Raw genomic sequence first — 114,863 nt, forward strand, 5'->3', positions numbered from 1 at the left:
AACCCGGAAGCTAAGCCCTTCAGCGCCGATGGTACTGCACTCGACAGGGTGTGGGAGAGTAGGACACCGCCGAACACAAATTAAGAGAAGCCCCCCAACCAGTGATGGTTGGGGGGCTTTCTCGTACCCAAAACACCCCGAAACATCCCGTCGCCGGCTCACCACCCCGTCCGGGATCGAGCGAACGACACGTTCGTCGCCTCAGATCGACCCAACGTACCGTTCGCACGATCAGGGCACGATCAGGGCACGATCAGGGCAGGAATTGGGTGAGGAAGATGCCAGCGCCGACGCACGTAGCGACTGGTTAGCCAAGGTACAGATTGTGAACCCTCTCATAGGTGCGAAGTACTCTCCGATTTTGTGCCTTTGTCCCTAGTACTTTGGCCTAGGCTGAGTGTCATGGTGGGGTTGAGCAGCTCGCGGGTGTCGCATTTGCGACTCGTTCCGACGGAACCTGAAGAACTGCAAAGGTTTGTACAAGAAGCTGGCGGAGTGCGTGGGGGCATTCAGATTGCGCGATCGTTACGTTCGAAGAGGCGCGCGGTTCCGGCGCAATACGCGATACGTATCAGCGTCGACAATGTATCCACTCAGATCTGGCGACGAATTCTCGTCGCGTCGGATTTGAATCTGGGTGACCTGCATTCGGTGGTTCAACGGGCAATGGGGTGGAGTGACCGTCATTCGCACGCGTGGTCCAAGTCAGGAACCAGATTTCCCGGCGAGGTCGAAGAGTATGTAGCTTCCGGAAGCAACGCCGAGCAGCGCCTCGCCGGACGAGTGGCGATCGTAGAGTCTGCGGTACGTCTGGACGAGGTCATGGTCTCGCCCGGCGATGAACTTAGATATCGCTACGGACGCTTCGGAAACTGGAGTCACACGCTGACACTTGAATCTTCGGAAGTACTGCCCGACGGATTCCAAATTGTGTGTGCCGCGGGTCGCGGTGCGTGTCCGCCGGAGGAATGCGTCGGGCCTGACGAGTACGAGCAGCTCCTCGGTGTCCTCGCTTCGGAGAAGTTGCGCTCCCACGAATGGACCCTCGAATGGCCGCAAACCGACTTCGAGCCGACACGATTCGAGATCGCTGAGGTCAACAATCGGCTTCATATACCTCGACCGGACGAGATCGTTGCGCCGTACGACACCGCAATGCTCGTCGAATGCCTGCAACCCTCGCGAGTCCCGGAACTGCGCGCGGTCCTCGCCCGAGCCGGCATTGACGATGAGTCGGCAATCGGAGAGTTGGTCCACGTCGAGGCGGGCCAACGCCTTCAAGCGGTCTTGACGCTGATCGGTGTCGAAGGGGTCGACGCTGATGACTTCTTCACGACGGTCGACGCGATGCTCGACGAACCCGAACTAGGACCTGTCAACCTTCCCAAGGGGCGATCACTCTTCGCAGTACTCAAGAGGTTTGGCCTGGTGCGAAAGCACAAAGGGCAGATTGTGCTGACGAAGCGGGGACAGTCAGCGCAGCGGGACGCATCAATCATGTGGTCGGTGATCGTCGACAGCGTTCCGGTTGCGCCGGGCGGCTCGCAGAGAGCAGTGGAACTTCTTGTCCTCCTCGCCGTAGCCGCTGGTTTGTCGCCGGCAGATCGTCATCGCTTCGTCGCGGGAGCACTGGAGTCGATTCGGTCGTCAAGCATCCTCATGTCCGGCGCTCAGACTTCCAAACGTGACACGTCCGGGAGCACCGTAGAGGTGCTCGGTTTGATCGGCGCTACGGGGTACGAGCTGGGGAAGTTCGGCACCAAAGAGGACTCTCCCTGGGCTGTTCACCTCGCGAGGGCGATCCTGCAGCGTTAACTCGCGCGTACGATGCAGACAACCGAAACGGGGTTCGATCCGGCAATGCCGAATCGAACCCCGTTTCGTGTCCTGGTAGAGATCAGATGTTGACGCCGTAGTCGCGGGCGATGCCGGCGAGTCCGGATGCGTAGCCCTGTCCGACTGCGCGGAACTTCCACTCGCCGTTGTGGCGGTAGAGCTCACCGAAAAGCATGGCGGTCTCGGTGGAAGCGTCTTCCGAGAGGTCGTATCGTGCCAGCTCGGATCCATTCGACAGATCTACGACGCGGATGTAGGCGTTGGTGACCTGCCCGAAGGACTGGAGTCGGGCATCGGCGTCGTGGATCGAGACGGGGAAGAAGATGTTGGTGACGTTGGGCGGTACAGCCGGGAGGTCGACGTTGATGACTTCGTCGTCGCCGTCACCTTCACCGGTGAGGTTGTCGCCGGTATGCTCGATGGATCCGTCGGGCGAGCGAAGGTTGTTGTAGAAGACGAAGTGCAGGTCGGAAAGGACCTTGCGTTCCGGGCCTGTGACCAACGCACTGGCGTCGAGGTCGAAGTCGGCACCACTGGTACTGCGTGCATCCCAGCCGAGACCGACTGCGACCTTGGTGAGGTTGGGTGCGGCCTTCGACAGAGATACGTTGCCGCCCTTGGCAAGTGTGACGCCCATTCAGGTTCCTCTCGTTCGAACGAAGTGGATTTCTTCGTTCGGGAGTTCTGTGTTGTCCGTTCTCGACTCACATTACCGTGAGCGGGTAGGTGCGGTTCGACCGAATAGCTACCTCACTCGAACAGCGCGCGAAGATCCTCGGCGTCGAGTCCGGTGCCGAGTGTCCCTTCGGCGTCCATGACATTCGAGAACAATGCCGACTTCTTGGCTTTGAGCGCCATGACCTTCTCTTCGATCGTGTCTTTGGCAATGAGACGGTAGACCATGACGTTTCGTGTCTGCCCGATGCGGTGAGTACGATCGACCGCTTGTGCCTCGGCGGCCGGGTTCCACCAAGGGTCGAGAATGAAGCAGTAGTCGGCCTCGGTGAGATTGAGGCCGAAGCCACCAGCCTTGAGGCTGATCAGGAATACGGGGGCTACGCCAGACTTGAACTCCTCCAACACTTCACCGCGATTGCGCGTCGAACCGTCGAGATAGCTGTACGGAATTTTTTCCGCTTCGAGTCGTTTGCGGACAGAACCGAGGAACCCGGTGAATTGGCTGAAGATCAACGCACGGTGTCCGCCGGCAATGACGTCGTCCAATTGCTCGACGAGAGCGTCGACCTTGGCTGAGGGGACAGGTCCGCTTTCCTCGTCGACCAGCGAGACGTCGAGACTGAGTTGGCGTAGCACCGTCAGCGATTGCAGGATCGTGAATCGGTTCTTGTCGACGTCGTCGAGCAGTCCGAGAATCTTCTGCCGTTCGCGTTGCAGGTGGGTGTCGTAGATCGCGCGATGGCTCGGATGCAACTCGATCTCGAGTATCTGCTCCTGCTTCGGCGGCAAGTCTGCAGCCACCTGTTCCTTGGTGCGCCGAACCATCAGCGGTTTGACGCGCCGCCGAAGTTGCGCCAATCGCTCTGTGTCGCCTTCCTTTTCGATGGGGTTGCGGTAGACGTCGGTGAAGGTAGTGGGACTGGGGAACAGTCCTGGTGCAGTGATCGCGAGGAGCGACCACAACTCCATGAGATTGTTTTCCATGGGAGTGCCGGTGATCGCGAGTTTGAAGGGTGCGTTCACTGCCGTCGCACACTTGTGGACCTTGGACTTGTGGTTCTTGGCGAATTGGGCTTCGTCGAGTACCAGTCCGGACCAGACGCCCGCCGAATACGCATCGGTGTCGAGGCGAAAGAGAGCGTACGACGTCACGACGATGTCCGCCCCGTCGACGAGTGTTGCCAGGTCGGTTCTTCTGCGCCGCAGAGTATCCGTGATGACAGCGGTGTGGAGGGTTGGTGCAAACTTGGCCACCTCGGATTTCCAATTGGAGACCACGCTGGTGGGAGCAACGATCAGAAAGGGCGGCGCCGCTGGATTCGATTGCCGTGCAGTGCAGATCATTGCGAGAGTTTGCAGGGTCTTGCCCAGGCCCATGTCGTCGGCGAGTATGCCGCCCAGGCTGTGCTGCCGGAGGAAGTTGAGCCAGCGGAATCCGTCGACCTGATAGGGGCGCAGTGTTGCCGTCAACGTGGCGGGGACGTCGACGGGATCGATCCCGGAACCGCCGAGCAATCCTGCGATCTGCTTCTTCCAAGCTGCTGCCTGATGTTCGACTCTTCCCAGTGTCGTCAATTCTTCCCACAGCCCGGCTTGAAACTTGCTGATCGCGAGTTTGCCGGTTGGTCGATCGAGCAGCGACCGCGCTTCGGTGATGAGTCGGTGTAGACCGAGAAGGTCAGGTGCGTCGAGTCGGAAGAAGGCGCCGTCCGGCAGCAGTATGTGAGTCTCACCCTTGCTCAGGGCGGAGAACAGTGTGGTGAACGGAACGCCTTGTCCCGCAACGTCGACGGTGACGTCGAGGTCGAACCAGTCGGATCCGCTGCTCCCGTCGGGGGCTGACGTGCTGAGGCCGATCACGACAGCGTCGTCTGCGGGCCGATAGTCGGCGGGAGTGCCCACGACGGTGAGGTCGACGTCGTCGTTCGCGTCGAGTTGGGGGAGGAGGTCGAGTGTGAACTGCATGGAATCGAGGCCGGCCAACATTCCCGCGAGAGTGGCCTTCGCCGCGGCCGCACCGAGGCTCTTGGCAATGGCATCTTCGGCAACGTGGTTGCGGATCTCGGACTCGTCGGTGGTTGTGTCTGCGGTAGAAATGATCAGTTCGTCGGCATCGACTGTGTACTTCCATGCCGATTCGATGTCGATGCGGTGGTTGTCCGCGTACGTGGCGACCAGTTGTAGCCGAGGACCGGACACAGTCGGTGGGTTGTAGGCGCCGTCGGAAGATATGACGGGAGCGAGGTTTCCGAGTTTGAACACGAACCGCGAAGTGAATGCATCCCGATGCTCGGCGGGTATGTCGACCGATTTTCCGGAGTCGATCAACTGCCTCAATTGGTGGGTTATCGGCGTGTGCAGTGGTGCGAGAGTGATCGCGTTGGCGGCGTCGAGCGCGAAGACGCCATGTGCCGGCGTGCCGACGAGTCCCCAGTCGGTATGGGTGACGATGTGCCCACCGGCCTGAATTCGGGGCGTCAGGCGGAGGTTGTTGTCTTCTGCACCGTGGACGTCGAGGCAGATGCTGGCATCGTCGAGTAGGGAGATGTTGCCGAGGCCGGCCTTCGAGTGAACGAGTGAAACGCCCACGGTGATCGCCTCACGAAGAAGAGACCAGAGTTGCGGGCTCGCGAACCCGGCAAGATCGATTTCCGCGGCATTTTGATTTCTGTAGTAATTGCCGGCGCTGTGGAGGAGATGTATGTCGCGTAGAACCCGGAGGTGATCCGAGGGAAACTGAAAAGTGCTTCCGAGCTTGTTCCAGGCGAGCCCGCCGGAGATCCACCCTCTCGCTCCTGGTTGTACGGGTTTGACGATGAGCCTTGTCGATGCGCCCTTGGTTCGGGTGGTGAATTGAATGCCAAGTCCACGTGTAGTGCGGCCGGCCGGGTCTGGTCGGAGCAACTCCTCGAGCGCGCTGTCCCATCCGAGGTGTTGTGGAGTCTTGTTCGCCTCGGCAACCGCTGCGAGCACCAACGCGACTACGTGCTTGCAGTTCATCCGCACGGGACACGTGCAGAGGCCACGCGTGAACATTGCTGTACCGGCCGCGCTGCGACTTACCGAAATCGTGCAGGTGTACGGCTCTCGCGCAGTTCCCGATACAGCGCCGGTCAAGGTGTCAGTGGTGTCGTTCCATCCGATGGATTCGACTGCATTCTGGCGCAGGTAGACAAGTCCGCGTTCGTAGGTGGTTGTGCCCACGACAGCGCGAATTCGGTCGAGGTCGAGGGCCCTGACTGAATCCGGTTGCACGGGGGCCAGCCTAGTAGCGGCGACCGACAGATCTTGTCGTGGTCGTTTGTCCAAGAAAGTCCGAACTGCACGGTATGTTCACGGAAACATCTTTGACTGGTTTGGGAGTTTCATGAGGACTGAGCGGCGTGCGTGGATCCGATCTGCGCGCACAGGTGCGGTGTGTTTGGCCGTTTGTGCACTTTCTTTGCAGTTGGGCGGACTGTCGACGGCAGCGCCGAGTTCCGGGAGCTCGGGAAGCTCGGGAAGTCTGGGCAGCGTCGAGGGCAGCGTGAGTTCGGGGTCGACGATCCCAGGACCGCTTCAGGAGGATCCGGGCCCCAAGCCGGAGCTGCGCGACGACATCGTCGTCCCGGCCATCGTCGGCGAGAAGGTGACCGCACCGCAGGCAGTCAGGCTGACGGTGGCGTCGCCTGCACTTCGACGCGAGGTCGGCGTCGAGATCTTGCTACCCGCGGACAATTCGGTTCCGCGCCCGGCGCTGTACATGCTCGAGGGCGTCGACGCCGGAGAGAAGAGCAGCGGATGGATGACGATCGGCGGCGCCCCGGCGTTCTTCGCCGACAAGAACGTCAACGTCGTGATGCTCAACGGTGGGATCGCGAGCCTGTACTCGGACTGGGAGAATCCGGATCCGCGGCTGGGACTGCACAAGTGGGAAACCTTCATCACCGAAGAGTTGCCACCGCTGATCGACGCACGGTTGAAGACCAACGGCATCAACGCGATTGCCGGCAATTCCATGGGCGCGATGGGCGCAATGATGCTCGCCCAACGCTTTCCGGACATGTATCGTGGCGTCGCGGTTTTCAGTGGCTGCTACTCCACGATGGATCCGCTCGGCCGAACTGCCGTCCAGGCCACGATTTCTTCGCGAAGCGGAGATCCGGCCAACATCTGGGGTGTGCCAGGAGGCCCCGAGTGGGAGGCACACGATTCGTTGATCAACGCAGAGAAGCTGCGTGGCAAGGAAATCTACGTGTCGACGGCAAATGGTCGTCCCGGATCCGACGAGACGCTGCAGACTCCGGAACTACTCGAGCGTCTGGTGATCGGCGGCGGCATCGAGGTTGCTGCGCATGCCTGCACCAAGATGTTCGACGCGCGGTTGCAGGAGCTGAAGATTCCGGCGCAGGTAGATTACGAGCCGAACGGCACACACGCGTGGGCATATTGGCGTGAACGACTACCCAAGGCGTGGCCGACTTTGTCCCGGGCGTTGGGCGTCTGACGGTTCGACAACAGTGCTCGGGTTGTGGGTGCACCACAACCCGAGCGTTGGATCACTCGCAGGCGATGCCGTCGTTGTCCCGGTCGAGATGCGGGGCATATCCGTTCTGGCCCCGGTACAACGGAGCTGCGCCGGCGTTACGCACGGCAGTGCAGTTCTGGTAATACCGCGCCGGTGCGGGAGTGTTCTGCGGCGCCGGCTGGTTCTGGGGCGCTTGCGGAGCGGGCGGTGCAGGCGGTGCGAAGACCGGGGGAAGGAACGGCTGGACTGCGTCGGCAGAGCCAGTCGGAATCATGCGTGCGATCTCGATCGGTAGGAAATCGAAAACCGTGGATGCCTGAGCGGCGGGTGCGGCAACCAGAGTGATTGCGGCGCAACCTGCGATGCTGAATGCCAGACGGCGGAGCTTCATGTGACCTCGTGTTCAACTGGGCAGCCCTTCCACTTCGGAGGGCTGTGCCGGCTGAGCATACTGGCCATAACGACCAAATGGTCTATTTCGGTAAGGGTGAAACCTGGGGTGAAAAGCAGCGTCCCCGCACCGTATTGCTCGGGTGCGGGGACGCTGCTGCTGTCAGCGAGGGTTACGCGTCGACAAGTTCCTCGGCGAAGGGATCACCGTTGCGGGGAGCGTCGAAGCGTTCCTTGTCGAGAATGCCCTCACGCTTTGCGACGATGACCGGAACCAGAGCCTGGCCGGTGACGTTGACTGCGGTACGGCCCATGTCGACGATCGGTTCGACTGCGAGGAGCAGTCCGACGCCGGCCAGGGGAAGACCCAGGGTGGAGAGTGTGAGTGTGAGCATGACTGTCGCACCCGTAGTTCCGGCCGTTGCTGCCGAGCCGATGACCGAAACGACGACGATCAGCAGGTAATCGGTGAAGGTCAGCGGAACGTCGTAGAAGCCGGCGACGAAGATTGCCGCGATCGCGGGATAGATTGCGGCGCAACCGTCCATCTTCGTGGTGGCACCGAGCGGAACTGCGAACGAGGCGTACTCACGAGGAACGCCGAGGTTGCGTTCGGTGACGCGTTCGGTCAGCGGCAGGGTGCCGATCGACGAGCGCGAGACGAATCCGAGCTGAGTCGCGGGCCAGACACCGGAGAAGAAGCTTCGAACCGAGAGACCGTGTGCGGCAATCAGGATCGGGTAGACCACGAAGAAGACAATGGCCAGACCGATGTAGATGGCGGCGGTGAAGACGCCCAGCGAGCCGATCGCATCCCAGCCGTAGGTGGCGACAGCGTTGGCGATCAGCGCGGCGGTGCCGATCGGGGCGAGGCGGATGATCCACCACAGGACCTTCTGGACGATCGCGAGCAGCGAAGCGTTGAACTCGAGGAACGGCGCAGCCTTGGGACCGATCTTGAGTGCAGCAATGCCGATTGCGCCGGCGATGACGAGCAGCTGCAGGACGTTGAAGCTCAGCGATGTAGTCGCCACGCCTTCGGCGACGGAAGTCTTTGCACCCAACCCCAGGAAGTTGTTCGGAACCAGTCCGGTGATGAACGCCCACCACGAGCCGGAGCTCTTGGGTTCCTTCGCTGCTTCGGCGGCGACGTCGGTCCGTGAACCGGGATCAGTGATCAGGCCGACGACGATGCCGATGATCACAGCAATGAAAGCGGTGATCGCGAACCAGAGCAAGGTCTGCACGGCCAGGCGAGCTGCATTGGCGACCTGGCGCAGGTTGGCGATGGAGCTGACAATGGCGGTGAACACCAGCGGGATCACCGCAACGGTGAGCAGCTTGACGTAACTCGAACCGATGGTCTGCACGGTGCCGACCAACCAGTTGACGTTGCCGTCGGCTGCATCAGGCATTGCCCGGGCGACGAGACCGATGATGACGCCGAGTACGAGACCGGCGACGATCTGCGGTCCGAATGCCGTCGCCCAGGACGGAAAACGGGACGTGGACTTTTCCGGCACGCCGGTGGAGGTGGAGCTGGGCATGACTATGCCTTTCGAAAATCAAGGGAGCGAAACGCAGCGCGGCACCAGAGGCCGGGCAGATTCGAAGAAATGTTTCCTGGTACGCGTCAGGTCAGAGCGAGCGCGTACACATTGCGCTCGCCTGCAGGCGAAGGTCGACGTAACGCCGACTGGTCAGGAACAACACTGTCCACACACTACTCGCAGCTTCAACTACTCGATCCCGAGGGTCGCCGCGGGAGTTCGCTTCGTGTTCGTCGGGCGTGCCCCGATCAGTCACTGTTGGTCGGTTGACTAGTCTCGACGATCAGTAGGTGCCGCACCGGCGCCTAAGCGTCGGCAAGCGGAAGCGAGAGACCGATGAGCGTTCGGAATGCCGAGTACCCGCGTCCGAAGCATTTCCTGGTGCACCTCAGTGACACGCATCTGGTGGCTCAGGGGGAGTTGTACGACGCCGTGGATGCGTCGACGAGATTGCGGGAAGTGCTCAGCGGGATCGTGGCCTCGGGCGCACGCCCGGATGCACTGATATTCACCGGCGACCTGACCGACCAGGGACACCCCGACGCATACGCGGAATTGAAAGCCATCGTGGAACCCGTGGCGGCCGAGATCGATGCGCAGGTCATCTGGGCGATGGGCAACCACGACGACCGCTCTACTTTCAGGTCTCTGCTGTTGGGCGAGGACGCCACCGATCATCCCGTCGACAACGTCTACGACCTTGACGGACTGCGGGTGATCACCCTGGATTCGTCGGTTCCCGGTCATCACTACGGTGAGATCTCGGATCGTCAATTGGATTGGCTACGCACAGAATTGGCGGTGCCCGCGCCCGACGGAACAATTCTGGCGCTGCATCATCCGCCGGTTCCGTGCATTCAGGATCTCGCGGTTCTGGTGGAGTTGCGCGATCAGTCCCGGTTGGCAGACGTCTTGCGTGGCAGCGACGTCCGGGCGATTCTTGCTGGGCATCTGCACTATTCGACGACGGCGACGTTCGCCGGCATTCCGGTGTCCGTGGCGTCGTCGACGTGTTACACCCAGGACTTGAACGTGGAAGTCGGTGGTCAGCGTGGTCGTGACGGGGCTCAGGGGTGCAACCTGGTGCACGTCTACGACGAGACAATTGTTCATTCGGTCGTTCCACTCGGCGCGCACGTGACGGTCGGTGAGCCTGTCGACGCGGCCGAGGGAGCCCGGAGGCTCAGCGCTGCCGGTATTCGAATCCTCGAGAGCGAAAAGGCGGCACGCTCGATCATCTGAGGTGGCAGGCGGTTTCCGGCACCCCGGCGCAGTTCGGGGTGATTGCCGGGCTGTCGCGTACTCACTACCGTCGAGGTAGGTGCAGAGCTCCAGCAACAAGGACCGGCTAGCTGGACGGCAACCCTTCATGCCGATGGGGTGCCCCGGAATCACACCTGGCGATACGCGCGGTGCGTGTCGCAAGCGGCAGTCGCCACGAGAACCGTCAGTCGGGTGCTGACGGTTTCTGCGGTCGGCACTGTGCGCTCCCGAGTAGTTCTCGAACAGGAGTATGCGCCGATGACCTCCACCCCCTCTTCTCATCTTGCTCCGTTGCATCTCGCCGTAGCGCTGGACGGTGCCGGTTGGCACCCTGCAGCCTGGCGAGAGCCACACTCGCGCCCGAGTGAGCTGTTCAGCGCGTCGTATTGGACTGACGTGGTGACGACCGCCGAGCGTGGTCTGCTCGATTTCGTCACCATCGAGGACAGTCTCTCGGTGCCGGCCAACCCACTCGAGCCCGTCGACGACGCGGTTGATCGGGTGCGCGCTCGGCTCGACGCACATCTCGTGGCCGCCCGACTGGCACCGATCACGAGCAACATCGGCTTGATCCCGACCATCACCACCATTCACACCGAGCCGTTTCACGTGTCCAAAGCCGTTGCCACGCTGGATTACACCTCGCGCGGTCGCGCCGGATGGCAGGTGAAGGTTTCGGCGTCGGAATCCGAGGCAGCACAGTTCGGGCGTCGCGACATCCCAGCGCTCACCGATGCCGACCGTCAGTCGATCGTTTCAGGCGTCCTCCCGGACTTCGTGCGCGACCTGTTCGACGAAGCTGCGGAGGCGGCTGACGTAATCCGGCGACTCTGGGACAGCTGGGAGGACGGCGCCGAGATCCGCGATGTGGAGCAGCGCCGGTTCATCGACCGAGACAAGTTGCACTACATCGACTTCGAGGGAAAGTACCTCTCGGTCCGTGGACCGTCGGTGACTCCGCGCCCGCCGCAGGGGCATCCCGTCGTTACCGCGTTGGCACATCAGCGGGTCGCGTACGAGCTGGCGGCGCGGACGGCCGATCTGGTGTTCGTGACGCCGTTCGACGACGAGCAGGTCACGGCAATCCTGGGTGAAGTGCGAGCCGCCGAAGAACACGTGCAGCGCACCGGCGAACCTCTTCGGGTCTTCACCGACATCGTCGTCTTCTTCGATGCGCCGGAAGAAACCGGAAAGGAACGGCTCGCTCGCCTCGACGCGCAGGCCGGCGCCGAATACCGTTCGGACGCGCTGACCTTCACCGGCTCTGCTGCGGAGTTGGCGGATCTCCTGCTCCGGTGGCAGCAGTTGGGAATCGAAGGCTTCCGGTTGCGGCCGGGCGTCCTCGTGGACGACCTCGACGCCATCGCAGGTGAGCTGGTGCCTGAACTGCAGCGACGCAGCGTATTCCGCACCGAATATCCGCAGACGAATCTTCGCGGACTCCTTGGTCTACCCATCGACGTTCCCAACCGCTACGCCGCCGGCACTCCGGCCGCCTGACAGACGAGGAATAGATTTTCATGAGTTCTCAGAAGCGTAAGCAGGTCATCCTGGGTGCCTACCTCGGCGGCGTCAACCATCACACTGCATGGTGGGATCCGCAGGCGGGCAGCCAGATAGAGTTCGATTCTTTCGAGCACACCGCTCGAACCGCCGAGCGTGGGAAGTTCGACTTCTTCTTCCTCGCCGAAGGCCTCGCCCTTCGTGAGCGTGCGGGACAGATTTTCGACCAAGACATCATCGGTAGGCCGGACACCTTCACGGTCCTTGCATCGTTGGCGGCGGTAACCGAACACCTCGGATTGGCCGGCACTATCAATGCCACGTTCAACGAGCCGTACGAACTGGCCCGCCAATTCGCGACGCTGGATCAGTTGTCCGGAGGGCGTGCCGCCTGGAACGTCGTCACCTCGTTCGACGCATTCACCGGCCAGAACTTTCGCCGCGGCGGATACCTCGACCGCGCGCAACGATACGAGCGTGCGGAGGAGACCGTAGCGCTGGTGCGTGAACTGTGGGATTCGTGGCGAAGCGACGACATCGTGGCCGACAAGGCATCAGGGCGCTTTCTCGCGCGACCGGATGCCGGTGAATTCGCTTTTCATGGATCGCATTTCGACGTGAACGGCCGATTCACAGTGCCGCGTAGCCCGCAAGGGCGCCCGGTTATTCTGCAGGCCGGGGTGTCGCCGCAGGGGCGCGATTTTGCTGCCGGCAATGCCGACGCGATCTTCTCACCGTACGGTCAGTTGCCCGAGGCGGCCGATTTCTATCGCGATATCAAAGCACGTGCCGTCGCGGCCGGACGTGACCCGGGTGACATCAAGATCCTGCCGTCGGCGAGTTTTGTTCTCGGCACCTCGGAGGCAGATGCGATCGAGAAGTACCGAGAGATTCGCGACCAGCAGGTCACCGGCCAGACCGCTTTGGTTCTGCTCGAACAGATCTGGAATCTCGATCTGTCGAAGTACGACCCCGAAGGACCACTACCCGATATCGCTCCGGATCCCGAGGCTCCGCCGATCATCCAGGGCCGCGCCTTCATTCACCAAGATCGTTTCGCGACCGTCGCAAAACTGCGCGCGGTAGCCGAGAGCAAGAAGTTGAATCTGCGCGAAGTGGTGATCGATCAGTTCGAGCGTGGACCGATCGTCGGTACACCGCAGCAGGTTGCCGAGAAAATAGATTCGTTTGTCAGCAACGACGGTTCGGACGGATTCATCCTCGGGTCGCACCTCGTGCCGACCGGCCTCGACGAGTTCGTCGACGACGTGGTGCCGCTGCTGCAGGATCGAGGTGTTCTCCGCAGTGACTACGAAGGAACGACGTTGCGTGACAATCTCGGACTGCCCATCCCGGTGCAGCGGGAGCGTGCGACAGCACGCTGATCGACCGAAGTAGCAAGGGCCCAGCCGAAATCGGCTGGGCCCTTGTTTTGTCTAGGCTTCCCAGGGCGCCGGGATGGGGTAATAGCTCTCCAGAAACTCCGTGATCTTGCGTGTGCGAAGTTCCAGATCGATCTCCGGAGCGCTGCCGTCGTTGAGGCAGAAGAAGTCCATGGAGCGCTTGGCGAGCAGTGAGTCCATGTCGCGCAAACCGGCTTTGACCGTCGTATCGACGTACTTGACGGCTGCGGACTTCTGTACCACCGACCGTCCACTCATCAGTGTGTAGTAGTGATACAGCGAATTGGTCACCGAGATATTGGAACTCGCGCGGAAGGTGCTTGCTGCAGTTGCGGCGAAGTCTTCGGCGAACTCGCGTTCCATCTCGGCCATCACGCTTTTGCGTAGTGGCGTCGCTGCGTGCTCCAGATGCCTGGTGGTCATCAGACCGAAGCGGTCCTGGAGTAGCCGGCGGTTGACGCGAGCCGCATTCTCGAACCCGCTGCGGTCGTTGTCGTTGTGTCCCAATCCGATTCTGGTGTCGGCCTCGATGAACATGCTGATCCCACCGGGGGAGAAGAACATGTCCGGGCCAACGGGGCGACCGAAGAACATGTCGTCATTGGAGTAGAGGAAATGCTCTGCCAGACCCGGAATATGGTGCAGCTGGCACTCGACAGCTTGAGAATTATGGGTAGGCAACACACTTGGATCGGCGAAGAATTTTTCGCTGGGCATGAACGTGACTCGCGGATCGTCGGCAAGCCAGTCCGGACGATCGGAATCGGTTGCGACGAAGATCCGCCGGATCCACGGCGCGTACATGTGGATGGATCGAAGCGCGTATTTGAGCTCGTCGATCTGACGGAAGCGCGCTTCTGATTCGTCGCCCTCTCCGACGATGTAGTTCTGCATGCGCTTGGCGCGCTGAGCCTGAAACTCCTTGGAAGAGCCGTCGACCCAGGAAAAGACCAGATCGATATCGAAGCTGATATCGGAGGCATGATCGGCGAACATGTTCTCGATAGTCGGCCAGATCCGGCCGAATCGCTCGACGGTTCCTCGGACAGCTTCTTCGGGGAGGACGGTTCGTCGTGTCAGTGAGTTCTCGACGGGTAGGACGATTTCTTCGTCGGAAATCGACCACAATTCGATTTGAACTCCGATGTTGGCGCCGTAGTTCATGCCGCTTGCGACGTGAACCCGCGGACGGAACAAGCGGAAGATCCGTGACTTGTTGGTTTTCGACAGGGCACCGTCCGCGACAAGGAGCGCGGGGCTCTTCTTCGCGTCGACGGTTTTGGAATAGAAGGGTGCGTTGGCGCATCCCTCGACAAGTGCCTGCCGCAGGTTTTTGCGCTCGGTCCAGCTCACCGCGATCACGGGGCGCTCGTCGTTTCCGCGGACGAGTAGATACTCGATTCCTGCGGCGTCGAGGATGTCGCGGATGAAGAGGAGATCTTCGACCATCGCTTCGAGCGGCGTGGTGGTCGTGATCGCGAGGGCAAAACGATTCTTGAATCGGACGGTCTCGGGTAGCTCGCCCATCCGTGCGCGTGACGCGGCCGACGCCGGTTCCACGGGATTGGGGCTGTCCTGCTCCGGGGGTACGAAGTAGATGTCGTGCGGAGCGGGAGATTCTGTAATGGGATGCCTTCCGATTCTGATCCAGCTGTGTATCTGTCGCCCCCGACGCTGCGAGAGCGTGGTGGCGACGAGCTCAGTCTATGCCGTCGGCGCCGAAAGTCGGACATGAGTGACGGCGATGGGTAGGGCGGGGCGAGTCGGGTACCCCGAGGACCGAAGCGAGAGTGAAGGAGGAGAACCGATGCGTGTGAAAGCGATGGTCGGAACAGGCGCGATGGCTGTTGCGCTGGCCGCCGGCCCAGTTGCCACAGCTTCTGCTGAAGGCGCCGAGACGGCGGGGTCGGAGGGTTCACCGGAGATGCTGACCTGCGAGGTGGTCTTCGATGCACTGGAAGACATGAGCCCGGAATGGACGGAAGAGGGGATCGATCAGGTCGAAGACTGGTGTGAGTTGATCACCGGCGAAGAAGACTGAACGTCAGCCGCGCGAGATCACTCGTCGCGACAGTTGCCACCGCCCGTCTTCGAGTTCGAACTCGTCGGCGTAGCTCCCGACGCCACTGAGCTTGGGAGTTGTGGTCGTGTCGACGTAGAACGCCCACACCGCATTCGCGCGGGCTGTAGTTTCCGAGGTCACGTCCACGGCGATCGCCGTGGTGACGTGGCGTGTGAATGTGCCCGGACCTTGAATGCCGGCCGCGCGACGCTCGCGAACTCCAGCAGCAATTTCTTCACGGCCACGTCGTACCTGTGCGGGGATACCGCGATCGGGATTGGCCGGCATGTTCCATTCGGCCTTGCGGGTGAACTGCTCCACGTAATCCTCGACCGAGCCGGTATCGGCAAGGTGCGCGATGCGAGCGAGCGTTGAACGAATCTGTTCGGCAGGGCCCTCGGGTTGCATGCTGTCCTCCGTAGACGTGGGTGCGGCAGATCGCACGCTACAGCTCATGACGACAACGACGACGGCCTCGTCCCAGTGAGCGGCAATATTCTCCGGCGAGGGAGCGGCGAACTTTGAGATCACCTCGAGTTCAACCGTATTCGAGCCCGCAGCGTAAATGATTGAGTGTTCACAGTAGGCAGCGCCATGACGACTGCCGCGCCCGTAGGCTTGACCGACTCACAGGAGATCGCCATGTCCGTCACCGAACTCGAACGTGTCACCCAGACCCCGGAGCAGATCTACGCTGCCGGCGGAATCACCGTCCACAAAGTAGGCGAACTGATCGGCGCCCGCATCGACGGCGTCCATCTCTCCGGGGACTTGTCCGAAGAGACCGCCTACGCGATCAACTATGCGCTGGCAGCGCACAAGGTTGTGTTCTTCCGTGGGCAGCATCATCTCGACGACACGTCGCAGTACGAATTCGCCGGAACCCTCGGCACCCAGACCACCCCGCATCCGACGGTGAAGTCCAGGGGCGACAAGCTGTTGGTGCTCGACCGAGCCGCCAACAGTTGGCACACGGACGTGACGTTTGTCGACCGCATTCCGAAAGCCTCGATTCTGCGAGCGACGACCATTCCCGAGTACGGCGGAGCGACGACGTGGGCGTCGACGACCGCTGCGTACGACCAACTGCCGCCTTCGCTCAAGGTCTTGGTCGAGAATTTGCGGGCCGTTCACACCAATGCCTACGACTATGCCGAGGTTGTCGATCAGGCGAACCCGGTAGACGCGCAGCGCCAGGCCTACTACGCCGAATTCACTCGCGAAATCTACGAGACGGAGCATCCGGTGGTTCGGGTCCATCCTGCGACAGGGGAGAAGACTCTGCTTCTCGGTCACTTCGTCAAGGAGTTCGTCGGACTGAAGCCGTCGGAGTCGGTTGCTCTCTACCAGCTTCTGCAGGCACGAATCATCAAGTTGGAAAACACCGTTCGGTGGTCATGGGCTCCCGGTGATCTGGCGATCTGGGACAACCAGGCAACCCAGCATTACGGGATTTCCGATTACGGGACACAGGCGCGCAGCGTGCATCGCGTGACGTTGGCCGGTGACGTTCCCGTCGACGTCCACGGTGAGCAGAGCCGCATCATCAAGGGCGATGCATCCGAGTTCTCGATCGTTGCAGACATCGACCGGCTTCCCGGCTTTGCCGCGAACTGATCAGTCCTGCTGCGGGTGATCCGGCGGGAACATCTGTCCCCATGAGTGATTGCATGCTCGGCACGTCCATTCCGGGGTGTCCGGTCCCACGACGCAGCCTGTTCCGGCGAGCCACGGTAGGTGATCGAATGGATGGACCGGCATCCCCCGGGGAACACCGAGCGGTTCTGTGTGCACAGCAGTGCGGACACGGTGGATTTTTCGCCAGCATGTAGTCGATGAAGTTGGTGTGCCCGGACGTGGCCATCCTTCCGGTGCATTTGCGGCACAGGACGGCTGGGTAGTCGTCACCAGGTTCAGCCTGCCTGAAGATCCGTGATGCGGAATGAAAGTGAAGGCGATCGCCGCTGTTGAACTTTCGCAACGGCATCGGTGAGCTGCAACCTGTGCAGTTGCCCCGCTCGTTCATCAACGTTCGGGCGTGGGCAGCCGTGGACGTCGGATCCAGCGTGTCGATGTCGCCGAAGTAGTGCGCATAGTGTGACTGGCCGGCCGTGAGAATCCGGTCGGCCAGTGCGTCGTCGACCGGCCCAGGATCCGTGGGAAACGTGATGGACCATCGTTGTTCGAGTTCTGGAACGGTGGGCAAACCGTGGAGTTCGTACGGGCGTTCATCGACTTCCATCCGCGACGTGCCGTCGAAGGGCGCAGCCACGGTCTCGATGCAGAGCAGCGTGCGAGGAGTGGTGTCGAGAACAGTGATCAGCAGGTCGGCGATGGCCATCTTTCCGCGCATGATCCAGGGATCGACACGGGCACGGGGTTCGAGAAACGCGACCATGGCATCGAGCCACGGCGTGCCGAGTGCGATGAATACGTGCTGACCGGAGCTCCGCGTGATCATCGAACGATTCTCGCAAGGGCTGCCGACAACGTCAGGCTTTGACCACCTTGCGCCCGAGCAGCGATGCAACCAGTCCGTCGACGAAGGTCGCCTGACGGCCGAGAGGATCGGAATCCGCTCCCGCAACGCTGCCGATCGAAATCGATCTCGTCAGGCCGGTCTCGCTGATGAATTCGGCGGCGAGGTGCGCTTCTCGGAATGTGAGGCCGCCCAGATGCGTCGTGTCGTCGACGCCGAGAACACGCCCGTCGATGATGTCCAGGTCGAAGTGGACGTGGACGCCGTTCACACCCTGACCCGCCGCGGCGAGGACGCGAGGCATCAAGGCCGCCATGCCACGGCGATCGATCTCGTCGATCGTCACCAGCAATACCCCGTACTCGTCGAGTGCACGCTTGTGATCGACCGTGGCGTTCTTGACGCCCACCAAGACGGTGTTCTCCAAGCTGGGGCCGTGCAGATCCACCGCCGACGACAGCAATTGTTCGATATCGCCGTGGGAGGCGAAAATAATTGCACCCAAATCGGTTCCGGGTTCGGTGGCGATCGGAATTTTGGTGTTCTGCCAGGCCTCGGCAGTGAGCCACAGCGGCAACGTCGTGAGATCCGCGGCGGCGTTCTCTCCTTGAATGCAGCTGAAACCGATTCCGGACATGTCCTCGCGCAGACCGTGATCGAGGAGATGGCTTGCCAGCCCGCTAGTTTCGAGGTCGATCAATTCGACGCTCGCATTGGCATCGATCGGTTCGGTGCCCAGGACGTAGCGCTTTTCGACGTAGGGCGATGTCATCGCCATCAAGAGCGCGCCGTAATCGATCGTGAAGTCGACGGTGCCACCCAGTCGGTATTCGTCGCCTGTTTCTCCGGCGTCGACGAGGAGGTGATCGCTACTGGCGCTGATCACCTTCAGGCGCGGATCGATCGGGGTCAAGCCTTCCGGCGAGATGTCTTCGCGGCCGATGGACAAGATCAGGCGTCGGCTCGGCTTGTCCTCGTTGTCGAAGACGGGGCGTCGGCCGAATGCGTCTTCCCCTGAGACTCCATACGGCCGCGACGGCTTGACCTTGGCCTCGATGATGTCCGCGGTGAGAGTGAAGGCATCGTTGTTCAGCAGTTCGTACAGTCCGGGGGGAGTAGGTGATTCGGCCAAAACGATGCTGGCGCCCAAACGCAGATGGTTGATCCCCTCGGGCATCGTGCCCGTCTCGAGTAGTGGCAGCGAGAACGTATTGCCGCCGGAAACGATCGGCAGTTCGATCGAGAACCGCTTCGTGATTTCGTCGGCTAGGTAGACCAGATTCGACAGGTTGTCGACGGTCGGTTGGATGCCACCGACGCACGCGAGATTCGCGCCGATTCCGATCAGTCTGATGCCCTCGATGGGAAGGATTTCAGCGACTACGTCCAACGCCTCCGCCGGCAGGATTCCTTCGCGGAGATCTCCGAGGTCGATCATCAGCACGATGTCGTGGACTACGCCTCGCGTTTGTGCTGCTCTGCCCAGCGCAGCAATCGTCGTCAACTCGGAGTTGAGGCTGATGTCCGCGTAGCGGATCGTGTCGTCGATCTCGTTGAGCGACGGTGCGCGGATCAGCATCAGGGGAACGGTGATGCCGTCGCGGCGAATGCGGGCCAGGTTGTCCAGGCGGGAGTCGGCGATCTGCGTGACGCCGCCGCGGACCATTGCTCGTGCCACTTTGGGGGATCCGCACGTAGATTTGCTGACACCGGCCACCGATATACCGTGAGCGCTGGACGCCTCGACGAGGACACGCGCATTCTGTTCGATACGACGCAGGTCGACGGTGATGGTCGGTCCGGTCATGATCTCCCCGTTTTCTCCGAAGGCGGTTCACGATCCGGGCTTTCCAGACCGGACGGTTGGCGTGAGCTGTACAACTTTGCTCCAACTGTTGTGTCGCAGGACACTTGCGTGCAGTATGAGGATACAACAGTTTCCTACCAGGCACTCTAGAGGAGCGTCGATGGCTACTCTCGTCAAACACGTACTTCGGCGCAAGCCGGCTTTGCAGATAGACCAGGAGACCGGCGCAGATACCAACGGCGGTGAGCTGACCCGCAGTATCGGTTTGGCGCAGTTGTCCATGTTCGGCATCGGCGCCACGATCGGCACCGGTATTTTCTTCGTCCTCTCGCAGGCGGTCCCGGTCGCCGGTCCGGCAGTGATCATCTCCTTCGTTGTTGCCGGTATCGTCGCGGGACTCACGGCGATCTGTTACGCGGAGTTGGCCGGAGCTGTCCCGGCGTCGGGCTCGTCGTATTCCTACGCTTACGCGACGCTCGGAGAGCTTCCGGCCATGGCCGTCGGCGCGTGTCTGCTTCTCGAGTACGGAGTCTCGGCCGCGGCGGTGTCCGTCGGATGGTCGCAATACTTGAACCAGCTACTTGGCAACCTCTTCGGGTTCCAGATCCCCGACGCGCTGTCACAAGCGCCGGAGCAGGGCGGCATCATCAATCTGCCCGCAGTGATCCTGGTGTGCCTGTGCGGTGTTCTGCTCATCCGCGGCGCCAGTGAATCGGCCAAGGCCAACGCCATCATGGTCTCGATCAAACTCGCAATTCTGCTGCTCTTCATCGTGGTCGGCATCGCCGGATGGAACAGCAATCACTTCGCCGACTTCGCACCGTTCGGATTCAGTGGCGTCATGTCCGCCGCCGGAATCATCTTCTTCTCGTACATCGGCCTCGACGCTGTGTCCACCGCCGGCGAAGAAGTGAAGAACCCTCGTCGCAATCTCCCTCTCGCGATCCTTATTGCGCTCGTGTCTGTCACCGCGATCTACATCGCCGTTGTCGCCGTGGCGATCGGTGCACAGGATTCCGCATCGTTCGAAGGTCAGGAAGCCGGACTGTCCGCCATCCTCGAACAGGTGACCGGATCTACCTGGCCGGGAACACTTTTGGCCGCCGGTGCGGTGATCTCGATCTGCAGCGTCACGCTCGTGGTCATATACGGTCAGACCCGCATTCTGTTCGCGATGTCACGAGACGGCATGATTCCGTCGATCTTCCACAAGGTGAACCCGCGGACTCTGACGCCGGTGCCCAACACCATCATCGTCTGCGTCGTCATCAGCATTCTGGCCGGTTTCATTCCCATCAACTTCCTCGCCGAAATGACCAGTATCGGAACCCTGGTGGCCTTCCTTGTGGTCTCGATCGGGGTCATCATCCTGCGGCGCAGTGACCCGGACCTGCCGCGCAGCTTCAAAGTTCCCGGCTATCCGGTGACGCCGATCCTCTCGATCCTGGGCTGCCTGTGGATCATCAAGGACCTCCGAACCGTCACGATCTACGTGTTCCTCATCTGGGTGACCGTCGCGATCATCTGGTACTTCGCCTACGGTATGAAGCACTCGCGCCTCGGTGCGAAGAACCGCGCCGAATTGGGATCGGAGTCCGAGTCATGACGCTGCTCGCGGGATACGCACCCGACGGTGACAGTTCCGGAACCGTCCATCTGGCAACGCTGTTGGCGCGCTCGTCCGGTGAACCGCTGGTGATCTGCGCGGTGATTCCCTCGCCGCCACCGCCCGGAATGGCGCGTGTCGACGCCGAATACCACCAGCAGTTGCGAGCCGAAGCCGAAGCGGCGCTGGCGAAAGCGCGGGCAGACATGCCCTCCGACGTCGACGTGACCTATGTCGTACATGAGGCTCAGTCGACGTCGAGTGGCCTGCTCGATCTCGTTCACGAGCACGAAGCCAAGATGATCGTCCTGGATTCGTCCACAGCCGGGGTGTTCGGTCACGTCGCTCTCGGCAGTGTCACCTCACGCTTGCTGCACAGCTCCGACGTTCCGGTCGCGCTGGCGCCGAGGGGATTTCGAACCAAGCCCGGTGAGGTGGTCCGCCGCGTCACTGCCGCGTACTCGGGCACACCCGATCAAGACGATCTGGTGCTCGCCGCCGCGACCGTGGCTGCGCGTGTCGATGCCGGACTCAGATTGGCGGCGTTTGCAGTTCGTGCGAACACGCAGTACACGACAACGCTCGGGACCGAGGGGGATTCACCGGTCATCTCCGAGTGGGCCGAGGTGGTCGAGCGCGAGACCAACGCTGCCTTCGAGCGGGTGCGTGCACTGCCCGAAATACCCGACGTCATGGAATCGGTTATCAGCCATGGTCGTAACTGGGCCGAGGCGCTCGAGGGCGTCGAGTGGGATCGAGGTGACGTTCTGACAGTCGGCTCGAGCAAGGCAGGTCCACTGGCCCGGGTCTTCCTCGGCAGTCGGGCAGCGAAGATCGTGCGGTACTCACCGGTTCCGGTGGTGGTGGTCCCGCGATCGGCGTCGACCCGAATAGTCGATCAGGCCGAAGCGGAATAGAGATCAGGGCCGACGAGCGGAGTGCTTGTCGGCCCTGATCTTTCAGACGGAGCGAGCGAAGAGCGCGGGCTCGGAGCCGGGAACCTGAGAGACCTGCTCTCGGGCAACCAGATGGCGAAGGTGAGCTGCACCTTCGGACAACGCCATCGTCTTTCCCATCGGGGAGATCTCGGCCCACGGCTTGTACCACTTCATCTTTGCCGCGACGTCCCACACCGTGAGCTTGTCGTCGGCGAACTCCTGGAGCAGGTGATCGAGTCGCTCCTGGTGATGCTCGATCAGCTCGCCGGCGCGACCTCCGACGTCGTCGATCGGAATGCCGTGAGCGCCGAGACCGCGGGTGATGTTCATGTTCTGCACCCGTGCGAGTGAGTCGAGGAAATCGGCGAGGGCGTCCCGCTCGTCGAGTGGGTACACGAAGTTTCCGACGTGTGGTGTCGTCTTCTGCAGGACGTGATCGCCGGTGAACATGATGTCGGCGTCGTCGAGGTAGAAGCAGACATGCCCAGGCGTGTGGCCGGGGGTGTAGACAACGCGGAGGCCGCGGCCGGTGAGTGCGATGATCTCGTCGTCCGCGAGAAGGCGGTCGGGGGCCGACTCGGGGCCCACGGGAGACTCGCCCGCGGCCGTCAATTTGAATGCATCACGGTCGGCTTTCGGCGCTCCAGCGCGTTCCATGTTCTCGAGCTGATATGCCATCCACTCGTCGTTACGCGCAGTCGACATCTGATCGAACAGGTAGTGGTCGTCCTCATGCATGGCGATCCAGGCGCCGGACGCCTCGCGGACCCGTCCGCACAGTCCGGTGTGGTCCGGATGGAAGTGCGTGACCACGACGCCCTCGATGTCGGTCACCGAATGCCCGATCTCGGCGAGCCCCGCGTTGAGGCCCTGCCAGCCGTTGTCGTCACCCCAGCCAGCGTCGACCAAGATCAGTCCGCCGGGGGATTCCATGGCGTAGACGAGCGTGTGCCCGAGCGGGTTGTCCGTGATCGGGACAGGAATCTGAAATATGCCATCACCGATGGCTGCCGCACCGTTCATAACTAGTACCTCTTAACGATAAGGGAACGCACTCTTAGTACTTCATGTTTACCGTGCGCTCGATTGGTCGGTGACACAGGTCCTGCCTGGCGGGAGTTCGGCATGTTTTCGGTCGACTTCGGATCGGTGAGAGTTTTATCGACTGAATGGTCTCATTGAGGCGAAAAATGCTGCTGAATAGAGTGTTTCGCGAATTCGTTGCGTTGGGCGCGTCCTCGGATGGCAGATCCGTCGAGCCGCCGCGCACTAGCCTCCGAGGGACAGGCGCGCTGTGCGGTTATCGAGAAAGACGGGTCATGCGTTTTCAGGTTCTGGACATCATTTTCAACCCACCCCATCCAGCGACCGGCGAGGAAGTTGCCCCGTCAGATCGGCTCAACCGCGTCGTCGAACTGGCGGTTCTCGCCGAAGAACTAGGTATCGATTCGTTCTCGGTGGGTGAGCGCCACGCCGGGCCGGTTCTTTCGTCGGCGCCAACCGTCGTTTTGGGGGCAATTGCGCAGGCCACAGACAGAATCCTGCTCTCGACGGGTGTCACCGTTCTGTCGCTACTCGACCCGATTCGAGTCGCCGAAGATTTCGGAACCATCGATCAGCTGAGCCGGGGACGCCTCGAGATCGTGATCGGCAAGGGCAACGAGGTCCTTCAGTACCCGCTCCTCGGGTTGGATATCGCCAAGCAGTACGAATACCTCACCGAGAACTACGAACTCCTCAAACTGCTGATCAGCGAGGAAAACGTCAAGTGGGTGGGAACTCACCGACCATCGCTCGAGGACGCGACGACGCTACCGCGTCCCTACGACGGCCCGTTCCGTATGTGGCATGGATCGGCTACCTCGTTCGAGGCCGTCGAACTGGCGGCGAAGTGGGGCGACCCCATCGTCACCGCCAACGCCTTCCAGCCTCGTGAGAACTACAAAGTGCTGATCGACCACTACCGCGAGCAGTACCTGGCGTACGGGCACGACCCGTCCAAGGCGTACGTCGGCTCGGGTTCGGGTGGATTGTTCCTCGCCGATACCACCGAGCAGGCCATCGAAGAGTTCCGTCCGATCTACGAAGGCGCCGTTGCGCAGGCCGACAAACGCAAGCACGATCCCAAAGCTGTCGGAAAGTCGACGAGTTTCCGGACCATCGAGGAAGCCGTCGACCGTGGGCCGGCATTGGTCGGGTCTTCGGAGCGAGTCGCCGAGAAGATCCTCGATTACCACCAGAGCTACGGCCACGATTTCCAATCGGTGTCGGTCAATCACGTGCTCGACTTCGAGCAGCAGAAGGACACTCTGCGCCGATTTGCGGGGGAGGTTATCCCGCTGGTGAAGGCCGAACTGTCGACGACGCTGTGGACCTCGGCCGACAAAGATCGGGCGAAGGGTTTCACCGCCGTCGATTGAAGACCTCGTTGAGTTGAGTACTTGGGTTGGATGTGGACGCACCCGCACAATTAACGACACAGAAAGGCGTCGGTTGCGTAGTTCGTAGCCCGAGCCTGTCGTGGTGTCGTGCTAATGATTATCTGGACAGGTGCATTGCATGCCTCGAAGTGTGCACATTCATCAGTGAGTTGGCGAATTTGTTAGCGGAGGAATAAGTGCGGCGGTACGACGGGCTCAACGGGCAGATCGTTATCGATGGTCCGTACTTGTGGCTCACACGGGAACATGCGCCGGCAGCGTTGGATGTCAGACTACCGTTGGAGCCCAGACGGGTACTCCTCGAGAAGGTCGTGGGGTGCCTATTCGAGGCTGGAGAGCCGGCTGGAGTCGGCTCGGTCAGTGTGTTGGTCGAAGACGCAGCGACCATCGACGCGTACAGCGCCGACGAACATCCGGACGCTATTGTTTTTGCTCCGGATTCGCGCGAGGAATTCAGAAAGCTGGCGGCCCTGCTATCGGGCGCAGGTAATGAATCGACCAGTGACGAATCACGAGAAGTCACATCTGCCAAGAAGTTCCTTGCAGCACTGGATTCGCTTGACGGACTGGCTGCTGCGGAAGAAATTGTGTCTGTTGTTGCAGGCGTGGACGAGGACGAAGGCGACTACGACGTTTACAACCAACTGGCGGACGAACTCGATATTCTCGACAACGATCCGAGGGTGACGTGGGCTTGGATCGGGGAGTGCTGGTTTGCGGTCGGAGGATTGGCTCCTGGCTCCGAGGACGATCGCACGAAGACGCTTCGAGCGTTTGCATCACTAGCGCAATCTCTCCCCGCTCATGCGGGAACCAAACAGCTTTCGAATGCCGTGAAGGGAACACCTCTCTCTCATTTGTCAACGATGAGGCTGGCACAGCTGTGGGAGTTGGTAGCTCACCTGGTCGACGACTCAGACGACTCACAAGTACCTGGCGATGTCTGTCCTGCCGACGCTTCGACTCTGCCGGTGAGCGTGCGGCCTGTCGCGGCTCCATCTGATGTGCGGCCGGTTGCGAGAACAGTGCTGACTCGTCCTGCAGTGATGGTTCCTACTGAAAAGTCGAAGGAACAGGTTCCTCGACCTAGTCCGCCATCGACACGGTTGCCGACAGGTTCTGCCGCAGTCGGCCGAAAGTGGCGAGTGTGGCTTGACTGCGAAGGGTTTCGCACACTGGCAGTCTGCGATCCGGTTTCTGGTGAAACCCACATCACCAAGGGCGATCTGGAAGGCCGACGATTCACGGACCCCTCCGCTGCTGCCAGCGCAGTGATCGACCGATATGACCCGGGCAGTTCACAGGGCGTCGACGGATGGACACTGTGGACATTGCATGACGGGTCAGGGCGATCGATTGGTTCCATGAGAGGTGCATCATCGGCCGGCAGAGTTGGGGCGGTCTCGACGCCGAAACCCGGTACCCGGACCGTTTCATCGGCCGAACAACTGAGTACGTCAGATCGTGGGGTCCTGTGGTTCCTGCAGATGGTGCGTACCCGCGGTGCAGAGTGTGGGCGCCTGGATTCTTCGCGACGAACAGCTGTGTGGATGTCCACGAAAAGCGGACGACGGTTCATCGTTCGGGTCAAGACGCGCACAGCCGGCACGTGGCAAGCCCAGAAGAGCGATGAGGATCTGACGCTGGACGACACCGGATCGAGGTTTTGGGCCTTCGTCGATCTCGCCGGCGCGGAACCTGCCGTCTTCATTCTGCATTCCACCGAAGTAGCAGCCGGCATCCGAAAGGTGACCGACGATTGGGTTGCGCATGACCGGCGACGTGACCGAACGGGGCATCACGCGATCGAGCTGAGTCGGGTTGCTCATGGACAAAGCAGATGGGATCTGCTCGGCCTTCGGAAATAGGCACGCCGGAATTGCGGGGTCGCGAGAATTTGTCCGACTCCTTCTTTACTCTTATGTGTGATGTGGCGCTGCAGTGCCCTTGTGAACAATGAGAGGGGCGAGCAGTTGCCGAATCCGGAGGACGATCCGCAGCTCAAAGACCGCGTTCAACGATTGATGAAGTTCCTACGTGAACTGGTCAAGGCTCGAACCAAGCCTGTGCGCAATCTTCGCCAGCATGACAACATCATCTGGCTCAGTGGCAATTTTCTATCGATGTCCATCGAGCACAGTGCATCGGGTGGGGAAGTTCTGCTCCGCGCGCGCCGGATCTCGCTGGACGACGCACCTGCAGTGCCCGTTGGCCTGCGCGGCTGGGTGCTAGGAAATATTGCGGATTCGGCATCGATGCCGACACTCTCGGAAGAGTCGTCAGGTGTCGACGTGACATTTGAGCGATGGCTTGCAGAGTGGCGGATGTGGGCGAAACTAGATCAGGAGCGTCGACCATTCTGGCTCTTGTATCAGGATCTGCAAAAGGTTCTTCAAGAACTCACTTCTCGGCCGGAGTCTGTCGAGCTGGTACTTGCATCAGGTCTGCTCGAGCTGTCGGCCAATGCGGCGGGCGAAGATATCAGGACACACATCATCAGCCAGTCGGCCACCGTCGAACGAGATGAATCGTCGGGTGACCTGTTGGTGCGGCTTTCGCCAGATAGTGCACCGAGGCTCGAGGACACGCAGCTACTGACCGGGCTCCATATTTTCGACGGAACCGGGTCGCGGTCTCTCCAGGAGAGTTTGATCGACTACACGTCGCCAGTAGCCGACAATATTGTTGTCTTCTTGAAAGAATGGGCTGCGCGAGCGCTGACAACAACTGTTGAAGTCGGCGATACGGCATCGGCGTCCCGAACCGGCCGAGCGCTAACTCCCGCACCGGCGCTCGTCCTTCGCAAGCGCGGCGCCTTCGCTCTGGTCGAGTACTACGAGGCGATGATTGCCGAAGCCGAACATGATGGAACTGCAATACCGTTGGGTCTCGCGCAACTAGTCACGCCGATCGAACCGGAAGATCGTATCGCATGGCTGGAACGGACGGGTTCGGCCGCCACCGTTGCCTACGCGGAAGATCCGCTGTTCCCATTGCCTGCCAATCGGGAACAGGGCGACATCATCGAGAGACTCATCGGTGACAGCGGAGTGGTGGTCGAAGGTCCACCAGGTACTGGCAAGACGCATACCATCGCAAACTTGGTGTCGGCACTGTTGGCCAAGGGGCAACGCGTGCTGGTTACCAGTGAAAAGTCGCAGGCACTGCGAGTATTGAGGGATAAGCTTCCCGACGAAATGAAGGAGCTGTGCGTTTCCATCACGGACATCGGACGTGGCGGATCGACCGAACTGAACAAAAGCGTCGCTGAAATTGCAACGCGCAAAGCATCATTCAATCACAGGGCGTCGGCAGAGGTCGTCGACGGTCTGAACGACAAGAGGAATCAGGCGCTCAGCCGTAAGGCGGTTATTACGGAAGAGATCAGAGCCCTACGCGAGCGGGAGACTTTCAAGCATCCCTTTGTTGCTCAGGGATATTTGGGGACCGCAGCCGAGATAGTGCGTGATGTCGTCGCTTGCGGCCAGCGGTATGAATGGCTTCCGGCGCCATTGCAGTCGGCTGCGCCAAGCTTGGATCTTCCTCAGTTTCGACAACTCCTGGCGTTGGCGTCGCAATCGAACCCAGTTCGCGCACAGCGGGCACATCAAATGTTTCCAGTGATCGAGGGCAGGCTTCCACAGTGGCCTGACCTGCAGCGTGCCTGTGAGGCGGCCGCGACCATTCCAGCTCCTTTGAATCCCGCTGCGGCGGAGCTTTTGCAAGTCCTCGACGGTGCTAGTCCGGCGACGTTGGCGGAGATCGGTGATAGATGCAAACGGCTTCAGTTCGCAGTAGCCGCAGTACGCGAGTTGGATCCGGCCTACCAGGGTGTTGCAGACGGAATACTGTCCGGAAGCGCGGCCCACTTGTGGTCGAAGACTGCCAAAATCCCAGAACTCCTCCACGTCGCGGCGCAGGCTGACCAGCATGTCGGCGTACGTGTGGTGGAAACCGAGGTCGATGGACGGCGCGCTGCGGTCGTATTCAACGAACTTGCTGTTGCGATGGAAAACGGCCAGGAATGGCGTGGACGATTCCGCAAGAGTGACCAACAAAAGGCCGTCGAAGAGCTGGGCCCTGTCCCCACCGTGGACGGCCAACCTGCAACGTCAACCGAGAATGTCCGATACGTTGCGGAACACCTGCGGGCCTTGGATTGTGTGCGGTCAGCGGCAGCGATCCTTGCCGATCTCGGAGTTAGTGTAACTACCAAGGGTTCTCGCGCCTTGCAAGTGAACAACTTGCATCGCACTGTGAGTGAAGTGCAAACCGTCAATGCCTGCGTGGCCGAAGTGCGGACGCTCGTAGAGAGGCTTGTTGCCGTAGGCCAAGGCGCGCCGCCTATCCGAGGGCTTGCGCAGGCGCAGGCAGTAGCAGCTGCGGCCGGTGCGGTCGCTGACACTGACCGAGCTGAGCAAGCTCAGACTTACATGCGGCAGCTCAGCGTGGACATTGCCGGAGCATTTGCAGGCGCGGTTTCACCTGAAAGTCAGGCATTGATCGAAGCGATCGACGCGGCCGACATCGACGGTATCTCGCATGCGTTGACCGGGTTGGAGATCGCTCGTCGAGAGCGCGACGAAGAGATTCAGCTCAACACGCTGAGTGCGCAATTGGAATCAGAAGCACCGAATCTGGCCCAGTTGATTCGGGGAACGTCCGACGACTCGAGTTGGAACGTCAGACTCGATGAACTCGACGATGCATGGGCGTGGAGGCGTGCCCAAGTCTGGGTGCAGAAACAGCATGAGCCTGGGCGTGACAAAGAACTCGAGCATGTACTCGACGTCACCGAGGCAGATATTTCCCAGCTGACGGCTAAACTCGCGGCAGAGCGAGCGTGGATCGGTTGCCTCGAACGGATGACCGCGGAACAAGTCGGAGCCCTGCAGTCGTACCGCGATCACGTTGCCAATATCGGCAAGGGCACCGGAAAGTACGCCGAGACCTTCCGTGTCGCAGCGCGCGATGCGATGCAGAAGGCACAGGGCGCGGTACCTGCCTGGGTTATGCCACTTCAACAGGTGCTTGCATCGATTCCGCCAGAGCCCAATAGCTTCGACGTCGTTATCGTCGACGAAGCCAGCCAGGCAGATCTCAGTAGCCTCTTCCTCCTGTGGCTGGCACCCCGGGTCATTGTGGTCGGAGACGACAAACAATGCGCGCCAAGTGAAGTAGCGTCCGGCGCGCTCGACGACGTTTTCGGTCGGTTGGAAACGTATCTACCGGACATGCCCGTATATCTGCGGAGCAGCCTCACCCCGAGATCGAGTATGTTCTCGATGCTTCGGACCAGATTCGGCCAGGTGGTCCGTCTGCGCGAACACTTCCGGTGCATGCCCGAGATCATCAACTGGTCGAGCAATCAATTCTACCGCGACGCGCCGTTGATCCCGGTTCGACAGTACGGCGCTGACCGCCTTCCGCCGCTTCGTACCACTTACGTTCCGGGCGGGGCTGTCACCGGCAAGAACGCAGCGTTGGTCAACCGAACAGAGGCCCTCGCTATCGCCGACGCCATCGTGGCGTGCCTGTCCGATACGGCGTACGCGGGTAAGACCTTCGGCGTCGTCGTACTGCAAGGGCAGCGTCAGGTCGACCTCATTCAAAACGAATTGCTCAAACGGCTCGATGTCGACCAGTGGGAGGACCGCAGACTTCGGATCGGAACACCCCCGGATTTCCAGGGCGACGAGCGACACGTAATCCTCCTGTCTATGGTGATCGGGCCTGAAAAACGCGTGATGGCCATGACAAAGAACGAGTACCAGCGTCGGTACAACGTCGCGGCATCACGAGCCCAAGATCAGCTCTGGCTGTTCCATTCCGTGACGTCGGACAATCTGCAATCCACTGACCTTCGTCACTCATTGATGACGTACATGCAGAGCACATCGTCGGCGCCGGCCGATCCTATGCCCGAGCACGTCACTCGAGACAGTAAGCACAGCGAATTCGACAGTCTTTTCGAGCAACGAATCTTCCTCGACATCGTTGCGCGCGGGTACCACGTCAACTGCCAGGTAGAAGTAAACGGCAGACGAATCGATCTGGTAGTTACCGGTTCTGCCGGTCGGCTCGCAGTCGAATGTGATGGTGACCATTGGCATTCGACACCTGACCAAGTTCGCTCGGACATGGAACGCGAGCGTGAACTCAAGCGGTGCGGCTGGGAGTTCTGGCGAATTCGGGAGTCCGAGTATTACATGGACCCCGTTGCCTCACTGTCCGGCCTGTGGGCCGAGCTCGATCGCCGCGGAATTTCTCCGGGATCAGTGTCGTCCTTGCCGCTGGCGAAAGCCGCTACAGCCGTGTGGTTTCCGCCTGAGATGCCTAATGACGAATCACTAGCCGAGGACGTTGCGGAGGCCGAGCTGGCCAATGTGATTCCTGCTGATGTCCCGGTTCCGGCAGTCGCTGCACCGGTCGCGGTGACGGTTGTTGATATCCCCGACGTTTCGGGCGCGATTGCCGACGACGTTGTGGATACGTTGCCCTTTGTGGAGCCGGTTGTGGAAGCGCTGCCTGTTGTGGAACCTGTTGTGGTGGTTGAAGAAATTCCGCAAGAGGAGACTCATCTAGCCGACCCTTCATCGTCTCAAGCCTCAAAGTTGGAGGTATCAACGGCGTGGGAAGTGATGCCGGACAGCGCTATCCCTCGCCCGGACGACTATCTGTTCGACCGAATCTTGGCCATTGTCGAAAGTGAACCTGTGTCCTCACGTGGACTCGCAGCATCGTGGAACCTTAATCATCCGCAAGTGTGGTCTGCATTGCGCAAACTCACACATGACGGCAGATTGATTCGATCAGGCACGCGACCCAATCTGACGTACGAGCTAGCTGCGAGATCCGGCGGCTCAGATCCAGTCGATGACTCTGCGAAAGAATCTGTCGTCGAATATATTTCAATTGCTCCGCGCTTGATGCAGACGTTGATTGTCTCCGAGCTTAAATCGGGTCCCATCGATCTATCTACGCTGGCATCGAGGCTGCGTGCAGATCCCGATGCCATTTCCGAAGCTCTGGAGATCCTCGTCTCGATGGGCTTGGTCGAGTTCGTGAACGACCGTTATGCACTTCCAGGAGAGAGCGAATCAGCTGAAACAGCTCTGCCGCCGGCGGATCGAAACTCGGCGAAAGCGGTCCTGACCGCCGCTGCTTGGATGGGTCCGATAACGATTCCTAGGGGCCGTCGGATCACACGCCTGCCTGCGGATCAATTGACTGCAATTCTTGCTGAACTTGTCAGCGAGGGATTGCTGCGCAAGCAAAGCAGCAGCGATGGCGATGAATGGGCCCGGCCATGACAGCGGCACCCGAGGTCGAATCGGATCAACTCAACCTCCGGGACTGGCAGCGAGAAGCGTTGGACAAGTGGTGGTCAGCTGATCGTCGCGGCGTTGTCGAAGCAGTGACGGGAACAGGTAAGACCACCCTGGGGATTGCGGCTTCGGCGTGGGCTGTTCGGCAAGGTTTGTCGGTTCTGGTTGTCGTGCCGGGAATCGACTTGTTAGATCAGTGGTTTCGAGCTTTTCAGAAGAATTTGCCGAAGACGCGGGTCGGTCGTCGAGGTGGCGGATATTCGGAAACCTTCGAGACGTGCGACGTCCTGATCACAACAGTTCAGTCGGCAATCCAGAAGAAAGCACCTATTCCACCAGGTCGGGCTTTGATGGTTGCTGACGAAGTGCATCGCTATGGCGCGCTGACATTTTCGCAACTCTTGCAGCCCATCTACTCTGAACGTCTGGGATTGACAGCGACATTCGAGCGTACTGATGATGGCGTCGAACAGCACCTGTTGCCATACTTCGGCTCGGTGATTCAAGGCTGCGACTACGAGCGCGGACACCAGGACGGCATTTTGGCGCCCGTGCGAGTGATGTTGGTGGCGGTTCCGCTATCTGAGGTTGAGCAATCGAAGTATTCCGAACTCGACGAAACCGCTCAACGCGAGCAACGTGCATTGATCGGAAAATATGGTTGCACGCCAGAGCCGTTCGGTGAATTCATGCGCGAAGTGCAGCAGTTGAGCGAGGGCGAGGCAGGGCGTGCGACGTGGGCAGCCCGCAATTATCTCCGCGCCTTTTCGCAGCGCCGAGCGCTTCTTGCCGAAGCCGAAAGCAAGCTGGACACTGTGCGAAACTTGGGTGCGGTTCTGTCCCGCTCCGGACGCAGTATTCTCTTCTCCGAGACCAAGGAATCGTCTCGTGCTGCTGCAGAAGTGCTTCTCGAAGAAGGAGTGCTTGCGGCTCCTTATACTAGTGACTTGTCCCGTACTGATCGTTCTATTCTGCTAGCTGCCTTCAGGAACGGCGCGATGAAGGCGCTCGTTGCCCCGAAGGTGCTTGACGAAGGCGTTGATGTTCCCGAGGCTGACGTCGGAATCATTCTGGCGGGCAGCAAAAGTCGTCGTCAGATGATCCAGCGGATGGGGCGGATCATCCGCCCCAAGACAGACGGCAGACATGCCTCCTTCCTGGTTCTGTTTGCGAAGGGTACGTCTGAGGATCCGGAGAACGGAGCACACGGGACGTTCCTCGAGCAATTGACCGGAATCGCGTCAACCATCATTACCGTTGATTCGGCTGTCGCTCCCGGGATTTTGCAGGGGTGGCTGGGTGGATCAAGGGCAGAGGAGAATTCTGTCGACGCGCAGTGCAGCGCGCAGTATCGGGAGACGGCGAATCGACTGAGTTCGAAGTCGGATTGTTCGGAGCTCGACTATGATCTTGGTGAATCTCACTCGTACGAGTTGCGAGCGGTATTGCACGACGTTGCCCGCACTCCATCCGCAGAGAAGTTGGATGCTGTGCTGACTAGTCTTTCGGTCCTGACTCCAGATGCCGTTAGCGTCATGATTCTCCGGTACGGATTAGGAGGGCACCGGCCGATGAGCCGCGTCGAGGTAGCCGCCGCATTAGGGATTGCCACGGAGGCCGCAGCCGCAGTCGAAGCAGAAGCGATGGTACGTCTGGGAGAAAAGGACGCAGCGGAAACGTTGGCTGCGTTGCTTTAAGTCGAAAAATTTCGATCGTGTCGGATGTTCACGCTAGATTGTTGGTAAGCGGAATCGCATATGCGATGGCTGTACGAGTTATCGGTCTGCACTGGGTTTAGAGGGAGAGGCATAAGTGACGCACGTCGTCGCGACTATCAATCTCAAGGGTGGGGTCGGAAAGACGACAACAACTGCGGCGCTCGCGGAGATGCTGTCCGGCGAATTTGGCCAACGTGTGTTGCTGATTGATCTCGATCCGCAGACCAACCTCACGATCATGATGGTAGGCGAGCGTCGTTGGGGTGAAGTCGATTCGCTGAACCTCACCATTGCTTCACTTTTTGACGCAGCAGTCGCGTCAAATGGCGCCGACTACGACATTTCGAGGTTGATCCTCCGCGGTGTTTCACCCTTGACGAAGGTGATGTCTGTAGATCTCATACCTTCGTCGCTGGCGTTGATCGGTATGCAGGAGAAGGTGGCTGCCGCGGCGCTCGGGATCGGAAATGAATCTACCGACATCCTGCTCCGTGCGCTCACACCGGTCGTAGACAACTACGACTACGTACTGATCGATTGCCCGCCGAACCTTGAGACGATCACGCTCAATGGTTTACGCGCTGCAGATGCCTATATCATTCCGACAATTCCAGACGTCATGTCCACCTACGGTATCGGTCCTATCCAGGAACGGGTCAAAAGCCATGGCGAACGTTGGGGCAAATCGATTGTCGAGCTGGGGATCGTGGTCACAAAATATCGGAGGGCGTCATCCGTGCATCGAAATACTGTCGATGACCTGAACCGTCGCAAAGACATCGGCATGGTGTTCCCGTCTCTTATTCCCGAGGCCAACCAAATAGCAGCGGCCGCCGAATATGCAGATTTCGGAACGTTGCGGCAAAAGTACGGTACAGATGGTCAGTTCACCGCATTACGGGAACTGACGCAGGATTTCATGGCAACGACGAAGGTGAGGCTCGGGTGGGCGCGGTAGAGGTTGAATCACAGGTCGTATCGCAGAGTGAGTTAATTCTTCGCCGTGCTACGTCGGACGCTGAGTCCGCGTTGGTGGCGTTAGGGGCATCGGACCCGACTGTCGGTGCCGCGTTGTCCCGCCTCGTCCAGGTTGTGGCGGCAGAGGCGACTCGCACGCCGCGATTCGCCAAGGCGTTGGCAGAGGTCTTTACCTCCGATCAAGGTGCTTCGTCGGCCTTACCCACTCCGCGATCAGTCACATCAAAGAAGCCGAAACGCTCTCGGGCACTGCTTGATCCGTTCCAGGTTTTCGAGGTCTCGGGCGAGGTGGGACTGCGTGCGCGACTGAAGACACTCAGCGTTGATCAGCTCAAAGACGTTGTCGCTCAACATGCAATGAACTACGACAAAGCAGCGATGCGGTGGAAGTCCGACACACGCCTGACCGATCGTATCGTCGAACGCGTTCAGGCTCGCGTGTCCAAGGGTGATGTGCTGCGCTGAGGATGACGACACTCAAGCGTTATGAGGGCTTCGACGGCCAGATTTTGTTGCATGACGGATATCTGTGGATCACACGAGAACGTCTGGCACGACAGATTAATATCCCGTTTGCGATGGATCCTCGTCGGATCTTGTTGTCGGCAATCAGATCTGTACGACTGATTGCTGGTGACGTGGCCCTTCTGGGATCCGTTGTGGTCGGTGTCGATGATGACGATCTGACGCAGATCGACTCACTGCACGCACATGTCGATGCGGTGAGATTCGACGAATCTGCGAACGCGGACTTCGCGGAACTTTCGAAGCTGTTGGTAAGTCTCGGTGTTTCGGTTTTCGCGGACAGTCTCTTCAAAGTTTCTGATCCTGCTAGTCCCGCAAGCGTTCCATTCCGAGAGCCCCCGGAGCCGATACACACTCGGTCTCGACTATCGAAACCTCGCGTTGTTGAGCACTTGCGGATTCCAACTTCCAGTGATTCAGAGCTACCGGTCGTCGAAGATCTGGATGTCGACGCGGATGTCGAACCCGCGGATTCACTTGCTGTGTACTTGGCGCAGGCGGCCAAGTTTTCACTGCTCGATGCGGAAGAGGAAGTTGATCTGGCGAAGCGCATCGAGACGGGACTTTACGTCGACTCGATCTTGGACGAGCTGTCTGCAAAGGGCGAGAAACTACCGGCCTTGGTGCGTCGAGATATGATGTGGCTGAAGCGAGATGGTGATCGATCGAAGATGCTATTCATCAATTCCAACCTCAGGCTCGTAGTGTCGATCGCGCGCCGCTACATCGGACGCGGACTCGACTTCCTCGATCTCGTGCAAGAGGGAAATCTGGGATTGATCAGAGCCGTTGAGAAATTTGACTTCACGACGGGAAATAAGTTCTCCACCTATGCCACGTGGTGGATCAGGCAAGCGATCACCCGGGCGCTTGCAGATCAGGCCCGAACAATCCGCGTACCAGTTCACATGGTGGAGAAGATCGATCGGATCCGGAGCGAAACTCGGCGTCTGGAGATTGAGCGCGGTGTCGGCCCGACGATTGACGAACTCGCTGCATTGCTGGACGAGTCGCCGACCAGTATTCGTGCAATGCAGGACTACGACCGTAGGACCCTCAGTTTGGATGTCCTGACGGATTCTCTTGACGGAGATCAGACGGACATCGCGGATGAATTCGCGGTATCCGTAGACGAAGTGATAAACCACAAGGTGTTCCACCAACAGGTGGAGGATTTGCTGGCTGAGTTCCCCGATAGGCAGGCAGAAATCGTACGGTTGCGGTTTGGGCTCAGCGGACAAGAACCACTGACGCTGGACGAGATCGGAAAGATCTACGGCGTCACCAGAGAGCGAATCCGGCAGCTCGAGGTGAAAACGATGAAGGTTCTCAGGGAAGACAAGAACATGAAGATCTTAGAACCGTATCTCGGCGTGTTTTAGTGGGGTAACGGACTTCGGCGGTGAGCATTTTGTCGGAGTATGGTGCGTACACTTCCAGCGAAGGTCGACCGAGATCTCGGACGTATGGGGAGGAACTGCATGAGTGTTCGATTTGTAGTCGCGGTTGCATGCGCGGGGGTATTGGCAGCAGGCTGCTCGGCCAGCGAAGATGTCAGTTCGGTAGATCCGGACAGCTCGACAAGTACTGCAGCCGTGGATGTGGGCTCAACCTCAGTGACGGCCCAATCGCCCGTCAATCAGGATAAGTACTACCTCGGCTACGGCAAGCATGCTTTTCGGTTGGACTCGGGTAAGGCGGGGTGTTGGTTTAATCCGAATACCCAATCGACTGAGCATCTGTCATGCACAATCCCTCTTCCAGCCACTGACGCACCGATAACTGATCCGACGACAGGAATCGTGGCAGCAGCCAACTCGGTCACGATCGATTCAGAGCACGCGCGTAAGGCCATCAACGTGGCCGGCGGGATGTTGGAGGGTCCAGTTCTGCCTACCGGGGCCACTCTTGCCGTTGGTGAATTGGAATGCACTGCGCTTTCCGCTACTTCGATGTCCTGCAAGGGCCGAGGTGGATCCTTTACCTTCGACGGTGATCAGCGGACTGTGAATGTCACAGACAGTAATCCGATCACGACAACGGTCGCGCCATCCTCATCATTTGGAGCTAACAGTTCGCCGCGTGTGGCCGGCGTTGGTGAGGAATGCGGAACGATTTCCAGCAAAAGTGTCGGATCTTTGCCTGTTGTAGTGTTGGTCGGTCAGGTCGATTGTGCCGAAGCCCTTGCGATAGCGGATGCGTATCTCAATGACCCGGCAGTAGTAAAACAAGGGCAGGGACAGTTCGCAGACGTCGGCGGGTGGGCATGTTCTTGGCCGTATGTCGTAGGGCGCTCTCACGCGGATTCGTATCTGCAATGTTCGGACAACCGCAATGAACCCAACTTTTCATTCAGGATCGGGGATTGATTTAAGCCATATCGACGCGGTTTTGGAATGCTGCTGACCGCCTCAATGTGCGCCGATGGCGAATTGCGAAAAGTTTCTGTCGACCGCGCGGAGTCGATTTTTGGAATACGGTGATGTGTCCTCCCCCCTTGGAAAGGTAAAGTGCATAAGTGGTCGCAGCTCGAGAAGTTAGTGTTCAGAAACTCCTAGAAGGCACCTCTCAGTATCTGGTGCCCCTCTATCAACGTCCATATCAGTGGGGGCCGGACAATTTTAAAGTTCTTTGGAACGATGTCCTTCAGCTAGTCGAGGATCGTCCCGACGACCCCCTCGCTACGCACTTCATGGGTTCGCTGGTCCTCGCTCCAGTGCCAGATAACATAGCTGGCAGTGTCACTCGCTACCTCGTGGTCGATGGTCAGCAACGATTGACCACGGTGACGCTGTTGTTGGCAGCCATACGTGATCATCTCAGGGAGAACGAGCCCGCGTCGCAACGTGTCTTCGACCGAATCCATAACCAGCTACTTACCAACCAATACGAAGACGATCCGTACAGGCTCAAGCTTGTGCCTACTCAAGCTGACCGTCACGTGTATTCGGCAGTTATCGACGCCAGTCCCACGGCCGGGGGAGACGACGCAGTTGGCGGTGCATATCGATTTTTCCGAGCGCGTCTGTCGGACCTCTCTGCCATTGACGAACAGTTGACTGCAATCCAGATATACGACGCAGTTACTTGCGGATTGTCGGTTGTATCTATCAGCACAGACCCGCGCGACAATGTGCACCGAATTTTCCAGTCACTCAACAACACTGGTCTCCAGCTGACCCAAGGTGACTTGCTCCGAAACTATCTATTCATGCGTATGCCTGACCGCGGTGAGGAAATCCACCGCAAATTTTGGCGACCCCTCGAAGAGGCGCTTGACAGTAATGATCAGATCGAAACACTTTTCTGGCTCGACCTCGTTCACCGCAGGCCCATCGCCAAGCGGACCCAGACGTTCACAGGGCAACAAGCCCGTATTGACCGCTTCACAGACGAAGCGGCCGTTGTCTCCGAGGTGGAGCGCATCGCTCGGCTGGGTGGGCTGTACCGCCTGATGCTCCACCCTAGTGAAGAAACCGATCCTGCGGTGCGCGAGCGACTGGCACGACTTGCAGAATGGGACTCAACGACACCAGCTCCACTGGTACTGCATTTGCTCGTGCTTCGAGACCAGGGTGAAGCTAGTTCTGAGCAGGTTGCTCGGGCTTTTCTGTGCATTGAATCGCTGCTCGTGCGCCGTTTCCTCGTCGGACGCGCCACTCAAGGCCTCAATCGGCTATTTCCAGCGGCGGTCCAGGAATTGGACTCCTCTCTGCCGGTCGACGAGGCTCTGCACCGGTACTTGTCCGAAGGACGCAAACATTATGCGACCGACGACCAGCTCCTCGCCGCGATTCTTACCTCGCCGCTGTTTGTCACTGGCCGCGCGGCTCATCGTAAGACCATGCTGACGTGGATCGAGAGACTCTTTGGTAGCAAGGAAATCGTCGACGACGCCAAGCTCAGCATTGAACACGTGATGCCGCAGACGCTGTCGCGGGAGTGGCGTGAGCAACTAGCTGCGCTACATGGCGCGGACAATATCGACGAAATTCACGACCGGCTCGTGCACACCCTCGGCAACCTCACCTTGACGGGCTACAACGAGAATATGGGCAACCGTGAGTTCGGCTACAAGCGGAAGATCTTGCGTGCCAGTAGTATCCGCATGAACCAGCGCATCGCAAGTGGCTCCGAATGGGGACCTGAACAGATCGAGCAGCGTGGTCGAGATCTAGCGGCGCGAATCATCACCGCGTGGCCAGGTCCGGTTATCACAGGCAAAGCAAGCCCTGAGGATAGCCCGCTGTGGCACTCGCTCAATCAGCTGTTGGCTCTATTGCCGGCAGGCCGATGGACAACCTACGGAGATCTGGCCAAGGCCATCGGAACCGGCCCACAAGCTGTAGGTAACCGTATCGCGACCTCGCCTGCGCCAAAATCTCACCGCGTTCTGAACGTACAAGGGCAGGTATCGGAAGGATTTCGATGGTTGGAGCCCGAACGCACCGATGATCCCCGTAAAATACTGGAACAGGAGGGGCTGCGTTTCAGTGCAGCTGGCAAGGCTGACCCCACACAGCGGCTGTCGACCGCAGATCTTGAACAGCTGCGAGCAGCGGCAGACGATGAAATCGAAGTCGATTCGTGCGCGGAATGACTAGTCAAAGACGGCTTTAGGCTCTTTGCTGCCTTTCGCTGGTCTGTTCATCACAGCGCAGATGGTCATGATATCCCGATGACAAGAAAAGACGCCTTCGTCGATGCTCATTATGAGTTCACTCGCGAATGTATGCGGCCAATAATTCAACGCTCACCGCAATATCGACAGGCCGAAGGAGAAGTAGCCGCGCGCTTTGGGACTCGAGGAAATGCCCGGGCACGCAAGAGGTGCTGCTGGATGAGTATGGTTTGCTCGGTCGCTTCATGCGTGGGGGAGCCCACCGGCGGTGAGTGACGAGTGATAGGTGTTGCGGTGCTGCGTGCGGTCGCGGGAGCGAAGATGGTGCATCGCGAACTCGTCCCGGTGTGGTCGATGCCGGGCAATGAGGCCACTGTTGGCCACCTGACCAGCGAGTTCCATCGTCTCGTGTCTGGAGCGCGGGTTTCCGTGACGTGTGCGACGTACAACTTCACGAAGAACTCCAACATGTGGCACGCGCTTAGGCTCGCGTCCGAGCAACCGGGTGTCACCATCTGTGTGTATGTCGATGCCGAAAAGGGTGAATCGGGCAAGGTTAAAGCTCAACTGCCACTGGCGACGGTGTACAGATCAGCGCGGCTTAGTGACAATCGTTCAATCGTGAGCCACGCCAAGTTCATCGTCGTCGATCACGAGATCGTCCTGCTGACTAGCGCAAACTTTTCCTACAACGCGGAGAATCGCAACATCGAATTCGGGATCCTCATAAAGGACAACGCGCTCGCCACCTCAATCGAGTCAACAATGTCCAGCAAACACGGTTCGCTGTATGTGCTCACAGATAGTTGAGAAACCGGCCTACGCGGAGTCAGAGTGCTGCAGGAGGTCATGAGGCTGAGGAGGTTCAACTCAACTTTCGCCCCTGGGCATGCGGTTGGCTGGCCGGATGCGAATGCATGCCTGATGTTGCGAAAACCGTGACTTTGCAACGTATTTCGGGACAGAGATGCACGCACGCAGCATAATTCGAAGCTCGCGTGCATCTCTACGAAGGGTGATCGACTACTTGGTGGTTGACGCGCCTGCCGTGAGGTCAAGCTCGCCGTCTGCGTCATCGCCGCAATCGCAGTCACAATCGTCGCCGCAGCCACCGGTGTTGCATTCGCCGGCGTAGCTGTCGTCATCCGCGTCGCAGTCGAGGGACCCGCCGAAGGATTCAGCAAAATCGTCGTCGAGTTCGTGAGTGAAGTCGTGGACCTCGTCGATCAGGTTCAGCAGATGCTGCGGAGCGAAGGGATCTGCGTCGAGCATCGTGGAGACCAGTAGGTGGTCGCCGCTGAAGGCGAAGCGCAGGCGCGGCCATTCCTGCGCGAGTCCGATCAGTCGAGTCGCCGCATGCGAGGGATTGCCGAGGCCGGTCAGAACCGAGGACCAGACGTTGATCTGGGGTCCGTCATCCGCAACGGTCACGTAGACGACAAATCCGTGAACCGGCACGACGATGTCGCCATCGTCATCGGTGGCAGGCTCACTACCCAGTAGTTCGGCGAGGGTCTGGACGCACAGGCGAACCAATTCGTCGCGCTCGTCCGTCACCAAGGCAATTGCGCCGTTGATGTGGAGGGGCTGGTCGGCGGTCGTGTCTTGGTCGCTCATGGATCCTCATGTTCTGTGCCAGTCCGAGCAGGCGCTGGGCACTGTTTTCGTGCGGTAGCTGTCAGGTCTACGGTAATCGGCGCACACTATTGGCAGCGCAGTGGATGATCAAAAATGCCTGGGTAGGTCCGCGTTGATCTGGACTTGACAGCCGACCAGCGACGAGATGCGAGCCCCGACAAATCGGGCAACCTTGTGGCAGTGAGTATCTCGGCTGTCGGTAGGTAGATCTAGCCTCCATACATGACGGGTCAGCGAGTTCGGCGAGCTTCACATCTGCGTTTGGTAGCTGCATATCAAGCGGCGCAAAGCCAGATGAAGGTCCTTACGCCGAGGCAGATGCGGAATCAGCGTCGACGGCCGGCGGCGGCGAACTTTGTCATGCGGATCGAAATCGATTGCATCACGCCGCCTATTTGGAGACGGTTTTCGGTTCCGTCGAATATCGAACTGGACCAGCTTCATTCGATTGTGCAGGCGGTGATGGGATGGGGAGATCAACACGCTCATCAGTGGGTGAGTGTCCATCATTCAACGGACAATGGCCCAGATCGGTATATCGCGCCAGAGGTGATCGAGCGCGACGGATACCAGGAAGACGAGTTTGGTGAGGACGAAGTCCGGATCGACGAGGCAGTTACCGCGGTCGGGGAGTACGTCCGTTATGAGTACAACGCCCGCGCAAGGTGGAGTCACACGTTGATTCTCGAGCAGATTGTCGAAGACCAGTCGATTTCTGAGCCATCCTGTCTTGACGGCGGGAGGGCGTGCCCGCCGGAGGATTCTGGCGGTCCGATCGGGTATTGCGAGTTCCTGAACGGGCAGGCGAGTAATGGACTGTTCGATCCCGAACGTTTTGTTTCCGCAGAGTCCAATGCAGCGGTCACCATTGCAGTGGCATTGCATAAGTCACCGCCTGTGGGAAGCTCGCTGTTCGAGAAGTTCTTGCGCCGCTTGTCTGTTCATTCCGCGCCGAAACTGTGTGCCGCAGTTGCCGAAGCGGAGCTTCGTGGCGGATACGACAACTACTTCGAGGTGATGCGTGAAGGAGCAACCCGTCAACTGCTGTGGCTGCTGAACTCCGCGCGAGGTGGTGGGATTGTCTTGACGGCGTTCGGGTCACTGCCTCCCGACCTTGTTGCGTCTGCCCGAGACGAACTCGATTGGGACAGTGAGTGGATCGGTGTCACGGCAGGGAGCAGCTCGCAATTGGCAGTACTCGTTGAAGTCGCAAAGACACTGCGATTGGTCAGAAAACTCCGAGGCACATTGATTTTGACGGGACTCGGCGCGTCAGTGCTTGAATATGAAGGCGAGCTGTGGCGTCATATCGTGTCGGCCATGCCGTTGGGAAAGGGCGAGTTGGGGCAGGAAGCCGGCCGAATTCTGTTCCTTACGTTGGCTGCCGGCTTGTCGGAGTTCGAACGTAGTGAAGTGATGATCGAAGGCCTCACGGCTCTGGGTTGGTCGACAACAGACGGAACCCGCCTCGGCGACGACGATTGGACGTGGATGGTGCGAGACACTCTCGTGTACTTGCGAATGATCGGGGCGATTGTCTCCAATCCGCTGGACGAGCATGTTTCCGCCGATCCCGAGTGGGGTCGACGGTTTGCCAGGATGGTCCTGTCGAAGTAGCTGAGCGCTCGAATCGAGCATCGATTTCAATCGATGCGGAGTTGTTATATGCGCTGGAAGCGCACGATTTTTCTGCTGCGGAATCATGAATCTTTTCGGGTGGGAAAATATTGGAGTTTTTGTTCGAAATTGCCATCATGCTATGGTCGATTCTCAGTTGTTGAATTGCGTGGTCGAGCCAAAAGCTTGCGCAGAAGATTTATTTTGTGGAGGTTGGGTTTCCGAAAAGACGAAGTGCGTGTTGCTAGTCAATTGAATATGTGACCGGTGTTGGTATGGCGGTCGCTCCTAGGGCGTGCAGAAACGAAGCGCAAAGATCCTGAACAGGGATTTTGCGCTTTGTTCTGCCGATTATGTGCGAAGGATGTGGCATGTGACGGGGTCCGACATGGTCCAGTTCAGTACCTTGGTAATTGTTTCACTGCTTGTTGCTTTTTATGGTGGAACATTTCTGATTTCTCTTCGTATTGGTAAGAAGCAGGAAAATGCCGACGGTTTTATGACTGCCGGAAACAAGTTAGGATTTGGTGTTTCGGCCGCGAGTATGACGGCCACCTGGATTTGGGCGTCGTCGATGTACGCATCCGCCACTTCTGGATACACCTACGGAATCTCCGGTCCCATTCACTATGGTTTGTGGGGCGCGTTGATGATTCTCTTCATTTATCCCTTTGGTCAGCGAATTCGTAAAGTGGCACCGAAAGCCCATACTCTGGCCGAGGTCATGTACGCGCGGCACGGACGCTCGAGTCAGCTGATGCTCGCGGGCTCCAATATCGTCGGTAGTCTCATCAGTTTGATGTCGAACTTCCTCGCTGGTGGTCTGCTGATCGCGTTGCTTTCGCCGTTCAACTTCATCCAGGGTGTGTTCATCGTTGCGCTGGGCGTTTTGCTGTACACGCTGTGGTCGGGCTTCCGCGCTTCGGTGTTGACCGACTTCGTTCAGCTGATCGGAATGCTCGGTGCGGTAGCGGTTTTGGTGCCGTTCATCTTCTTTGCGGCGGGGTTCCCGGCAGCCTTCGAATCCGGGGCAGGCAACCTTACTGCTGAGCAGGGCAACTTCTTCTCGAGCGTTGCCTTCTTCGAGCAGGGCGCGCCGTACATCGCGGCAGTTCTTGCCTACGCAATCGGCAACCAGACCATTGCCCAACGTCTGTTCGCGGTCCGCGAAGACCTGATCAAGCCCACCTTCATCACCGCAACCGTCGGATACGGCGCAACGGTCATTGGTGTCGGAATGCTGGGTGTTCTCGCTCTATACCTCGGAATCGAGCCGATGGATGGTGACGTCAACAACCTGATTCCGCAGATGGCCGCGTCGTACCTGCCCGGAATTTTGCTGGCTGTCTTCTTTGTCATGATCATCGGCGCGCTGTCATCGACGGCGGACTCGGACCTTGCTGCACTCTCGTCCATCGTGATGACCGACGTGTACGGCCAAGCCGTCGCAGGCAAGGCTAATGCGATCCCTCGACGGATGCTGCTCATCGGCCGAGTAACGATGATTGTTGCCACGGCGGCGGCTATCTCCTTGGCAAGTCTGCAATTGAGCATTCTGGATCTGTTGGTGTTCGTCGGCGCGCTGTGGGGCGCGCTGGTGTTCCCGGTTATCGCGAGCTTCTATTGGGGCAAGGTCACCAACAAAGCCTTCACTGTGTCGGTGCTTGCGGCTCTTGCTGCCTTCTTGCCCGTCCGATTCAGTTGGGTGCCGATGGATGGGATGTTCGGGATTCTCTCCGACATCGTTGCCGTTGTCGGTATCGGAGTGGTGCTGGGGCTCATGACATTTGGATTCTTCGGTCTGAAGGTTGCGCAGATCGTCGGTGGCCTGGCGATCGTGCTGTCCGCGCCGTTCGCGATCGGCTTCCTGCACGACTACCCAACGCTCAGCGGATCTTTGGTGGCCTATGCCGTCAGTACCGTCGTGTGCTTTGCGATGTCCGTCAATCAGCTTGAGACGTTCGATTTCGAACTGATCAAGCAGCGGACCGGAGACTTCGACGAGGAGGAGTTTCCTGCTGTCGGAGCTTCCGGAAAGTAACTTTCGAGACAAGTGGAAGGAATGCGAATGAGTACAGCTCTACTGACCATTTACGTTCTGATCTGGCCGGCGTTGGTGCTGGTTGTCTTGGGAGTCATCAGCAAGGGATTCTTCAAAGATTGGGCAACTGCCCGCCGCAACGGTGAAGATCTGGTCTAGCTGTTCACGCCGCCACCGACGCACTTGCTGTCGGTGGCGGCGGTCATATTGCGTCGGACACAGGGATCGGCGTTATAGTTGCCCAGTGCAACACGACGGAGCAATGGCGCTCACCGGTCCACCAGCCGTTCATGACGAGCTGGTGCACCTGACGCGGCAGCTGATGACGGGGGATCGGCATTCCGACGACCACCCGTCGATCGCGCAGCATTCCTTCCTCTCCTTCATCGGCCGCAACGACGGCTGCAAGGCCACGGAGATCTCCGAAGTCTTCGGCGTCAACCGCTCGACCATCTCGCGCCAAGTTCGCGGCTGCATCGAGGCAGGCTGGGTGTATGCCGATCCGGGATCCGTTCGACAGGGCAATCCGCTGCACCTCACGGAGGCTGGCCGCAAATACCTCGACGCCGCCGACGCGCGTCGGCTCGACCAAGTCGCCGGCAGGCTGCACGATTGGACCGAGTCCGAGGTCGCAGACTTCGCCCGCGCACTCCACCGCTTCAGAATCAGCATCGAATCGCAGACCAACGGAGATGACACCCTGTGAGTGAGTACAGCGCCAAAGCCCAGTTCACCATCTCCGACAACGAGTCCGTGGTGCACACCGTCTTCACTCACGCCGAGCGCACGCCCGAACTGACGGTGTTCTCCCGCCCCAAGGGAGAGGGTTGGGTAGACGTCACAGCCAAGGAGTTCGCCGAGCAGGTTACCGGTGTCGCAAACGGTCTCATTGCAGCCGGGGTGCAGGCAGGCGACCGCGTCGCACTGCTCTCCGCGACCCGATACGAGTGGACGCTGTTCGACTTCGCCATCTGGGCCGCCGGCGCCGCTACCGTTCCGATCTACGACTCGTCGTCTCAGGGGCAGGTCAGCTGGATCCTCGAAGACTCCGAGGCCGTCATCGCAATCGTCGAAACCGGCGCGCACGAGCAGCTGTTCCAGGACGCGCCAAGCTCTCTCAAGGCCGTCATGCAGATCGACGACGGAGCAGTCGAAAAGCTGACCGCACAGGGCGCCGACGTTGACGATACCGAGCTGAAGAAGCGACTCGCGGGCATCAAGGCCGACGATCTGGCGTCACTCGTCTACACCTCCGGCACGACAGGTCGTCCCAAAGGATGCATCCTCACGCACCGCAACTTCCTGTCCGAGGTGCGCGGGATTCTCACGGCATCGATCGGCAAGGTGGCGGTTCCGGGAAACCGAGTCCTGACCTTCCTGCCGCTCGCTCACGTACTGGCCCGCGCGGTGTCCCTCGCGACGTTCGAAGCTGGTGCGTCGCAGGCCCACTGGTCCGACTTTGCCACCATTACAACTCAATTCGAGCGGTACAAGCCCAACACCATCCTCGGTGTTCCGCGTGTCTTCGAAAAAGTTCGTGACGGCGCAGCACGCAAGGCGGAATCCGGTGGAAAGATCCCCAGCGCGATCTTCGCCTTCGCCGAAGCCACCGCCAAGGAGTACAGCCAAGCTCTCGACAAGGGCGGTCCCTCGCTGATCTTGAAGGCGAAGCACGCAGTGGCAGACAAGCTCGTGTATTCGAAGCTTCGTGAGGCTCTCGGCGGCGAGTGCTGGTTCGCGATCTCCGGCGGCGGCGCCCTGACTCCTGAGCTGGGGCACTTCTTCCGTGGGCTCGGAGTTCCGATCTACGAGGGTTACGGTCTCACCGAAACCACTGCGGCGCACTGCGTCAACGTCCCGGGTGCTCAGAAGATCGGAACCGTCGGACAGCCGATGGGCGGCAACGGGGTTCGCATCGCCGAGGACGGCGAGATCGAACTCAACGGCGGGGTTGTCTTCAAGGGCTACTGGAAGAACGACAAGGCCACCGAAGAGACATTCGTCAACGGCTGGATGCGAACCGGTGATCTCGGTGAACTCGACAGCGACGGTTACCTTTCCATCACCGGACGCAAGAAGGATCTTCTGGTGACGGCGGGCGGCAAGAACGTCTCGCCGGGCCCGATGGAAGACCGTATCCGTTCACATTCCATAGTCTCGCAGGCAGTCGTCGTCGGCGACGGGAAGACCTACATCACGGCGCTGTTGACCGTCGACCCCGAGGTGTTCGAGAAGTGGAAGGCGGAGAACGGCAAGCCTTCTGGCGCGACCGTCGCCGAACTACGTGACGACAAGGACCTTCGAGCGGAGCTGCAGAAGGCCGTCGACGACGCCAATGCCGCTGTCTCGCATGCGGAGTCGATCAAGAAGTTCGTCATTCTCGATCGCGATCTGACCGAGGAAGACGGTGAGATGACAGCGACGCTCAAGATCAAGCGCAATGTCGTCGTCGATCGGTTCTCGAAGGAGATCGAAGGAATGTACGCGAAGAGCTAGGCGCGTTTGGGGAACTGCTCGCGGTAAGCCATCACGTCATCGAGGCGGAACCTGCGGTGGGTGCCGCGTAGTTCGATCGGGAGTTTCCCGGCGTCGGCGAGCTTACGTACATATGTGTCCGAAACGCCGAGGATCTCTGCTGCCTGCGAGGTGGTGAGGAGTTCTGCGACGGGCCCGAGGGCGACGCTGTCGCCGGCAGCGAGGTAGGTCAGGAGCTGCACGACGGCGTCGCCGACCGATGGCGGAATCTCGATGCTCACGCCGTCGAACACCAGCGTGGTCGTGTCCGTCGAGGTTGCGGCTCTCTCGGCCAGAGCTGTCTTGATTCGCTCGGCAGCGTCGCCGTCGACTGCGGAAACGATGTGGTCGATGCTCACGCGGTATATCTCCGATCGAAGGCAGTGTTTCGCAAGCATAGACAGCGACAGTGTCCGTCGGCACGCTGGCTAGCGCCGTGTGCGTTGTATTACATGAGTGCCGTGAGTGGAAAACCATTTACCCACGTAGATCGGAATTCGAAGGTTTTGGCGCCCAAAGATATTCGACTCGACGCATATGTAACTCACCAAATTTGGTGTACCCGCAAGTAACATCCTGAGCGTGGCTAGACGATCGGTAACGGTGAGATTCGACGTAGAGGAACTGAGGGCCCTAGAGACCCTCCAAGAGCTCACGGGCGCGGACATTTCCAGCGTCATACGTGAAGCTGTGATCGAACATGCTCGTCGATGTGTTGTGCAGGGAAAGCCCCGCGACATCACCGAGCGACGCAAATCGCTGACCTTGCAGGAAGCCTTCGCCAAGTACTCCGCGTTGTGCACCGACGAGGAGCGGGAAGCGTCGTAGCGCTCTGTCGATGCGGCGGTGACTGGTTGAGTTCACAGTGATTCTGACTGTGGCGCTGGGTAGTTCGTTCGAGGAATATTGCGGCAACAGAAGTGTTGCGTAGACCTCTGACAGGAGCTGGCCAGTGACGGACGTCCTCGAACTCTCCACCGATGTATTGGTGATCGGTGGTGGCCCCGCCGGCGCATGGGCAGCGTTGCGCGCGGCCAAGGCCGGCGCAGACGTCGTCCTGGTCGACAAGGGGTACTGCGGAACGAGTGGTGCAACGGCCCCCTCCGGAACGGGTGTTTGGTACGTCGAACCGGATACGAGTGCCCGTGAGCGAGCAAAGGCCGGTCGTGAGGCGCTCGGCGGATATCTTGCCGACCACCGTTGGATGGACCGCGTCCTCGAGCAGACCTACTCCAACATGGATCTCCTCGCGGTGGAGGGCAGATATCCGTTCCCCGTCGACCCCACCACCGGCAAGCAGATACGCACCGGCTTGCAGGGGCCTGAGTACATGCGGCGGATGCGCACCTGGATTCGTCGAGCCGGCGTGCGAATCCTCGATCATTCGCCGGCACTTGAGTTGTTGGTGGACGGTGCCGGCCGAGTTCGCGGGGTCGCCGGATACCAGCGTCACGAACACCAGGACTACCGCGTCTCGGCAGGCGCGGTAGTGGTCGCCAGCGGAGGTTGTGCGTTTCTGTCCGGTGCGCTGGGCACCAACGTCGATACCGGTGACGGTGCATTGATGGCAGCCGAAGTCGGAGCCGAGTTCTCCGGCATGGAGTTCTCCAACGCGTACGGAATCGCAGCGGCCGGATCGACGATCACCAAAACTGCCTACTACGCGTACGCGACGTTCTTCCACGCAGACGGAAGAGTGCTCGAAGGTGCCGGTTCGGCGAAGGGGAGGTCCGTCATCGCCAGTACGTTGCGGAACGAGCCGGTCTTCGCGCAGATCGATCGAGCCGACGCTGAGGTGCAGCGTCGAATGAGACTGGGGCAGCCCAACTTCTTCCTGCAATTCGATCGCCGCGGAATCGATCCCTTCACCGACAAATTCGAGGTCGGCATGCTCGCTGAAGGCACGGTGCGCGGCACTGGGGGAATCAACGTCGTCGACGACGATTGCGCGTCATCCGTTCCAGGTCTGTTTGCCGCCGGGGACGCTGCGACCCGAGAGCGAATCTGCGGAGGGTTTACCGGCGGGGGAAGTCACAACGCCGCGTGGGCGATGTCCTCTGGTTCATGGGCAGGAACCGGTGCTGCGCGGTATGCGCTGTCGGTCGGACGCGGGGCTACCAGTGGTCTACGCGGAGCCGGAACCGTCGCACTGCGTAGTCCGGTACGAACCCGGTTTACTGCCGACGATGTGGTGAAAGCTGCTCAAGCGCAGCTGATTCCCTTCGACAAGAACTACCTCCGCAGCGGTGATCGAGTATCGGCAGCGCTCGGTGAGCTCGAATCGCTGTGGGGTGCAGTGAGTGCGGATCTGGGCGCGGATCCAGCAGGTCGGATGGCGGCGCGGCAGGCTGCCGCGATCACGGCCGTCGGTCGCTGGATGTACCACTCGACGTTGGCGCGGACCGAGACTCGGGGAATGAGCAAGCGGGACGATTATCCCGAACTCGATGTGACGCAGCACCATCACGTCCTCACCGGCGGTTTGGATTCGGTGTGGACCCGGACTTCTGAATCTGTCGGGTCTGCACTGGTGGCGTCATGATCGAGCTGGTGTCCGCGCCTGACTGCATCGGCTGCGACAAGTGCGTAGATGTGTGTCCTACAGATGTTTTCGATCGGACGCCGTCGGGCGTCCCGGTGATTGCGCGCCAATCGGATTGCCAGACCTGCTTCATGTGTGAGGCATATTGCCCGACGGATGCGCTGTATGTGCATCCGCAATCCACGCCGTTGGAAACGGCCGATGTGATCGAGGACGATCACATCGGCCGCTACCGAGAGAAGATCGGATGGGGCAAAGGGCGGGCACCTGGGTCGCTGACTGCGGTGGGCCCGGAGGTGCCCCGTCCGGTTACGACCTGACGAGAATCTTGACTGCAGTGTCGTTGTGCTCGATCAGAGTGGTGAATCCTTCGGAGATCAATTCTTCGAGCTGAATACGACCGGTGATGAATGGCGCCAGATCGACGACACCGTCCTGGACCATCTTGATGACCGCCTCATGGTCACGTACGTACGCGATGGTTCCGCGTAGGTCGATTTCCTTGAGGACCAGCTTCTGCATGTCGATGGTCGCGGGCTTGCCCCAAATCGACACGTTGACAACAACTCCAGCAGGCCGGACCGTGTCGAGCATGGTGTCGAGGACCGCGTTGACGCCTGCGCACTCGAAGCCGGTGTCTGCGCCGATGCCTCCGGTGAGTTCGAGGACGCGCGCCTTGACATCTTCGGTGGTGGGATCGATGACGTAGTCGGCGACGCCACTGGAGAGGGCCTTGGCCTTGCGGGCTTCGCTGAGTTCGGTGACGATCGTCGTGACACCCAGCCCTTTGAGAACTGCCGCAACGAGGAGTCCGATCGGTCCGGCACCGCCCACGATGGCGACGTCGCCGCTTTCGGCTCCACTGCGTACGACTGCGTGATGGGCGACGCTCAACGGTTCGATGAGAGCTGCCTCGTCGAGTGGGATGTTGCCGATCTTGTGGATCCAGCGACGGTCGACGACGACCTTCTCGCTAAGCCCGCCACCTCCGCCAGCCAAGCCGATGAACCCCATCTTCGTACACAGGTGGTAGTTGCCCGCCTTGCACGGGGCGCACTCGTTGCAGACGAAGTACGGCTCGACGACGACATTTTCACCGACCTCGACGTCCGTGACACCTTCGCCGACCTCTTCGACCGTGCCGGAGAACTCGTGGCCCATCGTGACCGGCGCATTCTCGTGTGAGAGAGGATGCGGGTGTCCGGGTGCGGAGATGAAGATCGGTCCCTCGAGGTACTCGTGGAGATCGGTGCCGCAGATTCCGCACCATGCGACCTTCAGCTTGACTGTTCCTGGCCGCAATTCGGGCTCAGGGATCTCTTCGATCCGGATGTCTTTCTGCCCGTGGAACCGTGCTGCCTTCATTGATCCGCACCTCACTTCGTTGTGAATCCCCTGGTAGATCGACGTTAGGCCGATTATCGGCGTGGGTGAAGGGTTGCAACGGAATGCAATGGGGTGGAACCGATCGGTGCTGGGGAGCGTCCAATACTGTGAGCGGGCCGCGAATGGGGGGAGTGCTGTGGGAGTGAGGGGTGCAGTGGTCTTGGTCGCGGCCGCGCTGTTGGTTGGGGGTTGTTCCTCGACGGTCGAGGGGCATGCAGTACGAGCCGAAGAGGCTGTTGGGCTATTTGACCCTTGTAGCGGCATTAGCGACAGCGCCTTGCGGTATGTCGGCGTTGATCCGGCGACTGAGGAACGCGGGATTCTTGGAGTTCAGATTCCACGATTTGAAATCTGCTCATGGGATGGGACGGAAATTTCGCTGAGCGTCTGGTCAACTGACCACACTCTCGACGAAGTCGAAGCGAACACCAACAATGCCGATGTAAGGGCTGCGAATGTTCATGGCGGCCCTGCTATCAAATTCGGGCAGCGTGACGATGCGACCGGACAGATTTGCTCAGTAGCTTGGACGACCAATCAGGGGGTGCTGATCGTTCGGATCGCCCCAGATTTCGGTGAGACGCCAATCGACCCGTGTGGCCTCGCCTCGACGATTACCGACAAACTCTTCCCGGAGCTCCCCAGATGAATCGCTCGCTTGATGAAGGTGGTGCTACGCATGAGTTCAAATGAGGACTCCGGGGCCGAGGTTTCGTTCTCGCTGGATCCGGACACGGCGCGATTGCTAGTTACGGCATGCGGCGAATACCAAATGACGTTGGAGCATTTGTCTGTTGCTGCTGCGAAACTGAGTTGGGTTGGTGGTTTAGGGACGCTCGCATCAGGTCGAGCGCTTCAGACGAAGTTCGAGGAGAAGGCCGTCGGTGGCCACGATGCGCTCGTCGATGTGTTGGCGAGTCATATCGCGGTCGTGGAGGCAATGCAGGCTCAGTTTCAAGCCTGCATCGACAACGCATTGGATCAGGAGTCGTCGAACGTGTCGACTTTGAGGTCGGTCGACCTGCCAAATTGAGGCAGCGAAGTGTCGCTGGAGTGTCCGGGCAGCGAATGAGGGGGAGTGCTGTGGGAGTGAGGGGTGCCGTGGTCTTGGTCGCGGCCGCGCTGTTGGTTGGGGGTTGTTCCTCGACGGTCGAGGGCGAGGCTTTCCCTGTCGATGTGATTGGGATGTTTGATCCGTGTGAGGTTCTCAGCAATGAGGAATTGGAGAAAGTCGGAGTTGACCCGGCAACAAAAGAGGTTGACATCGTTGACACGCATATCGATGGTTTCAACATTTGCTCGTGGAACGGTGAGTGGTACTTCTTGTCTCTGACATCGACCGATCATTCGCTCGTAGAGGTCGAACAGAATCCAGTCATGCGCGACCTTCATCGAGCCCAAATCGCCGGGCGCGAAGTTCTGAAATACCAGGAACGCAATGACAAAACAGATTCTGCTTGCAACGTCGCCTTCGCGACCTCTCAATCCACTGCGATGATCCGCGTCGGCGCCAAGGTCGGTGTGGCGCGCCCCGAGACGCCGTGCACGCTGGTGGAACGAATCGCCGAGACAGTGATTCCATTGCTCCCGTGACAGCGGTCCTGATTGCAGCTACACCCTCGAATACAGGAGTCACATGTCGAATTTGTATCTCGATGCCAAAGTCGCCGGCGAGCTGATCGCGGCTTGCACTGAACTCCGCGCGCAGTTCGAGGCAGCATTGAACTCCGCCGCACTACTCGGTCAATTGACAGGGTTTGGAACCCTAGGATCCGCACAGGCCCTACAGGCTAAGTTCGAGGAGAAGGCTGTCGGTGGCCACGATGCGCTCGTCGATGTGTTGGCGAGTCATATCGCGGTCGTGGAGGCAATGCAGGCTCAGTTTCAAGCCTGCATCGACAACGCATTGAATCAGGAGGCGTCGAACGTCTCGACTTTGTGGTCGATCGACCAACCGAACTGAGTCAGTGGATGTGTTGCTGCCAATCGGCTGGGACACGACCCTTAGGTCCCGGCGTCGGCTGATCTACGGGATGTGAAGTGGGCGCCGCCAATTCAGGTCCGTCGTACGCCTCGTTGGTTTCGAAGCTCCAGAACCAATCCTCACCGGGTTCGTAGCTCTGCATGAACGGATGCTTTGTCGAGGCCGCATGCTTGCTCGCGTGCTGTGACGGTGAGGAGTCGCAACACCCCACGTGACCGCATTGCGCGCATCGACGCAGGTGCACCCACCAACCGCTGCTCGCATCGCATTCGACGCATCCCGCGCCACTGGGCGGCACGCTCGGATCGATCCCCGCTGGAAGTCCGTCGGTCATGGTCCACCCTCTCGCTGACTGAAGTCGGTCATTTCATCGTGCGCTTTGCCTACCGGCCGTGCAAGGGCGACTAGTCGTCGCGCGTATCCCGCGGTGGGCCCGCGATTGGCAACAAAACTCTGAACCGGGTGTTACCGGGCTCAGACGTGACCCGCAGCTCACCACGATGCTTGCCGACCACAATTCGCCACGAAATATCAAGGCCGAGACCGGTTCCCTCACCGACAGGCTTAGTCGTGAAGAAGGGTTCGAAGATCCTGTCGATGACGTCATCGGGAATCCCGGCGCCGGTGTCGCAGATCTCGATGCACACGCGGTCGCCATCGCGGCTTGTCCGAACGGTGAGTGTTCCCGATCCGTCCATGGCAGAGACCGCATTGTCGATGAGATTGGTCCACACCTGATTGAGTTCGGCGGCGTAGGCGTCGATCGGTGGCAGCGCGAGGTCGTATTCCTTGACGACTTCGATTCCGCTTCCGATCTTTTGCCCCAACATGATCAACGTGCTGTCGAGCAATTCGTGGACATCGATGGTCTGGAAGGGCGCGCGGTCCATCTGAGAATACTGTTTAGCTGCACCGACGAGAGTCGAAATCCTCGTTGTGGAGTCGGCGATCTCGTTCATCAGTAGTTCGGATTCGATGGTGTAATTCAGCCAGCGAATTGCGCCTTCTAGCACCGACTCGTCTACGGCTGCAGCAACATTCTCGAGCCAAGCGGTGTCGAGACCAGCCTGCACGAAGGTCGGAGCCAGATCCCAACCCTCTCGAATCGAATGATCCTCGAACCATTCACCCAACGAATCCTCTCGATCCGAGGCTTCGAGGGGAGTGAGCGTCGGCGCCTTGGCGACAACCTCTGCAACTTCCTCTTGAAGTCGCATGAGAGTGACGAGGGCATCGCGGTCGTAGGTGCCCGATGCAACCATCCCCAGTTTGTGGCGCATGCCTGCGACACGCTCGCGCAAAGAGGCTGTCGCTCGAACCGCCGCGGCTGCAGGGTTATTGAGCTCGTGAGTCAACCCGGCCGACAGTGATCCGAGTGCAAGGAGTCGCTCTCGCTGATCGATGATCTGCTGAGTGTTCTTCTTGCCGAAGAAAACACCTTCGAGTAGATGAACCGCCATTGGAAACCACTCGCGCATCGCGTTGCCGAACTTGTCGGCGTCCAGGACGAAAAACGTCGAAGGAGTCGTCACTCGCATCGACCCCGCGTAGACCTGCGGTACACGATCGCCGAGATACGCCGTCCAGCCTCCCGAGTAGACGCCGCGCTGGGTGGTCCTGTTGATCTCGATGTCTTCGCCGCCCGACAGCTTGGACAGCACCACCTCGCCCTCGATGAGGACGTAGAAGCAGGTGGCAGGCTCACCTTCGAGGTAGACCTGACCTCGATCGATCTCGGTGATATGGCCTGCCTGGCACAGTGATTCGAGTTGATCGTCGGTGAGCTTCTCGAACAGGAACAGGGTGCGGAGCAGGTCGGGGCTGCATTCAGGAATGGACATCGAATCTCCCTATTGTTGAGCGAGATAGCGGTGGACGAACATCACGGCCATCGCGCCCTCTCCGACGGCCGACGCGACGCGCTTGGCCGATTCGGCGTGTACGTCCCCGGCGACAAATACTCCGGGGACACTGGTTTCGAGATGATGTGGTGCGCGGTCGAGCGGCCACCCGTCCGGTGTGACACCTTCGGACGGAAGGTCCGGGCCGGCAAGAACGAAGCCATTTCCGTCGCGGACCACCACGTCTCCGAGCCAGTCGGTCAGGGGAGCGGCACCGATGAAGATGAACAACCACTGAGCATCGACAGTGTCTTCTTCTCCGGTGGCTCTGTTACGCAGTGTGATTCGTTCGAGGTGATCGTCACCCTCAGCGCCGACTACCTCCGTGCACGTGCGCACGGTGATCTTCGGATTCTTTTCGATCTGCTGAATCAGGTAGTAGGACATCGAGGCTTCGAGCGAGTTGCCGCGAATGAGAATGGTGACGGACCTAGCTCCGCGGGAGAGATAGACCGCAGCTTGGCCTGCCGAATTGGCGCCGCCGACTATGTACACATCCTGCTCGCTGCACCGAGCGGCTTCGGTGACAGCTGACCCGTAGTAGACCCCTCGGCCAGTGTAGGTATCGAGCCCCGGCGCCGAAAGTTGGCGATAGGAAACACCGGTCGCCAAGATGACCGAGTGGGCGTCGACCGACGAACCGTCGTCGAAACGCACGGTGCGGGCCGAGCCGTTGATTTCCAAACCGGTGACGTCTCGCGCGGTGATGACCTCGGCGCCGAACTTGGTTGCCTGGCGTCTTGCGCGATCGGCCAACTGTGCGCCGGAAACTCCGTCGGGGAAGCCGAGGTAGTTCTCGATTCGTGAACTCTGGCCGGCCTGACCGCCAGTCGCCCGCCGTTCGATGAGAACCGTCCGAAGCCCCTCCGAAGCGCCGTACAGAGCAGCGCCCAGACCCGCAGGGCCGCCGCCGATGACAACGAGATCGTAAAAGTCTTCGGAGAGGGTGGTACTCAACCCGAGTTTGTCGGCGAGTTCGGCGTCAGTGGGCTCGACGAGGACATCCCCATTGGATGCGATGACGACGGGAAGCCTCAGTTCGTCGGTACCGGCAGCCGAGAGCAGTCGTTGGCCTTCCGGCTCGTCCGACATGTACCAGCGATAGGCAAGTTGGTTGCGTGCCAAGAACTCTCGAACGTCGGAGGATCGTTCGGACCAACGATGGCCGATCACCTTTGTTTCCTCGGCGGGGTGATGACTCGAGCTTGCCCAGGCATCGAGCAGCGCATCGATGACGGGGTACAGCTTCTCTTCCGGCGGATCCCACGGCTTGAGGAGGTAGTGGTCGAGGTCGACTACGTTGATGGCGTCGATCGCAGCATCAGTATCGGCGTACGCGGTGAGGAGAACGCGACGAGCTACGGGATATAGGTCCATTGCCTGTTCGAGGAACTCGATTCCACTCAAACCGGGCATGCGGTAATCGGCGACGATCACAGCGACTGCATCGCCGCGAAGTTTCATTTCGCGCAAGGTCTCGAGAGCCTGGTCGCCGGACTCCGCACGAATGATTCGGTACTTCTCTCCGTACCGCTTGCGGAGGTCTCGAACGACGGCACGCGAAACACCAGGATCGTCGTCGACGCTGAGGATCGCTGGTTTGGCCGGGGCTTTCGGTGCGCTCACTCGGTGCCTTCCCGAAGTTGTAGTCAACCTCTCCAGTATGCGACTGCTGAGCTGAGCGTCAATCGCTGGAGATGCGCTCTGAGTGAACCAGCGATCGTGACCTGGGAATTTCAAGATTGCGGGAACCGATCGAGCCTCCGATGCATCCAATAGAGTGGGTCCACATCAACAGGGGGTGCCATGCGGGGGTCGGTGGGGGTTGGGCGACTGCTCATGGCTGGGATGTTGGTGTGGGCTGCGGCAGGATGCAGCTCAGTCGTGGAGGGGGCGGCTGAGCCTGCATCCGGCCAAGAGGGTTTGTTCGATCCATGCAAGGAAATTCCGGACTCAGTTCTGGAAGAAGTGGGGCTTGATCCGGCTACCGAGGAAGCTGGTGCGGCGGGCGTGGAGCAGCCAGGATGGAAGATCTGTGGGTGGAGCGGGTCCTGGTATTTCTTGACCGTGTATTCATCGTCGTACACCGTCGACGATGTTCGACGGAATCCTGATTTCCGAGGGTTCGAGGAACTTAATGTCGGTGGGCGGCGTGGTATCGAGTATCAGCGCGTCGACGACGAGGACAACAATGGTTGCTACCTTGCTTTCTCGGTCGAACACGGCTCAATCTGGTTCAACGTAGAACGAAAGCTGTCTGAGGCTCGGCAAGAGTCCAGTTGTGTTGTTGTGCAGCGTCTGTCGGTCAATCTTGAACCGACGCTACCGAAATGAGGTCTCGGTGAGTGGGTCTGATCGAAGCAATGGGTCTGACGACTCGCGACTGGAAGTTGAGCCAGACATCGCACGTGATGTGGTTGCGGCATGCGAAGATTTTCTTGGCGAACTCGATCAAATGCGCAGAAATCTGTTCGTGATTGCGAATGTTTCTGGAATGGGAACGCTCCAATCTGGAATCAACCTGGCCGAGAAGTTCTCCAAGAAAGCTAAGGATGGTGAAGATTCGTTGGAGAAGTCGTTGACCAGCCACATCCAGGTGGTCACCGAGATGCGGGACTTCTTCCAGCAATGCGTCGACCGCTACGGCGAAGTCGACGACTCGAACGCCTCCGCACTGGCAAGCGTCGACACCCCTCGATAGACACAAAAAATCTCGCTGAGCCGATGGCATTCGACTCAGCGAGACTTGGGTAACGACTAGCTGGTGGGCAGGGCCTTCAACGACTTGACGGTGGCGTCGACCGCGCGCGCAGCCTCGGCGCCCTTTTTCACGAAATGCGTGCTGAAGTAGTCGACGTGCTCGGCGTGCTCGTGGAAGTGATGCGGCGTCAAGACCACCGAGAAGACCGGAACGTCGGTGTCGAGCTGCACGCGCATCAGACCGTCGATGACAGCCGTCGCCACGAAGTCATGCCGGTAGATACCGCCGTCGACGACCAGACCTGCGGCAACGATGGCCTGGTAGCGGCCGGTCTTGGCCAACCGCCGAGCATGCAGGGGGATCTCGAAAGCTCCCGGTACCTCGAAGAAATCAACCGTGTCCTTGGGGTAGCCGAGCTCGACGATCGCGTCGGTGAATCCGTCGCGTGCACGGTCGACGATGTTGCGATGCCACGTCGCCTGAATGAACGCGATGCGCTGTCCCTGGATCTCACTCATAACCATGAAACTAGCGCACTTGGAAGCATCGACGCGACCACCCGTCCTAGTCCTGCTGACGGGGGAAGGCGGTCGAACGACCCCATCCGGCGTCATTGGTGAGGTGCTCGAGGAGAGGCTGAATTCGATACGGAAGGGGATTGGTCAGAGCGATGGTCGTGGTCGAATGCGTGACGCCTGGAAGTGACACGATCTGCTCGGCCAACTTCTGCAGCGCCGCGTGCGTCGAGGTGGCGACGCGAACGAGCAAATCCTCGCGACCGGTTGTGGCGTGAATTTCGATCACCTCGGGCAACTCGGTCAGACTCCGAGCGACTGCGCTGATCTTGCCCTGCTCGAGTTCCAGACCGACAAATGCCTGAATCGGGATACCGACCTCGGGGAGATTGAGATTCGGCCGAAACCCGGTGAGAAGTCCGTTGGATTCCATGCGCTTCATTCGCGACTGGACGGTGTTGCGGGCGACGCCCAACGAGTTGGCCAACTCGGCCACACTCATCCTCGAGTCCTTGCTGAGCAGTCCGAGCAACTGGACGTCGAGCTTGTCGATGCTGAGCACTTTGTGAACCTCTCCTCAGTGATATGGGTCACTGGATGATCGAATTGACTAGTTCAAGAGATTTGCATTGACCAAATCGTAGCTCAGGCAGAGCATTGGTTCCACGAATTGCTCAGCGGGATTCTCTTTGGGTTATTTGTCCCCAATAGTACCCAACGGCCATTTCGTCCCAATATTTCGACTGCACCCCGTTTATCCTTCGGAAAGGTCTATCCCACAATGACTCTCACCGCCGAGCCCGTGAACTCTGTTGTTTCCCATGGCGACACTGCGGGCGTGTTCGATCGCGCCGACTACCTGCGCGATTACCCCCACGAGCAGGTGAGCTTCTTCCAGGATCCCGCGAGCGGCCTCAAGGCCATCGTCGCCATCCACTCCACGACGCTCGGCCCCGCGCTCGGCGGAACGCGCTTCTACCCGTACTCCGACGAATCCGCCGCAGTCACAGACGTTTTGCGTCTCTCGCGCGGAATGACCTACAAGGCTGCGGTTGCCGGCGTGGACCTCGGCGGCGGCAAGGCGGTCATCATCGGCGACCCCGCAACGGCCAAGACCGACGAATTGCTCGGCGCCTACGCAAAATTCGTCCAGACCCTCGGCGGCCGCTACATCACCGCTGGTGATGTCGGAACCAACTCCAACGATCTTGACATCATCGGTCGTAACACCGACTTCGTCGTCGGCCGCAACGCTACGGTCGGCGGTTCCGGCGACAGCGCTCCGATGACGGCCCTCGGCGTATTCCAGTCGATGCGCGCCGCGGCACAGTCGCATTGGGGCACTCCGTCGCTCGCAGGCAAGACTGTTGGTGTCGAAGGCACAGGCAAGGTCGGCTACGAGCTGATCAAGCTCCTCCTCGCAGACGGCGCGACCGTTCTCGCGACCGACGTCAACGCCGGAGCGCTCGATCGCGTCAAGACGGACTTCCCGCAGGTGAGCATCGTCGACAGCATCATCGACGCCGATCTCGACGTTTACGCACCCTGCGCGATGGGCGCAACCCTCACCGACACGACCGCACGCTCGATCAAGGCCGAGGTTGTCTGCGGCGCTGCCAACAACCAGCTCACCGTGCCCGAGGTCGAGAACATCCTCCGCGACCGCGGCATCACCTGGACCCCCGACTACGTCGCCAACGGCGGCGGCCTCATCCAGGTTGCCGGCGAGCTGAAGGGCAACTCGGCCGAAGAGGTCAAGCTCAAGGTCGAGAAGATCTTCGACACGGTCACCGAGATCTTCGCGAAGTCGAAGAAGGACGGAATCCTCGCCGGCGAGGCTGCTGACGCGGTCGCCGAGGCTCGGATCGCCGAGGCAGCTCGCGTAGCCAAGGGCTGACATCCCTCTCGCAGTCATGTAGCGCGGCCGGTCCCGACTAGTGTGGACACCAGACGAGCAGATTTTGCAGATCTGGGCCACATCAGCCGGTAGACCGGCCGCTATGCGTCGGACGCCGGAAGGGCTTACATGACTGAACAATTCGCAGTGTGGACCGAGAACGACGTCGAGCAATCGGCCCGTTGGGGTTCGACGAGCAACGCCCCGGTGCCCAAGCGCATCGTCGTCGCCGACGACACGATGAAGGCCGACTACGCCTATCGCTTGGCATGCGAAGGCACGGCGTTGTTGTGGCGCGGAGATTTTCAGAACGCTCGCCAACTGTCGAAGGCCGTCGCGTCGCGCATCGACCGCAAGCCGCGCCGAGCGTCCGACGACCCAGCCAAAGCCTTCCATCTCCACAGGCAGACCCAAGGACGCCGCGCGCAGATCCTCGGCATGCTGCTCATTCCCTTGGATGCAGATCTGTCGATTCCACTCCGGCGAGCCCCGGACGCGCAAGTAGCGTTGACTGAAGCCTTCGGGATTACCGGTGAGCCTTCGGTTCGCTCGTTGCGTGACATCCTCGGCGCGATCGGCGCTCACGAGTGGCACCGCAAAGGTGTTTTCATCGAGGCTCTCGACGCACGAGTGCATCCCGCCTTCGGAGTGTTCTCACCCGTCCGCGGGGAGTATGTCGATCTTGTCGCGTCTGCGCCGCTACCGTCGACGGAATCTGCTTTCGATATCGGAACAGGTACCGGCGTTCTTGCTGCCGTCCTGGCGCGGCGTGGAGTTCAGACAGTGACGGCCACCGACCAGGACCCCCGGGCATTGCAATGCGCGCGCACCAACCTGTTGCGGCTTGGCTACGGCGATCAGGTGAACGTGATGGAAGCAGACCTCTTCCCCGAAGGCACCGCTCCGTTGGTGGTCTGCAATCCTCCCTGGATTCCGGCCAAGGCCACCTCGCCCATCGAATACGCCGTCTACGACCCTGCTGGAGCGATGCTGAAGGGCTTCCTGACTGGTGTCGCAGCGCATCTGGACGACGGGGGAGAAGCGTGGCTGATCCTCTCGGACATTGCCGAACACCTCGGTCTCCGAACGCGATCCGAACTACACGACCTGATTGCGGCCGGTGGGCTCACTGTTGTCGATCGCATGGACGTCAAGCCGACGCACGCAAAGGTCAGTGACCGAACCGATGCGCTTCACGCTGCCCGGGCACGAGAGACGACCTCGCTCTGGCGGCTTCGCCGTCGCTGAATTCATTCTCAGTCAACGGTATTTCCCTGCCATGAAATGGTAATGAACGAGTAACAAATCGGGTCTAGCTTTCTTCGCAGTCGCACATCGTCACGCACTCCGGAGGAATCTCGATGGAAAACACTCTTGCCCGCAACGCAGCCGAAGATCTGACGAAAGGTCTTGGCCGACGCGGATTCATGAGGGCAGTCGCGGCTCTCGGTGCGGGAGTAGGCGTTGCGGGTGTGGCTTCGGGATGCGCGCACTCGAACGCATCGCCGGCTGGATCATCCTCCTCTGCGCTGCCGTTCGCCGATGGTGTGCCGATTCTGCAACCGGGCAGCGGAAACGTCAGTGGCGATCACTATCTGAGTTCGGATCCGTCGGACGTCATGTGGGGTTATGTGCCCAACATCCACACCCGCGAGGTGATGCGGATGAAGTCGGGCCAGACCGTCACGATCGACGCCCTCTCGCACGAGGGAATTCTCGAGGATCAAGGGCGCAATCCTCTCGAATACTTCGGTAGCAAAGGCGTTTCCGAGAAGGACGTGCTCGAAGATGCGATTGCCGTTGCGGCCGAATACAACCGAACCGAACGAAACTTCGACAAGGACGGACCGCACGTCGTCACCGGCCCGGTCTTCGTCGAAGGCGCCCAGCCTGGAGACGTACTCAAGATCGAGACTCTCGAAGCCATTCCCCGCGTGCCGTACGGCGTTGTGTCGAGCAGACACGGCAAGGGCGCTCTCGCCGTCACAGCAGACGGAACCGCTCCAGCGGGAATCACTCTGGACGAAGTCATGCCGCCGGTCGCCACAGACGGGCGCGCGACAAAGGACCCGTTGAAGTACGGCGGTGTTTCCACCTTCACGACGATCGAAGACGGCAAGGGCGTGATGCCTTTCGGACAGTCGAAGGTGCGGTTTCCCTTGCGACCCTTCATGGGAATGATGGGAGTTGCCTATTCCTCGGATGCCGACCCGACGTCCCCGTCGTCGAACTCCATTCCTCCGACCCTGGGCGGCGGAAACATCGACATCAGGCATCTCGGTGTCGGATCAACCTTCTATTTGCCGGTATTCGCTGAAGGCGCCCTCTTCTACGTCGGTGACCCACACATGGCCATGGGCGACGGTGAGGCGGCGCTGACGGCGATGGAAGGATCGCTGCGCGGCACGTTCCGACTCAGCGTGTGCAAGAAGGATTCCGGTGACGCTCCATCGGTGGCTTTCGGATACCCGTTCGCCGAGACCGAGGAGGCCTGGATTCCGATCGGCCTGTCCGACCCCAACGGTTCGGTCGATGGGCAGAACAGTGACCTCAACGGCGCCATGCGGCGCGCGGTGGTCAACGCGCTCGACTTCCTCGAGCATGATCGCGGAATGGATCGAGCGACGGGCTACGCCTATCTTTCTGCCGCAGCGGATTTCACGGTCTCGCAGGTAGTCGATCGAACCGTGGGCGTCCACGGACAGATCTTCAAATCCCACTTCGAATAGAGGGAAGGCGATCCGTCGTGTCAGGACGGATCGTCGAAGAGACTCTGTTGCAAGGGATCGGCAAACAGGCCCATCTGCTCAGGTTGCGGCTTTGCCGGCGTCTCGGTTCGAGAATTGGGCAGGACCACCAGTCGCAAAGCCCCGCGCAGACGGTCGACCATGAGTTCCCACCCGCCGACCTGATCCTCGTATCCTGCAGCCTCTTCGGCGTCCCCGCGACTGTGGGCGTCCACCGCCTGACTGCGGAGCTGAATCTGCCATTCGTTACTGATGTGGAGGAGCTGAAGAATCAGATCGCGATCGCGCCCGCAGACATCGGCTACCGCGTCGAGATCCTCGGCCACGTCCAGATCGAGATGCAGCAGGGTCTCGAGTTCGGGAGGCAGGTCCTCGGCCGTCAGATCGGGCTGCAGCGAGGAGGAGTCACCGCTCTTGTTCGCGAAGAAGAGGTCTCCGCCGACGCGTGCGGCGAACTCGTCGTCCACGGTGCGCAGGAACGACGTCAAGGCTGCGCATGTATCGGTGAGTTGTTTGGGAACGAATGGTGAGCCCGCCACCTCGAGGAACACCGACAGACGGTCGTCGATCAAGACGAACTTGATGCGCGACCACTTGCGGTTGAGATCGGCGATGACCTCGGCTGCACGAGTGCGGTTGCTGATGTCCTGAACGAGTGGGGAGAACAACTGCACGTCCATGGACTCGGAAAGCGGACCGACGAACATGACAGTCGAACCGACCCGAATTGGTATGTCGCCGTCGCTGTCCCGCTCGGGAAGCGTGCCGAGCATGGGAAGCAAAGCGAGAGTGACCAACTCCTTGAGGTGGTCGACGTCGTTGGGCATGTAGGCCGCGGTGGGGTCGAGTGTCGGAAGTTCTGTCGACTCGACAACCGACGGATCGAAATCCGGAGTCTGCTCGTTGCCGGTGAGATCGCTGGATAGAAAAGCCGGGTGCTGCACACCGAACACATCACGGAACGCAGCGACAGTCATCGCTGCGAGCTGATCGGCCCAGTTCTGCGCCTTGTCGACGCAGAAGGCGGGGGAGTTGTTCGGATCGTCGAGATTCTCGGAAGGCGGATTCCAGCCGAGTGCGATCAACTTTTGTTCGTCGGCATCTTCGAGTCGATAGCGCGGATGAAGGAAGTCGTTGGAAGGAACCTCGCAGCGGACTGTGTTCTCGTCCCACACGAGGAACTGAACACATGGCGCTGCGCCGTCAGCTGGATCGAAGTCGCCGGTGGACGATTCCACGGCAAGCACGTCGCCGTCGACCATGATGGAAATGTGATCGCCGAGGCGACGTTGAAATTCTGCCCATGCCCGGTCGACACTGACATCGAGATCGAAGCCCATTGCGCTCATCAGCCACCTCCTTCCGCAAAAGCTCAGACCTATACGGTATCGCGAGGTCCCGACAATGCTGCTGTCCTTTTCCGGTCGACCGGATTGCAGCGGGCCACGAACCGTGACGACTAGGAAGGTTGTCGCAGGTAGATCGGGTATTTGAGAGCGGCGACTGAAGTGTGCCTGTAACCGCCGTCACGCTAGGCGGTATGCAGGCGAAAGAGCGAGGACTATCCGGCGAGAACGGGCGAGACCTCGACGACGGGCGGCGTGGACCCGGTCGTGACAACTGGGGTGGTGCTGGTCTTGGTGGTCGTGGCTGTCGCGGTCGGTGACGAGGTCGCGGTAGCCGACGCGGTGGTCGTGGACGATACCGGTGTTGTCGTACTCGTTGCAGTAGTAGTGGACGTAGCGGAGCTCGTGCTTGTCGCGGTCACCACCAGCGGCTGATTACGAGGAGCAGTCGTCTCGTCGGCGATTCGCCAGGTCGGCGTCGGCGGGATGACAACCGTGGGAACTGCAACCGAGCTGTAGAACGCGGCCGGTTCGATCCCGGCGACGGACTCCACGGAAACCGACGAGACCAGAGCGGGAGGCTTCACCACAGGGCCGCCGGAACCGAATGCGCCGGCTGCTCCGCCGAAAACGAGGCCTGATGTCAGAGAGAGAGCGGCCACTGCGACAGCGCCGATCATGACTGTTCTGTCTTTCATGCACACCTGTCCTTCGGGAGCAGTACGGAAGTACTGTAGGCGAAAAGATGCCGCAATGGAGTATCAGGGCCTGCTGGGCGGGACGCGAATCTGTGTGGCGTAGAACACAAAAGGCCCTGGGTGCCGACGCGGACGTCGGCACCCAGGGCCAGGTCAAGCAGTGAATCAGGCGGGGATCGTCAGTACCTGACCGGCGTTGATGAGATCCGGGTTCGGGATGCCGTTTGCATCCGCGATGCGCTGGTACTGGTTGCCGTCACCGTAGAAACGCTCGGCGATTGCCCACAGGGTGTCGCCGCTTTCGACGGTGTAGCTCTGCGCTGCCGGAGCGGCGGGTGCAGGCTCGGGCTCCGGGGCCGGAGCGGGCTCCGGGGCAGCCTCGGCGGCCGGAGCCTCGATTGCAGTGTCCGAAGACCACAGAGCATTTCCACCGGCGGACAGAACGACGTTGCGATCGTCCTGAACCGAGAGGGAGGCACCGTCGTTGCCTGCGGTCTGCGATGCCCACACGGCGTCGGAGTCCTTGTAGATGACGAAGTTTCCGTCAGCCTGCACCTCGGCGCGGTTGGCGCCGGATCCGTTGGTGCCTGCGGCCCAAACAGCCTGTCCGCCCTCGGACAGAACCAGGTTGCCGTCGTCCTGCAAGGTGAGGGTGTATGCGCCGTTGTCGGACTTGAGTTCCTGGCCGACTCCGAGGCTCTGACCTGACTGCAGTGTGCTCACGCTGTCCCTTTCCAAATCTGTTGCGATGACTGTGCCTCCACGATTCCGCTTTACCGTCCAGTTACCTTCTGGCCGTTGGTCTCGTAGGCGACCGAGTGTACGTTACCGAAGAGTACGGAGAATTGTGCAGCGTTGACGGACTGCGTGTCGAGCGTTCGGATCTTGCTGATATTAAGGCGTTTTGGGTGAAAGTGCCGGATCATGGTACGTGACCTCGTCAGGTTTCGGTGCGCATTCTCCTGAACTCCAGGTGAACTCGAAACTCTCTCAGCGCATTATCAGTAACTACTGCATTTTCAGTAACCGCTAGGGGCGTAGCGACTTGCGCGTCTCGTCGTGGAGAACGGCAAGCAGTTCGCGCTCGACGTCGGCGAACTCGGGCGTGGTGATCATGTCCAGCTCGCGTGGTCTCGGCAAGGGAACGTCGACTACGCACCTGACCGTTGCCGGACGCGCAGACAGAACGACCACGCGGTCGGACAGATAGATCGCTTCACGAATATCGTGGGTGATCATCAGCACGGTCCACCGGTACTGCTGCCACACGTCTTGCAGCCAGGCCTGCATCTCGGTGCGGGTCAACGAGTCCAGTGCGCCGAACGGCTCGTCGAGCAGCAGGACAGGTTTGCCCTGAACAACGGTGCGCAGCATCGCCGCTCGCTGGCGCATACCGCCGGACAGCTGTGACGGCCGGGCGTCCTCGAATCCGGACAGGCCGAACGCGGGGAACAACTCACGAGCGCGCTCGCGTGCTTCCTTCTTGCCGACTCCCTGCACTTCCAAACCGAGGGCCGTGTTGTCCAGTACCGAGCGCCAAGGGAACAGAAGATCCTTCTGCGGCATGTACGCGGTGTGCACCTCGGCGGCTGCTTCGGATTCAGTTGCGCGCGTGCCTACACGGACTGAACCCGAGGTCGGGGATTCGAGCCCGGCCAGGACGTTGAAGATCGTGCTCTTGCCGCAGCCGCTCGGCCCGATCACCGACACGAATTCGCCCGCGTCGGCGCGGAAGGACACCGAATCGAGTACGAGACGCGATTCTCCGGCAGTGTCGAACCTCTTGGTCAGGTCCTGAATTTCGACCATTGCCTCCTCGACCGTCGGGTCGGTCATGTCCGCGACCTTTCGTTCATCGCCCATGGTGCAACGATGCGCTCGATGACGAACGTCAGCAAGTACAGCGTGACGCTGATCAACGCGGTCACCAGTACGGCCGCCAACACCAGATCGGTGCGGAAGGAGTTCTTCTGGGTGCTCATGTAAATGCCCAAACCGGAATTAGCGCCGACGTATTCGGAGAACACCGCGCCCACGACCGCGTAGGTGATACCGATACGCAGGGCGGTGAAGAATCGCGGAATCGCCGAAGGAAGGCGGACGTATCGGAACTCCTGCCAGCGAGTGCTGCCCATACTGCGCAGGAGAGCGCCCGCTTCACGGTCGGCCGCGGCAAATCCCTCGATGAGTCCGATGGTCATGGGGAAGAACGTTGCAAGTGCGATCACCAACACCTTCGGCAGCAACCCGAAGCCGAACCAGATGATCATCAGTGGCGCAATGGCGATGATTGGCAAGGTCTGCGAGACGACAAAAAGTGGTACCAGCGCGCGTGACAACCACGGCGAAAAGTCCACGACCACAGCAAGAATCCAGGCCAACACCAGTGAAACAGTGAAGCCGACCAACGTGACCTGCAATGTCGACCAGGCGTGGCCGGAGATGATCTCGCGGTTGTCCCACCCCTGGGACAGAACGCGCCCCGGAGACGGAAGTACCTGCGGCCGAATCCCACTGATCTCGACGTAGATCTGCCACGCCGCCACGAGGAGCACCACCACGGCGAGCGCGGGAAGCGCCCGCCGCATGGCCGAGACCAGCCGTCCGCTCACGTCAGGACGCGTCGAGATACTCATTGGTGAAGTACTCCGACCAGTCCGGCTTCTGGGTCAACGGCTTCCCGTCCGGTCCGGCGAGCAATCCGTTGTCGAAGAGGAATCCCGAATAACCCGACCAGGTTTCGAGGTTCTGCGTACCGACGACGCCGTTGGCGTCTTTCATGTAGTCGGCGGCAAGCATCCGCTGACTGTCACGGACGAGGTCTTCGTCGGTGAAAGCTCCGGGGTTCGCGTCGATGAGATCCTGCGCGGCCTGGTCCGGGTTGTCGGCAGCAGTCTGATATCCGCGTTGAACGGCGTTGACGAACTTGCGTGCCTCGTCGGGATGGTCCTTCAACCACTGCTGGTTGCCGTTGATCACGATCGAATACGCATCGGGGAAGCCGTAATCGGTGTACTGGAAGTACCGCATCGGAGTTCCGTTTCGCTCCGCTTCGAGGCCTTCCCACGCAAAGTAGGAGACCGTGAAATCTGCCTGCCCCGAGTACACGGCTTCGTAAGCAGACGTTCCGAGCGTGACCGTCGTGAAGTTCCCGGTCCCGCCGTCGTTGCGGATGATCTGCTGCAGCGTTTCGACTTCGCCGGGATCGCCGAACCCGGCGTACGTCTTTCCGTCGAGATCACGCGGGCGCGTGATGTCCGCACGATCCGCCTTCACACCGATGCCGGTGGCGCGGTGCTGAAGTGGCGCGATGACGGACGTCGTGGCGGCGCCGGCCGCTCGGGCGAACGTGGCCTGACTCTGTGTGCTGATGCCGAACTCCGCGTTGCCGGCGTCGACCAGGGTGTCGGGAGAGGTGTTGTTGTACGGCAGGATCGAGACGTCCAGACCGGCGTCCTCGAAGTAGCCCTCTTGGAGTGCAACGTACAAACCGGTGTGGTTCGTGTTCGGGGTCCAGTCGAGTGCGAACCGAATGGTCCCGTCGGAAGAGCCGGTGTCAGCGGCGCATCCGGTCAGAACTGTGAATGCGGCTGCGATCGCGGCAGACGTGGCAAGTGTGCGGCGCAGCGCCGCAAACGACATCACGACGCCGGCCAAGGCTGCTGGTGGAGTGCGGAATCCCAGAACATCAACTCGTAGCGACTGGCGATGCGGAATGCTTCACTCATCGCCTCACGCTCTGTCTCGGTGGCTGCTTCGGCCGCAGCATCGATCAGTACGCGGGCCTGCGCCACCGACTCGTGGAATTCGGGTGCGTCGTACGTCGTGACCCACTGTGCGTACGGATGCGACGGATCGGCGTCGAGTACCTCGCGCGCTGAAGCGGCAAGATCGCGGCCGACCTCGGCGTAGATCCAGAAGCAGGGGAGTACTGCCGCTGCGGAGACCGGGTAAGGCGCAGTTGCCGCAGTCGCCGTCAGATACGAGACGTATCCCAGGCAGGCCTGCGAATGCTCGAGCCTTCCCGATCCCGCTGGAAGAATTCCACCGGTGAGAAGTCCGTCGTGAAGCGCAGATTCCACTGTCGCTGCCGTGGACGCGGAATTCGACCAGAAGCCCGCCGACTGCGGATCCGGGGCGTGGGCCGCGACCAGGGACAACGCTTTCGAATACCCTTCGAGATAAAGCTTGTCCTGCTCGATGTACGTGCGGAACGCGTCGAGAGGCAAGGTTCCGTCGCCGAGGCGTTTGAGGAACTCCAGTGAGTCGATCGACTCGCGGAGGACCTTCGTCTCGGCCCAGAGCCGATCGGTGAACCGATCCGTCGACGGCGCTGTGGCCACCGAGTTTTCGGCAGAATTGTATGCAGGCTGCGTAGTAGCCATGACATCCCTTCGTCAGCATTACCTGATCAGGTTCCCGGGTGTGTTCTCAGCCCCGCCCATGCGGAGCACCCCGTGTCAGAACTAGGTGACCTTAACACCGAGCCTCTGCTTCGTCGGCGCCTACCTGGCAGTTGAGTAGTCGGCGCACATCGGCCTTATGTTGGTACGTTTGGTCTTGTTTGCCACACGCGCGGGTCGGGAGGGGATTCAGACATGGAGACCGACGTTCGACCGAATCTTGGCGAGGACGGAACACTCGTGATCCGTGCCCGCGGCGGAGAAGCCCGCGGGTATCCGGATGGCGGAGTATTCGCGTGGAAGGGCATGCCATACGCAGCAGCGCCGGTGGGTGCGCGGAGGTTCCGCGCGCCGCAACCCGCTGAGCCCTGGGACGGGGTGCGCGACTGTCGTGAGTTCGGGCCGATCGCGCCGCAGGGCCAGAGCCCGGCGGTTCCGATCGACCGGGCCTTCAAAATCGACGAGGACTGCTTGTCGATCAACGTGTGGGCCCCGCGCCCCGACGGCACGCCGCGACCGGTGATGGTGTGGATTCACGGTGGCGCCTACTGCCTCGGGTCCGCCGCCCAAACGATTTACGACGGCCGTCATTTGGCTGAAACCGGTGACGTCGTTCTCGTCTCCTTCAACTATCGCGTCGGAGCCCTCGGATTCCTGGACCTGTCTGGATTCTCCACCGCGGATACCGTTTTCGAATCGAACTGTGGTCTGCGAGACCAGATTGCGGCACTCGAATGGGTTCGAGACAACATCGACGCCTTCGGGGGTGACCCGAGTGCGGTGACGGTGTTCGGTGAGTCCTCCGGCGCAGGATCCATCACGACGCTCATGACCTGTCCGAGCGCCGAAGGTCTGTTCCATCGTGCGATTGCCCAGAGTCCTCCCGCGACCTCCGTCTATGGGGCCGAGCGCGCCAAGACCGTGGCGGAGCGGTTTCTCGAACTGCTCTCGATCGACCCTGAAGACGCAGGCGATCTGCTGACCACGGATCTCGAACTGCTCGTGAAGGCAAGCGATGACCTGGTCAACGAAATTCCGACCCGGATTCCGGGAACTTTGGCGATGGCACCCGTTGTCGATCGTGATCTGGTGCCGCACTACCCGGTTGCGGCTTTCCAGAAGGGTTACGCGCACCGAATTCCACTGATCATCGGTTCCAACAAGGACGAGGCGTCGATCTTCAAGTTCATGAAGTCTCCGCTGATGCCGGTGAGCGCGCAGTCGGTCGAGGCCATGCTGCAACTGCTGGCGGATGATCACCCAGACATCTCCGCGACCAAACTTGCCGAGATCATGTCGGCTTACCCTGATCACGCGAAACCAAGTGGCGCGCTGGCACTGTCGCGGGACGCGGCGTTTCGCATGCCGACTCTGTGGATCGCCGACGCCCACTGCAGGCATTCCCCTACGTGGGTGTACCGCTTCGATCACGCGACGCCGATGCTCAAGGCCGCACGGATCGGCGCGGGCCACGCGACCGAATTACCCTATGTATTCGGCAATTTCGGAACACTGAACGTCGACCCCACGTTCTGGCTGGGTGGACGGAAGGCTGCGATGGAGGTAGCCGGCCGTATTCAACGGCGATGGTTGGCCTTCGCGCGGCATGCCGTGCCGGCAGCTCTCGACGGTTCGAAGCACTGGGCGCCGTACGAGGAAGAGAAGCGGTCGACGCTGTTGATCGACTCGGCCGACACCCTCGTCAGCGACCCCGATCACGGACTGCGCGTCGCCTGGGGAAACGACGTGATGGGGTTCAACTGACGTCGGTCGAGTGTCGCGGACGATCCAGTTCGCGAAGCACCGGCAGGGAGGCACAGACTGCGGCGATCAGGATGATCGGAATCGACAGGGCCACAAAGGTCGACGCGATTCCGAGTTGATCGAGCAGAGGGCCGACCGCGAGGTAACCCAGCGGGCCGGCGGCGTAGGCAGTCGACGTCATGACACCGACGACGCGTCCGCGCATGTGCTCCGGGCTGTGCGTCTGCATGGCGTAGTTGGCGATCGGGCCGACTGGTCCGTAGACGAGCCCCTGCAGTCCGGCGAGCACGAGGATCACCCACAGCGGAGGTAGAAGCGCCATGGCAAGCATCGCTATGCCGAGAACGGCAACGGCAAAAATCATGATCAGTCGCCGGGACATGATCGGTGCCAGCGGAGCGTAGGCGAGAGAGCCGATGATGCCGCCGATCGCCAATGCCATCAGCACCGATCCGAGTTGCGCCGGTTGATCCAACTCTGTGAAGTACACCGGGAACACGACACTCTCCACCGGCATGTAGAGCGCGACGACGGCCATGTCGATCAGCGCCAGAGTGCGCAGCAGTTTGTTGTTCCAGACGAACCGAAGACCGTCGAGTGTGCCGTGCCAGATCGATTTCGGACGATGTTCGTGTTCGGGGACTCCGGCGCCAGGAAGGTGGATGAAGGCAACCACGACGATCGAGAACACAAAACCAGCCGCCGTCACCCAGAGCGTGTTCACCGCCCCGATCGTTGCGATCAGGACACCGCCGATGCCAGGGCCGATCAGATATGCGACGTTGAAATTGGCCTCGTACACGCTGTTGGTGCGATCGAGCTTCCACTTGGCTGTCCGAGTTGCTGCAGGCAGCATGGACTCCCTCGCCGCCATTCCGGCGGGGTCGAACACCGCACCGAGCGCGGCCAACGCCGCGATCACCGGGATCGTCAAGCCCGCGGTGGCCGCGATGATCGGGATCGCCGCTACGGACATCGCCGAAAGAGCGTCGGAAATCATCGACGTTCGACGGCGTCCGAATTTGTCGACGAATGTCCCCGAGAACAGGCTCGACACGAGTAACGGAATGGCTGCTGCGCCGGCAACTATCGCCGCGTCGGTAGCCCTGCCGGTTCGTTCGAGAACAAGCCAGGGGAGTACGACGATGGCGATACCGTTGCCGATCGCCGAGAACAGCGTCGCGAGATTGACGAGGACGAGAGGGAGATAGCTGGGGGTAACTACGTCCTCGGATGCAGGTGGGCGCCGATCTGCTGAGGCGACCACGTTCTTTCCTTCCCCGAGATGGTGCCGACCAGGATTTCGAGAGTTTCGACGACGGCACCATCGACGCTAGCAGCGGGGGTTGCAGGTCCGCGAGTGATTTTTCGCGGACCGTCCTCGTTCGGTTATGCCTGGTAAACGGGGTTCTCTGCAACAAACTTCTCGACGTACGAGCACGTCGGAAGGATCTTCAATCCCTCGTTCCGGGTCTGATCGAGCGCTTCACGCACCACGATGGCGGCAAGCCCGCGCCCGCGAAACTGTGGGTACGTCACCGTGTGGTGGAAATCACGGACACCGGAATGGTCCGAGTACTCGGCAAAACCGGCCAGTTCGCCGTCGACACGGATCTCGAAGCGCGTTTCCGCGGAGTTGTGCGCCACTGTCTCGGTCATCTTCGGGCTCCGTTTCGAAAGGGCGGCCGGTTGCGGCGCGCCGCGTCTGCGTTCTGTGGAGCCACGCTACCTGGCAGGCGGTCCGCAATATCGCTTGCCGGCGTGAGTTCCGTTACTTAGCGCAACTACAACTGGACGACCGTTCAAGGGACCTTGGTCGTGTCGGATCAGGAAGAAAACTGGTCTGTACGTGCCGATTTGCCCGTACTTTTGTGCCCACATTGGGTGATACATATGCATCACGAACGTAAACATCCCAATATGTGGGACTCGTCACAAAGTTTTTTGTCATCTGTTCGGATGGATTAAGTGGAGGGCCTGAAACGGGCAAATTGCAGGTCAGCGGGGCGCGGATTGTGTGTCGGCGAAGGGTGCGAGCGCCCGGAAACCCCAGGGGTATTGCCTTGGTCATCAGATCGTTTCTCGGACGTGATCCCAAAGACCCGCTTGGGGGGTTAGCGTTTGAATCGTCGGGGATAGAAGAAGCGTTACAACTTCGCCAAAAAAACTTTGGCGCGGCTTCGCAACGGTTCGATTTCGAGTCTTCGTCGGACAACTTCGAGGAAGGAACGCACATGATTTTCGGGCAGCGTGAGTCGAACAGTTACTTTGCCGCAATTTTTTCGTACGACTTCCTTGACGAAGGTCTGGGATACGAGACCATCGCACGGATCCACCGGGGCGAGATCTGCGAGTGGATTCGCGATCTCGAGGCGTCCGGGTTGTTCTCGGCTGCGGAGGTCCATGCCGCCGAACTGGCATGGCGCGAAAATCCGCGTCTGCTCCTCGACGCCCTTCTCGAGGACGCCGACGAGGTCTCGGTCAAGCGCTGGGAGATTGCGTGGACGAGGCTAGAGCGTCAGTCGCCGGCAGCCGGAACCGCGGTGGCAGAGCACGGCTGATCCAGTCGGGCCAAGTCGACTCCCCAGTCTGCGTCAAGATCAACCGTCTGCGTCAGATCAGCGGTCGACGACTATCACCTCTTGATCAGTAAGCACGGTGAATTGCGCGCCAGCAGTGGTCAGCGCTGCGACCGTCCGCGCGGTCACCTGCGGATCTTCGAGTAACGAATCGCCGCCGTGCGGCACTATCGCGAAGTCGACCAGCGCGAGCCCGGACCAGATCGGGTCGATACCGCACGTAGGCGTGACTTCAGCGGGGTCGTCCGATGCGTCGAGCCCGATCAGAGTCGGAGTCGCCAGACACGCTCCCGCGCTGTATCCCGCATAGGCCACGAGGCCCGAACGAACCAGCATCTCGATGACCCGATCTGCGCCGCTTCGGGCTAGCTGAGCTCGCAGGACGAACGTGTTTCCGCCGCGAACCCACAGGCAGTCGAATTCGCGAAGCCGGACTTCGAGTGCTTCCGGTGCCCCCAGGAAGTCTCGGACGTCAACTTCCTCTGCCGTGAAGCCCGCGGCCCGCAATGGGGTCAATTCGCTTGTCACTGCCGAACTGCGGGCATTGACGGGCCACGAATCTGCAGCCGCGGCGATCACCGCTATGCGCGCGCCGCGGCCTACAAGATCGACAAAAGCCTCGCGGTGGTCGCCGAAACGGTAGGACGAGAGAAACAGTTTCACTTCTCAGTACCTTCGCGACCTACCCACCCAGCTCTCAAATCGTGAACGCCAGATTGTCGACGACGCGTGCGCCCACCGTGGTGTCGCCGCGAAGTGAGATGTCGGTTCGATGATCGGACGCGTGGACGCGGCCACCGGCAATCCGGGTGAAGAGCGGTGAGCTCATCGAGATGGTCGTGGTCGCCGGGCCGTCGAGCTCCGGGACGAGCGTTGCACGCGCATCGACCGAGATGTGAAGTGAACGGGCAAGTGGCCCTTCGAGTTCGAAAGTGATCCGTGCTCCCTCGGGTGCCTTTCCTCGTTTCCCGACGACAAATCCGAGCGCGCTGGTGATTTCACCGAATGCAGTCTCCGCGCGCAATCCGCCTTCCTCACCCGGAATGCCGACTGCATCTCTGATGTCGAGTTCGTGCATCCAACAGTCGAAGGTCCGAATACGCATGAACCGGCCATAGGGCGCAAGACCGACCGGTGTTTGTGTCTCGGCGTCCCAGTCGGCGCCCGTCATCGAGCGAAGTGCCTCGGTTCGGCTGGCGGTGATATCGCGGTAGTGCGCCAACAGGTCCGCGTGCGGTGTCCGCCTCAGGCCTTCGACCCAGCGCTCGTTGAATGCAGCAATCTCGTTGCGGACATGGGGCAATGCGTGGACGTCGAGGTCGATCGACGGCGGATTGATGCCCGCGAGCAGTGATTCCGTACCGATCAGGTGGGACACGATGTCATGGACCGTCCACCCCGGAAGGTTGGATGGTGCCAACCACTGGTCACCGTCGAGTTCGGCAAGCAGTGCGTCGATGACTCTCCATTCCTCGGTCAACGCGTCGACTACTGCGTCCTGGGGCCAACCACTCATGCGGACATCTCCTGTTTCGGACGGTGCGGTTCTCCTCACTGTATGTCGCGCCGGATAAGTGAGCGGGCATTCCCATGCTTCGAGTCGGTGGCGCCAAACGTCCGAGGGAGGCAGAGTTCCTGTGGTAGACCAGGATTGTCGACGCCGAAGCAGGCTCACGCGGCGTTGTCGTCACCGACAGAGGAGTCTTCGTGTTTCCAGGAAATTTTGTCCAGTCCACGCCGGACAAGCCCGCCGTCATTCGCCCGGCGACGGGTGAGTCCATCACCTATCGGGAACTCGACGAACGGTCGACGCAGTTGGCGCGATACTTCCGAAGTGTCGGTGCCAAGCCTGGGGACCACGTCGCTCTCATCTCGAACAACGATCTCCGGGCGTTCGAGGTGTACTGGGCAGCATTGAGATCAGGTCTCTACATCACTGCGGTGAACTGGCATCTCACGGCTGCGGAGACCGCCTACATCGTCGACGACTGCGAGGCGACAATTCTGGTGGCGTCGGGTCAGGCGTCGGCAGCAGTTCCGTTGGACGAGAAGCTGATTCCACGAGTGCGTCACCGATTGGTGTACGGCGGCGCCCTCGAGGGTTTCGACGACTACGAGGATGCGGTCGATGCTCAGTCCGCCGATCCACTCGACTCGCAGCCACGTGGGGCTGACATGTTGTACTCGTCCGGAACCACCGGCAGGCCGAAGGGGATCAAGGGAGACCTTCCGGAGGGCGAGGTGGACACCACCATGGATCCGTACACCGCGGTGTTCGCGCCGATGTACGGGTTCGATTCCGACACAGTCTATTTGTGCCCGGCTCCGGTCTATCACGCGGCGCCCCTGCGCTTTTGTGGCGTGATCAATTCGGTCGGCGGAACCGTGATCTTGATGGATGCATTCGAAGCCGAAACCGCGCTGGAGTTGATCGGTAAATACGCTGTGACACACAGCCAGTGGGTGCCGACGATGTTCGTTCGAATGTTGAAACTTCCGAAGGAGACCCGCGATCGTTACGACGTCTCGACGGTGAAGGTCGCCATTCACGCTGCTGCTCCCTGCCCGCCTGAAGTGAAGACGGCAATGATCGACTGGTGGGGGCCGGTGATCCACGAGTACTACGCCTCGACCGAGGGTTCGGGCGCCACCTTCATCAACAGCGAGCAGGCCTTGGCGCATCCGGGTTCCGTCGGTCGTGACGGAGTGATGGGGATCGTGCACATCTGTGACGACGCCGGGCGTGATCTTCCGGTCGGCGAGGTCGGTACCGTGTTCTGGGAGCGGGAGACTCTGCCATTCCGGTACCACAACGACCCCGAGAAAACGGCTGCCGCGCAGCATCCGGATCATCCGACGTGGACGACGAGTGGAGATATCGGCTATATCGACTCCGAGCGTTTCCTTTATCTGACCGATCGTGCGGCATTCACGATTATCTCTGGTGGCGTCAATATCTATCCGCAGGAGTCCGAGAACATCCTTACCTTGCATCCGAAAGTGTTCGACGTGGCGGTCATCGGTGTTCCCGATGAAGAAATGGGCGAACAGGTCAAGGCGGTTGTCCAACTGGTGGAGGGAGTCGAGCCGAGTGCCCATGTCGCCGAGGAATTGCTGGAATACGTTCGCAGCCAGGTTGCACATTTCAAAGCTCCGAGAAGCATCGACTTTGCCGACGAATTGCCTAGGACCGCGACAGGAAAGCTCGTAAAGCACAAGTTGCGGTCTCAATATGTGAGCAGTTGATCCTCCGGTGAAATGCTAGGACATCAGAGTAATTCTGCGAGATAGTCGGCAAGGACCTGCGCGTGGCTGTATCGCAGGTCCTTGCTTGCTGTCAGTAGAACAACGGGTCGAGAATCCGATGCCGGTGCGATGCGTACTGCAGGTTTTCGCGTTTGACGCCGCGCGGGCAGAGTCGGTCGACGAGGAGACGGACGGCGTTACATTCGGAAGCCGGTTCGTAAACTCCCTCGACGGTGATTATTCGGCGCGTCATTCTCACGCCTTTTCGTCTTTCGGCCGTTTCAAATAGTGGAATAGCCCGCCATTCGAGTGTGATCGGCGCCACAGTAGGCTTCTCAAGGTATGTCCAAACATACTGTTCGGACTCGATTCAGATGGAGAAAGTGCGTCGTCGGTTTCCCTACGCCGCGGTAACTCTGGCTACTATCAGTCACCATTCACCCAAAAGCGGGTCATCTTCCGCTCATCACATGCTGGTTGCCGCTCGTCGCAGCAGGCGAACCACCAACCGCAGAAGGTAATGGAAAATGGAAACATCGAAGAGCGCACAAGTGCGTCCGACGGTCGGCGTCCCTCGAGAATCGAGTGATGGTGAGCGTCGGGTCGCATTGGTGCCGAAAATTGTGTCCGCTTTGATCGGCAAGGGCGTCGACGTGGTCGTCGAGTCCGGGGCCGGTCTCGGGGCGTTGATTCCCGACGAGTTGTACACCGCTGCCGGCGCGAAGATCGGCGATCCGTGGACTGCTGACGTCGTGGTCAAGGTTGCGCCCCCGTCGACAGAAGAGATCGCCCGGATCAGTACCGGCGCGAAGCTCATCGGTTTCCTGAATCCGCGTAATGCGGACAACCGCATCGCCGAGTTGAAGGCCGCCGGCATCGAGGGATACGCAGTGGAGGCGATTCCTCGTATCTCCCGCGCGCAGGTGATGGACGCGTTGTCCTCGCAGGCGAACGTGTCGGGGTACAAGGCTGTTCTGTTGGCAGCATCGGAGTCGACGCGGTTCTTCCCGATGCTCACCACCGCTGCAGGCACGGTGAAGCCTGCGACCGTTCTGGTGCTCGGAGTGGGTGTGGCAGGTCTGCAGGCGCTGGCGACAGCCAAGCGCCTCGGTGGCCGCGCTACCGGGTACGACGTGCGTCCTGAGGTCGCCGACCAGGTGCGTTCGGTGGGTGCACAGTGGCTCGACCTCGGAATCGACGCGGCGGGTGAGGGTGGATACGCCCGCGAGTTGACCGACGACGAGCGAGCGAAGCAGCAGCAGGCACTCGAAGATGCGATCAAGGGCTTCGACGTTGTGATCACCACTGCTCTGGTTCCGGGTCGTCCGGCGCCGCGCCTGGTCACCGCTGCCGCGGTCGAAGGCATGAAGCCGGGCAGTGTGGTGGTCGACCTCGCGGGTGAAACCGGTGGTAACTGCGAGCTGACCGAGCCGGGTCAAACCGTCGTCAAGCACGGCGTGACCATTTGCTCTCCGCTGAATTTGCCGGCGTCCATGCCTGAGCATGCGTCCGAGTTGTACTCGAAGAACATTTCCGCGCTGATCGAACTGATGCTCGTCGACGGTGCATTGGCGCCTGATTTCTCCGACGAGGTTCTGGCCGGTGCGTGCGTCACCCGTGAAGAGAAGGGCGCCTGATGTACACATCACTGCTGGCGAACATCGCGATCCTGGTGTTGTCCGGGTTCGTCGGTTTCGCTGTGATCTCCAAAGTTCCGAACACTCTGCACACCCCGTTGATGTCCGGCACGAACGCCATCCACGGCATCGTCGTCCTGGGTGCGTTGGTCGTCCTGGGCAAGGTGCACGATCCCTCGATCGGGTTGCAGATCATCTTGTTCGTCGCGCTCGTCTTCGGAACCGTGAACGTTGTCGGTGGTTTTGTGGTCACGGACCGCATGTTGGCGATGTTCAAGGCCAAGCCGGCCGCCAAGTCTGTGTCGAAGGATGGTGACCAGTAATGGAATACCTGGTCAATGCGCTCTACATTGTCGCGTTCTCGATGTTCATCTACGGCCTCATGGGCCTTACCGGCCCGAAGACCGCAGTCCGCGGCAACCAGATCGCCGCGGTCGGCATGCTCATCGCCGTCGTTGCAACTCTGATCTCCATTCGTGATGCGGAAATGGGGAACTGGATCCTCATCGCTGCCGGCCTTGTCATCGGTGTCGTGCTCGGCGTCCCGCCGGCGCTGCGGACGAAGATGACGGCCATGCCGCAGTTGGTGGCACTGTTCAACGGTGTCGGCGGCGGCACGGTCGCGTTGATCGCGTACGCGGAATTCCTGGACTCGGACGGGTTCACCGCTTTCCAGCACGGCGAGTCGCCGACGGTGCACATCGTCATCGCTTCGCTCTTTGCCGCGGTGATCGGATCGATCTCCTTCTGGGGCAGCGTGATCGCGTTCCTGAAGCTGCAGGAAACTCTGCCTGGTCGTCCGATCGGAATCGGTAAGCTCCAGCAGCCGCTCAATGCTCTGCTGCTCATTGCCGCCGTCGCGTTCTCGGTAATCATCGGTATCAAGGCGATCTCACCGGAAGGCCCGACCAGCTCACTGTGGATCGTCGGTGTGCTCGTACTCTCGGGCATCCTCGGACTGATGGTCGTGCTGCCCATCGGCGGCGCGGACATGCCCGTCGTCATCTCGCTGCTCAACGCTCTGACCGGTTTGTCAGCTGCTGCTGCAGGTTTGGCGCTCAACAACCAGGCGATGATCGTCGCCGGCATGATCGTGGGTGCTTCGGGCACCATCTTGACCAACCTCATGGCCAAGGCCATGAACCGGTCCATCCCGGCCATCGTTGCCGGCGGCTTCGGTGGCGGCGGCGAAGCGCCGTCCTCCGACGGCGTCGTGCGCACGGCAAAGGCGACCTCGGCCGCCGACGCGGCTATCCAGATGGCCTACGCCAACCAGGTCATCGTCGTACCCGGATACGGACTTGCCGTCGCGCAGGCTCAGCACGCGGTCAAGGACATGGCGAAATTGCTCGAGTCGAAGGGCGTCGAGGTCAAGTACGCCATTCACCCGGTCGCCGGCCGTATGCCAGGTCACATGAACGTTCTTCTCGCAGAGGCGGATGTCTCGTACGACGCGATGAAGGAAATGGACGATATCAACGACGAGTTCTCTCGTACCGATGTCACCTTGGTGATCGGCGCGAACGACGTCACCAACCCGGCGGCGCGCAACGATCCGAGCTCACCGATTCACGGAATGCCGATCCTCAACGTCGACCAGTCGAAGTCGGTCATCGTGCTCAAGCGTTCGATGAACTCCGGTTTCGCCGGTATCGAGAACCCGCTCTTCTTCGCCGAGGGCACCTCGATGCTCTTCGGTGATGCCAAGAAGTCGGTCTCCGAAGTAACCGAGGAGCTCAAGGCGCTGTAGCGCTCGAGCTCGGAAGGGGCGTCCACTCGTAACCGCGAGGGGGCGCCTTTTTCGTGTCCCTGTGTCGATTCTTGTGCTGAAACGACTTCTTGAAACGACAAAGGCGCCTGTTCCGAGACGAAGCTCGGAACAGGCGCCTCTGGCGACGTTTTACGGGACCTCGGGGGTTTCGGGGTCGGAAGAGAAGCCGGAAAGTAGTTCGATCAACTTCTGGATCAGTTCGAGCGGGTTCAGATCTTCGAGGCTCACGGTAAAGACTCCTTCGCTGTGGAACTACTTGATTCGGACATTTCAGAACATACGTCATGCCCCGCCGTCGCGGGAGGGCTTAACGGCGAGAATCTCTGAATCACAAAGATTTAGGACTAAAGTCGGATGCTCCGGTGCCTTGAGAACGCGATTGCAGCCGTATCCGGGCGTAGCGCTTCACGTTTCGCGGCGATGGGCGATCGCGCCATCAAAATGGCTGCAGCACAGGCCCATACCAGAGCGATCAGAACGCCAGCTATCACTCCGAAAAGGCCGCTCATCTCGGCGGCCAGTGCGCTGGCACCGATCGCAGCAACCCCCACGAATCCGAGACCGGCGACTACCGGACGCCACTGCGGGGCAGAGATCAAGATCGCCGAGCAGTACAGCGCGGTCGCCGCTGCCACATGACCGCTGGGCAACAGGTCCTGGGGCACATCGGGGAGCCAGGAACCGAATGCCGCATTGGTGAGATTGGCGCCCATTCCGAGGAGCAGGATCGCGCCGATGCCGTATGGCAGTCCGCGGACCATCGAGACGACGGCCAGAGCAGTAGTGGCTGCGAGTACAGCGGTGACGTCGAATCGGCCTACCGTCCACTCGGCAAGTGCGCGCACCTGTTCGGGGACGCTCACCCCAGGCGAGGTGGGTCGCACGAAATACAAGACGCCCAGCGCTACGACGGCGATCGCAGCAAGGACGAGGAAGCGAGTGGTTGTGGAGGGAGCGGGGTGCTGGGTGGAGGTCGAGACGGTCACGAGTACCAGCATCCCTGTTGAGTCTGTGCCGATCGTGAGGATCAGCTGTGAGGTCTGTAGGCGGTCGGAGAATCGCGCCGAACGACACCCGCACAAGCCGCTGCGACCAGGACGCATGCAAACGGGATCAACATTGCTGTGGTGAGAGGCACAAGCGTGGTGACCCAGCCGATGGTTGCCGGACCGGCGAGGAATCCGATGTATCCCATGCCGACGACGCGAGACATGTTGGTGCCGGCCGAACCTGAGCCCAGATTTCCCGCCGTGGTGAAGATCTGCGGAATGCATCCCGACAGGCCGGCGCCGAACAGGGCCCAACCGAGCAACGTCAGTGGTAGCCAGTCCGACACCACGACGGTCAGCATTCCGATGGACGAGAGCAACGCACCGTAGCGAACCACTGCCACCGGGCCGACTGCCGCGCTGATCCGATCCGCGGTGAATCGGCCGACGGTCATCATGGCAGAGAATGCACCGAACGACAGTGCAGCAACGGCATTCGAGACACCCAGATCTTCCTTGACCTGCAGTGCGCTCCAGTCGTTTGCCACTCCCTCGGCCAGCATCAGAACAAAGGCGAGGGTTCCGAGGGCAAGTACGCGAGCCGAGAATCTGCCGTGTGTCTTTCCGGTAGTCGACGCGGTTTCGGCATGGACGTCGACGTGAGGGAGCAGGGGTCGCGAGCACAACCAGACCGCGAGCAAGCCGATTGCCGACGCGATGCTGAGCGTGACGTACGGCGGAAGATCCAGTGCGAGAGTGCCGAATCCGATGACGGACCCTAATACGCCGCCGACCGAGAACATGCCGTGAAAGGCCGCCATGATCGGGCGCCGGTACAACTGTTCGGCCTCGACAGCCTGCGAGTTCATCGACACGTCCAACGCGCCGTTCGCGAAGCCGAATACAACAAGTGCAGCGCCCAGTTGCCAGGTGTTCGTGGCAAATCCCGGGCCGAGAGTGGCGAATGCCAGCCCGCTACCCGCCAGGATGACCATGCGCCTGCTGCCGTATCGATCGGCGAGCGGACCGCTCAATTGCATACCGGCAATGGCTCCGACAGCAAGAAGGAGAAGCAGTGAGCCGAGCGTCGAGTGACTGATTCCCACACGGTGTTCGATGGACGGAATGTGGACGACCCACATCGCGAGCAGAAATCCGTTGATGCCGAAGATGCCGAAGATGCCGGCCCGGGCGCGTACCAGGGCGGAGGTGGGGACTACTCGGTCGGTGGGGTTGACGCTCACTCGTTCCTTTTTACAGGTGAGACAGCAACAGGTCCGGGTCCGCGAGCATCTGTGCGACAAATGAGAGGAATCTCGCGGCCTGCTCACCATCGAGTATCCGGTGGTCGAACGTCAACGTCAGTGTCGCGACGCTCCGCGCTTCGATCTTGCGCTCGATTACCCAGGGACGCTCGCTCACTGTGCCCAGGCAAAGGATGACGGCTTCTCCCGGATTGAGGAGCGGAATGCCCCCGTCGACGCCGAAGACTCCGACATTGGTGATCGTGACGGTGCCACCGGTCAGGTGATGGACATCGGTCACTCCCGCGCGGGCAGCGACGGTCAGTTCGGTCACCGCGCGTGCAAGTTGGACCAGGCTCAGCGTCTCGGCGCTTTTGATGTTGGGCACGGACAGTCCACGTTCGGAGGCGACGGCGATGCCGAGATTCACGTGATCGTCGATGACGGCGTCGCCGCGGGCCTCGTCCCAATGCGCGTTCACCATCGGGTGCGACGAGATCGCCGTAACCAAGGCCTTGGCCGCGAGAGTCAGCGGAGTGAGAGAAAGTCCGGTGAATGCGTCCGAGGGACGGAGCCTGCCGAGTAGTTCCATCGAAGGCGTGACATCGGCGGTGAGGAAGACGCTGGCCTGAGGGGCACGGGTACTGGCGACCATCGCCGACGCCATCTGTTTCCGCATGCCGGACGAGACCGGCTGTTTCTGCATACCGGATCCGGCCGGCCGCGGAGCTTCATTCGACGCGGCCTTCACGCGAAGCGCGTCTGCGACGTCCGCTGCCGTGACGGCACCGTCGAATCCACTTCCGGTGATTTCGCTCAGATCGATGCCGGCTTCGCGGGCCGCGCGCCGCGCCGAGGGTGTTGCGGGCCGACGCTCGGTACTCGCCGCGGTTTGCGAGTGTGGCGTAACCCGGTTCCGTCGTCGGCTCGGTCTCTCGGCCGCGGGTCCGTATCCGACAAGCACGCTCGGAGACTGTGAATCACTTGGAGACGGTGAATCTGCAGGCTCCTCGATTCGGATGATCGGAGTACCCACCGGAACGGTAGAGCCAGGTTCGACGAGGAGTTCTCTGACAACGCCGACGTAGGGCGACGGCAGTTCGACGAGAGCCTTGGCTGTCTCTACCTGGGCGAGAACTTGATTGAGTTCCACCGTGTCGCCGACGCCGACCGTCCACTCGACCAGATCGGCGGACGTCAGGCCCTCGCCGAGATCCGGCAACCGGAATTCGTGCCCTGTACTCATGCTGCCAGCGTCCGGTCGAGTGCTGCGAGGATCCGGTCGGCGTCCGGAAGGTGAAATCGCTCGAGCTTGGCGGGCGGGTAGGGGATGTCGAATCCGGTGACCCGCAGGACCGGTGACTCGAGCTGATAGAAGCAGTGTTCCGCGACGTGTGCTGCGATTTCGGCGCCGACGCCGAGAAACTTCGGCGCCTCGTGGACGACGACCAGCCGGCCTGTCTTGTTCACCGACGCCTCGATCGTGTCGAAGTCGATGGGGGAGAGTGAACGCAGATCCACGACCTCCAGATCGTGGCCTTCTTCTTCGGCGATCCGCGCGGCGTCGAGCGCGGTGGCGACCATGGATCCGTACGCAACTACTGTCGCGTCGTTCCCCGAGCGAGCGACTCGGGCACGGTGGAGCGGAAGCTCGGGCGCGGCATCGGTATTCACGTCGGCGGTATCCCAGTAGCGCCGTTTGGGTTCGAGGAATATCACCGGGTCGTCGGCCGCAATGGATTGGCGGATCATGTGAAAGCCGTCGATCGGATTGCTCGGGTACACCACCCGCAGTCCCGCGGTGTGAGCGAAGTACGCTTCCGGCGACTCCGAATGATGTTCCACCGCACCGATTCCGCCGCCACTGGGAATGCGAATCGTCAGTGGCGCAGAGGCAGCGCCTCGGGTGCGGTACTGGATCTTGGCCACCTGCGAGACGATCTGATCGAAAGCCGGGTAGACAAACCCGTCGAACTGGATCTCGCAGACAGGCCGATATCCGCGCAAGGCAAGACCGAAAGCTGTTCCCACGATCCCTGATTCGGCGAGGGGCATGTCGATCACCCGAGTATCGCCGAAGTCCTTCTGCAGGGCGTCGGTAACCCGGAATACACCGCCGAGACGGCCCACGTCCTCTCCCATGATGACAACGCGACGATCGTCTTCGAGTGCGCGTCGCAGGCCGGTGTTGAGCGCTGTCACCAGATTCATGACGGTCACGACGAAGCCCCTTCCATGCTGCGGAGATACGCGCGATGCTCTTCGCGTTCAACGTCGATCAGTGGGTGTGCCTCGGCGTAGACGTGATCGAAGAGCGCTGACGGGGGTGGATCGGCGAGCGCGATGGTTGCGCGTCGCAGTCCAGCTGCGACGCCGTCGGCCGCCGCCGCGATGGTGCTGAGTTCGTTTTCTCCGAGAAGATCGCGACGGCCGAGGAACAGACGCATTCGCTCGAGGGGATCGCGGCTTCTCCACTCCGACATGTCCGTATCGGCGCGGTACCTGCTCGGATCGTCGGACGTCGTGTGCGGGCCCATTCGGCAGGTGATCGCCTCGATGAACGTCGGGCCGCTGCCTTCGCGTGCGCGATTGAGCGCCGAGCGCGTGACTGCGAGAACGGCGAGGACGTCGTTGCCGTCGACGCGGATCGCGGGGATGCCGTAACCGATCGCCCGATGTGAGATGGGCGTGCGTGACTGGAGGGATACCGGTTCACTGATGGCCCACTGGTTGTTCTGGCAGAAGAAGACAACGCCGACACGGAAACTGGCGGCAAATCCCATCGCCTCGGCGATGTCGCCCTGACTTGTGGCGCCGTCGCCGAAGTACGCGATCGTTGCGATCTCGGCGCCGTCCAGGTGTGCGCCGAGTGCGTACCCGGTGGCGTGCAGCCCTTGGGAGCCGACGACGATCGCCGGATTGGTGACGTTGAATTGTTCTGGATCCCAACCGGAATGGGAGATTCCTCGCCACATGGTGGTCAGCAATTCGGGGGGAACTCCCCGGCAGTACGCGACGGCATGTTCGCGGTAGCTGGTGAACGCGAAGTCGTCTGGGGCGAGCGCTCTCGCGGAACCGACCTGGGCGGCTTCTTGGCCCAGCATCGGAGCCCACAAACCTATTTCGCCTTGACGCTGCAGGGCAACAGCTTCGGTGTCGATTCGGCGACTCACGACGAGATCGCGATGCAACGACAGCAGTTCGTCAGGCCCGATGTCTGTTATCAGACGGTCGAATTCGGGACGGCACACTCGTGCGCCGTTCGGTTGGATGAGTTGGACCGGATAATCGAGGTTGTCGATCATCTTCGCTCACCTCGGTTTCTTCTCATGCCCGGCGCGCCTCGTGAGTACGCCGCACAATCCCGATGTGTTGTATGCAGTTGTCGCTCTACCATCAGGATCCCCCTGATTGGGAAATCCGCAAGTATTTTCACTGCCGTATCAGGACCGGAACTGCGAACTGGCGAGTAACAAACGTGTCGGTACGGCCAACCGATCGGAATTCAACCGCTAGCATCGGTGCGGTGACTGCAGTCGGTTTGAACGAAGAAGCTGTTTCCGCGTGGATCGCCGAACTGGGGGTCGGCGCCACGACACCACTGACTTTCGAGAGGATCGGTAACGGGCAATCGAACCTGACCTACTCCGTGACGGATGCGGGCGGAGGACGGTGGGTCCTGCGCAGACCTCCACTCGGCACGTTGTTGGCGTCCGCGCACGACGTCGTTCGCGAGCACCGCATCCTGTCCTCGCTCCAGGGAACCAAAGTGCCGGTTCCGAAGATCCTCGGCATCACGGAAGATCCGGAGATCACGGACGCTCCGCTGGTCCTCATGAGCTACATCGACGGCGTTGTGATCGACGGCGTTCCAGTGGCTCAGAAGTTGACCGAGGACGAGCGTCGCGCGGTTGGATTGGCGATGCCGAAAACCCTCGCAAGCATCCACGGGGTTGACCTGGAAGAGACCGGCCTCGACGATCTGGCCAGCCGCAAGCCCTTTGCCGAGCGTCAGCTCAAACGGTGGTCGGCGCAGTGGGAGAAGTCGAAGACCCGCGATGTTCCTGACGTCGACAGGTTGGCCGAGATTCTGCACCGAAACATTCCGGAACAGAACGAAGTGACCTTGGTCCACGGCGACTTCCACCTCAACAACGTCATCACCGACCCGGTCGAGGGGCGCATCGTTGCCGTCGTCGACTGGGAGCTGTGCACGTTGGGGGAGCCGCTCGCGGATCTCGGTGCGCTACTCGCGTACTGGCCGGAAGCCGGTGACAAAGTTGCCGGTCCGTTCATGGCGTCCACGCTGGAAGGCTTCCCGAACCGCGACGAGCTGGTCGCTGCCTACGTCGAGGCGACTGGCCGCGACGTGTCAGCGGTCGGATATTGGCACGTACTCGCTCTGTGGAAGCTCTCGATCATCGCCGAGGGCGTGCTGCGACGCATTCTCGACGATCCGCGGAACAAAGCCGAGCACGGCGGCCCGACGGTCGCGCTGATCGACGGAATCGTTGCACGCGCCGTCTTGACGGCAGATCAGCTCGGTCTGAGCTAGATTTCGGTCAAGGTCCCGGCTGCTGATCTGATCGCAGCCGGGATCTCCACCGGCTTACGGGTGTCGGCATCGACGTAGACGTGCACGAAGCGCCCAGTCGCGGCAGGTTCCCAATGGCCGCTTTCGACCTCGTGGAATATCGCCAGCGCGTAGACGATGCTCTTGGTGCCCAGCTTCTCGACGGAGATACCCACCTGCAACTGCTCGGGGAACGACAGTTCGCTCAGGTACCGGCACGACGTCTCGGCGACGACGCCGATGGCAGGCAGATTGCGGATGTCGGTTCCAGTGGAAGACATCAGCCAGGCGTTGACCGCGGTGTCGAAGTACGAGTAGTAGGTCACGTTGTTGACGTGGCCGTAGTGATCGTTGTCGTCCCACCGCGTCGGGACGGGCCAGAGAACGGGAAACTCGCTGATCGACGGGGGCGTCTGCGCTGTGCTCACGGCTTCGACTGTAGTGAGGACTTTCGCGAGAGTGAGGGCAGGGTAGTGCCGTGTAGGACTGCACGCACAATCAGCCCCACTAACAGCGCCCAGAATGCCGAACCGATTCCCAGGATACTGACCCCGGATGCGGCGATCAGAAACGTGACCACGGCGCCTTCACGTTCACTCGCCTCGCTCAGCGCCGACGTGAGGGCGCCGGCAAGCGTTGCCAGGAGCGCCAGTCCGGCAACAGTTTCCACGACTCCGGCCGGTGCGGCGGCTACCAGAGCGGCCACCGCGGCCGCGCCGGCAGCGAGAACGAGATACGCCCAGCCTGCGGTGAAGGCAGCGATCCATCGACGTTTGGGATCCGGATGTGCGGTGGGGGCGGCGGCCAGGGCCGCGCTGATCGCCGCGAGGTTGATCGCATGGCCACCGGCCGGTGCGCCGACGATGGTGCCGATACCCGTCACGATCATCGACGGCCGCCAGGGAACGGTGTAGCCGAACGAATTCATCACGGCCACACCGGGAATGTTCTGCGAAGCCATCGTGACGATGTAGAGGGGAATCGCAATGCCGATCATTGCCTGCCAGGTCCACGACGGCGCGGTGAGATCGATGCGGGGAATCATGGCGCCGGCGTCGAGCACTCGATCCGACGTGACGAGGCTGATCCCGATCACGACCGCTGCTGTGAGAAACGCGAGCGGAACCGCCCATCGCTTGGAGAAGCGCTGCGCGGCAAGCCAAACCAGGATGACGGGCGCGACCGCTGCCGGTGCGTCCCGGACGGCGATGATCGGCGCCAGGCACAACGGCATCAGAACCCCGGCGAGCATCGCTTGCGCGAGGGGCGTCGGGATTGCCGAGATGATCCTTCCGAGCGTCGGCCACAGTCCGGTCAGCACGATCGCGATTCCGACGACGATGAATGCTCCGACCGCGGCCGGCCACCCACCCTCGACCGCTCCGGCGCCGGCGAGGAGGGCGGCACCGGGTGTCGACCAGGCCAGGGTGATCGGCATCCGATACCGGCGTGAGAGCCAGAGCATTCCCAACGCTTGGGTCACACACAGAACCAGCAGTCCGGACGCCGCCTCGGTCGCGTCTGCACCGACAGCCGCGAGGCCGGTGAGCACCACCGCGAACGAACTGGTGAAGCCGACGAGGGCCGTGACGATGCCTGCGCTCATCGGTTGCGAGTTGCTGCGAACGGCTTCCGGTTCGGTGGTATCTGTGGAGTCCGACATGGTCAGTGATTCTGCCCGACCCGCCCCAGACCCGATTTACCTGTCCGGTCGGATGGGTGAGGTGACCGCTTTGCCGTAGATGAGGTGCGTTTGGGCATGCCAGACTTCGGGATGTGCGGCGAGGTGGTCGATCAATACTCGCTGTAGATGCGCACTGTCACGGACCGCGACGTGGAGGAAGAAATCCTCGGGCCCCGAGACGTTGAAGAGCGCAAGCGTTTCCGGCAGCGCTAGCGCGTCGGCGGTGAACCGGTCGACGAGGTCGCGGCGGTGTGGTCGCAATTGAACGGCGATGATCGCCTGCATCGACCGGCCAACGGCTGCCGGATCGACAACCGCATGGATACCGCTAATTGTTCCGTTGGCACGTAGGCGTCGTACGCGCTCGTGGCACGAGGACGTCGCCAAACCGACTCGATCGGCCAATACCTTGTTGGTGATCGACGCGTCGTTCTGCAATTCGGCCAAAATCTTCCAGTCCACCGGATCCAGAGGCTCATTCTTCGTCATCTGCCGAACTATATCCGGAGTCGTTTTGAACTTCCCGGATCCAGTTGCACACTCCTGGCATGAACATGTGTCTCGAATCAGCTCGGGTGTGAGGTATTTCGGATGAGTGTCGGTCAATGGCTCGCTTTCGGCTCCCTGCTATCCATCGTCCTGTTCACGCCGGGACCGGATTTTGTCCTGATCCTGCGTCATTCTCTGGCAGATCGTCGGACCGGCGCGGTGGTGGCCGCCGGTGTGATTTCCGGGCTCTTCGTTCACACCGCTGCCGCGTCACTTGGTCTCTCCGCACTTGTGGCGACACGGCCACAGTTGCTCTCTGCGCTCACATACGCCGGGGCGGCATATCTGACCTGGCTCGGCATCTCCGCGATTCGAAGTGCTTTCAAGGCCCGAGCCTCGGACGAGGGAATTCCGGCAGCGAAAGAACCGATCGCGGTCACCACGGCATTTCGCTACGGCTTCCTCTCGAACTTGCTGAACCCGAAGGCGCTGTTGTTCTTTCTCGGGTTACTCCCGCAATTCATCGAGCCGGGTGAAGGCGCAGGGCTGCGCACGTTGATGTTGGCGGGCGCGACGGTGGTCGCCGCGGCACTGTGGTGGGCGATCGTGGTGGTGCTGGCGGCCGGAGCCGGCAAGAAGCTGCGTCGTCCTGGCGTCGGCAAGCGAATCGACGTGGTGACGGGAGTGTTGTTGGTGGGTCTCGGTGCCTTCTTCGGGGTTGCATGAGTGGTCGTGTCAGGATGGGCTCATGACACTTCCCGTGCTGATCGACGTCGAAGAACTGTCCGCTCTCATCGAGGCCGGAACTGCGCCGCGATTGCTCGATGTCCGATGGGCGCTGGGTGATTCGAACGGCGAGCAGCATTTTCGCGACGGCCATATTCCCGGCGCGGTATTCGTGAACCTCGACGAGGAACTTGCCTCGCCGCCGTCGCCGGGCAAGGGAAGGCATCCGCTGCCGAGTCTCGAAGACCTGCAGGACGCTGCGCGTCGTTGGGGAATCGACGACGGTGATTCGGTGGTGCTTTACGACGCCACCGGCAACACGGCCGCTGCCCGTGGTTGGTGGCTGCTGCGGTGGGCCGGGCTCTCGGATGTCCGACTGCTCGACGGCGGGCTACAGGCCTGGGAGTCCGCGGGACTGCCGTTGGCGGCCGGTATCGGTGAGTCGGTCACTCCGGGCAATGTGACTTTCACCGGCGGCAACATGCCGACGGTCGACATCGACGGCGTCGGCGACTGGACGCGTGCGGGCTGTGTGCTTCTCGACGCCCGAGCAGGGGAGCGGTACCGCGGCGAGGTCGAGCCGATGGATCCCGTCGCAGGGCACATCCCCGGTGCGGTGAGCGCGCCGACGGCGGAGAACATCACCGGCGACGGTCGGTTCCTGGATGCGACCCGCCTGCATGAGCGGTTCGCCGGACTGGGCGCCGGAGACAGTGTCGCGGTGTACTGCGGATCCGGAGTAACTGCAGCGCATGAGATTGCGGCACTCGCGATCGCCGGTTACGACGCGACGCTGTTCCCGGGCTCGTGGTCACAGTGGTCGAATGACAACACTCGCGCCGTCGACACCGGAGCCTGAGTCAGCTCTTGGTGCGATCGATGAATGACGGCACGAGAAACCACAGTGCCGTGAACATGATCGCGGCGCACGCTGCCAAAACCTTTGCGGCAACTCCGCCGACGGCGACCTCGGCGATCAACAGGACCGTGCCGGTCATGGAGGCGGCCAGAAAGGCTATGCCGCACAGGGCGAATCGGTTGGCCACGGGCAATATGTTCTCGCGGTGCCCACGGCGGAAGAGCATGCGATGCCAGACCGCGGGTGCCATCAGGAACCCGAACGAGATGGCAACAAGGATCACCGTCACCAAGTGGATGCCGCGGATGTACGCCGACGCTTCCTCGTAGCGTTCGGTGAATGCCACGGCCAGCAGGAAGGCAAACAGGATCTGAACACCAGAGAGCGCGACGCGCAGTTCTTGCAACAACTCGTTGAAGTTCCGCGCGAGTTGTTGAGGTGGAGTCTCCCCGGTCTCGTTCACGGCGACGTGGTTCCTACGCCCGTGAGTATTCCGACGCTCGCTGGATCTGCTCCGCGCTCGGACGCACGCCGGTGTAGAGCACGAACTGCTCGGCGGCCTGAAGGGCAATGACCGACGCTCCCGTGATCGCCGTCTTGCCGAGTTCGGTCGCCAACGCGATCAGTGGCGTGTTCGCAGGCATCGCGACGACGTCGAAGACGACATCGGCGGCGCGCATTGCTTGTTCGGGGAACGACAGTGCATCTGCTTCTGCGCCGCCGGACATACCGATCGGAGTGGCGTTGATCAGCACACCGGGACGAAGCTCGCCGAGTTCGGCCTGCCAGTCGAAGCCGTACTGCTTCGCGAGCGACGACCCCACTTGCTGGTTGCGGGCGATCACGGTGACGTCGGTGAATCCGGTGTCGCGCACCGCAGCGACGACTGCTTTTGCCATGCCCCCGCTGCCGGCGACAGCGACGGACAGGCTCGTGTCGACGTCGTTGTCACGCAGTAGATCGGCCACCGCCTGATAGTCGGTGTTGTAGGCGTGCAGCACTCCGGACTCGTTGACGATCGTGTTCACGGAGTCGATGGCGCTGGCCGAATCGTGCATGACGTCGATGTGCTCGATGACCTGTTCCTTGAACGGCATCGACACCCCGCAGCCTCGAATCCCGAGTGCTCGTATGCCGGCGATCGCGGCGGGTACGTCTTCGGTGGTGAAGGCTTTGTAGACGAAGTTCAGGCCCAATTCCTCGTAGAGGTAATTGTGAAACCTGGTGCCGATGTTGCTCGGTCGCCCGGAGAGCGACATGCACAGGAGCGTGTCCTTGTTGAGGTCGACGGTCATCGTTCCCACTCTAATCGCGAGTTCGGCGTAGTTCTTGATGGAGGAGTGCACCCATCCGGATGTCCCGCAGCGCCGAATGTCGGGTATCCGATCGAAGCACCACTCGCACCGACAGAGCCGAGACGACATGGTCACACAGAACATCGACGAGCACCCGAGCACCGAATCTCGTCCACCGCGTCGTAGATGGGCTGCTCACGCGATCTCCGGAGTGTTGGCCGCGGCTGTCGTCCTGGGCGTCGGTGAACTGGTGGCGCTGCCGATCAACCCGGACGCGTCGCCCTTCTACGCAGTTGGCGCGACCACCGTCGACCGAACCCCGGCGTGGGCTCGCGAGTTCGCGATCGACACCTTCGGCACCAACGACAAGCCGGCGCTGTTCATCGGAATGTCGATATTGATCGTTCTGCTCGGTGCGGTAGCCGGGCTGTTGGAACGGCGACGCCGCCCGATCGGCAGTGTCATCCTCGTTCTTCTGGGCGCGGTTGGTGTGTATGCGGCGATGCAGCGCCCGACTGCCGATGCGATGTACGTGTTCCCGACGCTGGTCGGTGTGGTGGCGGGCGTCGCAACCTTGCGGTTGCTGATCACGCAACTCGAGGTGCCGCTCTCGCCTGGCGTCGCCGACTCGTGGTTGCCTCGTCGTCAGTTTCTTCTGCTGGCAGGTGCGGCGTTGGCAGTGGCTGCGGCAGCGGGTGCCGCCGGGAAGTTCGTGGGGCAGAGAATCGCCGGAGCAGTAGCGAATCGTGAAGACTTTGTCGTACCCACTGCCGCTGACCCGGCGCCGCCGATTCCGGCGGGTGCGGACATCGCGATTGCGGGTGCGTCGACGTACATCACGCCCAACGACGACTTCTATCGAATCGACACTGCACTCCTCGTTCCGCAATTGACGACGGATTCGTGGGAACTGCGGATTCACGGAATGGTGGACCGCGAGATGACGTTGTCGTTCGACGATCTGGTGGCGCGAACGCCCATCGAACGGGTCATCACGCTGACGTGTGTTTCCAACGAGGTGGGCGGCGTTCTGGCCGGGAACGCGAAGTGGATCGGTTATCCCATGAAGGACCTGCTCGACGAAGTCGGTGTCCATCCCGACGCCGACATGCTCCTGTCGACCAGCGTCGACGGCTTCACAGTCGGCACCCCGGTCGAGATAGTCACCGACGGCCGTGACGCGATTCTCGCCGTGGCGATGAACGGTGAGCCGTTGCCGTTCGAGCACGGCTATCCCGTTCGGCAAGTAGTTCCCGGCCTGTACGGTTTCGTCTCCGCCACCAAGTGGGTGACGGAGTGGGAACTGACGCGTTTCGACAAGGTTGAGGCCTATTGGACCCAGCGCGGTTGGGGTGCGCAGGCACCGATCAAGACGTCCTCGCGTATCGAGGTGCCGGCAGCTTTGGCGCCGATCGAGCCGGGCCAGGTGCTGGTGGCGGGAACGGCCTGGGCGCAGCATCGCGGGATCGAGAAGGTCGAGGTTCGCGTCGACAACGGCGAATGGCAACCGGCGACACTGGCGCAGGAGTACTCGATCGACACCTGGCGTCAATGGTCGTGGATGTGGGATGCAGGCTCAGGTTTGCACACCGTGCAGGTCAGAGCGACGGATTTGGACGGGAACGTTCAGGTGGAAGAGCGCACTCCGCCGATTCCCGGTGGAGCCACTGGATGGCATACGAGGTCGTTCACCGTGAAGTGACAGGTAGATCCGAATGGGATTCGGTATACAGGCGGACGACGCACTGGGCCATCCATCCAGCGATCAGCGTTCGCAGGCCGAAGTCGAAGGTGTCGTCGGTTCGCAGTGGGTTCGCGGCCTCACGCGTGACCTCGCTCGGGTTGGAGGATTGAGTCCACGCGACATCCGGCGTCGAGAGTTTCACGACGGATCCGAGAACCAGACTGTCCAGCGTGGAAATTGCGTGACGCGTATCGGTCGAATCGAAACCCCCGTCCGAAAATGCTTGAACGAGTGCAGTATCAATATCAAAAGTCACCTCGGTGCGGACGCTGCGTGTCATGAGTAGCGGGATGAGGCGCCAATGTTCGACGGCAGCTCGGCGATATGCCCACCCCCACGCGCTGATCCGTTCGCTCCATCCTGCGGGTGGGTGGGGGACAGAGATCGACGACATCACGCGGATGCGCATGAGTTCGACGATCTCGGATCGACCCGAAATATGTGTGTAGAGCGAAGACGGAGTCACGTTCAGTTGCTTGGCGATCCCGGGCATGGTGAAGTCGCCGGTTGCGTCGACAGCATCCAGAGCCGCGTCGGTGATGTTTCGCGTGGACAGTATCGGCTGAGTGGGACGCGGCATCGATTCTCCTGGTGAGGGATTCGTCGGCAATCTCGGACTTGATCGATTGATGACAACTCCTTGATTTCGGGAGCCGGTATGCATCATACTAACCGAACCCTATTCGGTATGTCGGCGGAATCTTCCGGCGATCGGTACACGTCGGAGGAACATTCAATATGTCTGTCGTATGGCTGACCGGTGCAACGATCATCGACGGCACGGGCGCCGGCCCGATCGAGAACTGCGCTGTTGCCGTGGAAGATGGCCGCATCAGTGCACTCGGTGGAACGCCGCCCGCGGGGGCGGAGGTGCTGGACTGCACCGGGCTGACAATCACTCCCGGCCTCATCGACGCACACGTTCATCTCGGTGGATCGAGCGATCTCGCACCTAGCCTGCGGCGTCAGATCTCGGTAGCCGAACTCGCTGCAGACATGTTCGCGACCTGCGCATCGACCCTCGACGGGGGATTCACCACTGTTCGTGACTGCGGCGGAATCGACGGTGGACTCGCCGGAGTTGTCGCCTCGGGCAAGATTCCGGGTCCGCGGATCATTCAGTGCGGCCCGATCCAGTGCCAGACCGGTGGACACGGACACCTGGCGGCCGAGTGGGAGCCGACTTCGGACTGGTCCGATCATGACATCCCCGGATTACGTTGTATGTCTCTGCTTTCCGACGGTCCGCACGAAATGCGAAAGAACGTTCGCGAGACGTTCCGCAGGGGTGCGGACTTCCTCAAACTGTGTGTTACCGGGGGAGTGGTATCGACTCATGACAAGCTCACCGATACCCAGTTCACGGTCGACGAGATCGAAGTTGCCGTCGAGGAAGCCAATGCGCGCGGTACCTATGTCACGGTGCATGCCCACAACAACGAGGGAATCCGAAACGCTGTCACTGCCGGCGCGAAATGCGTCGAGCACGGCTCAGGTATCGACGACGAGACTGCCAAGTTGATGGCCGAGCACGACGTCGCGTTGGTGCCGACGTTGGCTGTGGTGCAGGCACTCTCGGACAGCGCGGCGTCAGCAGGTCTACCCGAATCGATTTCGGCTCGGATCGGCCAGATGATGCAGGGTCAGATCGACGGGCTTCTTGCTGCTCGAAATGCCGGCGTCAGAGTGGGACTGGGATCGGACCTCATCGGTACCGATCAAACGGGCCGGGGAATGGAGCTAGTCCTGCGCGCCAAGGTCGAAACCCCGATGGACGCATTGGTTTCCGCTACCCGGATCAACGCCGACATTCTCGGTATCGCCGACGAGGTCGGCACCATCGAAGTCGGCAAGTTCGCCGACCTCGTTGCATTCCGCGGCAATCCGTTGACGGATCCGTCCATCTTCGCCGATCGTGAGCGCATCGCACTCGTCATTCAGAGCGGTCGAGTGGTGAAGGACGGCCGGTAGCTCAACAGCGAGTGGCGAGTTCTGTCAACACCGAGTGATCCGCCCGGCTGACCGGTAAGCCGTAGGAAATCGCGACGGTCAAGTACTTGCCGGCGTAAAAGCATCGGTATGCAGGATTGGGCGGCAACCACTCACCGGGCGTGCTGTCGCCTTTCGACTGGTTGTCGGGGCCGTTGACGGCCAACAGGTTCAGTGACGTGTCGTTCGCGAACCTCATCCGAAGCGCGGGCGTCCAGGAGTTCGCGCCGAAGTCCCAAGCCGCGGCGAGTGGGAAGACGTGGTCGATCTGAACGGACTTGGCCTGGCTGCGTTCGAATTCGATGCGATCACCGGAGTACGGGTCGGTCATCGCGCCCGACAGTACGACGCAGTCACGTGTTCCCGGTTTGAACACCACGTCCGAGAGATCTTGGGCCAGAACGTTGTTGCGGGTATCGCACCCGTCGTGGCCACCAGGTGCGTCCTGGTCGTCGGACCAAGCGGGGCCGAAGACGCAAGCCTCGCCGTTACCGCAGCCGCGCTCGTATCCACCCGGATGTGGTCGGTTGTCGACAATCGCGGTCCGGGACAGCAGCTCTTCCAGTTCCGATCGTGTCGGGCTGCCCGGGGCCGAATCGAGACGCTCGTCCCCGAACCATCCGCAGGACGCGACGAGACATACGAGCGCGAGCGTCGACAGGATCGCAGATAACCGTGCAACCACCTGTGCCCCCGTCCGTCGTAGACGGTGATTCAACGCCGCCCGTCGTAGACCGTGATTGAACCATCGGGGGCCGACAGAAATCAGCCGAACTCGATCACCACTTTGCCGGCTGAATGGCCGTCTTCGACTGCAGCGAGCGCTTCCCCAGCGCGGGAGAATGGGTAACGGCCGGACACGGACGGGTCGAGGGTCCCGTCGGCCACGAGCGCCGCGACCTCCGTGAATACTGCTGTAGTCCTTCGGCGTTCGACACCACCGCCGCCGAGTCGGCTCGCCGCCAGAGGATCGGCGATGCTCAGGATCGGCGCGTCCGATCGGGCGAGCTCAGCGCCGCGAGTGAGAGTGTCCCCGCCGACCAGGTCGAAAACCGCGTCCACTCCGTCTGGGGACAACGCGGACACTTCGCCTGCAAAGGCGTCTCCCGACGCAACCCACCGTGCTCCCGCTCCCTCGATCGCGGTTCGCTTGGACTCACTCGCGACGCCGATGACGTCGATGCCGCGAGACACCGCAAGCGCGGTCGTGCTTCGACCAACGCCGCCGCCGGCGCCGAGCAGCAGGAGTGTTGCCCCGGGTTTCAGACCGAGATCGTGGAGTGCGTCGTAGGCCGTTCCCGCCGCAACCGTCAGCACCGCGGCATCGGCCCAGGACACGGTCGGCGGCTTGTGTGCTGTCGAGGAGACGTTGAGCAATGTCGACGCGGCGTAGCCGCCGAAGCCGGTAGCGGTAGCGCCGAACACTTCGTCGCCGACCTCGAACTCGGTGACCCGCGGACCTACTCCGATGACAACACCGGACACTTCGCGGCCCAGAACCGCAGGCAGCGTCACCGGGACAGTATCTTTTCGAGTACCTGCGCGAACTTTCCAGTCAGCTGGGTTGACGCCCGCCGCTCGGACCGACACCAGCAGTTGGCCGGCACCCGGTGGGGGCAGGGTGATGTCGAAGTAGGACTGTGTGTCGGGTCCGCCGTACTCGGTGAAGCCGTATGCCGTCGTCATGACTGCCAGCCTATTGCCCAGCCAGATCGGAAGGACGGTCCGGAAGGGTGGTGACGAAGAGCGGTGTCGGTGGCACCTGATTGGATGGTCGGATGCTGCATGGACTCTGGTCACCGGGATCGGGGCTCAAACTGTGGGTCGACGGGCACGACGGTGCCGGAACCGACGATCCGCGAGATCCGGTCAGTGCTGTCCTGCATCGTAAGTTCCGTCATCGTGTGAATGTCGCTATGCCGCCCGTGCCTGGCGGGCCTTTGCAGAGTGAGTACGCAGCGGTTGCGTTGGCGCCGCCGGACGCAGTCGATCTCCTGCTACGGTTCAAGGCCGACGACCAGCGAATCGCGGGAGACCTGCACTTTCTCGTGCACGTGGCGCGAGGAATCGACCGTTGGGTGCGCGCCGGGCGGGTGGTGCCGGCGCTGACGCGAGCCGAGGGTAGTTGGTGGCCGCGGTGGCAGTTGTCGGTGGGGGAACGCCAGCGCGCCTGGATCGGCGAATTGGTAGTGGCCATGCCGCCGGTGCAGCGGGCGGTCGGCTCGCCGAGGGCGACGATCGAAGACATCACGAACGAACTCACGGACCCGATCGTCCGTCGTGTTCTCGGTGACTCGCATCCGGTGGTGCAGACCCCGCTGTGGCAGGCCGTGTTGTCCGGGGACGCTTTCGACGACGTGTCGGTACGAGCGGCCGAGGGACTCGCCGAATGGGGGTCGACGTTCACCGCCGGAGAGCCGGACCTGGTTCTGCGGCTGATCGAGCCTGAACTCGACGACAATTCCGATCCCGACGACGATGCGCTGTGGCGTCTGCACGTGTGTTTGCGTCCCGAAGGTGAAGCGCCCGAACGTGTTCGACTGCACCGGGCAGATCCCAAACGTATCCAGCTCGGCAGCCGCAAACTCGAAGAGGCGATCAAGGCTTACCCACGTTTTCGCGACGTGCCGCGCGACGAGGACAGTCTCGACCTGTTGCTGCCCACTCCTGTCGTGATGGACCTGGTCGGACACGGCGCGATAGTCCTGCGAGAGCGAGGGATCACGCTGCTGCTTCCGCGTGCCTGGAACGTGGTGTCTCCATCCCTGCGTGTGCGGGTAACCTCGGCGGCGTCTCCGATCGTTGCGGAGAATCGTACGGTCGGTATGGACCAATTGCTGGAATACGATTGGGAATTGGCGCTCGGAGACAAGGTGCTCACCGCCGAGGAAATGACCCGACTGGTCGATGCGAAGTCCGATCTGGTCCAGTTGCGCGGCGAGTGGGTTCAGGCGGACAAAGACGTCCTGGCCCGCGCGGCTCGTTTTGTCAGTCAGCGGCACTCGAGCGGGGACCGAGCGATTGTCGATCTGATCAAGGATTTGATCGCCGACGACCTCAAAGACCTGCCGGTCGAGGAAGTGAAGGCAACCGGATGGGCCTCTGCACTGCTCGACCAGTCGGTAGCTCCGCGGCAGGTCGCGGTACCGTCGACGGTCAACGCGACTTTGCGTCCGTATCAACGACGCGGTCTCGACTGGTTGGCGTACATGAGTGCTCTCGGGCTCGGCGCTGTTCTGGCCGACGACATGGGTCTGGGTAAGACGCTGCAACTGTTGGCGTTACTTGCGCACGAGAAGTCCAAGACAGCAACCCTTTTGGTGTGCCCGATGTCGGTTGTGGGAAACTGGCAGCGTGAATCGGCGCGATTCGTGCCGAGCTTGCGCGTCTACGTTCATCACGGTTCGGATCGCGCTACCGGGGCGGAGTTGGAACAGGCAGTTCGTGAGAGTGACCTCGTGATCACCACCTACGCGCTCATGACCCGCGACGTCGCGGCCCTCAAGGATCTCGACTGGCGGCGCGTAGTGCTCGACGAGGCTCAACACATCAAGAACGCCAAGACATCTCAGGCGAGAGCTGCTCGCAGCATCCCCGCGGATCATCGCGTTGCTCTGACCGGAACGCCGGTGGAGAACCGACTGGACGAGCTGCGGTCAATCCTCGATTTTGCCAATCGCGGGGTACTCGGCTCGGAGCAGATGTTCCGCAAAAGGTTTGTCGTACCGATCGAGCGGGAAAAAGATCAACTTGCCGTCTCGAGACTGCGAGCCGTCACGTCCCCCTTTGTGCTGCGACGGGTCAAGACCGATCCCTCCGTGATCGCGGATCTCCCGGAGAAGTTGGAGATGACGGTTCGAGCGAATCTCAGTGAGGAACAGGCGGCGTTGTACCGCGCCGTGGTGGACGAGATGATGGCGCAGATCAAGGGAACGGAAGGGATGAAGCGCAAAGGCGCCGTCCTGTCTGCGCTGACCAAACTCAAACAGGTGTGCAATCATCCGGCGCACTTCCTGCGCGACGGTTCGCCGGTGATGCGCCGCGGGCAACACCGTTCGGGAAAACTTGGCCTGGTCGAAGATATCGTCGAGTCGGTCACGGCCGATGACGAGAAGGTTCTGTTGTTCACACAGTTTCGTGAGTTCGGGGAATTAGTGGTGCCGTACCTGGCCGACCGGTTCACCACCGAGGTTCCGTTTCTCCACGGCGGCGTGTCCAAAGCTGGACGCGACGCGATGGTCGAGGCATTCCAATGCGCAGACGGTCCGCCCATCATGGTGCTCTCGCTCAAGGCCGGCGGCACGGGTCTGAATCTCACAGCGGCCAACCATGTGGTTCACCTCGACAGATGGTGGAACCCGGCGGTTGAGAACCAGGCGACGGACCGTGTCTTCCGCATCGGTCAGAGAAAGAACGTGCAGGTCCGCAAGATGGTGTGTGTCGGAACTTTGGAAGAGCGAATCGACACGATGATCGCGAGTAAAAGTGAACTCGCCGAACTTGCAGTCGGGACCGGTGAGAACTGGGTGACGGAGATGAGCGTCGAGCAATTGGACGAGTTGTTGCGACTCGGCGACGACGCGGTGGGCGAATGAGTCCGCGCGGTAAGGGCCCCGATTTCAGCGAGTACACCGGGCCTCGGCGGCGGGCACCTGCGCCGGTCAAGCCTCGTCCAGCGTTCGGGAGAACGTTCTGGGGCAAGGCTTTTGTCCGCGTCGTCGAAGAGATCGGCGACAAACCTCGTGTCACGCGTGGGCGAACGTATGCGCGTTCGGGTCAGGTTTTGGCGCTCGACATCGAACCGGGAGTGGTGACGGCCGAGGTTCAGGGCAGCCAACTTCAACCTTTCGTTTCCACGCTGTCGATCGACACTCTTGATCAATCGGATATCGACGACATCATCACCAAGATCCGCCGAGTGCCGGGAAGCCTTGCCGCGCTGGTGTCCGGCACTGTCCCGGACATGCTTGCTGCCCAACTGATACCGGACGGCCCGTCGGCTTTCCGTTTCGACTGCACCTGCCCCGATGACGGTTGGCCGTGCAAACACGCTGCGGCCGTGGCGTTCTTGACTGCCGAGCGGATCGACACCGATCCGCTGAGGTTGCTGAGACTTCGCGGGGTCGACCTGGAGCAGTTGATCGGGGGAGTGGAGGAGGAGTCGACTGTTCCGGTAGACGTCGAGAATTGGTTCGGAATCGCGGCTGCCCTCCCCGCGCTACCGAAGGTGCAATTTCGACCGGCGATCGACGATCTGGATATCCGCCGTCTGCGTGAGGCGGTGGCGGCACTGGGATTGGACATGGCTCAGCAGAACGTCGCCTTGGACGAAATACGGTCCATCTACCGACGGTTGGACGGTTGAAATCGGACAACTCCGGACTGATGCTAGTTTCCTACCGTGAATTCCAGTATCGTTAATTGGACCGGTCCGGTCGGGACCTGCCCGCGATTTCAGATCGTTATCGTCGGCGAATAGACGACTATTCATTTCTCGGAGGGACAGTCGCTGTGATGCCCGTTCATTTGCGCGACAGCGCAATACCCAAACATGAGCAGTTGCGCACCATTCTCCTGCGCAAGTGCACCCAAGAACTCCAGCCTGGCGACTTGATGACCAGCGAGCGAAACCTGATGCAGGACTACGGCGTCAGTCGGATCACTGTTCGCGAGGCCATCGGCCAGTTGGTCAATGACGGACACCTCGTGCGTGTGCGTGGCAAGGGCACCTTTGTCGCGCACCGCGCTGTCCAGTCCAAGCTGCACCTTGCGTCGTTCACCGAGGAGATGAGGGCCCAGGGGCATCACCCCACCACAGTGGTCCTGGTCAGTGAGCAGGGGCCGGTCCCCGAAAGCACTGCTGCCGCACTGAATATGAGACCGGGTTCCGAGGGGTATCACGTCAAGCGCTTGCGCCTCGCCGACGGCGAGCCGGTGAGTGTGGACGACGGCTGGTTCAATCCGGAACTGTTGCCTGGTCTACTCGACATGGACTTGACGGGTTCGATCTACCGGGCGACCGCTGACAAGTACGACAAGCCGATCGACCGGGCAGAGCAGACTGTCAGTGCAGATGGTGCCAGTACGGAGATCGCGACTCTCCTCGGCACTCGTAAAGGCGCTCCGGTTCTGTACTTCGATCGAGTGTCGTTCAGTGAGATAGCACCGGTCGAACACACTCGCAGTTGGTACCGATCCGACCGCTACCAGTTGCAGATGGAAGTCCAGGGCCAGGCGCGGCCCAAAACGCGCGGCGACCAATAGCCATCGTTCGAAACGAAAGGGCGAGCACACCTTCCGGTGTGCTCGCCCTTTGCGTTACGCCGACCAGTCGAACAGAGTGTCGCCTGTGGCGACGTCCCCACCGACGGAAGGGGATTCGACGGTGTCCGGTTTGGAATCCATTACGACAACCGGGCAGATCGCCGAGTAGCCGGTCGTGTCGATGTGCGCTGGATCGAAGCTGACAATGGGATCACCCGCATCGACGGTGTCACCCTCGGCGGCGATGAGCGTGAATCCGTCGCCTTCGAGCTTGACCGTGTCGATGCCGATATGGACCAGCACGCCGGTGGCCTTCTCGCCGAAGATCACAAACGCGTGGGGGTGCAGTTTCAGGATCTTTCCGCTGATCGGCGCCACGACCGTGAGCGGGCCTTGACCGCGGGCGGGTTCGATCGCGACGCCCGAGCCGACCATCTGCTGAGCGAACACCGGGTCCGGGACGTCCGCGAGTGCGACGACCCGGCCGGGCAGCGGGGCGAGGACGACCGTCACAGGATGTCCTCGATGTCCTCGGCAAGGGTGTCGGCTTCGGGCCCGACGATGACCTGGACAACCGTTCCGGCCTTGAGTACGCCGTGTGCGCCGGCAGCCTTGAGAGCGGACTCGTTCACCTTCGCTCCGTCCTTGACCTCGGTACGCAGGCGGGTGATGCAAGCCTCGATCTCGACGATGTTCTCTGCGCCGCCGAGGCCCTTGATGATTGCTTCCGCTTTCGACATTTGCTGCTCCTGATTGTCGGGTTGGTCGTGATCGTTGAACGGTCGTACAGGTGGGCTGACTAGTTGCTGGTCAAGGCTATCCCGGTTACGTATGTCACATTTGGGTGTTGACAACTCGCCTCCACCAGGTAAAACTACAACTGGTTATGATCGGACAGTACCCGTTGGAAGTCCGGCTCCACAACAGTTTCGACAAAACGGTTTTGCCCTCACTTCCGAGCATGAACCGTGACCTGCATTTTCACGAAACCTGCACGTGCACGACACCCGAATTTCCAGAACCAGCGGCCGATCGCGACGCGGCCCGGCGAACGAAGAAGGTCCTTGATGACTCTCGAAGACACCCCGAAGAAGGAATCGAAAGTGTTCGCCGGGGTTCAACGCCTCGGCCGAAGCTTGATGCTTCCGATCGCCGTTCTGCCGGCTGCGGGAATCTTGCTCCGCCTCGGCCAGGACGACCTGCTCGGGCGATTCAGTTCGATGCACAGTGCCGCTGCAGTGATCTCTGCGGCAGGGCAAGCAGTCTTCACGTGGCTGCCGCTGATCTTCGCCGTCGGTATCGCGATCGGCTGGGCCAAGAAGGCCGACGGCTCGACTGCCTTGGCAGCCGTCGTCGGCTACATGGTGATCGACGGAGTGTTCAAGGCGATGTCGCCCATCGTCCTCGAAGGGAAGACCGACCCGAACGGGGATCAATCACTGATCAACTACGGTGTGCTCGCCGGTATCGTGATGGGCTTGCTGTCGGCGATCTTGTGGCAGCGGTTCTATCGAACGAAGCTTCCCGATTATCTCGGATTCTTCAACGGGCGCAGGCTCGTTCCCATTCTGACAGCGATCACCGGTCTTGTCGTCGGTGTCCTGATGGCATTCGTCTACCCGTTGTTCAACTCCGGATTGAACTGGGTCGGTGAAGCAGTTGCTTCCAATACCGTTGTGGGCGGCGGAATTTACGGCGCAGCGAACCGCCTCCTGATCCCCACCGGCTTGCATCACATCTTGAACTCCGCCGTGTGGTTCCTGATCGGCGACTACCAGGACGCGAGCGGGCAGATCGTTCGCGGCGACCTCAACCGGTTCTTCGCCGGCGACCCATCTGCCGGTACGTTCATGACCGGCTTCTTCCCGATCATGATGTTCGCCCTCCCCGCTGCAGCCTTCGCAATCTGGCGCAACGCCAAGCCTTCTCAGAAGAAGCTCGTCGGCGGCATCATGCTCTCCACCGGCCTGACTGCTTTCCTCACCGGTATCACCGAGCCCCTCGAATTTTCCTTCATGTTCGTTGCGTGGCCGCTGTACGTCATCCACTCGCTCTTGACCGGAACGTCGATGGCCTTGGTCAATGCGCTGGGGATTCACGACGGATTCACGTTCTCCGCAGGCTTCTTCGACTACGTGTTGAACTTCGGCAAGGCCACCAACGCGTGGATGTTGATCCCGATCGGACTCGGCTACGCCGTGATCTACTACTTCCTTTTCAGCTTCGTCATCAAGAAGTGGAATCTGCGCACGCCGGGACGAGAAGAAGAGGTCGAGGTGGCCGGAGGTGAGCCCGACGCCGCGCTGCTCGAGGCCGAACTGGCACTGGCTGCCGAAGGTGACAGCCGCACCGACGCCCCGCTCGTCGCCGAACTGGAAAACAAGCTCGACAAGGAACTGGGAGGACGCTGACCATGGCGATCGCAACCACGACAATCGGATCCCGAGTCGGGCTCCACGCACGACCCGCAGCGCTCTTCGCGCGCGCCGCGGCCGACCTGCCGGTCGACGTCACCATCTCGCTGGGCGACGGCGAACCCGTCGACGCCTCCAGCATGTTGTCTGTCATGACTCTCGGAGCCGCATTTGGGGATTCGGTGACGTTGCGTGCTGACGGTGACGGCGCCGATGCTGCGGTCGGTTCGCTCGCAGAGCTTCTCGCCTCCGAACTGGACGAAGCCTGATGACGGCGAGTGTGGACAACCGCATCGCGGGTATCGGAGTGAGCGCGGGTTCGGTCTGTGCGCCATGGTTGCGATTCTCCACGCCTGAGCCGACTTCGGCGTCGGACCCGATCACCGGCAGTCCCGAGGCGGAGCTGATCAGGATCCGTGAGGCACTGGACGCCGTCGCGGAGGAACTGCTCTCGCGTGCAGAGACAGTCGAGGGCGTGTCGGCGGAGATCCTGACGACGTCGGCTGCGATGGCGCGCGATGCGGGCATCGTGAAGGCGGCCAAGGCGAACCTGGAATCGGGGTTGCCGACCGCACACGCCGTCGCAGTTGCCTTCGACGCATTCTGTGAAAAGCTCACGGCGCTCGGTGGGTACATGGCCGAGCGGGCAACGGATTTGCGCGATCTCGGGCAGCGAGCCGTGGCCGTTCTTCGCGGGGAACCGATGCCAGGAATCCCCGCTCCCGGTCGTCCGTACATCCTGGTGGCGCGCGACCTCGCTCCGGCAGATACAGCGACGTTGGGCAACAGTGACGTGGTCGGATTGTTGACTGCCGAAGGAGGTCCGACCAGCCACACCGCAATCTTGGCGAAGTCGCTCGGAATCCCGGCCGTGGTCAACTGCTCGGGAACCGATCTGCTGGCGGAGGGAAAACTCCTCATCCTCGACGGCACCACCGGGACGGTCACCATCGATCCCTCGGCAGAAATGCGCGAGCGCGCTGTCCTCGAAGCATCGTTCGTGGCAGAGCAGTCAGCTTCGGCACATGGTCCAGGACGCACGCGTGACGGGTTCGCGGTGAGGTTGTCGGCCAACATCGGAACCCTCGAGGACGCCGCGCGGGCCGGGGCGGCGGATTGTGAGGGCGTCGGACTGTTCCGTACCGAATTCTCGTATCTCGGGCGCCACGACGCACCTTCGGTGGAGGAGCAAGCGCAGACGTATGCGTCGGTGCTCGGGCACTTCGCCGGACAGAAGGTGGTGGTCCGCACTCTCGATTCGGGTTCGGACAAGCCGTTGCCGTTTCTCGATCTCGGGGTCGAGGAGAATCCGGCCCTTGGTATCCGCGGACTTCGTGTCGGCACGGTCTATCCCGACACCCTCATCAGTCAGCTCGACGCCCTCGCGGCGGCAGGCACCGCGACGGGCGCCGATCTGTGGGTGATGGCGCCGATGGTAGCCACTGCCGACGAGGCGAAAGACTTTGCAGAACTTGCGCGTTCGCGGGGGATCGGCAAGGTCGGAGCAATGATCGAGATTCCAGCTGCAGCGTTGCGAGCGAAGGATATCCTCGAGCACCTCGATTTTGTCAGTATCGGCACCAACGATCTGAGCCAGTACACCTGCGCCGTGGATCGTATGGCCGGAGGCCTGGCGCAACTGCTCGATCCGTGGCAGCCGGCGGTCCTCGATCTGATCGCGATGGTCGGTCAGGCGGGCGCCGACGCCGGGAAACCTGTTGGTGTGTGCGGAGAATCCGCGTCGGACCCGCTGTTGGCTCCGGTTCTGGTCGGTTTGGGCGTGACGAGTCTGTCGATGTCGGTCCCGGCATTGGGCGCAGTTCGCGCGCAACTGGCCTCTCTCGATCTGGCGGTGTGCAAGGACATGGCCGCTGCGGCGCGGGGCGCGCGAAACCCGCTCGAGGGTAGAGCAGCTGTCGCGCGGATTCGCGAGTCAGCATGAGTACATCAGGCTCGGCTGCTGTCGGCGATCCGCTCGTACTGCGGGGAACGGTGATCGGGTCTCCGATCGGCAAGATTCACGACGGAGTTGTGGTCGCGGACGGTGAGAAGATCAGCTGGGTCGGCTCGGCTGCGGACTACATGGCGTCCGCACCGGTCGTCGTCATTCCGGAACGCACCGACACGGTGATCATGCCCGGCCTGATCGATGTCCACAGCCACGGCGCAGCTGGTGCTGGTTTCCCGAACACCGACGCCGATGGTGCGAGCCGCGCTGCGGCGCACCATGGTGAGCACGGCACGACCGGAATGCTGGCCAGCCTGGTCTCTGCACCGCGCGCAGATCTGGTGCGACAAGCAACGATGCTCGCCGATCTGGTCGAACGCGGAGAACTTCTGGGTATCCACCTCGAGGGGCCGTTCATCAACGGCGTTCGCTGCGGTGCCCAGGATCCGGCGGCGATCGTGCCCGGCGATCCGGACCTTCTCGAAGCCGTCTGTGACGCCGCGCGGGGGACCGTGCGGTCCATGACCTTGGCACCCGAGACCGAGAACTTCGAAGAGTTGCTCGCGATCATGCGTCGTCGCAACATCGTGCCGAGTTTCGGTCACACCGATGCGGATGCGGCAACGACATCGGCGCGCATCGATGCTGCGGTGCACGGGGATTGGGCCGGTCAGATCAGCGCAACCCACCTCTTCAACGGGATGCCGCCCCTGCACCATCGATCTCCGGGTCCCGTCGCGGCGTGCCTGGCGGCTGCCGCGAGAGGCGAGATGGTGGTGGAACTGATCGCAGACGGTGTGCATCTTGCGCCCGAGACCGTGTCGATGGTCTTCGACGCTGTCGGACCGGACCAGATCGCCTTGGTCAGCGATTCGATGGCCGCGGCCGGAATGGACGACGGCGACTACCAACTCGGTGCGCTCGACGTCACGGTTGCCGACGGAGTAGCAAGACTCGCGACCACCGACGGCAGTTCCGGTGCCATCGCCGGAGGGACCGCGAGGTTGCTCGACGTGCTGCGTAGCACCGTCTTCGACGGCGGGGTCGCGCTGGAAGACGCTGTCGCAGCGGCAACTCGGAGCCCAGCGCGTCTGCTGGGGCTTGGCGACCTGATCGGATCGCTGGCCGTGGGCTGCCGAGCCGACATCCTGGTCACCGATCGTCACTTGCGCCTGGGGCGTGTACTACTCGGCGGAAAAGCCGCCGGAAAGGAACAATCATGGAAATCGTAATTCAGCCGACACCCGCGGAGGTCGACTCGACCGTCGCGGACATCGTCGAAGGCTACGTCAGAGCCGGGGCGACGACGCTTGGGCTTGCAACGGGGTCGTCGCCGATCGGAACCTATCGTGAACTGGCAGCGAGGCATCGCGATGCCGAACTCGACTTCTCGCTGGCTCGGGCGTTTCTGCTCGACGAGTACCTGGGATTGCCGAAGCGCCATCCGCAGTCGTACTACTCGGTGATTCGGTCGGAGTTCGTCGATCACGTCAATCTGGATCCGGCGATGGTGTCGAGTCCCAACGGTGAAGCGCCGTGCCCGGGGAAAGAGATCGCACGATACGACCAGAGCATCGCGGCGGCCGGGGGAGTGGACGTGCAGTTGCTCGGCATCGGCACCGACGGTCACATCGGCTTCAACGAGCCAGGGTCGTCGTTGACCTCGAGAACTCGCGTGAAGACGCTGACCGAGCAGACCCGGATCGACAACGCACGCTTTTTTGACGGGGTGGACGACGTCCCACACCACGTGCTGACCCAGGGTCTCGGAACCATCAGCGACGCAAGGCATCTGGTGATGATCGCGACCGGAGAAGGTAAGGCCGATGCGATCGCCGCTGCCGTCGAAGGTCCGTTGTCTGCGTTCTGCCCGGCTTCGGTGATGCAATTGCATTGCCATGTCACCGTCGTGATCGACGAAGCTGCGGCCAGTTCGCTCAAACTTGCCGACTACTACCGGTATGCGCTCGAGCACAAGCCGTCGTGGCAGTCCTTCTGACATGACGGTTCTGGAGCTGGCGGTGCAGGACGTGCGGGGGGCGAGGATCGCACGTTCGGTAGGAGCGACTCGAGTCGAGTTGTGTGCGGCGCTCGGTCCGACGGGGGGATTGACGCCAAGCATCGGAGTGATCGAGGCAGCGTCGGAAGTGGGGATCGCGGTTCACCCGCTGATCCGTCCGCGCGCCGGAGGTTTTGTGTTCTCACCCGACGAAGTGTGGGTGATGGAGCACGACGTACGTGCGGCCGTGGCCGGTGGAGCTTCCGGCATCGTGGTCGGCGCGCTGACAGAAGACCTTACGATCGACACCGTGGTGCTGCGTCGCATCATCGGATGTGTGGACCGTGCGAGGGTCGAAGTGACGGTACATCGTGCGATGGACGTGGTGGCCGACCGACTGACCGCGCTGGACGAACTGATCGACCTGGGCGTGACCCGCGTGCTGACGTCCGGGGGTGCGGACACCTGCAGCGAGGGCCTCGACGAGATCGGTCGCATGGTCGAACATGCCGCGGGCCGGATCCAGATCATGGCCGGTGGCGGAATAACCGTCGACGACATCCCGGCAATCGCCGCCGTCGGCGTCGATGCGGTGCATCTCTCGGCACGCAAGGTTGTCGCGGTGTCCGGTGGCCCGGGCGGGGGATCGGACGGATACGACGTCACCGATGCAGTAGTCGCGCAGGAAGCGGCAGCCGCGCTCCGCGCTGTGCGCCTTTATTAACCCCCCGCGGTTAATAAAGGCGCACGGCCCTTGGGCTCTAGACATACATGGACATCCAACTATAGGATGGTAGACATATTCACTGCTGCCTCCTGGGCGGTCCATACGAGCAAGGAACGGGTTAGCACAATGGTTGAAAATGCGACGGTTCACGAGTTGACGCACTTCGTCGGTGGCAAGCGTGTTCCCGGGACATCTGATCGATTTGCGGACGTGTTCGATCCCAACACCGGCAAGGTGCAGGCCCGCGTCCCCCTCGCGAGCAAGGCCGAGACCGAAGCCATCATCGCCAATGCCGAAGAGGCGCAGCAGGTGTGGGCAGCATTCAACCCGCAGAAGCGCGCCCGTGTGCTGATGAAGTTCCTCCAGCTCGCTCAGGCCGAGATGGATTCTCTGGCCCGCCTCCTCTCGTCCGAGCACGGCAAGACCGTCGCCGACGCCAAGGGTGACATTCAGCGTGGCCTCGAGGTCATCGAATTCGCCGTCGGCGCTCCGCACCTGCTCAAGGGCGAATTCACCGAGAGTGCCGGCACCGGCATCGACGTGTACTCCATGCGTCAGCCGCTCGGCGTCGTCGCAGGCATCACGCCCTTCAACTTCCCGGCGATGATCCCGCTGTGGAAGGCCGGCCCCGCCCTCGCCGCCGGTAACGCCTTCATCCTCAAGCCCTCCGAGCGTGACCCCTCCGTCCCGCTGCGTCTGGCTGAACTGTTCCTCGAGGCCGGCCTGCCCGCGGGCGTGTTCAACGTCGTCAACGGTGACAAGGAAGTTGTCGACGTCCTGCTCACCGACGATCGCATCAAGGCTGTCGGCTTCGTCGGCTCCACGCCGATCGCTCAGTACATCTACGAGACGGCCGCAGCTCACGGCAAGCGCGCACAGTGCTTCGGTGGCGCCAAGAACCACGCCATCGTCATGCCGGACGCCGACCTCGACGAGGTTGCCGACGCCCTGATCGGTGCAGGCTACGGCAGTGCCGGTGAGCGTTGCATGGCCATCTCGGTTGCCGTTCCCGTCGGCGAGGAGACCGCGGACGCTCTTGTCGCGAAGCTGAAGGAGCGCGTCGCGAAGCTCAAGATCGGTCGCAGTGACGACGAAGGTGTCGATTTCGGCCCGCTCGTTTGCCAGGATGCCCTCGACCGCGTCAACAACTACGTGCAGATCGGCATCGACGAGGGCGCAACGGCAGTCGTCGACGGCCGCGGCTTCACTCTCGAAGGCCACGAAGGCGGATTCTTCGCCGGCGCAACCCTGTTCGACAACGTCACCTCGGACATGCGCATCTACAAGGAAGAGATCTTCGGACCCGTCCTTCAGGTGGTCCGCGCTGCCGATTACGAAGAGGCGCTGCGTCTTCCGACCGAACACGAGTACGGCAACGGCGTCTCCATCTTCACCCGCGACGGCGACACCGCACGTGACTTCACCGCCCGCGTCAACGTCGGCATGGTCGGCGTCAACGTGCCGATCCCGGTCCCGATCGCCTACCACACCTTCGGTGGCTGGAAGCGCTCCGGATTCGGTGACCTGAACCAGCACGGTCCCGACTCCTTCCGCTTCTACACCAAGACCAAGACCGTGACGCAGCGCTGGCCTTCCGGCAAGAAGGAAGAGACCAACCACTTCGTCATCCCCACGATGAACTGATCGGAACACTTTCCATGTTTACTCTGACCGATGACGAGCGGGCGATTCGCGACACTGCCCGCGACTTCGCGGCCGAGCATCTGGCGCCCAACGCAGTGGAGTGGGATCAGACCAAGCATTTCCCGGTGGACGTCCTCCGTAAGGCGGCGTCCCTGGGGATGGGCGGTATCTACATTCGTGAGGACGTGGGCGGCAGTGAGCTGAGCCGCGTCGACGCTGCCCGGATCTTCGAAGAGCTGGCCAAGGGCGATCCGTCGATCGCCGCGTACATCTCCATCCACAACATGGTCACGTGGATGATCGACCAGTTCGGCAACGACGAACAGCGCCACAAGTGGGTCCCCGGACTCTGCTCGATGGATCAACTGGGCAGCTACTGCCTCACCGAACCCGGCGCTGGCTCCGATGCTGCGGGCTTGAGCACCAAGGCCGTTCGTGACGGCGACGACTACATCCTCAACGGCGTCAAACAGTTCATTTCCGGCGCAGGCACTTCCGACGTGTACGTCGTGATGGCACGCACCGGATCTGCCGGTGCCAAGGGGATCTCGGCGTTCATCGTGCCCAAGGATTCGCCCGGACTGTCGTTCGGTGCCAACGAGGTCAAGATGGGCTGGAACGCGCAGCCCACCCGTCAGGTGATCTTCGAAGACGCGCGAGTTCCTGCCGCCAACATGCTCGGTGAAGAGGGCAGCGGCTTCCGCATCGCTATGAAGGGTCTCAACGGCGGCCGGCTGAACATCGCCGCCTGCTCGGTCGGTGGGGCCCAGGCAGCGCTGGAGAAGGCAGTCGCATATCTGGTGGACCGCAAAGCTTTCGGTTCGGCACTGATCGAGTCGCAGGCCCTGCAGTTCCAGCTCGCCGACATGCGTACCGAACTCGAAGCGGCCAGGACGTTGCTGTGGCGCGCCGCTGCCGCACTCGAAGACGGAGCGTCCGACGTCGTGGAGTTGTGTGCGATGGCCAAGCGCTTTGCCACCGACACCGGGTTCGACGTAGCCAACAAGGCTCTCCAGCTTCACGGCGGGTACGGCTATCTTGCTGAGTACGGGATCGAGAAGATCGTCCGCGATCTTCGGGTTCATCAGATCCTCGAAGGCAGCAACGAGATCATGAGGGTGGTCATCGCGCGAAGCGTGGTCGCATCAGGTCAGGGAAAGCAAGGAGCAGCATGAGCGACGAGCTCGAGGTATTGATCGAAAAGCGTGACGGACTGGGGCTCATCACCCTCAACCGGCCCAAGGCGATCAACGCCCTCAACCACTCGATGGTCAAGGCGATGACCAAGGCACTCGCGGAATGGAAGTCCGACGACGACGTCAAGGCGGTCGTACTCACGGGCGCCGGCGAGCGTGGTCTGTGCGCCGGCGGCGACATCGTCTCGATCTACCACGACGCCAAGGACGGCAAGACCGGTTCGCTCGATTTCTGGCGTGAGGAGTACATCCTCAATTCCGAGATCGCGAACTACCCGAAGCCGTACGTCGCAATCATGGACGGGATCGTCATGGGCGGCGGCGTCGGAGTGTCCGCACACGGCGACATTCGCATCGTGACCGAGCGCTCGATGATCGGAATGCCCGAGACCGGAATCGGTTTCATCCCTGACGTGGGCGGAACTTACCTGCTCTCGCGTGCTCCCGGTGAACTCGGAACGCACATCGCGCTCACCACGGCGCGACTGAGCGCCGGCGATGCCATCGCAGCAGGCTTCGCGGATCACTTCATCCCGTCGGAGAACATCGAGACGTTCATCGCCGCACTCGCGTCGTCTTCGGTTGCCGACGCCGTGGCGCAGTACGCGGAGCCGGCTCCGGTGTCGGAACTGTTGGCCCAGCAGAGCTGGATCGACGCCGCGTACTCTGCCGACGACGTCTCCACCATCGTCGAGCGTCTTCGAGCGAGTGGAATCCCCGAGGCGGAGAAGGCAGCGGAGCAGATTCTCGGCAAGTCTCCGATTGCACTGTCGGTGACCCTGCGATCCCTGCGACATGCCAAGGAAGCAGCAAGCTTGGAAGAAGTCCTCAACGAGGAGTTCCGGGTCTCGACGGCAGCGCTCGCCTCACACGACCTGGTCGAGGGTATTCGCGCCCAGGTAGTCGAGAAGGACCGAAACCCGAAGTGGTTGCCGGCAACCCTCGAAGGTGTCACGGCTGAATCCGTCGATGCCTACTTCGCCCCGCTGGGCGACAACGAGCTCGGACTCACCCCTCAACCGCAAGGCAACTGATCACCGCCGAAGGAGCATCACTAATGAGCACCATTGGATTTATCGGACTCGGTCACATGGGTGGCCCGATGGCGGCCAATCTCGTCAAGGCCGGACACAAGGTCGTCGGTTTCGATCTGGCACCCGCGGCGCTGGAGCAGGCAGTCAAAGACGGTGCATCGGTAGCGGATTCGGCGGTCGACGCCGTTCGCGGTGCCGACGTCGTGATCACGATGCTGCCGAGCGGTAAGCATGTTCTGGGTCTGTACGAAGAGCTGCTGCCGGTGGCAACACCGGGCACGCTGTTCATCGACTGTTCCACCATCGACGTCGCAGACGCCCGCGAGGCACACGACAAGGCCGAAGCGGCCGGTCACCGCAGCGTCGACGCACCGGTCTCCGGTGGAGTCGTCGGGGCTACCGCAGGCACGCTGGCATTCATGGTCGGCGGTTCCGAAGCTGACTTCCAGGCCGCGTCACCGTTGCTGGACGTGATGGGCCGCAAGGTCGTTCACTGCGGCGACGCCGGTGTCGGCCAGGCTGCCAAGATCTGCAACAACATGATCCTCGGCATTTCGATGATCGCGATCAGCGAGGCATTCGTGCTGGGCGAGAAGCTCGGCCTGAGCAACCAGGCGCTCTTCGACGTGGCGTCCAACGCCTCGGGGCAGTGCTGGGCACTGACCACCAACTGCCCGGTACCGGGACCGGTGCCCACCAGCCCGGCCAACAACGACTACCAGCCCGGCTTTGCTGTCGCGCTGATGGACAAGGACCTCGGTCTGGCTGCAAATGCGCTGCGCAACAACGGCGTCGATGCGGAGATCGGGCTCAAGGCCGCGGAACTCTACAGTCGCTTCCACGCCGCGGGCGGTGGCGGTCAGGACTTCTCTGCCATCATCAACGACATCCGTGACCGTTCGACCGAAGGACAGTAGTGACCGACTTCAACACCATCATCCTCGAGCGTAAGGGTCGCGTCGGCATCATCACGCTCAACCGCCCGAAGGCTCTCAACGCCCTGAACTCCGAGCTGATGAACGAGGTCGTCGCCGCGGTTGCCGACCTCGAAGCGGACAACGGCATCGGAGCCATCCTGATCACCGGTTCCGAGCGCGCCTTCGCCGCCGGCGCCGACATCAAGGAAATGCAGTCCAAGACGTACATGGACGCATACGTCGAAGATTTCTTCACCCCGTGGGACCGCGTCGCAGCCGCTCGTAAGCCGCTGATCGCCGCCGTCTCCGGGTACGCGCTCGGTGGTGGCTGCGAACTGGCGATGCTCTGCGATTTCATCATCGCTTCGGATACCGCGAAGTTCGGCCAGCCCGAGATCAAGCTCGGTGTCATTCCGGGTATCGGTGGCTCACAGCGCCTTACGCGCGCCGTGGGTAAGGCCAAGGCCATGGAGCTGTGCCTGACCGGCCGCAACATGGACGCAGAAGAGGCCGAGCGCGCAGGCCTGGTTGCCCGGATCGTTCCGGCCGCCGATCTGCTCGACGACGC

Annotated in this window: 105 protein-coding genes, 1 rRNA gene, 1 pseudogene and 2 riboswitches (1 of these 109 running past the window's edge); of the genes and pseudogenes, 63 read left to right on the plus strand and 44 right to left on the minus strand. The window is 61.1% G+C overall.

Translation table 11 applies throughout. The features are described from left to right. Together rrf and B0E55_RS24185 are read left to right on the plus strand one after the other, a co-directional pair. Positions 1–75, plus strand: a 5S ribosomal RNA gene (rrf, locus tag B0E55_RS32670); the annotation flags it as partial. A 420-nt stretch (positions 76–495) separates the two neighbouring features. Next, positions 496–1,815, plus strand: a complete 1,320-nt coding sequence (locus tag B0E55_RS24185; RefSeq protein ID WP_241896132.1) for a plasmid pRiA4b ORF-3 family protein — start codon at positions 496–498, stop codon at positions 1,813–1,815. An 82-nt stretch (positions 1,816–1,897) separates the two neighbouring features. On the opposite strand, the gene B0E55_RS24190 is transcribed toward B0E55_RS24185, so the two are convergent. Further along, positions 1,898–2,473, minus strand: a complete 576-nt coding sequence (locus tag B0E55_RS24190; RefSeq protein ID WP_003940660.1) for a TerD family protein — start codon at positions 2,471–2,473, stop codon at positions 1,898–1,900. 113 nt (positions 2,474–2,586) lie between these two features. Beyond that, positions 2,587–5,769, minus strand: coding sequence for a DEAD/DEAH box helicase (locus B0E55_RS24195; RefSeq protein ID WP_080910608.1), 3,183 nt, complete (start codon positions 5,767–5,769; stop codon positions 2,587–2,589). Between the two features lie 112 nt (positions 5,770–5,881). On the opposite strand from B0E55_RS24195, the gene B0E55_RS24200 reads away from it, so the two are divergent. Continuing rightward, positions 5,882–7,000: an alpha/beta hydrolase gene (locus tag B0E55_RS24200; protein ID WP_019749282.1), complete on the plus strand. Its 1,119-nt coding sequence runs from the start codon at positions 5,882–5,884 to the stop codon at positions 6,998–7,000. A 52-nt stretch (positions 7,001–7,052) separates the two neighbouring features. Here the strand turns inward: B0E55_RS24200 and B0E55_RS24205 are convergent, their stop codons facing one another. Together B0E55_RS24205 and B0E55_RS24210 are read right to left on the minus strand one after the other, a co-directional pair. Beyond that, positions 7,053–7,412, minus strand: coding sequence for an excalibur calcium-binding domain-containing protein (locus tag B0E55_RS24205; RefSeq protein ID WP_020970160.1), 360 nt, complete (start codon positions 7,410–7,412; stop codon positions 7,053–7,055). A 172-nt stretch (positions 7,413–7,584) separates the two neighbouring features. Continuing rightward, positions 7,585–8,958, minus strand: a complete 1,374-nt coding sequence (locus B0E55_RS24210) for a dicarboxylate/amino acid:cation symporter (RefSeq protein ID WP_042952395.1) — start codon at positions 8,956–8,958, stop codon at positions 7,585–7,587. A gap of 339 nt (positions 8,959–9,297) precedes the next feature. On the opposite strand from B0E55_RS24210, the gene B0E55_RS24215 reads away from it, so the two are divergent. The 3 genes from B0E55_RS24215 (at position 9,298) to B0E55_RS24225 (ending at position 13,112) form a co-directional block, all read left to right on the plus strand. Then, positions 9,298–10,203 (plus strand): phosphodiesterase, encoded by a 906-nt coding sequence (locus B0E55_RS24215; RefSeq protein ID WP_080910609.1) that lies wholly within the window; start codon positions 9,298–9,300, stop codon positions 10,201–10,203. A gap of 78 nt (positions 10,204–10,281) precedes the next feature. Continuing rightward, a riboswitch (SAM riboswitch) is annotated at positions 10,282–10,395 on the plus strand. Then, on the plus strand, positions 10,378–11,724 hold the full coding sequence (locus B0E55_RS24220; RefSeq protein WP_151531919.1) for an LLM class flavin-dependent oxidoreductase: 1,347 nt from the start codon (positions 10,378–10,380) through the stop codon (positions 11,722–11,724). (Overlaps the previous riboswitch by 18 nt.) A gap of 20 nt (positions 11,725–11,744) precedes the next feature. Then, positions 11,745–13,112 carry an NtaA/DmoA family FMN-dependent monooxygenase gene (locus tag B0E55_RS24225; protein WP_020970157.1) on the plus strand — a complete coding sequence of 456 codons (1,368 nt, stop codon included), beginning with the start codon at positions 11,745–11,747 and terminating at the stop codon, positions 13,110–13,112. A 51-nt stretch (positions 13,113–13,163) separates the two neighbouring features. Here B0E55_RS24225 and B0E55_RS24230 read toward each other — a convergent pair whose 3' ends face one another. Further along, on the minus strand, positions 13,164–14,657 hold the full coding sequence (locus B0E55_RS24230) for a stealth family protein (RefSeq protein ID WP_020970156.1): 1,494 nt from the start codon (positions 14,655–14,657) through the stop codon (positions 13,164–13,166). Between the two features lie 280 nt (positions 14,658–14,937). Here B0E55_RS24230 and B0E55_RS24235 point away from each other — a divergent pair, with 280 nt between their 5' ends. Continuing rightward, the gene (locus B0E55_RS24235) at positions 14,938–15,171 is read left to right on the plus strand and encodes a hypothetical protein (RefSeq protein WP_080910610.1); all 234 of its coding nucleotides are present in this window, start codon (positions 14,938–14,940) and stop codon (positions 15,169–15,171) included. A 3-nt stretch (positions 15,172–15,174) separates the two neighbouring features. On the opposite strand, the gene B0E55_RS24240 is transcribed toward B0E55_RS24235, so the two are convergent. Next, positions 15,175–15,723 (minus strand): nuclear transport factor 2 family protein, encoded by a 549-nt coding sequence (locus B0E55_RS24240; protein ID WP_241896133.1) that lies wholly within the window; start codon positions 15,721–15,723, stop codon positions 15,175–15,177. A 111-nt stretch (positions 15,724–15,834) separates the two neighbouring features. Between B0E55_RS24240 and B0E55_RS24245 the strand changes: the two genes are divergently transcribed. Further along, positions 15,835–16,809 carry a TauD/TfdA dioxygenase family protein gene (locus B0E55_RS24245; protein ID WP_080910662.1) on the plus strand — a complete coding sequence of 325 codons (975 nt, stop codon included), beginning with the start codon at positions 15,835–15,837 and terminating at the stop codon, positions 16,807–16,809. Here the strand turns inward: B0E55_RS24245 and B0E55_RS24250 are convergent. Both B0E55_RS24250 and B0E55_RS24255 read right to left on the minus strand, forming a co-directional pair. Continuing rightward, positions 16,739–17,653, minus strand: coding sequence for a hypothetical protein (locus B0E55_RS24250; RefSeq protein WP_241896134.1), 915 nt, complete (start codon positions 17,651–17,653; stop codon positions 16,739–16,741). The genes B0E55_RS24245 and B0E55_RS24250 overlap by 71 nt on opposite strands. 31 nt (positions 17,654–17,684) lie before the next feature. Then, positions 17,685–19,478, minus strand: coding sequence for an alanine racemase (locus tag B0E55_RS24255; RefSeq protein ID WP_046378865.1), 1,794 nt, complete (start codon positions 19,476–19,478; stop codon positions 17,685–17,687). Between the two features lie 160 nt (positions 19,479–19,638). Here B0E55_RS24255 and B0E55_RS24260 point away from each other — a divergent pair, with 160 nt between their 5' ends. Together B0E55_RS24260 and B0E55_RS24265 are read left to right on the plus strand one after the other, a co-directional pair. Further along, positions 19,639–21,084 carry an amino acid permease gene (locus B0E55_RS24260; RefSeq protein WP_029255765.1) on the plus strand — a complete coding sequence of 482 codons (1,446 nt, stop codon included), beginning with the start codon at positions 19,639–19,641 and terminating at the stop codon, positions 21,082–21,084. Then, entirely contained in the window at positions 21,081–22,001 is a 921-nt protein-coding gene (locus B0E55_RS24265; protein WP_021344934.1) for a universal stress protein, read from the plus strand. The genes B0E55_RS24260 and B0E55_RS24265 overlap by 4 nt, the downstream gene beginning before the upstream one ends. Positions 22,002–22,043: 42 nt before the next feature. On the opposite strand, the gene B0E55_RS24270 is transcribed toward B0E55_RS24265, so the two are convergent. Beyond that, the gene (locus B0E55_RS24270; RefSeq protein WP_021344933.1) at positions 22,044–23,045 is read right to left on the minus strand and encodes an MBL fold metallo-hydrolase; all 1,002 of its coding nucleotides are present in this window, start codon (positions 23,043–23,045) and stop codon (positions 22,044–22,046) included. A 296-nt stretch (positions 23,046–23,341) separates the two neighbouring features. Between B0E55_RS24270 and B0E55_RS24275 the strand changes: the two genes are divergently transcribed. The 10 genes from B0E55_RS24275 (at position 23,342) to drmC (ending at position 40,443) form a co-directional block, all read left to right on the plus strand. Beyond that, positions 23,342–24,442: an LLM class flavin-dependent oxidoreductase gene (locus B0E55_RS24275; protein ID WP_080910611.1), complete on the plus strand. Its 1,101-nt coding sequence runs from the start codon at positions 23,342–23,344 to the stop codon at positions 24,440–24,442. Positions 24,443–24,639: 197 nt separating this feature from the next. Beyond that, on the plus strand, positions 24,640–26,331 hold the full coding sequence (locus tag B0E55_RS24280) for a hypothetical protein (protein WP_133053436.1): 1,692 nt from the start codon (positions 24,640–24,642) through the stop codon (positions 26,329–26,331). Positions 26,332–26,487: 156 nt separating this feature from the next. Beyond that, on the plus strand, positions 26,488–31,776 hold the full coding sequence (locus B0E55_RS24285; RefSeq protein WP_080910663.1) for an AAA domain-containing protein: 5,289 nt from the start codon (positions 26,488–26,490) through the stop codon (positions 31,774–31,776). Then, positions 31,773–33,488 carry a DEAD/DEAH box helicase gene (locus B0E55_RS24290; RefSeq protein ID WP_241896136.1) on the plus strand — a complete coding sequence of 572 codons (1,716 nt, stop codon included), beginning with the start codon at positions 31,773–31,775 and terminating at the stop codon, positions 33,486–33,488. Before B0E55_RS24285 ends, B0E55_RS24290 begins: the two co-directional genes overlap by 4 nt. A gap of 115 nt (positions 33,489–33,603) precedes the next feature. After that, positions 33,604–34,467: a ParA family protein gene (locus tag B0E55_RS24295; RefSeq protein WP_080910614.1), complete on the plus strand. Its 864-nt coding sequence runs from the start codon at positions 33,604–33,606 to the stop codon at positions 34,465–34,467. A 74-nt stretch (positions 34,468–34,541) separates the two neighbouring features. After that, positions 34,542–34,952, plus strand: coding sequence for a hypothetical protein (locus tag B0E55_RS24300; RefSeq protein ID WP_241896137.1), 411 nt, complete (start codon positions 34,542–34,544; stop codon positions 34,950–34,952). 2 nt (positions 34,953–34,954) lie between these two features. After that, positions 34,955–36,394 carry a sigma-70 family RNA polymerase sigma factor gene (locus B0E55_RS24305; protein WP_108912732.1) on the plus strand — a complete coding sequence of 480 codons (1,440 nt, stop codon included), beginning with the start codon at positions 34,955–34,957 and terminating at the stop codon, positions 36,392–36,394. Positions 36,395–36,493: 99 nt separating this feature from the next. Beyond that, entirely contained in the window at positions 36,494–37,381 is an 888-nt protein-coding gene (locus tag B0E55_RS32260; RefSeq protein WP_241896138.1) for a hypothetical protein, read from the plus strand. Between the two features lie 149 nt (positions 37,382–37,530). Further along, positions 37,531–39,612 (plus strand): GmrSD restriction endonuclease domain-containing protein, encoded by a 2,082-nt coding sequence (locus tag B0E55_RS24315; protein ID WP_080910616.1) that lies wholly within the window; start codon positions 37,531–37,533, stop codon positions 39,610–39,612. 315 nt (positions 39,613–39,927) lie between these two features. Continuing rightward, positions 39,928–40,443, plus strand: a complete 516-nt coding sequence (drmC, locus tag B0E55_RS24320) for a DISARM system phospholipase D-like protein DrmC (protein WP_198538446.1) — start codon at positions 39,928–39,930, stop codon at positions 40,441–40,443. Positions 40,444–40,656: 213 nt separating this feature from the next. Here the strand turns inward: drmC and B0E55_RS24325 are convergent, their stop codons facing one another. Then, entirely contained in the window at positions 40,657–41,250 is a 594-nt protein-coding gene (locus B0E55_RS24325) for a T3SS (YopN, CesT) and YbjN peptide-binding chaperone 1 (protein ID WP_080910617.1), read from the minus strand. A gap of 381 nt (positions 41,251–41,631) precedes the next feature. Here B0E55_RS24325 and B0E55_RS32265 point away from each other — a divergent pair. The 6 genes and pseudogenes from B0E55_RS32265 to B0E55_RS24345 all read left to right on the plus strand — a co-directional run. Continuing rightward, positions 41,632–42,009, plus strand: a pseudogene (locus B0E55_RS32265) (plasmid pRiA4b ORF-3 family protein); the annotation flags it as partial. Positions 42,010–42,168: 159 nt separating this feature from the next. Next, positions 42,169–42,888 carry a hypothetical protein gene (locus B0E55_RS32270; protein ID WP_241896142.1) on the plus strand — a complete coding sequence of 240 codons (720 nt, stop codon included), beginning with the start codon at positions 42,169–42,171 and terminating at the stop codon, positions 42,886–42,888. A gap of 388 nt (positions 42,889–43,276) precedes the next feature. Next, positions 43,277–44,929 (plus strand): sodium:solute symporter family transporter, encoded by a 1,653-nt coding sequence (locus tag B0E55_RS24335; RefSeq protein ID WP_241896140.1) that lies wholly within the window; start codon positions 43,277–43,279, stop codon positions 44,927–44,929. Between the two features lie 27 nt (positions 44,930–44,956). Next, on the plus strand, positions 44,957–45,088 hold the full coding sequence (locus B0E55_RS32275) for a putative transporter small subunit (RefSeq protein ID WP_003941363.1): 132 nt from the start codon (positions 44,957–44,959) through the stop codon (positions 45,086–45,088). Positions 45,089–45,191: 103 nt separating this feature from the next. Further along, positions 45,192–45,635: a MarR family winged helix-turn-helix transcriptional regulator gene (locus B0E55_RS24340; RefSeq protein WP_007726042.1), complete on the plus strand. Its 444-nt coding sequence runs from the start codon at positions 45,192–45,194 to the stop codon at positions 45,633–45,635. Next, the gene (locus tag B0E55_RS24345; protein ID WP_080910620.1) at positions 45,632–47,425 is read left to right on the plus strand and encodes an AMP-dependent synthetase/ligase; all 1,794 of its coding nucleotides are present in this window, start codon (positions 45,632–45,634) and stop codon (positions 47,423–47,425) included. The genes B0E55_RS24340 and B0E55_RS24345 overlap by 4 nt, the downstream gene beginning before the upstream one ends. On the opposite strand, the gene B0E55_RS24350 is transcribed toward B0E55_RS24345, so the two are convergent. Next, complete coding sequence (locus B0E55_RS24350) at positions 47,422–47,802, minus strand: helix-turn-helix domain-containing protein (protein WP_003941392.1); 381 nt, start codon at positions 47,800–47,802, stop codon at positions 47,422–47,424. The two genes, B0E55_RS24345 and B0E55_RS24350, sit on opposite strands and share 4 nt — an antisense overlap. A gap of 223 nt (positions 47,803–48,025) precedes the next feature. Here B0E55_RS24350 and B0E55_RS24355 point away from each other — a divergent pair, with 223 nt between their 5' ends. The 3 genes from B0E55_RS24355 (at position 48,026) to B0E55_RS24365 (ending at position 50,305) form a co-directional block, all read left to right on the plus strand. Continuing rightward, positions 48,026–48,271: a hypothetical protein gene (locus B0E55_RS24355; RefSeq protein WP_223257939.1), complete on the plus strand. Its 246-nt coding sequence runs from the start codon at positions 48,026–48,028 to the stop codon at positions 48,269–48,271. Positions 48,272–48,395: 124 nt separating this feature from the next. Then, positions 48,396–49,985: an FAD-dependent oxidoreductase gene (locus B0E55_RS24360; protein WP_080910621.1), complete on the plus strand. Its 1,590-nt coding sequence runs from the start codon at positions 48,396–48,398 to the stop codon at positions 49,983–49,985. Next, on the plus strand, positions 49,982–50,305 hold the full coding sequence (locus B0E55_RS24365) for a 4Fe-4S dicluster domain-containing protein (RefSeq protein ID WP_007726052.1): 324 nt from the start codon (positions 49,982–49,984) through the stop codon (positions 50,303–50,305). The genes B0E55_RS24360 and B0E55_RS24365 overlap by 4 nt, the downstream gene beginning before the upstream one ends. On the opposite strand, the gene B0E55_RS24370 is transcribed toward B0E55_RS24365, so the two are convergent. Beyond that, on the minus strand, positions 50,295–51,350 hold the full coding sequence (locus B0E55_RS24370) for a 2,3-butanediol dehydrogenase (protein WP_080910622.1): 1,056 nt from the start codon (positions 51,348–51,350) through the stop codon (positions 50,295–50,297). The two genes, B0E55_RS24365 and B0E55_RS24370, sit on opposite strands and share 11 nt — an antisense overlap. 175 nt (positions 51,351–51,525) lie before the next feature. Here B0E55_RS24370 and B0E55_RS24375 point away from each other — a divergent pair, with 175 nt between their 5' ends. The 4 genes from B0E55_RS24375 to B0E55_RS24390 all read left to right on the plus strand — a co-directional run bounded on the left by B0E55_RS24375 (position 51,526) and on the right by B0E55_RS24390 (position 53,334). Further along, entirely contained in the window at positions 51,526–52,020 is a 495-nt protein-coding gene (locus tag B0E55_RS24375) for a DUF3558 domain-containing protein (protein WP_157902089.1), read from the plus strand. 30 nt (positions 52,021–52,050) lie between these two features. Further along, positions 52,051–52,404 (plus strand): hypothetical protein, encoded by a 354-nt coding sequence (locus B0E55_RS32280; RefSeq protein ID WP_232816907.1) that lies wholly within the window; start codon positions 52,051–52,053, stop codon positions 52,402–52,404. Between the two features lie 68 nt (positions 52,405–52,472). After that, a complete protein-coding gene (locus B0E55_RS24385) occupies positions 52,473–52,964 on the plus strand; it encodes a DUF3558 domain-containing protein (RefSeq protein WP_230091180.1) in 492 nt (163 codons plus the stop codon). Positions 52,965–53,007: 43 nt separating this feature from the next. Beyond that, a complete protein-coding gene (locus B0E55_RS24390) occupies positions 53,008–53,334 on the plus strand; it encodes a hypothetical protein (RefSeq protein ID WP_080910624.1) in 327 nt (108 codons plus the stop codon). Between the two features lies 1 nt (position 53,335). Here the strand turns inward: B0E55_RS24390 and B0E55_RS24395 are convergent, their stop codons facing one another. The 3 genes from B0E55_RS24395 to B0E55_RS24405 all read right to left on the minus strand — a co-directional run bounded on the left by B0E55_RS24395 (position 53,336) and on the right by B0E55_RS24405 (position 56,882). Continuing rightward, on the minus strand, positions 53,336–53,689 hold the full coding sequence (locus B0E55_RS24395; protein ID WP_020970111.1) for a UBP-type zinc finger domain-containing protein: 354 nt from the start codon (positions 53,687–53,689) through the stop codon (positions 53,336–53,338). A gap of 70 nt (positions 53,690–53,759) precedes the next feature. Next, positions 53,760–55,196, minus strand: a complete 1,437-nt coding sequence (locus tag B0E55_RS24400; RefSeq protein ID WP_003941311.1) for an ATP-binding protein — start codon at positions 55,194–55,196, stop codon at positions 53,760–53,762. 9 nt (positions 55,197–55,205) lie between these two features. Continuing rightward, positions 55,206–56,882 (minus strand): FAD-dependent oxidoreductase, encoded by a 1,677-nt coding sequence (locus tag B0E55_RS24405; protein ID WP_019749255.1) that lies wholly within the window; start codon positions 56,880–56,882, stop codon positions 55,206–55,208. Positions 56,883–57,095: 213 nt separating this feature from the next. Here B0E55_RS24405 and B0E55_RS24410 point away from each other — a divergent pair, with 213 nt between their 5' ends. Beyond that, positions 57,096–57,590 (plus strand): DUF3558 domain-containing protein, encoded by a 495-nt coding sequence (locus tag B0E55_RS24410; RefSeq protein ID WP_080910625.1) that lies wholly within the window; start codon positions 57,096–57,098, stop codon positions 57,588–57,590. Positions 57,591–57,750: 160 nt separating this feature from the next. Continuing rightward, positions 57,751–57,957: a hypothetical protein gene (locus B0E55_RS24415; RefSeq protein WP_241896139.1), complete on the plus strand. Its 207-nt coding sequence runs from the start codon at positions 57,751–57,753 to the stop codon at positions 57,955–57,957. Between the two features lie 56 nt (positions 57,958–58,013). Here the strand turns inward: B0E55_RS24415 and B0E55_RS24420 are convergent, their stop codons facing one another. Beyond that, positions 58,014–58,475, minus strand: coding sequence for a 6,7-dimethyl-8-ribityllumazine synthase (locus tag B0E55_RS24420; RefSeq protein ID WP_003941401.1), 462 nt, complete (start codon positions 58,473–58,475; stop codon positions 58,014–58,016). Between the two features lie 46 nt (positions 58,476–58,521). Next, complete coding sequence (locus tag B0E55_RS24425) at positions 58,522–59,034, minus strand: Lrp/AsnC family transcriptional regulator (RefSeq protein ID WP_003941343.1); 513 nt, start codon at positions 59,032–59,034, stop codon at positions 58,522–58,524. Positions 59,035–59,253: 219 nt separating this feature from the next. On the opposite strand from B0E55_RS24425, the gene B0E55_RS24430 reads away from it, so the two are divergent. The 3 genes from B0E55_RS24430 to B0E55_RS24440 all read left to right on the plus strand — a co-directional run bounded on the left by B0E55_RS24430 (position 59,254) and on the right by B0E55_RS24440 (position 63,098). Further along, the gene (locus tag B0E55_RS24430; protein WP_080910626.1) at positions 59,254–60,369 is read left to right on the plus strand and encodes a Glu/Leu/Phe/Val family dehydrogenase; all 1,116 of its coding nucleotides are present in this window, start codon (positions 59,254–59,256) and stop codon (positions 60,367–60,369) included. A gap of 129 nt (positions 60,370–60,498) precedes the next feature. Further along, the gene (locus B0E55_RS24435; protein ID WP_080910627.1) at positions 60,499–61,617 is read left to right on the plus strand and encodes a methyltransferase; all 1,119 of its coding nucleotides are present in this window, start codon (positions 60,499–60,501) and stop codon (positions 61,615–61,617) included. A 113-nt stretch (positions 61,618–61,730) separates the two neighbouring features. Next, positions 61,731–63,098 (plus strand): acetamidase/formamidase family protein, encoded by a 1,368-nt coding sequence (locus tag B0E55_RS24440; protein ID WP_080910628.1) that lies wholly within the window; start codon positions 61,731–61,733, stop codon positions 63,096–63,098. A 20-nt stretch (positions 63,099–63,118) separates the two neighbouring features. Here B0E55_RS24440 and B0E55_RS24445 read toward each other — a convergent pair whose 3' ends face one another. The 7 genes from B0E55_RS24445 to B0E55_RS24475 all read right to left on the minus strand — a co-directional run bounded on the left by B0E55_RS24445 (position 63,119) and on the right by B0E55_RS24475 (position 69,545). Beyond that, positions 63,119–64,465 (minus strand): T3SS (YopN, CesT) and YbjN peptide-binding chaperone 1, encoded by a 1,347-nt coding sequence (locus tag B0E55_RS24445; protein WP_070385708.1) that lies wholly within the window; start codon positions 64,463–64,465, stop codon positions 63,119–63,121. A 212-nt stretch (positions 64,466–64,677) separates the two neighbouring features. Beyond that, on the minus strand, positions 64,678–65,160 hold the full coding sequence (locus tag B0E55_RS24450) for a hypothetical protein (protein WP_020970103.1): 483 nt from the start codon (positions 65,158–65,160) through the stop codon (positions 64,678–64,680). A gap of 165 nt (positions 65,161–65,325) precedes the next feature. Beyond that, positions 65,326–65,883 carry a LysM peptidoglycan-binding domain-containing protein gene (locus B0E55_RS24455; RefSeq protein WP_020908363.1) on the minus strand — a complete coding sequence of 186 codons (558 nt, stop codon included), beginning with the start codon at positions 65,881–65,883 and terminating at the stop codon, positions 65,326–65,328. Positions 65,884–66,189: 306 nt separating this feature from the next. Next, a complete protein-coding gene (locus B0E55_RS24460) occupies positions 66,190–66,996 on the minus strand; it encodes an ABC transporter ATP-binding protein (RefSeq protein ID WP_060939033.1) in 807 nt (268 codons plus the stop codon). Then, the gene (locus B0E55_RS24465; protein ID WP_080910629.1) at positions 66,993–67,796 is read right to left on the minus strand and encodes an ABC transporter permease; all 804 of its coding nucleotides are present in this window, start codon (positions 67,794–67,796) and stop codon (positions 66,993–66,995) included. The genes B0E55_RS24460 and B0E55_RS24465 overlap by 4 nt, the downstream gene beginning before the upstream one ends. Then, a complete protein-coding gene (locus B0E55_RS24470) occupies positions 67,774–68,802 on the minus strand; it encodes an ABC transporter substrate-binding protein (RefSeq protein ID WP_060939032.1) in 1,029 nt (342 codons plus the stop codon). The genes B0E55_RS24465 and B0E55_RS24470 overlap by 23 nt, the downstream gene beginning before the upstream one ends. Next, on the minus strand, positions 68,802–69,545 hold the full coding sequence (locus B0E55_RS24475) for a TenA family protein (RefSeq protein WP_080910630.1): 744 nt from the start codon (positions 69,543–69,545) through the stop codon (positions 68,802–68,804). Before B0E55_RS24475 ends, B0E55_RS24470 begins: the two co-directional genes overlap by 1 nt. After that, positions 69,533–69,628, minus strand: a riboswitch (TPP riboswitch). It overlaps the preceding gene by 13 nt. Positions 69,629–69,758: 130 nt before the next feature. Here B0E55_RS24475 and B0E55_RS24480 point away from each other — a divergent pair. After that, the gene (locus B0E55_RS24480; protein ID WP_047889213.1) at positions 69,759–71,327 is read left to right on the plus strand and encodes a carboxylesterase/lipase family protein; all 1,569 of its coding nucleotides are present in this window, start codon (positions 69,759–69,761) and stop codon (positions 71,325–71,327) included. Here the strand turns inward: B0E55_RS24480 and B0E55_RS24485 are convergent. Both B0E55_RS24485 and B0E55_RS24490 read right to left on the minus strand, forming a co-directional pair. Then, positions 71,320–72,594, minus strand: a complete 1,275-nt coding sequence (locus B0E55_RS24485) for an MFS transporter (protein ID WP_080910631.1) — start codon at positions 72,592–72,594, stop codon at positions 71,320–71,322. The genes B0E55_RS24480 and B0E55_RS24485 overlap by 8 nt on opposite strands. A 122-nt stretch (positions 72,595–72,716) precedes the next feature. Continuing rightward, positions 72,717–72,986: a GNAT family N-acetyltransferase gene (locus tag B0E55_RS24490; protein ID WP_020908356.1), complete on the minus strand. Its 270-nt coding sequence runs from the start codon at positions 72,984–72,986 to the stop codon at positions 72,717–72,719. A 575-nt stretch (positions 72,987–73,561) separates the two neighbouring features. Between B0E55_RS24490 and B0E55_RS24495 the strand changes: the two genes are divergently transcribed. Further along, complete coding sequence (locus tag B0E55_RS24495; protein ID WP_003941297.1) at positions 73,562–73,888, plus strand: hypothetical protein; 327 nt, start codon at positions 73,562–73,564, stop codon at positions 73,886–73,888. Positions 73,889–73,945: 57 nt separating this feature from the next. Here B0E55_RS24495 and B0E55_RS24500 read toward each other — a convergent pair whose 3' ends face one another. Beyond that, entirely contained in the window at positions 73,946–74,569 is a 624-nt protein-coding gene (locus B0E55_RS24500; protein WP_020908354.1) for a Type 1 glutamine amidotransferase-like domain-containing protein, read from the minus strand. Positions 74,570–74,603: 34 nt separating this feature from the next. Then, a complete protein-coding gene (locus B0E55_RS24505; protein ID WP_069147276.1) occupies positions 74,604–75,422 on the minus strand; it encodes a maleylpyruvate isomerase family mycothiol-dependent enzyme in 819 nt (272 codons plus the stop codon). A gap of 191 nt (positions 75,423–75,613) precedes the next feature. Here B0E55_RS24505 and B0E55_RS24510 point away from each other — a divergent pair, with 191 nt between their 5' ends. After that, positions 75,614–77,152, plus strand: coding sequence for an AMP-binding protein (locus B0E55_RS24510; protein ID WP_080910632.1), 1,539 nt, complete (start codon positions 75,614–75,616; stop codon positions 77,150–77,152). A 91-nt stretch (positions 77,153–77,243) separates the two neighbouring features. Here B0E55_RS24510 and B0E55_RS24515 read toward each other — a convergent pair whose 3' ends face one another. Then, positions 77,244–77,405 (minus strand): DUF488 family protein, N3 subclade, encoded by a 162-nt coding sequence (locus tag B0E55_RS24515; protein ID WP_206745220.1) that lies wholly within the window; start codon positions 77,403–77,405, stop codon positions 77,244–77,246. 274 nt (positions 77,406–77,679) lie between these two features. Here B0E55_RS24515 and B0E55_RS24520 point away from each other — a divergent pair, with 274 nt between their 5' ends. Genes B0E55_RS24520 through B0E55_RS24530 form a run of 3 tightly spaced genes read left to right on the plus strand, consistent with a single transcriptional unit; the run spans position 77,680 to position 80,539 of the window. Continuing rightward, positions 77,680–78,789, plus strand: coding sequence for a Re/Si-specific NAD(P)(+) transhydrogenase subunit alpha (locus tag B0E55_RS24520; RefSeq protein ID WP_031333613.1), 1,110 nt, complete (start codon positions 77,680–77,682; stop codon positions 78,787–78,789). Then, positions 78,789–79,112: an NAD(P) transhydrogenase subunit alpha gene (locus B0E55_RS24525; protein ID WP_003941319.1), complete on the plus strand. Its 324-nt coding sequence runs from the start codon at positions 78,789–78,791 to the stop codon at positions 79,110–79,112. The genes B0E55_RS24520 and B0E55_RS24525 overlap by 1 nt, the downstream gene beginning before the upstream one ends. Then, on the plus strand, positions 79,112–80,539 hold the full coding sequence (locus tag B0E55_RS24530; RefSeq protein ID WP_020970092.1) for an NAD(P)(+) transhydrogenase (Re/Si-specific) subunit beta: 1,428 nt from the start codon (positions 79,112–79,114) through the stop codon (positions 80,537–80,539). Before B0E55_RS24525 ends, B0E55_RS24530 begins: the two co-directional genes overlap by 1 nt. A 365-nt stretch (positions 80,540–80,904) precedes the next feature. On the opposite strand, the gene B0E55_RS24535 is transcribed toward B0E55_RS24530, so the two are convergent. From B0E55_RS24535 to B0E55_RS24555, 5 genes are read right to left on the minus strand one after another with little or no spacing between them, the layout of a single operon-like run. After that, positions 80,905–81,558 (minus strand): hypothetical protein, encoded by a 654-nt coding sequence (locus B0E55_RS24535; protein ID WP_020970091.1) that lies wholly within the window; start codon positions 81,556–81,558, stop codon positions 80,905–80,907. 29 nt (positions 81,559–81,587) lie between these two features. Then, on the minus strand, positions 81,588–82,793 hold the full coding sequence (locus tag B0E55_RS24540) for an MFS transporter (protein WP_080910633.1): 1,206 nt from the start codon (positions 82,791–82,793) through the stop codon (positions 81,588–81,590). 10 nt (positions 82,794–82,803) lie between these two features. Further along, positions 82,804–84,039 (minus strand): dihydrolipoamide acetyltransferase family protein, encoded by a 1,236-nt coding sequence (locus B0E55_RS24545; RefSeq protein WP_020908347.1) that lies wholly within the window; start codon positions 84,037–84,039, stop codon positions 82,804–82,806. After that, positions 84,036–85,004, minus strand: coding sequence for an alpha-ketoacid dehydrogenase subunit beta (locus B0E55_RS24550; protein WP_080910668.1), 969 nt, complete (start codon positions 85,002–85,004; stop codon positions 84,036–84,038). Before B0E55_RS24550 ends, B0E55_RS24545 begins: the two co-directional genes overlap by 4 nt. A 5-nt stretch (positions 85,005–85,009) precedes the next feature. Next, positions 85,010–86,098 carry a thiamine pyrophosphate-dependent dehydrogenase E1 component subunit alpha gene (locus tag B0E55_RS24555; RefSeq protein ID WP_080910634.1) on the minus strand — a complete coding sequence of 363 codons (1,089 nt, stop codon included), beginning with the start codon at positions 86,096–86,098 and terminating at the stop codon, positions 85,010–85,012. 221 nt (positions 86,099–86,319) lie between these two features. Between B0E55_RS24555 and B0E55_RS24560 the strand changes: the two genes are divergently transcribed. Beyond that, the gene (locus B0E55_RS24560) at positions 86,320–87,348 is read left to right on the plus strand and encodes a phosphotransferase family protein (protein ID WP_020908344.1); all 1,029 of its coding nucleotides are present in this window, start codon (positions 86,320–86,322) and stop codon (positions 87,346–87,348) included. Here B0E55_RS24560 and B0E55_RS24565 read toward each other — a convergent pair. The 3 genes from B0E55_RS24565 to B0E55_RS24575 are packed head-to-tail and all read right to left on the minus strand — an operon-like array spanning position 87,345 to position 89,539. Continuing rightward, positions 87,345–87,794: an acyl-CoA thioesterase gene (locus B0E55_RS24565; protein WP_080910635.1), complete on the minus strand. Its 450-nt coding sequence runs from the start codon at positions 87,792–87,794 to the stop codon at positions 87,345–87,347. The two genes, B0E55_RS24560 and B0E55_RS24565, sit on opposite strands and share 4 nt — an antisense overlap. After that, the gene (locus B0E55_RS24570) at positions 87,791–89,029 is read right to left on the minus strand and encodes a benzoate/H(+) symporter BenE family transporter (RefSeq protein WP_080910636.1); all 1,239 of its coding nucleotides are present in this window, start codon (positions 89,027–89,029) and stop codon (positions 87,791–87,793) included. Before B0E55_RS24570 ends, B0E55_RS24565 begins: the two co-directional genes overlap by 4 nt. Positions 89,030–89,065: 36 nt before the next feature. Next, on the minus strand, positions 89,066–89,539 hold the full coding sequence (locus B0E55_RS24575) for an Lrp/AsnC family transcriptional regulator (RefSeq protein WP_003941284.1): 474 nt from the start codon (positions 89,537–89,539) through the stop codon (positions 89,066–89,068). A 102-nt stretch (positions 89,540–89,641) separates the two neighbouring features. Between B0E55_RS24575 and B0E55_RS24580 the strand changes: the two genes are divergently transcribed. Next, positions 89,642–90,265, plus strand: coding sequence for a LysE family translocator (locus B0E55_RS24580; RefSeq protein WP_003941342.1), 624 nt, complete (start codon positions 89,642–89,644; stop codon positions 90,263–90,265). 22 nt (positions 90,266–90,287) lie between these two features. Then, positions 90,288–91,124 carry a sulfurtransferase gene (locus B0E55_RS24585; RefSeq protein ID WP_080910637.1) on the plus strand — a complete coding sequence of 279 codons (837 nt, stop codon included), beginning with the start codon at positions 90,288–90,290 and terminating at the stop codon, positions 91,122–91,124. Position 91,125: 1 nt separating this feature from the next. On the opposite strand, the gene B0E55_RS24590 is transcribed toward B0E55_RS24585, so the two are convergent. After that, positions 91,126–91,587, minus strand: a complete 462-nt coding sequence (locus tag B0E55_RS24590) for a DUF6328 family protein (protein ID WP_003941357.1) — start codon at positions 91,585–91,587, stop codon at positions 91,126–91,128. A 13-nt stretch (positions 91,588–91,600) separates the two neighbouring features. Then, positions 91,601–92,419 carry a shikimate 5-dehydrogenase gene (locus B0E55_RS24595; protein ID WP_080910669.1) on the minus strand — a complete coding sequence of 273 codons (819 nt, stop codon included), beginning with the start codon at positions 92,417–92,419 and terminating at the stop codon, positions 91,601–91,603. Positions 92,420–92,546: 127 nt separating this feature from the next. Here B0E55_RS24595 and B0E55_RS24600 point away from each other — a divergent pair, with 127 nt between their 5' ends. Then, positions 92,547–94,121: a molybdopterin-dependent oxidoreductase gene (locus B0E55_RS24600; RefSeq protein WP_020908339.1), complete on the plus strand. Its 1,575-nt coding sequence runs from the start codon at positions 92,547–92,549 to the stop codon at positions 94,119–94,121. On the opposite strand, the gene B0E55_RS24605 is transcribed toward B0E55_RS24600, so the two are convergent. After that, the gene (locus B0E55_RS24605) at positions 94,108–94,743 is read right to left on the minus strand and encodes a TetR/AcrR family transcriptional regulator C-terminal domain-containing protein (protein ID WP_019749222.1); all 636 of its coding nucleotides are present in this window, start codon (positions 94,741–94,743) and stop codon (positions 94,108–94,110) included. The genes B0E55_RS24600 and B0E55_RS24605 overlap by 14 nt on opposite strands. Before the next feature lie 158 nt (positions 94,744–94,901). Between B0E55_RS24605 and B0E55_RS24610 the strand changes: the two genes are divergently transcribed. Continuing rightward, on the plus strand, positions 94,902–96,134 hold the full coding sequence (locus tag B0E55_RS24610) for a metal-dependent hydrolase family protein (protein WP_080910638.1): 1,233 nt from the start codon (positions 94,902–94,904) through the stop codon (positions 96,132–96,134). A 1-nt stretch (position 96,135) separates the two neighbouring features. On the opposite strand, the gene B0E55_RS24615 is transcribed toward B0E55_RS24610, so the two are convergent. Together B0E55_RS24615 and B0E55_RS24620 are read right to left on the minus strand one after the other, a co-directional pair. Beyond that, positions 96,136–96,837 (minus strand): HNH endonuclease family protein, encoded by a 702-nt coding sequence (locus tag B0E55_RS24615; RefSeq protein WP_080910639.1) that lies wholly within the window; start codon positions 96,835–96,837, stop codon positions 96,136–96,138. A gap of 80 nt (positions 96,838–96,917) precedes the next feature. Next, positions 96,918–97,838, minus strand: coding sequence for an NADP-dependent oxidoreductase (locus tag B0E55_RS24620; RefSeq protein WP_080910640.1), 921 nt, complete (start codon positions 97,836–97,838; stop codon positions 96,918–96,920). Between the two features lie 92 nt (positions 97,839–97,930). On the opposite strand from B0E55_RS24620, the gene B0E55_RS24625 reads away from it, so the two are divergent. From B0E55_RS24625 to B0E55_RS24635, 3 genes are all read left to right on the plus strand, one after another. After that, positions 97,931–100,747 (plus strand): DEAD/DEAH box helicase, encoded by a 2,817-nt coding sequence (locus B0E55_RS24625; RefSeq protein ID WP_080910641.1) that lies wholly within the window; start codon positions 97,931–97,933, stop codon positions 100,745–100,747. Next, positions 100,744–101,517, plus strand: a complete 774-nt coding sequence (locus tag B0E55_RS24630; RefSeq protein ID WP_080910642.1) for an SWIM zinc finger family protein — start codon at positions 100,744–100,746, stop codon at positions 101,515–101,517. The genes B0E55_RS24625 and B0E55_RS24630 overlap by 4 nt, the downstream gene beginning before the upstream one ends. Positions 101,518–101,666: 149 nt before the next feature. Further along, positions 101,667–102,416 (plus strand): GntR family transcriptional regulator, encoded by a 750-nt coding sequence (locus tag B0E55_RS24635; RefSeq protein WP_019749216.1) that lies wholly within the window; start codon positions 101,667–101,669, stop codon positions 102,414–102,416. A 54-nt stretch (positions 102,417–102,470) separates the two neighbouring features. On the opposite strand, the gene B0E55_RS24640 is transcribed toward B0E55_RS24635, so the two are convergent. Together B0E55_RS24640 and B0E55_RS24645 are read right to left on the minus strand one after the other, a co-directional pair. Next, positions 102,471–102,929, minus strand: a complete 459-nt coding sequence (locus B0E55_RS24640; protein ID WP_019749215.1) for a PTS sugar transporter subunit IIA — start codon at positions 102,927–102,929, stop codon at positions 102,471–102,473. Further along, positions 102,926–103,156 (minus strand): glucose PTS transporter subunit EIIB, encoded by a 231-nt coding sequence (locus tag B0E55_RS24645; RefSeq protein ID WP_003941324.1) that lies wholly within the window; start codon positions 103,154–103,156, stop codon positions 102,926–102,928. The genes B0E55_RS24640 and B0E55_RS24645 overlap by 4 nt, the downstream gene beginning before the upstream one ends. A gap of 327 nt (positions 103,157–103,483) precedes the next feature. Here B0E55_RS24645 and B0E55_RS24650 point away from each other — a divergent pair, with 327 nt between their 5' ends. The 11 genes from B0E55_RS24650 to B0E55_RS24700 form a co-directional block, all read left to right on the plus strand. Beyond that, positions 103,484–104,827: a PTS transporter subunit EIIC gene (locus B0E55_RS24650; RefSeq protein WP_080910643.1), complete on the plus strand. Its 1,344-nt coding sequence runs from the start codon at positions 103,484–103,486 to the stop codon at positions 104,825–104,827. 2 nt (positions 104,828–104,829) lie between these two features. Next, the gene (locus B0E55_RS24655) at positions 104,830–105,099 is read left to right on the plus strand and encodes an HPr family phosphocarrier protein (RefSeq protein ID WP_019749212.1); all 270 of its coding nucleotides are present in this window, start codon (positions 104,830–104,832) and stop codon (positions 105,097–105,099) included. Continuing rightward, the gene (ptsP, locus tag B0E55_RS24660; RefSeq protein WP_080910644.1) at positions 105,099–106,772 is read left to right on the plus strand and encodes a phosphoenolpyruvate--protein phosphotransferase; all 1,674 of its coding nucleotides are present in this window, start codon (positions 105,099–105,101) and stop codon (positions 106,770–106,772) included. Before B0E55_RS24655 ends, ptsP begins: the two co-directional genes overlap by 1 nt. Continuing rightward, positions 106,769–108,010 carry an N-acetylglucosamine-6-phosphate deacetylase gene (locus B0E55_RS24665; RefSeq protein ID WP_080910645.1) on the plus strand — a complete coding sequence of 414 codons (1,242 nt, stop codon included), beginning with the start codon at positions 106,769–106,771 and terminating at the stop codon, positions 108,008–108,010. The genes ptsP and B0E55_RS24665 overlap by 4 nt, the downstream gene beginning before the upstream one ends. Further along, positions 107,998–108,777 (plus strand): glucosamine-6-phosphate deaminase, encoded by a 780-nt coding sequence (gene nagB / locus B0E55_RS24670; protein ID WP_080910646.1) that lies wholly within the window; start codon positions 107,998–108,000, stop codon positions 108,775–108,777. Before B0E55_RS24665 ends, nagB begins: the two co-directional genes overlap by 13 nt. Position 108,778: 1 nt before the next feature. After that, the gene (locus B0E55_RS24675; protein ID WP_080910647.1) at positions 108,779–109,501 is read left to right on the plus strand and encodes a copper homeostasis protein CutC; all 723 of its coding nucleotides are present in this window, start codon (positions 108,779–108,781) and stop codon (positions 109,499–109,501) included. Between the two features lie 129 nt (positions 109,502–109,630). Continuing rightward, positions 109,631–111,148, plus strand: a complete 1,518-nt coding sequence (locus B0E55_RS24680) for a CoA-acylating methylmalonate-semialdehyde dehydrogenase (RefSeq protein ID WP_003941275.1) — start codon at positions 109,631–109,633, stop codon at positions 111,146–111,148. Positions 111,149–111,162: 14 nt separating this feature from the next. Beyond that, on the plus strand, positions 111,163–112,323 hold the full coding sequence (locus B0E55_RS24685; protein ID WP_080910648.1) for an isobutyryl-CoA dehydrogenase: 1,161 nt from the start codon (positions 111,163–111,165) through the stop codon (positions 112,321–112,323). Further along, on the plus strand, positions 112,320–113,378 hold the full coding sequence (locus B0E55_RS24690) for an enoyl-CoA hydratase/isomerase family protein (RefSeq protein ID WP_080910649.1): 1,059 nt from the start codon (positions 112,320–112,322) through the stop codon (positions 113,376–113,378). Before B0E55_RS24685 ends, B0E55_RS24690 begins: the two co-directional genes overlap by 4 nt. A gap of 23 nt (positions 113,379–113,401) precedes the next feature. Further along, entirely contained in the window at positions 113,402–114,295 is an 894-nt protein-coding gene (gene mmsB / locus B0E55_RS24695) for a 3-hydroxyisobutyrate dehydrogenase (protein ID WP_003941308.1), read from the plus strand. Next, a protein-coding gene (locus B0E55_RS24700) for an enoyl-CoA hydratase (protein WP_080910650.1) crosses the window boundary here: on the plus strand, positions 114,295–114,863 show its 5' portion. It continues 208 nt past the right edge of the window; 569 of the gene's 777 nt are visible here — the first part of the coding sequence; it begins with the start codon at positions 114,295–114,297; the stop codon falls past the right edge of the window. The genes mmsB and B0E55_RS24700 overlap by 1 nt, the downstream gene beginning before the upstream one ends.

Source organism: Rhodococcus sp. 66b (assembly GCF_002076325.1).
Classification (GTDB): Bacteria; Actinomycetota; Actinomycetes; order Mycobacteriales; family Mycobacteriaceae; genus Rhodococcus_F; species Rhodococcus_F erythropolis.

What these genes read in the sequence shown, in the direction of transcription:
- B0E55_RS24305 (WP_108912732.1), top strand. Translation starts at nt 34,955, where the DNA reads ATGACGACACTCAAGCGTTATGAGGGCTTCGACGGCCAGATTTTGTTG.
- B0E55_RS24650 (WP_080910643.1), top strand. Translation starts at nt 103,484, where the DNA reads ATGACTCTCGAAGACACCCCGAAGAAGGAATCGAAAGTGTTCGCCGGG.
- B0E55_RS24630 (WP_080910642.1), top strand. Translation starts at nt 100,744, where the DNA reads ATGAGTCCGCGCGGTAAGGGCCCCGATTTCAGCGAGTACACCGGGCCT.
- B0E55_RS24250 (WP_241896134.1), bottom strand. Translation starts at nt 17,653, where the DNA reads ATGATCACGCGGAGCTCCGGTCAGCACGTATTCATCGCACTCGGCACG.
- B0E55_RS24690 (WP_080910649.1), top strand. Translation starts at nt 112,320, where the DNA reads ATGAGCGACGAGCTCGAGGTATTGATCGAAAAGCGTGACGGACTGGGG.
- B0E55_RS24415 (WP_241896139.1), top strand. Translation starts at nt 57,751, where the DNA reads ATGGGAACGCTCCAATCTGGAATCAACCTGGCCGAGAAGTTCTCCAAG.
- B0E55_RS24535 (WP_020970091.1), bottom strand. Translation starts at nt 81,558, where the DNA reads ATGCTGGTACTCGTGACCGTCTCGACCTCCACCCAGCACCCCGCTCCC.
- B0E55_RS24570 (WP_080910636.1), bottom strand. Translation starts at nt 89,029, where the DNA reads ATGTCGGACTCCACAGATACCACCGAACCGGAAGCCGTTCGCAGCAAC.
- B0E55_RS24260 (WP_029255765.1), top strand. Translation starts at nt 19,639, where the DNA reads ATGGCTACTCTCGTCAAACACGTACTTCGGCGCAAGCCGGCTTTGCAG.
- B0E55_RS24685 (WP_080910648.1), top strand. Translation starts at nt 111,163, where the DNA reads ATGTTTACTCTGACCGATGACGAGCGGGCGATTCGCGACACTGCCCGC.
- B0E55_RS24635 (WP_019749216.1), top strand. Translation starts at nt 101,667, where the DNA reads ATGCCCGTTCATTTGCGCGACAGCGCAATACCCAAACATGAGCAGTTG.
- B0E55_RS24440 (WP_080910628.1), top strand. Translation starts at nt 61,731, where the DNA reads ATGGAAAACACTCTTGCCCGCAACGCAGCCGAAGATCTGACGAAAGGT.
- B0E55_RS24490 (WP_020908356.1), bottom strand. Translation starts at nt 72,986, where the DNA reads ATGACCGAGACAGTGGCGCACAACTCCGCGGAAACGCGCTTCGAGATC.
- B0E55_RS32260 (WP_241896138.1), top strand. Translation starts at nt 36,494, where the DNA reads ATGAGTGTTCGATTTGTAGTCGCGGTTGCATGCGCGGGGGTATTGGCA.
- B0E55_RS24190 (WP_003940660.1), bottom strand. Translation starts at nt 2,473, where the DNA reads ATGGGCGTCACACTTGCCAAGGGCGGCAACGTATCTCTGTCGAAGGCC.
- B0E55_RS24410 (WP_080910625.1), top strand. Translation starts at nt 57,096, where the DNA reads ATGGCTGGGATGTTGGTGTGGGCTGCGGCAGGATGCAGCTCAGTCGTG.
- B0E55_RS24265 (WP_021344934.1), top strand. Translation starts at nt 21,081, where the DNA reads ATGACGCTGCTCGCGGGATACGCACCCGACGGTGACAGTTCCGGAACC.
- B0E55_RS24655 (WP_019749212.1), top strand. Translation starts at nt 104,830, where the DNA reads ATGGCGATCGCAACCACGACAATCGGATCCCGAGTCGGGCTCCACGCA.
- B0E55_RS24200 (WP_019749282.1), top strand. Translation starts at nt 5,882, where the DNA reads ATGAGGACTGAGCGGCGTGCGTGGATCCGATCTGCGCGCACAGGTGCG.
- B0E55_RS24595 (WP_080910669.1), bottom strand. Translation starts at nt 92,419, where the DNA reads ATGACCGTCGACCTCAACAAGGACACGCTCCTGTGCATGTCGCTCTCC.
- B0E55_RS24465 (WP_080910629.1), bottom strand. Translation starts at nt 67,796, where the DNA reads ATGAGTATCTCGACGCGTCCTGACGTGAGCGGACGGCTGGTCTCGGCC.
- B0E55_RS24395 (WP_020970111.1), bottom strand. Translation starts at nt 53,689, where the DNA reads ATGACCGACGGACTTCCAGCGGGGATCGATCCGAGCGTGCCGCCCAGT.
- B0E55_RS24480 (WP_047889213.1), top strand. Translation starts at nt 69,759, where the DNA reads ATGGAGACCGACGTTCGACCGAATCTTGGCGAGGACGGAACACTCGTG.
- B0E55_RS24285 (WP_080910663.1), top strand. Translation starts at nt 26,488, where the DNA reads ATGAAGTTCCTACGTGAACTGGTCAAGGCTCGAACCAAGCCTGTGCGC.
- B0E55_RS24515 (WP_206745220.1), bottom strand. Translation starts at nt 77,405, where the DNA reads ATGACGCGCCGAATAATCACCGTCGAGGGAGTTTACGAACCGGCTTCC.
- B0E55_RS24645 (WP_003941324.1), bottom strand. Translation starts at nt 103,156, where the DNA reads ATGTCGAAAGCGGAAGCAATCATCAAGGGCCTCGGCGGCGCAGAGAAC.
- B0E55_RS24290 (WP_241896136.1), top strand. Translation starts at nt 31,773, where the DNA reads ATGACAGCGGCACCCGAGGTCGAATCGGATCAACTCAACCTCCGGGAC.
- B0E55_RS32275 (WP_003941363.1), top strand. Translation starts at nt 44,957, where the DNA reads ATGAGTACAGCTCTACTGACCATTTACGTTCTGATCTGGCCGGCGTTG.
- B0E55_RS24575 (WP_003941284.1), bottom strand. Translation starts at nt 89,539, where the DNA reads ATGACGAAGAATGAGCCTCTGGATCCGGTGGACTGGAAGATTTTGGCC.
- B0E55_RS24525 (WP_003941319.1), top strand. Translation starts at nt 78,789, where the DNA reads ATGTACACATCACTGCTGGCGAACATCGCGATCCTGGTGTTGTCCGGG.
- B0E55_RS24365 (WP_007726052.1), top strand. Translation starts at nt 49,982, where the DNA reads ATGATCGAGCTGGTGTCCGCGCCTGACTGCATCGGCTGCGACAAGTGC.
- B0E55_RS24530 (WP_020970092.1), top strand. Translation starts at nt 79,112, where the DNA reads ATGGAATACCTGGTCAATGCGCTCTACATTGTCGCGTTCTCGATGTTC.
- B0E55_RS24420 (WP_003941401.1), bottom strand. Translation starts at nt 58,475, where the DNA reads ATGAGTGAGATCCAGGGACAGCGCATCGCGTTCATTCAGGCGACGTGG.
- B0E55_RS24225 (WP_020970157.1), top strand. Translation starts at nt 11,745, where the DNA reads ATGAGTTCTCAGAAGCGTAAGCAGGTCATCCTGGGTGCCTACCTCGGC.
- B0E55_RS24205 (WP_020970160.1), bottom strand. Translation starts at nt 7,412, where the DNA reads ATGAAGCTCCGCCGTCTGGCATTCAGCATCGCAGGTTGCGCCGCAATC.
- B0E55_RS24235 (WP_080910610.1), top strand. Translation starts at nt 14,938, where the DNA reads ATGCGTGTGAAAGCGATGGTCGGAACAGGCGCGATGGCTGTTGCGCTG.
- B0E55_RS24495 (WP_003941297.1), top strand. Translation starts at nt 73,562, where the DNA reads ATGATTTTCGGGCAGCGTGAGTCGAACAGTTACTTTGCCGCAATTTTT.
- B0E55_RS24665 (WP_080910645.1), top strand. Translation starts at nt 106,769, where the DNA reads ATGAGTACATCAGGCTCGGCTGCTGTCGGCGATCCGCTCGTACTGCGG.
- B0E55_RS24450 (WP_020970103.1), bottom strand. Translation starts at nt 65,160, where the DNA reads ATGAAAGACAGAACAGTCATGATCGGCGCTGTCGCAGTGGCCGCTCTC.
- B0E55_RS24550 (WP_080910668.1), bottom strand. Translation starts at nt 85,004, where the DNA reads ATGAATCTGGTGACAGCGCTCAACACCGGCCTGCGACGCGCACTCGAA.
- B0E55_RS24445 (WP_070385708.1), bottom strand. Translation starts at nt 64,465, where the DNA reads ATGAGCGCAATGGGCTTCGATCTCGATGTCAGTGTCGACCGGGCATGG.
- B0E55_RS24245 (WP_080910662.1), top strand. Translation starts at nt 15,835, where the DNA reads ATGTCCGTCACCGAACTCGAACGTGTCACCCAGACCCCGGAGCAGATC.
- B0E55_RS32280 (WP_232816907.1), top strand. Translation starts at nt 52,051, where the DNA reads ATGAGTTCAAATGAGGACTCCGGGGCCGAGGTTTCGTTCTCGCTGGAT.
- B0E55_RS24275 (WP_080910611.1), top strand. Translation starts at nt 23,342, where the DNA reads ATGCGTTTTCAGGTTCTGGACATCATTTTCAACCCACCCCATCCAGCG.
- B0E55_RS24505 (WP_069147276.1), bottom strand. Translation starts at nt 75,422, where the DNA reads ATGAGTGGTTGGCCCCAGGACGCAGTAGTCGACGCGTTGACCGAGGAA.
- B0E55_RS24255 (WP_046378865.1), bottom strand. Translation starts at nt 19,478, where the DNA reads ATGACCGGACCGACCATCACCGTCGACCTGCGTCGTATCGAACAGAAT.
- B0E55_RS24215 (WP_080910609.1), top strand. Translation starts at nt 9,298, where the DNA reads ATGAGCGTTCGGAATGCCGAGTACCCGCGTCCGAAGCATTTCCTGGTG.
- B0E55_RS24585 (WP_080910637.1), top strand. Translation starts at nt 90,288, where the DNA reads ATGACACTTCCCGTGCTGATCGACGTCGAAGAACTGTCCGCTCTCATC.
- B0E55_RS24460 (WP_060939033.1), bottom strand. Translation starts at nt 66,996, where the DNA reads ATGACCGACCCGACGGTCGAGGAGGCAATGGTCGAAATTCAGGACCTG.
- nagB (WP_080910646.1), top strand. Translation starts at nt 107,998, where the DNA reads ATGGAAATCGTAATTCAGCCGACACCCGCGGAGGTCGACTCGACCGTC.
- B0E55_RS24610 (WP_080910638.1), top strand. Translation starts at nt 94,902, where the DNA reads ATGTCTGTCGTATGGCTGACCGGTGCAACGATCATCGACGGCACGGGC.
- B0E55_RS24340 (WP_007726042.1), top strand. Translation starts at nt 45,192, where the DNA reads ATGGCGCTCACCGGTCCACCAGCCGTTCATGACGAGCTGGTGCACCTG.
- B0E55_RS24270 (WP_021344933.1), bottom strand. Translation starts at nt 23,045, where the DNA reads ATGAACGGTGCGGCAGCCATCGGTGATGGCATATTTCAGATTCCTGTC.
- B0E55_RS24620 (WP_080910640.1), bottom strand. Translation starts at nt 97,838, where the DNA reads ATGACGACGGCATACGGCTTCACCGAGTACGGCGGACCCGACACACAG.
- B0E55_RS24435 (WP_080910627.1), top strand. Translation starts at nt 60,499, where the DNA reads ATGACTGAACAATTCGCAGTGTGGACCGAGAACGACGTCGAGCAATCG.
- B0E55_RS24370 (WP_080910622.1), bottom strand. Translation starts at nt 51,350, where the DNA reads ATGAAGGCAGCACGGTTCCACGGGCAGAAAGACATCCGGATCGAAGAG.
- B0E55_RS24335 (WP_241896140.1), top strand. Translation starts at nt 43,277, where the DNA reads ATGGTCCAGTTCAGTACCTTGGTAATTGTTTCACTGCTTGTTGCTTTT.
- B0E55_RS24430 (WP_080910626.1), top strand. Translation starts at nt 59,254, where the DNA reads ATGACTCTCACCGCCGAGCCCGTGAACTCTGTTGTTTCCCATGGCGAC.
- B0E55_RS24400 (WP_003941311.1), bottom strand. Translation starts at nt 55,196, where the DNA reads ATGTCCATTCCTGAATGCAGCCCCGACCTGCTCCGCACCCTGTTCCTG.
- B0E55_RS24625 (WP_080910641.1), top strand. Translation starts at nt 97,931, where the DNA reads ATGCTGCATGGACTCTGGTCACCGGGATCGGGGCTCAAACTGTGGGTC.
- B0E55_RS24210 (WP_042952395.1), bottom strand. Translation starts at nt 8,958, where the DNA reads ATGCCCAGCTCCACCTCCACCGGCGTGCCGGAAAAGTCCACGTCCCGT.
- B0E55_RS24390 (WP_080910624.1), top strand. Translation starts at nt 53,008, where the DNA reads ATGTCGAATTTGTATCTCGATGCCAAAGTCGCCGGCGAGCTGATCGCG.
- B0E55_RS24325 (WP_080910617.1), bottom strand. Translation starts at nt 41,250, where the DNA reads ATGAGCGACCAAGACACGACCGCCGACCAGCCCCTCCACATCAACGGC.
- B0E55_RS24555 (WP_080910634.1), bottom strand. Translation starts at nt 86,098, where the DNA reads ATGATCGACAACCTCGATTATCCGGTCCAACTCATCCAACCGAACGGC.
- B0E55_RS24600 (WP_020908339.1), top strand. Translation starts at nt 92,547, where the DNA reads ATGGTCACACAGAACATCGACGAGCACCCGAGCACCGAATCTCGTCCA.
- mmsB (WP_003941308.1), top strand. Translation starts at nt 113,402, where the DNA reads ATGAGCACCATTGGATTTATCGGACTCGGTCACATGGGTGGCCCGATG.
- B0E55_RS24470 (WP_060939032.1), bottom strand. Translation starts at nt 68,802, where the DNA reads ATGTCGTTTGCGGCGCTGCGCCGCACACTTGCCACGTCTGCCGCGATC.
- ptsP (WP_080910644.1), top strand. Translation starts at nt 105,099, where the DNA reads ATGACGGCGAGTGTGGACAACCGCATCGCGGGTATCGGAGTGAGCGCG.
- B0E55_RS24230 (WP_020970156.1), bottom strand. Translation starts at nt 14,657, where the DNA reads ATGGGCGAGCTACCCGAGACCGTCCGATTCAAGAATCGTTTTGCCCTC.
- B0E55_RS24545 (WP_020908347.1), bottom strand. Translation starts at nt 84,039, where the DNA reads ATGAGTACAGGGCACGAATTCCGGTTGCCGGATCTCGGCGAGGGCCTG.
- B0E55_RS24520 (WP_031333613.1), top strand. Translation starts at nt 77,680, where the DNA reads ATGGAAACATCGAAGAGCGCACAAGTGCGTCCGACGGTCGGCGTCCCT.
- B0E55_RS24475 (WP_080910630.1), bottom strand. Translation starts at nt 69,545, where the DNA reads ATGGCTACTACGCAGCCTGCATACAATTCTGCCGAAAACTCGGTGGCC.
- B0E55_RS24605 (WP_019749222.1), bottom strand. Translation starts at nt 94,743, where the DNA reads ATGCCGCGTCCCACTCAGCCGATACTGTCCACGCGAAACATCACCGAC.
- B0E55_RS24580 (WP_003941342.1), top strand. Translation starts at nt 89,642, where the DNA reads ATGAGTGTCGGTCAATGGCTCGCTTTCGGCTCCCTGCTATCCATCGTC.
- B0E55_RS24680 (WP_003941275.1), top strand. Translation starts at nt 109,631, where the DNA reads ATGGTTGAAAATGCGACGGTTCACGAGTTGACGCACTTCGTCGGTGGC.
- B0E55_RS24675 (WP_080910647.1), top strand. Translation starts at nt 108,779, where the DNA reads ATGACGGTTCTGGAGCTGGCGGTGCAGGACGTGCGGGGGGCGAGGATC.